This window comes from Anoxynatronum buryatiense, from assembly GCF_900182905.1.
Lineage (GTDB): Bacteria > Bacillota > Clostridia > Peptostreptococcales > Tindalliaceae > Anoxynatronum > Anoxynatronum buryatiense.
The window spans coordinates 1-115,343 of the sequence record NZ_FXUF01000005.1 but is presented as its reverse complement, the minus strand read 5'-3'; the positions used below and the strand labels follow the sequence as shown (position 1 = coordinate 115,343).

101 protein-coding genes and 1 other annotated feature (1 of these 102 running past the window's edge) are annotated in these 115,343 nt (G+C 50.4%); of the genes, 82 read left to right on the top strand and 19 right to left on the bottom strand.

The genetic code is table 11. The features are described 5' to 3' along the window. On the bottom strand, nt 1-665 hold the 5' portion of the coding sequence (nirJ1, locus tag QOL74_RS08480; RefSeq protein WP_283409030.1) for a putative heme d1 biosynthesis radical SAM protein NirJ1. The gene continues 517 nt to the left of window position 1, outside the view; only the first 665 of its 1,182 coding nucleotides appear in the window; its start codon is at nt 663-665; the stop codon falls past the left edge of the window. Between the two features lie 359 nt (nt 666-1,024). Here nirJ1 and QOL74_RS08475 point away from each other — a divergent pair, with 359 nt between their 5' ends. The 6 genes from QOL74_RS08475 to QOL74_RS08450 all read left to right on the top strand — a co-directional run bounded on the left by QOL74_RS08475 (nt 1,025) and on the right by QOL74_RS08450 (nt 6,454). After that, complete coding sequence (locus QOL74_RS08475) at nt 1,025-1,723, top strand: precorrin-2 dehydrogenase/sirohydrochlorin ferrochelatase family protein (RefSeq protein ID WP_283409029.1); 699 nt, start codon at nt 1,025-1,027, stop codon at nt 1,721-1,723. Nucleotides 1,724-1,801: 78 nt separating this feature from the next. Continuing rightward, entirely contained in the window at nt 1,802-2,731 is a 930-nt protein-coding gene (gene hemC / locus QOL74_RS08470; RefSeq protein WP_283409028.1) for a hydroxymethylbilane synthase, read from the top strand. After that, nucleotides 2,724-4,331, top strand: a complete 1,608-nt coding sequence (gene cobA, locus QOL74_RS08465) for a uroporphyrinogen-III C-methyltransferase (RefSeq protein WP_283409027.1) — start codon at nt 2,724-2,726, stop codon at nt 4,329-4,331. Before hemC ends, cobA begins: the two co-directional genes overlap by 8 nt. A gap of 2 nt (nt 4,332-4,333) precedes the next feature. Next, nucleotides 4,334-5,308 carry a porphobilinogen synthase gene (gene hemB / locus QOL74_RS08460; protein ID WP_283409169.1) on the top strand — a complete coding sequence of 325 codons (975 nt, stop codon included), beginning with the start codon at nt 4,334-4,336 and terminating at the stop codon, nt 5,306-5,308. A gap of 5 nt (nt 5,309-5,313) precedes the next feature. Continuing rightward, nucleotides 5,314-6,144 carry an AzlC family ABC transporter permease gene (locus QOL74_RS08455; RefSeq protein ID WP_283409026.1) on the top strand — a complete coding sequence of 277 codons (831 nt, stop codon included), beginning with the start codon at nt 5,314-5,316 and terminating at the stop codon, nt 6,142-6,144. Next, nucleotides 6,131-6,454 carry an AzlD domain-containing protein gene (locus tag QOL74_RS08450; RefSeq protein ID WP_283409025.1) on the top strand — a complete coding sequence of 108 codons (324 nt, stop codon included), beginning with the start codon at nt 6,131-6,133 and terminating at the stop codon, nt 6,452-6,454. The genes QOL74_RS08455 and QOL74_RS08450 overlap by 14 nt, the downstream gene beginning before the upstream one ends. A 204-nt stretch (nt 6,455-6,658) precedes the next feature. Here the strand turns inward: QOL74_RS08450 and QOL74_RS08445 are convergent, their stop codons facing one another. Together QOL74_RS08445 and QOL74_RS08440 are read right to left on the bottom strand one after the other, a co-directional pair. Further along, the gene (locus QOL74_RS08445; protein ID WP_283409024.1) at nt 6,659-8,065 is read right to left on the bottom strand and encodes a Na+/H+ antiporter NhaC family protein; all 1,407 of its coding nucleotides are present in this window, start codon (nt 8,063-8,065) and stop codon (nt 6,659-6,661) included. A 20-nt stretch (nt 8,066-8,085) separates the two neighbouring features. Then, nucleotides 8,086-9,249 (bottom strand): alanine dehydrogenase, encoded by a 1,164-nt coding sequence (locus QOL74_RS08440; RefSeq protein WP_283409023.1) that lies wholly within the window; start codon nt 9,247-9,249, stop codon nt 8,086-8,088. Nucleotides 9,250-9,652: 403 nt separating this feature from the next. On the opposite strand from QOL74_RS08440, the gene QOL74_RS08435 reads away from it, so the two are divergent. After that, on the top strand, nt 9,653-11,098 hold the full coding sequence (locus QOL74_RS08435) for a sigma-54 interaction domain-containing protein (RefSeq protein WP_283409022.1): 1,446 nt from the start codon (nt 9,653-9,655) through the stop codon (nt 11,096-11,098). A gap of 92 nt (nt 11,099-11,190) precedes the next feature. Here the strand turns inward: QOL74_RS08435 and codA are convergent, their stop codons facing one another. Together codA and namA are read right to left on the bottom strand one after the other, a co-directional pair. Beyond that, entirely contained in the window at nt 11,191-12,426 is a 1,236-nt protein-coding gene (codA, locus tag QOL74_RS08430; RefSeq protein ID WP_283409168.1) for a cytosine deaminase, read from the bottom strand. 298 nt (nt 12,427-12,724) lie between these two features. Then, a complete protein-coding gene (gene namA / locus QOL74_RS08425; RefSeq protein ID WP_283409021.1) occupies nt 12,725-13,765 on the bottom strand; it encodes an NADPH dehydrogenase NamA in 1,041 nt (346 codons plus the stop codon). A 312-nt stretch (nt 13,766-14,077) separates the two neighbouring features. Between namA and QOL74_RS08420 the strand changes: the two genes are divergently transcribed. The 9 genes from QOL74_RS08420 (at nt 14,078) to QOL74_RS08380 (ending at nt 26,566) form a co-directional block, all read left to right on the top strand. Next, complete coding sequence (locus QOL74_RS08420) at nt 14,078-17,035, top strand: ABC transporter substrate binding protein (protein WP_283409020.1); 2,958 nt, start codon at nt 14,078-14,080, stop codon at nt 17,033-17,035. 256 nt (nt 17,036-17,291) lie between these two features. Continuing rightward, nucleotides 17,292-17,954 (top strand): DUF4342 domain-containing protein, encoded by a 663-nt coding sequence (locus QOL74_RS08415; RefSeq protein ID WP_283409019.1) that lies wholly within the window; start codon nt 17,292-17,294, stop codon nt 17,952-17,954. Beyond that, nucleotides 17,914-18,606, top strand: a complete 693-nt coding sequence (locus QOL74_RS08410; protein ID WP_283409018.1) for a response regulator transcription factor — start codon at nt 17,914-17,916, stop codon at nt 18,604-18,606. Before QOL74_RS08415 ends, QOL74_RS08410 begins: the two co-directional genes overlap by 41 nt. Beyond that, nucleotides 18,599-20,146, top strand: coding sequence for a sensor histidine kinase (locus QOL74_RS08405; RefSeq protein ID WP_283409017.1), 1,548 nt, complete (start codon nt 18,599-18,601; stop codon nt 20,144-20,146). Before QOL74_RS08410 ends, QOL74_RS08405 begins: the two co-directional genes overlap by 8 nt. A 206-nt stretch (nt 20,147-20,352) precedes the next feature. Then, the gene (locus QOL74_RS08400; protein WP_283409016.1) at nt 20,353-20,796 is read left to right on the top strand and encodes a DUF4870 domain-containing protein; all 444 of its coding nucleotides are present in this window, start codon (nt 20,353-20,355) and stop codon (nt 20,794-20,796) included. Nucleotides 20,797-20,994: 198 nt separating this feature from the next. Next, nucleotides 20,995-22,191: an MFS transporter gene (locus QOL74_RS08395; protein ID WP_283409015.1), complete on the top strand. Its 1,197-nt coding sequence runs from the start codon at nt 20,995-20,997 to the stop codon at nt 22,189-22,191. A gap of 13 nt (nt 22,192-22,204) precedes the next feature. Then, nucleotides 22,205-23,014, top strand: a complete 810-nt coding sequence (locus tag QOL74_RS08390) for a MerR family transcriptional regulator (RefSeq protein WP_283409014.1) — start codon at nt 22,205-22,207, stop codon at nt 23,012-23,014. A 147-nt stretch (nt 23,015-23,161) separates the two neighbouring features. Then, nucleotides 23,162-25,141 (top strand): FAD-dependent oxidoreductase, encoded by a 1,980-nt coding sequence (locus QOL74_RS08385; RefSeq protein WP_283409013.1) that lies wholly within the window; start codon nt 23,162-23,164, stop codon nt 25,139-25,141. 330 nt (nt 25,142-25,471) lie between these two features. Further along, the gene (locus tag QOL74_RS08380) at nt 25,472-26,566 is read left to right on the top strand and encodes a Fe-Mn family superoxide dismutase (RefSeq protein ID WP_283409012.1); all 1,095 of its coding nucleotides are present in this window, start codon (nt 25,472-25,474) and stop codon (nt 26,564-26,566) included. A gap of 949 nt (nt 26,567-27,515) precedes the next feature. Here the strand turns inward: QOL74_RS08380 and QOL74_RS08375 are convergent. Further along, the gene (locus tag QOL74_RS08375; protein ID WP_283409011.1) at nt 27,516-28,034 is read right to left on the bottom strand and encodes an XRE family transcriptional regulator; all 519 of its coding nucleotides are present in this window, start codon (nt 28,032-28,034) and stop codon (nt 27,516-27,518) included. A gap of 632 nt (nt 28,035-28,666) precedes the next feature. Between QOL74_RS08375 and QOL74_RS08370 the strand changes: the two genes are divergently transcribed. The 6 genes from QOL74_RS08370 to QOL74_RS08345 all read left to right on the top strand — a co-directional run bounded on the left by QOL74_RS08370 (nt 28,667) and on the right by QOL74_RS08345 (nt 37,752). Beyond that, on the top strand, nt 28,667-29,839 hold the full coding sequence (locus QOL74_RS08370; RefSeq protein WP_283409010.1) for an RDD family protein: 1,173 nt from the start codon (nt 28,667-28,669) through the stop codon (nt 29,837-29,839). 346 nt (nt 29,840-30,185) lie between these two features. Then, nucleotides 30,186-31,289 (top strand): DUF362 domain-containing protein, encoded by a 1,104-nt coding sequence (locus tag QOL74_RS08365; RefSeq protein WP_283409009.1) that lies wholly within the window; start codon nt 30,186-30,188, stop codon nt 31,287-31,289. Between the two features lie 105 nt (nt 31,290-31,394). Then, a complete protein-coding gene (locus QOL74_RS08360; RefSeq protein ID WP_283409008.1) occupies nt 31,395-32,069 on the top strand; it encodes a hypothetical protein in 675 nt (224 codons plus the stop codon). Between the two features lie 180 nt (nt 32,070-32,249). Beyond that, nucleotides 32,250-33,407, top strand: coding sequence for an exonuclease SbcCD subunit D (locus tag QOL74_RS08355; protein WP_283409007.1), 1,158 nt, complete (start codon nt 32,250-32,252; stop codon nt 33,405-33,407). After that, nucleotides 33,404-36,619 (top strand): SbcC/MukB-like Walker B domain-containing protein, encoded by a 3,216-nt coding sequence (locus QOL74_RS08350; protein ID WP_283409006.1) that lies wholly within the window; start codon nt 33,404-33,406, stop codon nt 36,617-36,619. The genes QOL74_RS08355 and QOL74_RS08350 overlap by 4 nt, the downstream gene beginning before the upstream one ends. Nucleotides 36,620-36,975: 356 nt before the next feature. Further along, a complete protein-coding gene (locus QOL74_RS08345; RefSeq protein WP_283409005.1) occupies nt 36,976-37,752 on the top strand; it encodes a restriction endonuclease subunit S domain-containing protein in 777 nt (258 codons plus the stop codon). Between the two features lie 251 nt (nt 37,753-38,003). On the opposite strand, the gene QOL74_RS08340 is transcribed toward QOL74_RS08345, so the two are convergent. The 3 genes from QOL74_RS08340 to QOL74_RS08330 form a co-directional block, all read right to left on the bottom strand. Beyond that, complete coding sequence (locus QOL74_RS08340) at nt 38,004-39,155, bottom strand: class-III pyridoxal-phosphate-dependent aminotransferase (RefSeq protein ID WP_283409004.1); 1,152 nt, start codon at nt 39,153-39,155, stop codon at nt 38,004-38,006. Nucleotides 39,156-39,301: 146 nt separating this feature from the next. Then, nucleotides 39,302-39,724: a DUF2000 domain-containing protein gene (locus tag QOL74_RS08335; protein ID WP_283409003.1), complete on the bottom strand. Its 423-nt coding sequence runs from the start codon at nt 39,722-39,724 to the stop codon at nt 39,302-39,304. Nucleotides 39,725-39,823: 99 nt separating this feature from the next. Continuing rightward, nucleotides 39,824-40,678: an AraC family transcriptional regulator gene (locus QOL74_RS08330; RefSeq protein WP_283409002.1), complete on the bottom strand. Its 855-nt coding sequence runs from the start codon at nt 40,676-40,678 to the stop codon at nt 39,824-39,826. Between the two features lie 727 nt (nt 40,679-41,405). On the opposite strand from QOL74_RS08330, the gene QOL74_RS08325 reads away from it, so the two are divergent. From QOL74_RS08325 to QOL74_RS08210, 24 genes are all read left to right on the top strand, one after another. Next, nucleotides 41,406-43,931 (top strand): stalk domain-containing protein, encoded by a 2,526-nt coding sequence (locus QOL74_RS08325; RefSeq protein WP_283409001.1) that lies wholly within the window; start codon nt 41,406-41,408, stop codon nt 43,929-43,931. Between the two features lie 302 nt (nt 43,932-44,233). Further along, nucleotides 44,234-44,461 (top strand) — a binding site (T-box leader). A 227-nt stretch (nt 44,462-44,688) separates the two neighbouring features. Next, nucleotides 44,689-46,272 carry a phosphoglycerate dehydrogenase gene (serA, locus tag QOL74_RS08320; protein WP_283409000.1) on the top strand — a complete coding sequence of 528 codons (1,584 nt, stop codon included), beginning with the start codon at nt 44,689-44,691 and terminating at the stop codon, nt 46,270-46,272. 18 nt (nt 46,273-46,290) lie between these two features. After that, nucleotides 46,291-47,379: a tartrate dehydrogenase gene (locus QOL74_RS08315; RefSeq protein WP_283408999.1), complete on the top strand. Its 1,089-nt coding sequence runs from the start codon at nt 46,291-46,293 to the stop codon at nt 47,377-47,379. 478 nt (nt 47,380-47,857) lie between these two features. Continuing rightward, entirely contained in the window at nt 47,858-48,715 is an 858-nt protein-coding gene (locus QOL74_RS08310; protein WP_283408998.1) for a HesA/MoeB/ThiF family protein, read from the top strand. Nucleotides 48,716-48,737: 22 nt separating this feature from the next. Continuing rightward, complete coding sequence (locus QOL74_RS08305) at nt 48,738-50,000, top strand: hypothetical protein (RefSeq protein ID WP_283408997.1); 1,263 nt, start codon at nt 48,738-48,740, stop codon at nt 49,998-50,000. Between the two features lie 145 nt (nt 50,001-50,145). Next, on the top strand, nt 50,146-50,877 hold the full coding sequence (locus QOL74_RS08300) for a 4Fe-4S dicluster-binding protein (RefSeq protein WP_283408996.1): 732 nt from the start codon (nt 50,146-50,148) through the stop codon (nt 50,875-50,877). Further along, nucleotides 50,874-51,500 (top strand): hypothetical protein, encoded by a 627-nt coding sequence (locus tag QOL74_RS08295; RefSeq protein ID WP_283408995.1) that lies wholly within the window; start codon nt 50,874-50,876, stop codon nt 51,498-51,500. Before QOL74_RS08300 ends, QOL74_RS08295 begins: the two co-directional genes overlap by 4 nt. A gap of 30 nt (nt 51,501-51,530) precedes the next feature. Beyond that, nucleotides 51,531-53,381 carry an aldehyde ferredoxin oxidoreductase family protein gene (locus QOL74_RS08290; RefSeq protein WP_283408994.1) on the top strand — a complete coding sequence of 617 codons (1,851 nt, stop codon included), beginning with the start codon at nt 51,531-51,533 and terminating at the stop codon, nt 53,379-53,381. After that, nucleotides 53,378-53,698: a hypothetical protein gene (locus QOL74_RS08285; protein ID WP_283408993.1), complete on the top strand. Its 321-nt coding sequence runs from the start codon at nt 53,378-53,380 to the stop codon at nt 53,696-53,698. The genes QOL74_RS08290 and QOL74_RS08285 overlap by 4 nt, the downstream gene beginning before the upstream one ends. Before the next feature lie 13 nt (nt 53,699-53,711). Next, the gene (locus QOL74_RS08280; RefSeq protein WP_283408992.1) at nt 53,712-54,221 is read left to right on the top strand and encodes a PPC domain-containing DNA-binding protein; all 510 of its coding nucleotides are present in this window, start codon (nt 53,712-53,714) and stop codon (nt 54,219-54,221) included. A 57-nt stretch (nt 54,222-54,278) separates the two neighbouring features. Continuing rightward, nucleotides 54,279-55,601: an ABC transporter substrate-binding protein gene (locus QOL74_RS08275; protein ID WP_283408991.1), complete on the top strand. Its 1,323-nt coding sequence runs from the start codon at nt 54,279-54,281 to the stop codon at nt 55,599-55,601. A 74-nt stretch (nt 55,602-55,675) separates the two neighbouring features. After that, nucleotides 55,676-56,440: an ABC transporter ATP-binding protein gene (locus QOL74_RS08270; RefSeq protein WP_283408990.1), complete on the top strand. Its 765-nt coding sequence runs from the start codon at nt 55,676-55,678 to the stop codon at nt 56,438-56,440. Next, nucleotides 56,434-57,123 carry an ABC transporter ATP-binding protein gene (locus QOL74_RS08265; protein ID WP_283408989.1) on the top strand — a complete coding sequence of 230 codons (690 nt, stop codon included), beginning with the start codon at nt 56,434-56,436 and terminating at the stop codon, nt 57,121-57,123. The genes QOL74_RS08270 and QOL74_RS08265 overlap by 7 nt, the downstream gene beginning before the upstream one ends. Before the next feature lie 34 nt (nt 57,124-57,157). Next, nucleotides 57,158-58,180 carry a branched-chain amino acid ABC transporter permease gene (locus QOL74_RS08260; protein ID WP_283408988.1) on the top strand — a complete coding sequence of 341 codons (1,023 nt, stop codon included), beginning with the start codon at nt 57,158-57,160 and terminating at the stop codon, nt 58,178-58,180. Continuing rightward, complete coding sequence (locus QOL74_RS08255; protein ID WP_283408987.1) at nt 58,177-59,016, top strand: branched-chain amino acid ABC transporter permease; 840 nt, start codon at nt 58,177-58,179, stop codon at nt 59,014-59,016. The genes QOL74_RS08260 and QOL74_RS08255 overlap by 4 nt, the downstream gene beginning before the upstream one ends. 72 nt (nt 59,017-59,088) lie before the next feature. After that, on the top strand, nt 59,089-59,484 hold the full coding sequence (locus tag QOL74_RS08250) for a VOC family protein (protein WP_283408986.1): 396 nt from the start codon (nt 59,089-59,091) through the stop codon (nt 59,482-59,484). Nucleotides 59,485-59,540: 56 nt separating this feature from the next. Further along, nucleotides 59,541-61,418: an aldehyde ferredoxin oxidoreductase family protein gene (locus tag QOL74_RS08245; protein WP_283408985.1), complete on the top strand. Its 1,878-nt coding sequence runs from the start codon at nt 59,541-59,543 to the stop codon at nt 61,416-61,418. 30 nt (nt 61,419-61,448) lie between these two features. Next, on the top strand, nt 61,449-61,709 hold the full coding sequence (locus QOL74_RS08240) for a MoaD/ThiS family protein (protein ID WP_283408984.1): 261 nt from the start codon (nt 61,449-61,451) through the stop codon (nt 61,707-61,709). Nucleotides 61,710-61,733: 24 nt separating this feature from the next. Continuing rightward, the gene (gene panB, locus QOL74_RS08235) at nt 61,734-62,582 is read left to right on the top strand and encodes a 3-methyl-2-oxobutanoate hydroxymethyltransferase (RefSeq protein ID WP_283408983.1); all 849 of its coding nucleotides are present in this window, start codon (nt 61,734-61,736) and stop codon (nt 62,580-62,582) included. A gap of 131 nt (nt 62,583-62,713) precedes the next feature. Then, nucleotides 62,714-64,642, top strand: a complete 1,929-nt coding sequence (locus tag QOL74_RS08230; protein WP_283408982.1) for a sigma 54-interacting transcriptional regulator — start codon at nt 62,714-62,716, stop codon at nt 64,640-64,642. A 331-nt stretch (nt 64,643-64,973) separates the two neighbouring features. After that, nucleotides 64,974-67,103: a beta-propeller domain-containing protein gene (locus tag QOL74_RS08225; protein WP_283408981.1), complete on the top strand. Its 2,130-nt coding sequence runs from the start codon at nt 64,974-64,976 to the stop codon at nt 67,101-67,103. Between the two features lie 400 nt (nt 67,104-67,503). Next, a complete protein-coding gene (gene rsxC / locus QOL74_RS08220) occupies nt 67,504-68,829 on the top strand; it encodes an electron transport complex subunit RsxC (protein ID WP_283408980.1) in 1,326 nt (441 codons plus the stop codon). After that, nucleotides 68,826-69,809, top strand: coding sequence for an RnfABCDGE type electron transport complex subunit D (locus QOL74_RS08215; protein ID WP_346771736.1), 984 nt, complete (start codon nt 68,826-68,828; stop codon nt 69,807-69,809). The genes rsxC and QOL74_RS08215 overlap by 4 nt, the downstream gene beginning before the upstream one ends. A gap of 97 nt (nt 69,810-69,906) precedes the next feature. Continuing rightward, nucleotides 69,907-70,320, top strand: coding sequence for a GNAT family N-acetyltransferase (locus QOL74_RS08210; protein WP_283408979.1), 414 nt, complete (start codon nt 69,907-69,909; stop codon nt 70,318-70,320). Nucleotides 70,321-70,356: 36 nt separating this feature from the next. Here the strand turns inward: QOL74_RS08210 and QOL74_RS08205 are convergent, their stop codons facing one another. The 3 genes from QOL74_RS08205 to QOL74_RS08195 all read right to left on the bottom strand — a co-directional run bounded on the left by QOL74_RS08205 (nt 70,357) and on the right by QOL74_RS08195 (nt 71,845). Next, nucleotides 70,357-70,689: a cupin domain-containing protein gene (locus QOL74_RS08205; protein ID WP_283408978.1), complete on the bottom strand. Its 333-nt coding sequence runs from the start codon at nt 70,687-70,689 to the stop codon at nt 70,357-70,359. A gap of 2 nt (nt 70,690-70,691) precedes the next feature. Then, entirely contained in the window at nt 70,692-71,030 is a 339-nt protein-coding gene (locus QOL74_RS08200; RefSeq protein ID WP_283408977.1) for a cupin domain-containing protein, read from the bottom strand. Nucleotides 71,031-71,188: 158 nt separating this feature from the next. Continuing rightward, nucleotides 71,189-71,845 (bottom strand): TetR/AcrR family transcriptional regulator, encoded by a 657-nt coding sequence (locus tag QOL74_RS08195; protein WP_283408976.1) that lies wholly within the window; start codon nt 71,843-71,845, stop codon nt 71,189-71,191. 264 nt (nt 71,846-72,109) lie between these two features. Between QOL74_RS08195 and QOL74_RS08190 the strand changes: the two genes are divergently transcribed. The 9 genes from QOL74_RS08190 to QOL74_RS08150 all read left to right on the top strand — a co-directional run bounded on the left by QOL74_RS08190 (nt 72,110) and on the right by QOL74_RS08150 (nt 84,805). After that, complete coding sequence (locus QOL74_RS08190) at nt 72,110-74,296, top strand: FAD-dependent oxidoreductase (RefSeq protein ID WP_283408975.1); 2,187 nt, start codon at nt 72,110-72,112, stop codon at nt 74,294-74,296. A gap of 200 nt (nt 74,297-74,496) precedes the next feature. Continuing rightward, nucleotides 74,497-74,883 (top strand): FMN-binding protein, encoded by a 387-nt coding sequence (locus tag QOL74_RS08185; protein WP_283408974.1) that lies wholly within the window; start codon nt 74,497-74,499, stop codon nt 74,881-74,883. A gap of 23 nt (nt 74,884-74,906) precedes the next feature. Then, entirely contained in the window at nt 74,907-76,331 is a 1,425-nt protein-coding gene (locus QOL74_RS08180; RefSeq protein WP_283408973.1) for an NAD(P)H-dependent oxidoreductase, read from the top strand. 307 nt (nt 76,332-76,638) lie between these two features. Further along, nucleotides 76,639-78,429: an SLC13 family permease gene (locus tag QOL74_RS08175; RefSeq protein WP_283408972.1), complete on the top strand. Its 1,791-nt coding sequence runs from the start codon at nt 76,639-76,641 to the stop codon at nt 78,427-78,429. 58 nt (nt 78,430-78,487) lie between these two features. Beyond that, the gene (locus tag QOL74_RS08170) at nt 78,488-79,924 is read left to right on the top strand and encodes an MBL fold metallo-hydrolase (protein ID WP_283408971.1); all 1,437 of its coding nucleotides are present in this window, start codon (nt 78,488-78,490) and stop codon (nt 79,922-79,924) included. 36 nt (nt 79,925-79,960) lie between these two features. Then, nucleotides 79,961-80,479 carry a YeeE/YedE thiosulfate transporter family protein gene (locus QOL74_RS08165; protein ID WP_283408970.1) on the top strand — a complete coding sequence of 173 codons (519 nt, stop codon included), beginning with the start codon at nt 79,961-79,963 and terminating at the stop codon, nt 80,477-80,479. Nucleotides 80,480-80,534: 55 nt separating this feature from the next. Beyond that, entirely contained in the window at nt 80,535-81,095 is a 561-nt protein-coding gene (locus QOL74_RS08160; protein ID WP_283408969.1) for a YeeE/YedE thiosulfate transporter family protein, read from the top strand. A 186-nt stretch (nt 81,096-81,281) separates the two neighbouring features. Then, a complete protein-coding gene (locus QOL74_RS08155) occupies nt 81,282-83,846 on the top strand; it encodes a PAS domain S-box protein (RefSeq protein WP_283408968.1) in 2,565 nt (854 codons plus the stop codon). Between the two features lie 2 nt (nt 83,847-83,848). Beyond that, on the top strand, nt 83,849-84,805 hold the full coding sequence (locus QOL74_RS08150; protein WP_283408967.1) for a diguanylate cyclase domain-containing protein: 957 nt from the start codon (nt 83,849-83,851) through the stop codon (nt 84,803-84,805). On the opposite strand, the gene QOL74_RS08145 is transcribed toward QOL74_RS08150, so the two are convergent. Beyond that, entirely contained in the window at nt 84,793-86,028 is a 1,236-nt protein-coding gene (locus QOL74_RS08145; protein ID WP_283408966.1) for a PQQ-dependent sugar dehydrogenase, read from the bottom strand. The genes QOL74_RS08150 and QOL74_RS08145 overlap by 13 nt on opposite strands. A 341-nt stretch (nt 86,029-86,369) precedes the next feature. Here QOL74_RS08145 and ppk2 point away from each other — a divergent pair, with 341 nt between their 5' ends. The 24 genes from ppk2 (at nt 86,370) to QOL74_RS08035 (ending at nt 104,178) form a co-directional block, all read left to right on the top strand. Continuing rightward, the gene (ppk2, locus tag QOL74_RS08140) at nt 86,370-87,332 is read left to right on the top strand and encodes a polyphosphate kinase 2 (protein ID WP_283408965.1); all 963 of its coding nucleotides are present in this window, start codon (nt 86,370-86,372) and stop codon (nt 87,330-87,332) included. A 93-nt stretch (nt 87,333-87,425) separates the two neighbouring features. Continuing rightward, nucleotides 87,426-87,563 (top strand): hypothetical protein, encoded by a 138-nt coding sequence (locus QOL74_RS08135; RefSeq protein WP_283408964.1) that lies wholly within the window; start codon nt 87,426-87,428, stop codon nt 87,561-87,563. Continuing rightward, nucleotides 87,556-89,016, top strand: a complete 1,461-nt coding sequence (locus QOL74_RS08130; RefSeq protein ID WP_283408963.1) for a sodium:solute symporter family protein — start codon at nt 87,556-87,558, stop codon at nt 89,014-89,016. Before QOL74_RS08135 ends, QOL74_RS08130 begins: the two co-directional genes overlap by 8 nt. A 24-nt stretch (nt 89,017-89,040) precedes the next feature. Continuing rightward, nucleotides 89,041-90,951 carry a sensor histidine kinase gene (locus QOL74_RS08125; RefSeq protein WP_283408962.1) on the top strand — a complete coding sequence of 637 codons (1,911 nt, stop codon included), beginning with the start codon at nt 89,041-89,043 and terminating at the stop codon, nt 90,949-90,951. After that, complete coding sequence (locus QOL74_RS08120) at nt 90,948-92,333, top strand: sigma-54-dependent transcriptional regulator (protein ID WP_283408961.1); 1,386 nt, start codon at nt 90,948-90,950, stop codon at nt 92,331-92,333. The genes QOL74_RS08125 and QOL74_RS08120 overlap by 4 nt, the downstream gene beginning before the upstream one ends. A gap of 235 nt (nt 92,334-92,568) precedes the next feature. Beyond that, the gene (locus QOL74_RS08115) at nt 92,569-93,348 is read left to right on the top strand and encodes a LamB/YcsF family protein (protein WP_283408960.1); all 780 of its coding nucleotides are present in this window, start codon (nt 92,569-92,571) and stop codon (nt 93,346-93,348) included. 85 nt (nt 93,349-93,433) lie between these two features. Beyond that, complete coding sequence (locus tag QOL74_RS08110; protein ID WP_283408959.1) at nt 93,434-94,633, top strand: NRAMP family divalent metal transporter; 1,200 nt, start codon at nt 93,434-93,436, stop codon at nt 94,631-94,633. A gap of 127 nt (nt 94,634-94,760) precedes the next feature. Continuing rightward, nucleotides 94,761-95,543: a putative hydro-lyase gene (locus tag QOL74_RS08105; RefSeq protein ID WP_283408958.1), complete on the top strand. Its 783-nt coding sequence runs from the start codon at nt 94,761-94,763 to the stop codon at nt 95,541-95,543. Between the two features lie 110 nt (nt 95,544-95,653). Beyond that, entirely contained in the window at nt 95,654-96,403 is a 750-nt protein-coding gene (gene pxpB, locus QOL74_RS08100) for a 5-oxoprolinase subunit PxpB (RefSeq protein WP_283408957.1), read from the top strand. Further along, a complete protein-coding gene (locus QOL74_RS08095; RefSeq protein ID WP_283408956.1) occupies nt 96,396-97,490 on the top strand; it encodes a 5-oxoprolinase subunit C family protein in 1,095 nt (364 codons plus the stop codon). Before pxpB ends, QOL74_RS08095 begins: the two co-directional genes overlap by 8 nt. 320 nt (nt 97,491-97,810) lie before the next feature. Then, the gene (locus QOL74_RS08090) at nt 97,811-98,233 is read left to right on the top strand and encodes a VOC family protein (protein ID WP_283408955.1); all 423 of its coding nucleotides are present in this window, start codon (nt 97,811-97,813) and stop codon (nt 98,231-98,233) included. Between the two features lie 184 nt (nt 98,234-98,417). After that, on the top strand, nt 98,418-98,684 hold the full coding sequence (locus tag QOL74_RS08085) for a hypothetical protein (protein WP_283408954.1): 267 nt from the start codon (nt 98,418-98,420) through the stop codon (nt 98,682-98,684). A gap of 101 nt (nt 98,685-98,785) precedes the next feature. Continuing rightward, complete coding sequence (locus QOL74_RS08080) at nt 98,786-99,211, top strand: heme-degrading domain-containing protein (protein ID WP_283408953.1); 426 nt, start codon at nt 98,786-98,788, stop codon at nt 99,209-99,211. Continuing rightward, nucleotides 99,212-99,340 carry a DUF3788 family protein gene (locus QOL74_RS08075; protein WP_430383866.1) on the top strand — a complete coding sequence of 43 codons (129 nt, stop codon included), beginning with the start codon at nt 99,212-99,214 and terminating at the stop codon, nt 99,338-99,340. It abuts the gene before it with no gap. Nucleotides 99,341-99,429: 89 nt separating this feature from the next. Beyond that, nucleotides 99,430-99,819 carry an ACT domain-containing protein gene (locus QOL74_RS08070; protein ID WP_283408952.1) on the top strand — a complete coding sequence of 130 codons (390 nt, stop codon included), beginning with the start codon at nt 99,430-99,432 and terminating at the stop codon, nt 99,817-99,819. 49 nt (nt 99,820-99,868) lie between these two features. Then, nucleotides 99,869-100,156: a hypothetical protein gene (locus QOL74_RS08065; protein ID WP_283408951.1), complete on the top strand. Its 288-nt coding sequence runs from the start codon at nt 99,869-99,871 to the stop codon at nt 100,154-100,156. Between the two features lie 46 nt (nt 100,157-100,202). Then, on the top strand, nt 100,203-100,694 hold the full coding sequence (locus QOL74_RS08060; protein WP_283408950.1) for an MGMT family protein: 492 nt from the start codon (nt 100,203-100,205) through the stop codon (nt 100,692-100,694). 27 nt (nt 100,695-100,721) lie between these two features. Then, complete coding sequence (locus QOL74_RS08055; RefSeq protein ID WP_283408949.1) at nt 100,722-101,159, top strand: VOC family protein; 438 nt, start codon at nt 100,722-100,724, stop codon at nt 101,157-101,159. A gap of 149 nt (nt 101,160-101,308) precedes the next feature. After that, entirely contained in the window at nt 101,309-101,545 is a 237-nt protein-coding gene (locus QOL74_RS18465; RefSeq protein WP_430383865.1) for a RidA family protein, read from the top strand. Between the two features lie 380 nt (nt 101,546-101,925). Continuing rightward, nucleotides 101,926-102,546 (top strand): MerR family transcriptional regulator, encoded by a 621-nt coding sequence (locus tag QOL74_RS08050; protein WP_283408948.1) that lies wholly within the window; start codon nt 101,926-101,928, stop codon nt 102,544-102,546. Between the two features lie 124 nt (nt 102,547-102,670). Beyond that, a complete protein-coding gene (locus tag QOL74_RS18430; protein WP_346771737.1) occupies nt 102,671-102,925 on the top strand; it encodes a hypothetical protein in 255 nt (84 codons plus the stop codon). An 18-nt stretch (nt 102,926-102,943) separates the two neighbouring features. Next, nucleotides 102,944-103,162, top strand: coding sequence for an ACT domain-containing protein (locus QOL74_RS18425; RefSeq protein WP_346771735.1), 219 nt, complete (start codon nt 102,944-102,946; stop codon nt 103,160-103,162). Between the two features lie 159 nt (nt 103,163-103,321). Continuing rightward, nucleotides 103,322-103,654, top strand: a complete 333-nt coding sequence (locus tag QOL74_RS08040) for a cupin domain-containing protein (RefSeq protein ID WP_283408947.1) — start codon at nt 103,322-103,324, stop codon at nt 103,652-103,654. A 113-nt stretch (nt 103,655-103,767) separates the two neighbouring features. After that, on the top strand, nt 103,768-104,178 hold the full coding sequence (locus QOL74_RS08035; protein ID WP_346771734.1) for an MGMT family protein: 411 nt from the start codon (nt 103,768-103,770) through the stop codon (nt 104,176-104,178). Between the two features lie 104 nt (nt 104,179-104,282). Here QOL74_RS08035 and QOL74_RS08030 read toward each other — a convergent pair whose 3' ends face one another. The 3 genes from QOL74_RS08030 to QOL74_RS08020 all read right to left on the bottom strand — a co-directional run bounded on the left by QOL74_RS08030 (nt 104,283) and on the right by QOL74_RS08020 (nt 106,548). Then, nucleotides 104,283-104,942 carry a hypothetical protein gene (locus tag QOL74_RS08030; protein ID WP_283408946.1) on the bottom strand — a complete coding sequence of 220 codons (660 nt, stop codon included), beginning with the start codon at nt 104,940-104,942 and terminating at the stop codon, nt 104,283-104,285. Nucleotides 104,943-105,052: 110 nt separating this feature from the next. Beyond that, a complete protein-coding gene (gene rsgA / locus QOL74_RS08025; protein WP_283408945.1) occupies nt 105,053-106,129 on the bottom strand; it encodes a ribosome small subunit-dependent GTPase A in 1,077 nt (358 codons plus the stop codon). Next, nucleotides 106,126-106,548 carry an RNHCP domain-containing protein gene (locus QOL74_RS08020; protein WP_283408944.1) on the bottom strand — a complete coding sequence of 141 codons (423 nt, stop codon included), beginning with the start codon at nt 106,546-106,548 and terminating at the stop codon, nt 106,126-106,128. The genes rsgA and QOL74_RS08020 overlap by 4 nt, the downstream gene beginning before the upstream one ends. Nucleotides 106,549-107,142: 594 nt before the next feature. On the opposite strand from QOL74_RS08020, the gene QOL74_RS08015 reads away from it, so the two are divergent. The 3 genes from QOL74_RS08015 to QOL74_RS08005 all read left to right on the top strand — a co-directional run bounded on the left by QOL74_RS08015 (nt 107,143) and on the right by QOL74_RS08005 (nt 112,046). Continuing rightward, on the top strand, nt 107,143-108,798 hold the full coding sequence (locus QOL74_RS08015) for an ASKHA domain-containing protein (RefSeq protein WP_283408943.1): 1,656 nt from the start codon (nt 107,143-107,145) through the stop codon (nt 108,796-108,798). 94 nt (nt 108,799-108,892) lie between these two features. Next, entirely contained in the window at nt 108,893-110,728 is a 1,836-nt protein-coding gene (locus tag QOL74_RS08010) for a PAS domain-containing sensor histidine kinase (protein ID WP_283408942.1), read from the top strand. A gap of 70 nt (nt 110,729-110,798) precedes the next feature. Further along, entirely contained in the window at nt 110,799-112,046 is a 1,248-nt protein-coding gene (locus QOL74_RS08005; protein WP_283408941.1) for an aminotransferase class I/II-fold pyridoxal phosphate-dependent enzyme, read from the top strand. Nucleotides 112,047-112,158: 112 nt separating this feature from the next. Here QOL74_RS08005 and QOL74_RS08000 read toward each other — a convergent pair whose 3' ends face one another. The 3 genes from QOL74_RS08000 to QOL74_RS07990 all read right to left on the bottom strand — a co-directional run bounded on the left by QOL74_RS08000 (nt 112,159) and on the right by QOL74_RS07990 (nt 115,154). Further along, a complete protein-coding gene (locus QOL74_RS08000) occupies nt 112,159-113,439 on the bottom strand; it encodes a TRAP transporter large permease (protein ID WP_283408940.1) in 1,281 nt (426 codons plus the stop codon). After that, nucleotides 113,439-113,975 carry a TRAP transporter small permease gene (locus QOL74_RS07995; RefSeq protein ID WP_283408939.1) on the bottom strand — a complete coding sequence of 179 codons (537 nt, stop codon included), beginning with the start codon at nt 113,973-113,975 and terminating at the stop codon, nt 113,439-113,441. The genes QOL74_RS08000 and QOL74_RS07995 overlap by 1 nt, the downstream gene beginning before the upstream one ends. Nucleotides 113,976-114,104: 129 nt before the next feature. After that, entirely contained in the window at nt 114,105-115,154 is a 1,050-nt protein-coding gene (locus tag QOL74_RS07990; RefSeq protein WP_283408938.1) for a TRAP transporter substrate-binding protein, read from the bottom strand. Nucleotides 115,155-115,343: the final 189 nt, after the last annotated feature.

Here is a 115,343-nt window from a genome sequence, read left to right as displayed (position 1 = left end):
TTCATCATTTCACTTCCCCGGCCGGAATAAACCAGGTGATAAAAACAGATGCGGTCAATGCGGGCTTCTTCCATCAGATCCAGAATTCGGGGGATATCCGCGTAATTGTGGCGGTTGATGGTGAAGCGGAGGCCCACCCGCTGGCCCACGGCCACACAGTGTTCGATGCCCTCCATGGCACGGCGGAAAGCCCCCTGCTGACAGCGAAAGGCATCGTGAACCGGCTCCAGGCCGTCCAGGCTGATGCCCACATAACCCACCCCCATATCTTTCAGGCGATGGGCCGTGGCCCGGTCAATGAGAGTGCCGTTGGTGGAGAGGGTGGGGCGAATCTCCAACCGGGCGGCGGCTTCAGCCAAAGTGAAAAAATCCGGGCGTATCAGAGGTTCACCGCCGGAAAAAAGCAGCACCGGCACCTGAAAATCCGCCAGGGACTGGATAAAGGTCAGGGCCTCTTCAGTATTCAGTTCACCTTCATAAGCTTTTGGATCAGAGTTCATGTAACAGTGCCGGCAGGTGAGGTTGCAGGTGCGGGTCATGTTCCAGGCCACCACAGGCCCCAGGCCTTCCCGAACTCCGTGGGAAGAGCGGGCGGCACCGGCGGTATAACGCAGCCGGTCACCGTAATGGCTGGTACCGGTGAGAAGTTTGCTGAGACTGATCAATGGAAGTCCACCTTTCTGATTTGCAGAATGCCGTTTCAGGCTTTGGCTCACTCATTTTGAAGCATGGCTGATGCCCGGTGGCATCTGACGAAGGGTATCTGGTTGAAATGAACATTGTTGAAAGACGCATTGCTGTCAAGAGATGGAATTTAAATTTTCATGAGGTTATGTTATCATAAGACAGACACGATTCTCCGGGTGCATGACTTCACCCACTATTCATTATCGGGTGCATGACTTCATCCACTATATTCATTATTTCACCCACTATTCATTATAAAGTAGTTATGGTTTTTCGTCCAGAGAAGGAAAAGACAGATTGGAAAGGCATGACTTTGAGAGTTGAAAGGATTGTTTCCATGAAAACACCCCCCCAGCGTGATTACTTTCCCATATTGCTCCAACTCACCGGGCATCCTTGTCTGGTGATTGGCGGTGGTCGGGTGGCCTATCGCAAAATCCAGTCACTGCTGCAGGCAGGGGCCCGGGTGACGGTGATCAGCCCCCAAATGGTACCGGAACTGGAAGCGTTGGCAACGGCACACGCCGCTGACGCACAACCCGAAGGCACTGCTTCCCTCCGATTGATTCACCGCCCCTATGCCCCGGGAGACCTGCAGGGATATCGCCTGATCTTTGCTGCCACCGGCAACCGGGAAGTGAATGAAGCCTGCCGTCAGGAAGCGGAACACAGCGGTGCACTGCTGAATGTGGTGGATGTTCCTGATTTGTGTGATTTCATCATGCCGGCAGTGCATCAGCAGGGGGATCTCCTGTTTATGGTGTGCAGCCAGGGGAAAAGCCCCATGCTCACCAAGCGGCTGCGGCAGGAGCTGCAGCAACGGTATGGCCCGGCCTACGGGAGGGTGGCTGAGGTGATGGGAGAACTGCGGCAGCAGGCGTTTCAGGATCTGCCGGATATTCGCCACCGCCGGGAAGTCTTTCGACATCTCATTGAAGACGGGCCGGTGGATGAAGCCCTCACCCTGCCGCCGGAGGAAGCCCGGCAGCATCTGTGGGCAGCCTATCGGCAGATGACGAAGCAAGACGAAACTTGATAAAAATTGATGAATCGCCTTGATCAAAATGATCCATCAAAGTAGATAAATCCACCAATTTAGACAGGATGTGACGTGATGAAACCCATCATCATCGGCTCCCGGGGGAGCCGGCTGGCCTTGATTCAGGCAGAATCAGTGAAAACAGCACTGGAAGCCGCCCATTCGGGGCTGCAGGTGACCATCAAAGTCATCAAAACAAAAGGCGACTTGATTCTGGACCGAACCCTGGACAAAATCGGGGGAAAGGGTCTTTTTGTAAAGGAAATTCAGCAGGCCCTCCTGGATAAATCCATCGACCTGGCGGTTCACAGCATGAAAGACGTTCCCGGAGTGGCACCGGAAGGGCTGACCATGGCTGCTGTTACACGGCGGGAAGATCCCCGGGACGTACTGGTGACAGCCGAGGGCTTCACACCGGAAACCCTGCCCGAAGGCGCGGTGATTGGCACCAGCAGCCTGCGGCGTCAGGCCCAGATAAGGTCATTACGGCCCGACTGCCGGGTGGTTCCCCTGCGGGGAAATGTGCAGACCCGGCTTCAGAAGATGAAAGAACAGCAACTGACGGGCATTCTCCTGGCGGCAGCAGGACTGAAGCGGTTACAGCTACTGGACGAACTTCCCCACTCCCTCCTGGACCCCCAGGCCTTTGTTCCCGCCGTTGGGCAGGGAGCGTTGGGATGCGAAATCAGAGAAGCAGACGTTACCATGAAAGCGCTGCTGGCCTCCCTGGAAGATGCGGACACCCGGGTGGCCATTCTGGGAGAACGGGCGTTTCTCAACCGTTTGGAAGGGGATTGCCACGTGCCCGTGGGAGCCTTTGGCCGCCTGGAGCAGAACCAGCTGATGCTCACCGGACTGGTGGCCGCCGCCGATGGCAGCCGACGTTTACAGCAGACAGTGACGGGAGATAAAAACCAGGCGGAAGCCCTGGGACGTGCGCTGGCAGAAGATCTCATCGCCCAGGGTGCCTGGGAACTGATGAAAGCGGGTGGCAGTGATGAATAACCCCAGGATCATACCAGCGTCAGCCATAACAGAAAATACACCGACGATTTCTCTCACTGGCCCCATGGTGTACCTGGTGGGGGCGGGCCCAGGTGCTGAAGACCTGATTACCGTGAAAGGACTGCGCTGTTTGCAGCAGGCCCAGGTGGTGCTGTATGACCGCCTTTCTGGGGAAAACCTGCTGAAAGAAGCCCCGCCGGAAGCGGAACTTATTGATGTGGGCAAACAACCCGATCACCACCCCATTCCCCAGGAATCCATCAACCAGCTGCTGGTGGAGAAGGCCGGAGAAGGGAAACTGGTGGTTCGTTTAAAGGGCGGTGATCCCTTTGTGTTTGGAAGGGGTGGCGAAGAAGCCCTGGCCCTGGAAGCAGCGGGCATTCCCTTTGAGGTTGTTCCCGGCATTTCTTCCGCCATTGCAGTACCCTCCTACGGGGGAATTCCGGTGACCCATCGCCATATGAGCACTTCCTTTCACGTGATTACCGGTCACGAAGACCCGGATAAACCGGAAGAAACAGTGAACTATCAGTTGTTGGCACAGCTCTCCGGCACATTGGTGTTTCTCATGGGCGTGGGCAGGCTGCCCCAGATTACCCGGCAGCTCATGACCCATGGCAAAGATCCCCGCACCCCCGTGGCCCTGATTCACCGGGGGACCACCCCCAGTCAGAAGACTGTCTGCGGCAATCTGGCAAACATTGTGGAGCGGGTTGAAATTGCCAGGCTGAAACCGCCCTGCGTCATTGTGGTGGGAGAAGTGGTATCCCTGCAGCCCGCCCTTTCCTGGGTGGAACGGAAACCTCTTTTCGGACGCCGGGTGCTGGTGACCCGTTCCCGGCAGCAGGCCAGCGGCCTGACAGCCAAACTTACGTGGCTGGGGGCTCAGGTGGAAGAGCTGCCCACCATCGCCATTCGTCCGCCGAAAGACCCGGCAAAACTGACCAACGCCCTGGAAGACCTGGCAGTTTATGACCATCTGATCTTCACCAGTGTCAACGGGGTGGAAGCCTTTTTCCAGCTGTTGCAGGAAACCGGGCGGGATGTGCGGTGCCTGTCGCCGGAAACAGAAATCACCGCCATCGGCCAGGCCACTGGGACAGCCATTGAATCCCGGGGGCTGCGAGTGACACGAATGCCGGAAGTCTTCACCGGTGAAGGAGTATTGGAAGCATTGACACCCATTATCCGGAAGGGGCAGCAGGTGCTTCTTCCCCGGGCTGAAATCGGCCGTCCACAGCTGGTGAAAGGGCTGGAAGCTCTGGAGGCCATTGTGACCGATTTACCCGTCTATGAGACGGTGATTCCTGAAGCTGATCCGGCGAAACTGCAACAACTGGTGAAGCACCCGCCTCACTGGATCACCTTCACCAGTGCCTCCACCATCAACCACTTCATGGCCATGCTGAATCAGGCGGGGCTTCCTTTTCCCAGGGGAACCCATATTGCTGCCATCGGACCGGTGACGGCATCTGCCGTCCGGCACCATGGCCTGGAAGTGGCAGCGGAGGCAGAGCCCCATACCATTGATGCCCTGGTGGCCGCCATTCAGGCTGCTGATGTTTCCCTCAATGAACGAAGAAAGGAGTCTTTCCAGTGAATCTGACAAAACGTCCCCGCCGACTGCGGGATCATGAGGCCCTTCGGGCCATGGTGCAGGAAACCCGGGTGGATGCCGCCGATTTGATCCAACCCCTTTTCGCAGTGCACGGCACCAATATCAAAAGAGAAATCCCCAAACTCCCCGGCCAATATCACTTTTCTGTGGATCGACTGGCTGAAGAAGTGAAAGAACTCCAGTCCCTGGGCATTCGGGCTGTTCTGATTTTTGGTTTGCCGGAGATCAAAGACGCTGCCGCTTCACAGGCTTTTTCTGACGAAGGCATTGTGCAGCAGGCGGTACGGGCCATTCGAAGCCAGGTGCCGGAGATGCTGGTGATGACCGATGTCTGTTTGTGCCAGTACACCGACCACGGCCACTGCGGCATGGTGGCGGGAGATCAGATTCTCAACGACGAGAGCCTGTCGGTGCTGGCAAAAACAGCCTTGTCCCATGCCAAAGCCGGGGCCCACGTGGTGGCCCCCTCCGACATGATGGACGGCCGGGTGGCCGCCATTCGGGAAACCCTTGATGCCCACGGTTTTCAACAGGTGAGCATCATGAGCTACAGCGTGAAATATGCCTCCGCCTTCTATGGCCCCTTCCGCCAGGCGGTGGCCTCAGCCCCCCAGTTTGGCGACCGGAAAACCTACCAGATGGACCCGGCCAACCGGCTGGAAGCCCTGCGGGAGTCAGCTTTGGACATTGAAGAAGGCGCAGATATGCTGATGGTGAAACCGGCTCTCGCCTATCTGGATATCATTCGGGAAGTGAAAAACAAGTTCTCTCTGCCCCTGGGAGCTTACCATGTGAGTGGTGAGTACGCCATGGTGAAAGCTGCCGTCGCAGCAGAGTTGCTGGATCACGACAAAATCATGGTGGAGATTCTCACCAGTATCAAACGGGCTGGAGCCGATGTGATTCTCACTTATTTTGCAAAAGACATGGCCCGGCTGCTTCAACAGAAAGGCCAGTGATCTCTATGAACCCTGAGAAACAAAGCACTTATAAGATAGCATCGCCTGAGGGAGAGTCACCTGGGGGCACTGAGCCCGCCTCTGAATCTGCCTCTGAACCCGCCTCAGAGAGTTCTCTAAAGGCAAAAGACGGTCTCGCGGCCGGCGTTCCCATTATCATGGGATATGTACCCGTTGCCATTGCCTTTGGCGTGTTGTCCCGGAACGTGGGGATTTCTCTGCTCCACACCCAGCTGTTTTCCCTTGTGGTGTTTGCCGGGGCCAGCCAGTTTATGGCCATTAACCTCATTGCACTGGGAACGGGGATGGGGCAGATTATCCTTACCACGCTGCTGATGAACTTTCGGCATTTTCTCATGAGCGCCTCCCTGTCCCAGCGGCTGGGGCCCCAGCCCAAAACCCGGATTCCGCTGTTGGCCTTCGGTGTCACAGACGAGGTTTTTTCCGTGGCCATGACCCGGCGGGAATCCCTCAGCCCTTCGTTTGTGCTGGTACTGGAGGTCATGGCCTACCTTTCCTGGAACAGCGGCACGTTCCTGGGCTACTGGCTGGGTGACATTTTGCCCGCCATGGTACAGGCCAGCCTGGGCATCGCCCTCTATGCGCTGTTCGTCGCCATTCTCCTGCCGGAAATGCGCCGTTCCCGTCAGGTGCTGGTACTGGCCCTGGGTGCCGGGTTGCTGCATACCCTGCTGGAAAAAGCAGACCTGCTGCCGGGAGGCTGGAATCTGGTGGCAGTGATTGTGCTGGTTTCCTGGCTGGGCACTTACTGGCCTGAAAACCGGACCAAATCAGACTCTCAGAAAAAGGCAGGTGAATCCCGTGTGGCTGAATGAACCGAACCGGCTGTTGCTTTTACTGGCAGGCATGCTGCTGGCCACCTACCTGCCCCGGCTGGCCCCCTTCTTTATGATGCGGGATCTCCGGCTGGCTCCCCGACTGAAACGATTTTTGGAGCTGATTCCCTTCACAGCGCTGGGAGCACTTATTCTGCCTGGTGTGCTTACTTCGGTACCCGGCCACCCTCTGGCCATGGCCGCCGGCATCGGTGTTGCCGCAGTATGGGCCTGGTACAAGGGCGGCATCGTGGTGCCGGTGGTGGGAGCCATCGCCGTCACCTATGGGGTGCTGCTCATCGCCGGGTAGTGCGGCCAATCACAGCATTTCACCCTGCCGCATATCACACATGACGATCAACTACATGATGATCAACCAAAAGAAATGGCGGTGCCTGTGTGACAGGCGCCGCCATTTCTTTCGTACTGCTTAGATTCCTGAACCCATTCAGAGACTCTTTTTTCGATTGGCTGCGTTGGTACCGAATGGGTGCTCTTTACACAAATGATCTCATTAAAAACTGGTAAAACCGATTACCAGGTAAGCAACCAGGGCAATGCCTCCTGTGATGAGTGCGTAAGGCAATTGCGTTTTCACGTGATCAATATGGTCGGCGGCTGCACCTGTTGAAGCTAAAATGGTGGTATCTGATAAGGGGGAACAGTGATCTCCGAAAACCCCGCCACCTGCAACAGCGGCAAAGGAAGCCATTACCAATGGTGTCACAACCCCGCCTGAGAAATTGAAGGCCAGTGGCAGGGCAATGGGCATCGTAATGGCAAAGGTTCCCCAGGAAGTTCCTGTGGAGAAAGCCACTATTGCAGCGATCAAAAAGATGATAGCCGGCAATATTTGGGGCGTCAGGAATCCTTCGGTGGTTGAAATGATGAACTCAGCGGTTCCCATATCAACGCTTAACGATTTGATTGTGTAGGCAAGCGCCAATATCATAATGGCTGGAACAGCTCCTTTAATACCATTTGTTGCTGCATCCATGATGACTGTCATGGGAATTCCCTGAATCAGCATACTCACAAACATAAATATGATGACCAGCAAAAAGGCTTCCATTGTTTTGGCTGATCTGGTCAAGACATAGGTTCCTAAAGCAATGGCAATAATCAGCATCACCGGGAACAGGAAGTTCAAGAAAATTCTTGGTTTGATATCGGGGTAAGCTTCCATCTCTGTCAACTCTTTACCCACCAATGGAATGGCACCGTCACGAAGCACTTTCCCTTCGTTCATCGCTCTGTCTTCAGCTTTTTTCATCGGGCCAAAGTCTTTGATCACGCCACCAGCCACTAATCCAACAAATACGATGGTGATTAAGGCATAAAGATTAAAAGGAATCGCTTGAATGAATAATTTCATCGCGTCATCCTGCGTGACAATGTTACCAACACCAATGGCCAACCCACTTAAGAACGCCGCCCAACCGGTGATGGGAACAATAACACTGACGGGAGCTGCTCCTGAGTCGGCAATATAAGCCAGCTTTTCTCTGGAGATTTTTGCCTTGTCAGAAATATTTCGCATGGTTGAACCCACAAATAACGGGCTGAAAGAGTCACTGAAATAAACAACAAACCCTAATAACCAGGCAACCAGCGTAATGGCTTTTCTGCTCAGATTTCGATCCTGCATGTACTGGGAAAAACCTTGAATGGCTCCTGTCTTTTGGAAAAAGGCAACCAACACCCCAATAAACGTATTCAATAGCATCACCCAGGCAAAGCCAGATGTTCCGATACTGCTTCTCAATAATGCCGGAAACCCCAAAATACCTTGTCCTGCCAGAATAGTTCCTGTAATAATGGCAATCATCAAAGAGATCACCGTATTACGCGTATAAAACGACAAAGCAATGGCAATGATGGCGGGGATGATTGAAATAATCCCCATGTGGACTGGTTCCATGTTTGTTCCCTCCATTTAATTTATTTTTTAATGAAATTTGAGGACCTTGTCACTGTGGCAGGTGGTGCCGGATCCAATGCCTGATCAGTAATGCCCAGAATATCCTCTGGTTTAATCCAGGGCCTGTTTTGAAGCCCGCTGGTTTCTTCATGAGTTAAATATCCCTTGTAAGCCGTCAGACTTCTTCGAAGATAGCCATCTTTGATACAGGCTGCCTTGATTCCTAAATTCATGATGTTTCTGAAATGGGGAAGAACAGAAGCTGCGTAAGCAATGGAGGTGGAATGAGAAATAGCTCCCGGTATATTGCTGACACAGTAGTGCACAACGCCTTCTTCAACATACCGGGGATTGTCATGTGTTGTTTCTCTAAAAGTCTCGATCACGCCATAGTCGTTACTAATATCAACGATAACCGAACCCTTGGGCATCATACCAACCATTGCCCGATCCATTAAGAAATCCTTGCTGTCTTTTGGCCATTTGACACAGTTAATCACTAAATCCATCTCATGCAATAATTGCTTGATATTGTATTTGGAAGAAATGCCAGTATTCACTTTTTCATCATAAGTGGCGCCTATTTCTCTGAGGGTTGTAATATTGATATCTAAAACCGTTACCCAGGCCCCCAGAGATTGAAGAACTTGCAGGGCTGCCTTACCAACAATACCACCACCAAGAATTAACACTTTAATCCCGGGTGCGCCTGCCAGTCCATTGACAAATTTTCCGCTGCCACCATGAATTGACAGCAGTGATTCCAAACCCATCAAAGCACCTTGCTTTCCTGCGGCCTCACAATTTGGAGATCCATGTCGGTGGGAATCTTCGGCAGTAAAAGCAATCACCTTTTTATCCAACAATGCCTGTACTTCTTCAGGATGGGCAGCTGGGTGAATACAAGTGAAAATAATCTGATTTTCTCTCAACAAGTCGTACTCCACGGGCTCAATTTCTTTGACTTTAGCCACAAGGTCACAGCTGGCGTAAATCTCTTCCATCGTCTCAATCATTTCTGCTCCTGCATCTGAGTAAGACGAATCACTGAATCCGGCCAGCTTACCGGCACCCTTTTGCACAAGCACCTGATGGCCGTCATCAATCATCGTTGATACTTCAGAGGGAGTGGCAATCACGCGAAACTCCCCCACTTTGATGTCTTTTAACACGCCAAACTTCACTGGATGACCTCCTTAGAACTGAATCGATTAATTATGATACAATTTCAATTATTATGCAACTTCAATGCCAACTTTACAGAACGGTTTTTTTGATCACAAATGGCTTTGTGAAGAGGTTACAGACGACAGCTGAATAGGGTGTCTCTCAACACGAAGAATCATTGCTCATATATGGGCGCATGAGAGCTCATATATGAGCAATGATTACTTCGCCGTAACGCGATGCTCAATGGAAAACAGAAGGCAACCATTGCCTCTTCATTCAGCCATGGTTAAATACGGGGAATCATCCCGGGCTTTTGAAGCAGCAGCAGTCGTTTTTTGATAGAATGTCACAGATTCAGGTGATATAATCACAGATGAGTGCATTAACGGTTAATTTATCATACGAGGAGTCAATAAGATGAAATTAATGGAAAAGCTGTTTAATGGACGGGGATACATTGATGGTATTACGATTATCAACTTAAAGGGTGAAATTTTATTTACGGCAAAGTTCAATAATAAATTGATGAATGCTCCGGAAATCCAGTATGAGGTAGTGGGAAAAAAATTTTTAGAGGTATATGAAAATCTGAATGAAGAAACCAGCAGTACCTATCGGGCCATGACACTGGGGGTTCCAATTTATGTGGAAAACCAGGTTTTAAAATCAAAGGACAGACATGAAATCAGGATCACCTCCTTGTCCATTCCCATTAAATCGGGGAACTCAATTGTTGGAGCTGTTGATTTGTCTGTCGACGAGACAAATGCAGAAGCATTTAAAAAAGATTTAATGGCAATCAAAGAGATCCAATTATCGGATGTCGGGTCTCTAAATATGAATGCAGCTGCTTTTGAAAACCATCGGGTTGGCACTTTGAAAGGCCATGAAAGAATTGCCAAGTATTCTTTGGACAGTGTTATCACCAATAATCGGGAAATGAAGGCGCTGAAAGAGTATGTGACGGTGGCAGCCGGATGTGATTTGCCCACATTGATCTATGGCGAAACGGGCACGGGTAAAGAGCTGTTTGCCCATGCCATTCACCAGGTAAGCGAAAGAAGAAATCGCCCGTTTATTTCACAGAACTGCGCGGCGATTCCGGAGAACCTATTGGAAAGCATTTTGTTTGGCACCGCCAAAGGTGCATTTACAGGAGCGGTGGATAATGTGGGCCTATTGGAAATGGCTGATGGAGGAACTCTCTTATTGGATGAAATTAATTCCATGCCGATGCATTTACAATCTAAATTGTTGCGGGTTTTAGAAGAAGGAACTGTCAGAAGCGTGGGTTCCAAGAAAGAAATTGCGGTGGATGTCAAGATCATTGCAGCCATTAATGAAGAACCATTGAAATGTATTGAAAAAGGTATTTTAAGAAGAGATATTTATTATCGGCTGAGTGCTTTGAATATGAACATTCCACCTTTAAGGCAACGTAAAGACGATATTCCGTTACTGGTGAATTTCATGGTTCTGAAGCATAATAAGACTTTCGGTAAAAAAGTGAAATATATTTGTCAGAATTTGTTGGAAGAATTATCCAAGTATCATTGGCCGGGTAATATAAGAGAATTGGAAAATATCATCATTCACGGTATCAGTATGGCAAAACCGGAGCAGGAACGATTGAGCTATGAAGATATTGCAATGAAAATGGAAGAATTGAGACTGTATGACGGTCAAAACAAACAAACAGATATGCTGATTACACCGTTGAATGAAATGGTGCAGGATTACGAAAAAACAGCCATTCACCAGGTGTTGCGAAAAACAGATTACAATGTGTCAAAAGCAGCAAAATTATTGTCGGTGCCACGTCAGACACTGCAGAGAAAGTCGAAGCAGTATGATTTGATTTAGAGGTGAAGGCATCTTGTTTAACACCGAAACCCCACATACAATAATGTGGGGTTTCGTGGGTTTTCCTGAAGTCAGATCAGTTCTTAAAACAGCTAAAAAAGGGTCTTTTTCATAGCCGGCTGTGACGATGCAATCAGCTTTCCCTTTGTGAAATTGTACAGTACTTCCTTTTTCTCGTTCAGCACATGGTAAAAATTGTCATCGTTCATCATAATAAAGCTTGCCGGATTCCCCTCTTTGATCTGATACGCTTCCCCAAGATGTAAGGTTCTGGCCGCATTATGGGTCACAAGCATATAAGAGTTGAGGATTTCTTCATAACCCATCATCTGACAGACGTGAAGTCCCATATGAATCACATCCAACATATTTCCGTCCCCCAGAGGATACCAGGGATCAAAAATATCATCATGACCGAAAGAGACGTTGATTTGCGCTTCTAACAATTCTTTGACCCTTGTGACACCCCTTCTTTTGGGATAAGTATCAAAACGTCCCTGCAAGTGGGTGTTAACAAGGGGATTGGCAATAAAGTTTATTTCACTCATTCGAAGAATTCTGAATAGCTTTGAGGTGTAGGCATTGTTAAAGGAATGCATGGAGGTGGTATGACTGGCGGTCACTCTTTCCTTAAGACCGGATTCATACGCTCTGGTTGCAAGGGTTTCAATGAAGCGTGACTGTTCGTCATCAATCTCATCACAATGAACATCCACCAGTTTATCGTATTTTTCCGCAAGTGCCATGAGAAAATTGACACTTTCCACCCCGTACTCTCTTGTAAATTCGAAGTGGGGGATGCCGCCCACAACGTCAGCCCCCATTTTAAGGGCATCTTCCATCAGTTCTTTGCCGTTTGGAAAGCTTAAAATCCCTTCTTGGGGAAAAGCCACAATCTGTACGTTCACTTTGTCCTTCAGTTCTTCTTTTAGTTCCAGCAATCCTTCCAATGCCACTAAAGATGGATCCGTCACATCAACATGAGTTCGAACATGACCGATTCCATTTTTTGCCTGTTTACGAATGGTATTTCTTGCCCGGTCCATCACATCTTTCTTAGAAAGCTTCTCTTTTCTTTCTGACCAGCAAGCAATCCCTTCAAAGAGGGTGCCTGACAAATTCCATCGGGGATCTCCTGCAGTCAAGGCTGAATCAAGATGAACATGGGATTCAATAAATTGTGGAAGCATTAACTTTCCTTCCCCGTCAATGATTTCCACGTTGTTATCTGCTTCAATGTGATCTGCAATTTTAAAAAACTGACCATCTTTTATCAATACATCTTTTTTTTCGGATGCGTTTTCGATGCTAATGTTTTTAATCAGTATGATCTCCAACCCCTTTACCTGGAATCCTTGTGATTTTTGACAATTAGTTCATAGATGATATAGACCGCTGCAGAAACCACTTCATGAAGTAATGAAGGATGATCACCACACCAACATAATGACAATAACTGCCCAAAATCCCTGCTTGCTTTCTTGTTTCACTACAGATAACGAATGTTCCGTGTCGACCGTTCTGTTTGTAGCTGTGGCTTTCATGTTCATCCTCCGTGTGCGGTAAGTCCTTTTGTCTTCACATTTAACCCAACCCAGGCGGCTTTGTTCATAGAATGACGTTGAACTACCACTTCGGTTGGCTGCGCTGGTATTGAATGGGCCATTCCAGTTCTTCACGAAGCTCTCGGGCAGCCTGCAGGGGCCAGTAAGGGTTGCGCAGCAACTCCCGGCCCAAAAAGATCAAATCAGCCCGTTCATTCTGGAGAACTTCTTCTGCCATCAAGGGGCTGGTGATGAGCCCGCCGGCCATCACCGGTAACCCGGTGAGTTGCCGGATGGTTTCGGCAAAGCGCACCTGATAACCGGGGTAGGTATTGATGCGGGCATTCACCACCGCGCCAGAGCTGACATTCACCAGATCGATGCCAGTGTCTTTGGCCAGATTCAGCAGGACTGCCAGATCTTCAGGGTGATTGCCCTCCGGTACATAGTCCTCAGCAGAAACTCTCACGATCAACGGCAGTTCTTCGGGAATGACTTCTTTCACAGCTGCCAGCACCTCTCTCAAAAATCGCGCCCGGTTTTCAGGAGAGCCCCCGTAGTCATCGGTGCGGTGGTTGGCAAGGGGAGAGAGAAACTGATTGATCAGATAGCCGTGAGCGGCGTGAATCTCCAGCACCTGAAAGCCGGCTGCCACCGCCCGGCGGGCGGCCTGCTGAAAAGATGCCGTCACCTGGGCAATGTCCGTTACACTCATGGCTTGTGGAACCTGAAACCGGGGGTCGGCAGCATCGAAAGAAAGGGCGCTGGGCGCAATCACCGCCTCTCCGGCGGCCTCGCATTTTCGCCCGGCGTGACCCAGCTGGATGCCCATCACCGCGCCATGGCGGCGTCCGGCATTCACAATGCGCCGCAACGCATCCATCTGGCTGTCTTCCCAGATACCCAGATCCTGAGAAGAAATGCGGCCCCGGGGCTCCACTGCTGTGGCTTCCAGCAAAATCAAGCCGGCACCCCCCACCGCCCGCGTGGTGTAATGAACCAAATGCCAGTCGTTGGCATAGCCGTCATCGCCTGCAGAGTACTGGCACATGGGGGCCATGACAATCCGGTTTTTAAGCGTGATTCTTTTCAGTTTGAAAGGACTGAAGAGTTTTGTCTGCATGGGTGATCGCCTCCTGAGTTCCTTTTTACCCGTTGGCTGATGAAAAAATCATTCTGTGAAAGGGGATTCGCAGTTCATCCAGTTGAATGGAGAACAGGGCACCTGAAGTAACGATATCAGAAGGGGCGACTGTTTAAAAGGCAACGAATGTGGTATCCTTAGCTTAAGCAGAAAAATGGCTGTTCATGCGGCGTTTCGAAGCTTTCATGATCATGCATTGCCTGCTGTCGCAGAAATCGTTGTACTGCATGTTGAGGAACCCTGCTGTACCGGTTGCTGCGATTTTTTCTTTTCAGACAGGAGGAAAAGACGATGCCAATCCAGCTTATTCGTGGCACACATCGCCGCCAACATCTGCCGATATTCCTAATTGCCTTGTTATTGCTGTTGGTGTCCACCTGTTCTTGGGTGCGTGCTCTGGAGCAGCCCAAATCGGTGCTTTTTATCAGTGCCTATTCTGAAAGCTTTGTCATTGTACCGGAGCAGATAGACGGAATTCGCGCCGCCTTTGCACCCCATCCCATTCAACTTGAAATTGAGTACATGGATACCCGGCGCATTGAAGCACAGGAAAATATTGAAATATTTCATCGGATACTCTCCTATAAGCTGAACCAGCTTCCTCCCTACGATGCTGTGCTGGTGGGGGATGATAACGCGTTGCAGTTCGCCCTGGATCATCAGAAAGAACTATTTGCCGGTATTCCCATTGTATTTTTGGGAATCAATGATCTGCAGCGGGCTGCCCTGGCAGCATCCGACCCCATGATCACCGGTGTGGTGGAGGCGTTCTCACTGGTGGAAACCATTGAAATAGCCCACCAGTTTCAGCCTGAGGCCACCCGGGTGATGGCGATTGTGGACGATACCCTTACCGGGCAGGGAGACAAAAACCAGTTTTATCAGGCGGCAACGGCACTGCCGGAGTTATCATTTGAGTCCCTGAATGCTTCTGAACATACCTACGAAGCCTTGGGAGAAACGCTGGAAGCCGTGGGTGCGGAAACCATTCTTCTTTACATGAGCATGTTTCAGGACAGAAATGGAGCCACCATGACCATCGACGAGGCCGTGGCTTTTCTGAGAGAACATGCACAGGTGCCTGTTTACCGCGCTTCGGTGGGGGGCGTGGGTGACGGCCTCATGGGTGGAAAAATGGTCTCCTACTTTGAACAGGGACGGGTGGCTGCCGATATGGTGGTGCAAATCCTTCAGGGAACACCGGTTTCGGCCATTCCCATGGTCTCGGAAAGCCCCAACCAGTATTTTTTTGACGATGAACTCCTTCGGGAATATGGCATTGACAGAAACCTGGTTCCCAGAGGTTCCATATTGTTGAACGAACCCACTTCTTTTTACACCGAAAATCGCGGGCTGGTGAACAATGCACTGGCAGTGCTGGCCTTTCTGGTGGCGTTATTGCTGGTGGTGGCCTATGACAATGTGAGACGCCGCCGCATTGAGCGGGAGCTTCATGAAAAAAATGAAGAACTGGCAGCCTACAATGAAGAAATGCTGGCAACAGAAGAAGAACTCACAGCTCAATACCAGACGATTCAGGAACATATGGAAGAGCTGACGGTGTTGAATCAAAAGTATGAAATTGCCACCAGCGGTACCAATAGCTGCGTGTGGGAGATCGACCTGGAAACCGATCGGATGTTTCTGTCAGATGACCTGAAGCATATTCTCTCCGTCGAAATCAATCCTTCGGGAAATGTGGAAAGTACTTTGAACCAACTCTTTCCCCGCCGGGAGATCAATCGGATTCGCCATGCCTTCACCCGCTACCAAAGCGGAACGGCAGATGAAATTTCCCTGCAGATTCCTATGGAAGAAACAGGGAAATCAACGCGCTGGGTGTTGTTTCAGGGCCGCGGCGTCTACCTGCAAAATGGCGAACTGGTGAAACTGGCGGGTATATTGCTGGATATCACCCACATAAAAGAACAGGAAGCACATATTGATTTTTTAGCGCACCATGATCCCCTCACCCGGCTGCCCAACCGTATCAGTTTCATGAATCGAATACAGGAAGAAATTGCTGCGGGACATGCCGGAACCGTTATGCTCCTTGATCTGGATAATTTCAAAGCCATCAACGATACCCTGGGACATGCTGTGGGGGATGATGTGCTCAGAGAAATTGCCCTGCGGTTTCAACAACTGGCCGATGAGAATTTTTTTGTCTCCAGATTTGGAGGCGATGAATTTTTGATTCTTCTAAGCCGGGAAGCTGATCAGGAAGTCATTGAAGGACACGTACGTCAAATTTTCAATGTTTTTGGATCGCCCTTCCAGGTACATAACAGCCGCCGGCAGATCCATTTCAGCATGGGTATCACCCGGTTTCCTGATGACAGCAGTGACATGGAACAGTTGATCATGAACGCCGACACCGCCATGTTCCAGGTGAAACATTCCGGCAAGAATCATTATATGTACTTTCAGCAGGAGATGATTGAAGTACTGAAGGAAAAAGTAGAAATAGAACGGCGCTTGACAGAAGCCCTTGCAGAAGACGGTTTCAGATTGGTGTATCAGCCACAGGTGGAGTCTGCTTCTGGCAATATTGTGGGATTTGAGGCGTTGCTGCGGTTAAAGGGTATTGCCATTCTGCCAGACCGATTCATTCCCGTGGCAGAAGAAACGGGTCAAATTATTCCCATTGGCCGATGGGTGGCGGGGGAAACAATTCGTCAGATGGCATCCTGGCGTGATCAGGGACTGCCTCTTAAACCGGTGGCCATTAATCTATCCAGCAAACAGCTCAGCGACGAAGGCCTTCATGGATATCTTCAACAAAAGCTCTTGGAGAAGAAAATCCCTGCCGAATATCTGGAAGTTGAGATCACCGAAAGCGTGCTTCTGGAAGAAAGCGCGGATACGACGACATTTTTGAACCGGCTTCGGGAAATTGGGATTCGCATTGCCCTCGATGATTTTGGAACCGGCTATTCTTCACTGATTTACCTGACCTACCTGCCCATTCAAAAAATCAAACTGGATAAAACTCTCAGCGATCGTTTCCTGAAAGATGAATCGGTGGAAGTCATGAACAGCATCATTACCCTGGGGCATAGCCTTCATATGGAGATCACCGCCGAAGGGGTGGAAGAACTGGAACAGTACCGAAAGCTTAAAAAAAGCGGCTGCGACTTTATGCAGGGCTACCTGTTCAGCCGGCCGCTTCCAGCGGAAGAGGTGACACCAATTTATAACAGCCGGTTGATTTCAGATAATGCGTCACCAGCAGGTGCATCGCAGTAAGTGTTCAGGGCAGCGGGTTAGTGGCAAAAACCCTTAGAAGGCAACTTGCAGCATCTATTGCGCATTTATTGAATATCTATTGAGCAACGATTGAATATCTACTGAATGGTTAACTGAGTGGTTAACTGAGCGGGTGCTTGAAGTTATTTGATGAGAAATCTTTTTTGTTTTCTAATGCAATTTTAATCTTGTCTGAATGGGGTTCTCATGTTGAAGCGTTACAATGACCATAATCAAATGAACAGGAGGGAATATTATGGTCACACTTGAACAGGTTGAGAAACTCAAGGAACGAACGGGTGTCAGTTACGAAGAAGCTAAAAAGGTACTGGAGGAAGCCAATGGGGATTTGCTGGAAGCAGTGATACTGCTGGAAAAAAGACAGCAAATCGGCACCCCTGCCGGAGGTGGATATTATCATACCGGTCAGGCGGGAAACCATCACCACCAACAACACCAGCAAACGGGTGCGCATGGCGAAAAAGAATCATTCGGACAGGAACAAGCTAAGAATGGCGGCACCACCTTTGGAGAAATGGTGGGTAATTTCTTCCGCTGGTGCGGAAAAGTGATTCATAAAGGAAACAGCAATGGGTTCAGAGTCTTAAAGGATAATGAAAAAATCATGGTGATCCCCCTGACAGCCATGGTGCTGCTGCTGGTCTTTGCCTTCTGGATCATTATACCGCTGCTGATCATCGGACTCTTTTTCGATTACAGCTACCGGTTTGAAGGCCCTGACCTGGGGAAACCTTCCGTGAACAAAGCCATGGATTCTGTGGCTAATGCTGCCGAAAACTTCAAGAATGATGTTGCCGGCAACAAACAGCAGTCAAATCAGGCGGAGTCACATCAAACAGATAAAGGTGAGAACCAGCATGGAACATCAGGAGAAACCGACAGAAATTCTCATTATTGAAGATGAGGAGAAAATAGCCCGCTTTGTCCAGCTGGAGCTGGAATATGAAGGCTACCGGGTGGAGAAGGCGTTAAATGGAAGGGACGGGCTGGAATTGATCAAAGCCCGCCCCTTTGATCTCGTGCTGCTGGATGTCATGCTGCCCGGCCTTAATGGTATCGAGGTGTTGCGGCGCATTCGCCAGTTTTCCCAACTGCCGGTGATCCTGCTCACCGCCCGGGACGGCGTGGTGGATAAAGTCACAGGTCTGGATGGCGGTGCCGATGACTACATCACCAAGCCCTTTGCCATTGAAGAACTGCTGGCCCGCATTCGGGTGGCTCTGCGAAAGAAGACCGCACCCATTGCCGATGCCTCCCTGCAGGCAGGCCCACTGAAGCTGGACCCGGAACGTCGGGAAGCTTGGATGGCGGCAAACCCTCTGGACTTGACTAAACGGGAATTTGATCTGCTGCAGTGTCTGCTGGAAAATAAGAACATTGTCATGAAGCGGGAAGTCCTGCTTGATAAAATATGGGGATATGATTTTTCAGGCGGCACCAATGCCGTCGACGTATACGTGCGGTACCTGCGGGCAAAAATAGAAGAACCCTATCATCAGAAAATCATTCAGACGGTACGGGGAGTGGGATACGTGATTCGTGATGAATAAACAGAAAGGCCACAAAAGTGGTGGAAGAGGAGCCTCTCTGACCGACAAAATAAAATCTTCCCTGGCGTTGAAGCTGAATGTTCACCTGGCGGTCATGCTGTTTTCTGCCTTTTTCACCGTGAACCTGGTGCTGGTCATCGGGGTCATCGGCACTACTCTCTTTCGCATCGAACGAGAAACACAGATGGTCATCGACAGTCTGGAAAATGCCACCTACATGGTTTACCAGCCCCTTTTCGAAGAAAAGGGGTTTCAGGTGCGTTCAGAAACTGTGAAAAATGGTGTGGTGGAGCCATCCGGACGTCTTCTCCCGCGGGCTTTGCAAGAAATGCTTCCGGTGGAATCACTGGAAGCCCGGCGTGATCTGAAACTGCCACCCCGCCAGCAGGATATTTCCCTGGCCCAGCGAATTGACCAAGCCACTTATCACATGAACCTGACGATCCATCACCAACCCCATGAAATCATCTATCAGATCGGGCCTGACCTGAACCGCCTGTTGCTGGCAGGGATCCTGCTTCTGGCGCTGGAGCTTTTTGTCTTCCTGGGCAGTCTGGTGGAAGGCGTCGGGGCCATTCGCAAGACCCTGAAGCCCATTGCAGACATGGCGGCCACCACCAGAAGCCTGAACGATCAGGTGGCAGCACTGGGGGCCGACGGAACCGGCCTGAAAAATTTGGCAGGAGAAATCAGCAGTATTGATGCCAGCCAGCTTGACAGGCGCCTGGCGGTGGATGAATCCCAGAAAGAACTGAAAGAGCTGGCCCAGGCCATCAACCAGATGTTGAACCGCATCAATGCTGCCTACCAGTCCCAGGTCAGATTTGTTTCAGACGCTTCCCACGAACTGCGCACCCCCATATCGGTGATTCAGGGTTATGTGAACCTGTTGGACCGATGGGGCAAAAAGGATGAAAAAACTCTTCAGGAATCCATTGATGCCATTAAGGGAGAAACTGAAAGTATGAAAGCCCTGGTGGAACAGCTGCTTTTTCTGGCCCGGGGAGACAACGAATCCATGCAGCTGCATCTGGAATCGGTGGAAGCGGGAGAACTGGTGGAAGAAATCGTGAAAGAAGCCCGGCTCATTGATCCCCATCACATTTTTGAAACCCGGCTGCAAACAGCGGCCCTGCTGACGGCAGACCGGCAGCTGATGAAGCAGGCCATCCGCATTTTGCTGGAAAACAGCATGAAATATACCCCTGCAGGCGAAGTGATCTCACTGCGGGTGAATCAGATGGACAGCCAGGTGCACATCACCGTACAGGATAACGGCATTGGCATTGAACCGGAAGACCTGCCCCATATTTTTGACAGGTTTTACCGGTCTGACGAATCCCGGGCGCGAAAAACCGGCGGCTCAGGGTTGGGGCTGGCCATTGCCAAATGGATTATCCAGCGTCATCACGGTCATGTGGAAGTGATCAGCCGGGTGGATATCGGCACCCGCACCACCATTATGCTGCCTAAAAAAGCTGCTGTTGCAGCTTCTGAAAAAGCGGTGACTGAGCAGCCCGACGGGTTTGAATCCCAGTGAAGAAACCGATGGGATTGAACCCTAATGAAGAAAATGAAGAAAATGTAACGAAAGAAAAGAATATAGAAAGTGGTGGGAAGGGAATCAGGGGAACGCTCAGGTGAAGTGATGCAAATAACAAAAAATGAGACAAATGAGTGACAAAACGTGTAGAATATAGGAGAGCAAGATGACAAAACAAGTGGTAACAGAAAGGAAGACAACCAATGGTTAACTATGAAGAACGATATCAACAACAGGAGAATCAGGAAAACCAACACCATCAGCATCCACAGCAAAACCAGCCCGTTTATCGGCAGGATTATCAGCAGCATCAAGAATACAGGGGTGAGCAACCGGGAAGAGGCCTGGCCATGATCGCCCATTTACTGGGACTGGTCACCGGATTTTTGGTACCGCTGATCATTTACTTACTGGTGGATCAAAGCAAGCCCTTTGCCAAGCGCCATGCCGCCGAAGCATTGAATTTTCAGATCACCCTCATGATTGCCTTTTTTGTTTCCGGTATTTTATCCCTCATCCTTATTGGCATTTTAGGATTCATTATTTTTGGGCTGCTGGACCTCATCTGCTCCATTATTGCCACCATGAAAGCCTCCAACAATGAAGATTACCGCTATCCCCTGACCATTCGGTTTATCAGAGAGTAATGCATCAGTGAACAATGCATCAGGTAATGGCATAGCCGCCAGAAGCACCATCATCCGCAAACCATCACAAACCATCATCTGTTGGCCAAACTGGCGTATGGTACCTGCCACACATCCCACACGAAACATACGGAGCATACTGAACATAAAGCGCATGCAGAACCTGCAGAACATACAAGACAGGAGCAGCATAAACCAATGAGCAAACCTTCTTTCTACACCCACCTCACCAGCGACGAACAGTATATTCTTAAGTGCTGTTTTTTTGTTTTTGCCGTCAACGGCATCTATGCAGTGATGCTGGGGTCACTGCTGCCCCTTATCAGCAGTGAATACAGCCTGAGCAACACCATCAGCGGCAGCCTGCTGTCGGCTCACCAGGTGGGCAATCTGGCTGCCGGGTTCATTGCAGGCATTCTGCCGGTATATCTGGGCCGAAAAAAAGCCATTCTGTTTTTATGCAGTTTTGTGGCAGTGGGCTTCATCATCATGATGACAACAGGCAACCCGGTATGGCTGTTGCTGGGGTTCCTATTTATTGGAATCAGCCGGGGAAGCATTGCCAATTTCAATAACACAGTGGTGAATGAAGTATCAGACAGCAATCCGGCAGCACTCAACCTGCTTCACAGCATTTTTGCCATCGGCGCCCTGACAGCACCCTTCATCGTCATTCTTTCCATGCATCTTGGCGGCGCCGGCGGCTGGCGTATCGCCACAGGCTTTGTGGTCTTTCTTGTGATCCTGGCCATGGGATTCTTCTCCCGAATGAATCTGGATGATACCGCCAGAAAGAAGAGAAAAGTCACTTCATATGAGTTCATGAAAAACAGGAATTTTCAGGTGGGAGTGGGCATTCTTTTTTTCTACCTCTGTGCCGAGGCGGCCATCACCGGCTGGCTGGTGAAATATTTCATTGATGCGGGAATCATGACAACCGCCTATGCCCAGGTGCTCAATGCACTTTTGTGGACAGTGATTCTGGCGGGCAGACTCACCTGCACCTACATTGGATCACGCATCCCCAAGGAGAAGCTGCTCACTGCCATGGGTCTGGGTTTTGCCCTTTTCTACCTGCTCCTGTTGTCAACCCGGCAAGTGACGGTGATTACCATCGCCATCATGGGCCTGGGTTTCTCCATGGCAGGCATTTATCCCACCACGGTGGCCAGCGTGGGAGGCACCTTAAAGGAGTACCCCATGGCCATGGGGATTTTACTCATCATCAGCGGCATCGGTTCAGTGATGATGCCCATTATCACAGGAGCGCTGTCAGACCAGTTCGGCATTTTTATCGGCATGGCAGCGGTTGTCATGGCCATCGCTCTGATGATGGTCAGCGTGGCGGTCAACAACCATTTGTGGGTGAAGGAAAAGAAAGGAGCCATCACATGAAGGTGATTACCCCGTGAAATATACCATTGGTGAATTTGCCGCTCTTTTGGGAGTCACGGTGGACACCCTGCGGCTTTACGAAAAGCACGGCATCATCAGCCCCATGAAAAATGACAAGAACCAATATCGCTACTTCGATGACCTGGATGCCCGCAATCTGCTAAGCAGCCGATGGCTCCGCAGCCTGTCCCTTTCACTGCCTGAAGCTGCCCGCCTCACAGGAGATGTGCCCTTGCAGCAGATTACCGGCAGTCTGCAGCAGGCAGCACAAACACTGGAAGCAGAAATTCGGGAAAAAGAAAGGCAGTTACAGCGGCTGAAAGAAACAAACGAAGAGATTGCTGCTCTGAACACGCGCCTGAACCAATGCTATTTTCGCCAGATGCCAGGTTTTTACAGGCTGCGGCAAACAGACATGAACACCCTGCTGAAAAACGAAGCCCTGTTGCAACGGGTCAGTGAATGGATGAACAGCCTGCCCTTTGCCTTTTTTTCCTTTCGCATTGAACAGGAAGCCATCACGTCAGAGGCGGCCATATTTCCCTACAGCTGGGGATTGGCCATGGAAGTGGATGAGGCGGCACGACGGCAGATCACCATTGATGAACACATCGAAATCATTCCACCGGCCTCCTGCCTGACGGCGGTGATTCGAGGGACCGGCGATGAAGATATCACCCGTAAATCCATTGTCTTTATGCTGGAAAACATCAGGGGGCAAGGCCTGCATCCTGATGGGGATGTTTTTGGGAAGATTGTGCTGACCCACCGGCACCAGGGGAAACGATGGGCCTATTTGGAGGTCAATATTCCAGTTTCTTAAACCAGATAACTTCGATTATTTTTTAACAAAATCATTGACTCCGGTGCTGCACCAGGGTTTACAGTGGAGATAGAGTAACGAGAGATAAAGTGTCTTGTTGCACCCATCCAATTCACTGAAAAACCTTGGAGAACAGGAGGAAATGAAATGAAACCGTTAACCAATGCTGAGAAGTCATCAAGGCTGAAAAGAACATGGCTGCTGGCACTGTGCCTGATGCTGGTGGTGTCACTGGTGGCAGGCTGTACCCAGCCGGCTCCGGCACCCGCTGCCGATGAAGAACCAGCCCCTGCCCAACAGACAACAGCACAGGGATATACACCGGGAACCTATACGGCAGAAGCAACGGGTCACAGCGGCCCGGTGGTGGTGGAAGTCACTTTTAGTGAGACGGCCATCACCGAAATTGCCATCGTCAGCCAGGCGGAAACTGCCGGCTTGGGCGATGCCGCCCTTGAGCGGGTGAAAGACCAGATTTTGGAAGGCCAGACCCTGGCAGCAGATGTGGTCAGTGGTGCCACCATCTCCAGCCAGGCCATGCTGGCAGCAGTTGAAGCAGCGGTTTTACAGGCCGATGGCGATGTGTCAGCTCTGAAAGCTGCCGCAGTGGTGCGCCCGGGAGACGGCGTGGTGGAAGAGCTGGCAGCCGACGTGGTGGTGATCGGCGGTGGAGCCTCCGGCGTTTCAGCAGCCATTGTAGCAGCTGAAGAAGGGGCATCGGTGATCCTTCTGGAGAAAACCGGTGTCATCGGAGGGGCCAGCAACCTTTCCTGGGCCGGCAAGTTCTTCAACTCCACCATCGCCCTGGAAAACGAGCTGGAAGTTGATCTGGAAGCTGCTATCACTCACTGGATTGAAGACAGCCACTGGCGAGTGGACGCAGCAGTGATTCGCAGGTACGTCACCCAGTCCGGGGAAACCTATGACTGGCTGAAGGAACGGGGCTATGAAACCATGTTCCTGAACTTCTTCAATGAACAGATGCACATGCTGCCGCCCTATGACACCCGTGAGGAAACACTGCGCAGCATGCTGGCAGCTTCGGTGGAACAACAGGGCGGTCAGGTGATCACCGAAACCACGGCAAAGTCCCTCATCACCAGCGAAAACGGCGATGTTACCGGCGTTGTGGCAGAACAGGCAGACGGTACCACGCTGGAAATCACAGCTAAAAGTGTGGTATTGGCCACCGGCGGCTATGCAGCCAACCGGGAAATGGTGAAAGAACACTTCGGTTTCGAAGGTGTCAACGGCGGATTGGGGCAGAACGTGGGAGAAGGCCTGCAAATGGCCTGGGAAGCGGGAGCACGGGTGCCCGACAACTTCGGAGGCCAGATGCTCCACCAAACCCTGGCCCGGGGAACAGCCGATCTGAAAACAGTGTATGAACCCTTTGAAGCCAGTTATCCCCTGATGCTCACCTACCTGCCCACACTGATGAATGTGGGAACTTCCGGTGCCCGTTTCCGGGATGAAGCCGCCACCCTGAAAGCCGTGGCAGCTGCCAACACCAGCGCCTTCCACGGCCCCTTCCACTATGTGATTGTGTCGGCGACTCAGCTGGATGCCCTGGAAAGTACGGGGATGAGCGGGATTCAGGCCCCCCGCCTGCCGGGAATGCCGCCGGAATTCTACGCCTCCTTTGCAGAGCAGTTCACCCTGGAAAATCCCTGGGAGAACGTCTATGAGGTCTTTGACACCATGGTGGAACAGGGCAATGGCTTCAAGGGTGAGACCATTGAAGCATTGGCAGAAAACGCCGGGATGGATGTGACCGTCTTCACCGAAACCTTCCGCCATTACGAAGAAGCAGCTGAATCAGGAACTGACAGTGCCTTTGGTAAAGCGTCCGAATACCTGCTGCCTATGGGCAGTGAAGGCCCTTACTACGCCATCATTGCCGAAATCAACAACCTGGGATCCATTGGCGGTCTGACCATTAATCGCAACTTTCAAGTGTTGAATGAAGCCCGGGTACCCATTGGCGGTCTCTATGCCGTGGGTATGGAAGCTGCCGGTGTGCTTTACAACGACACCTATGTGGGCAACGGTGTGGGCATCGGGTATGCCTTCACCTCAGGAAGACTGGGTGGTGAAGAGGCCGGCAAGTGGGCGATGGGACGATAACCGGCAAACCATATTTCATTCAATTTGAAACCGGGAGCACATCCCGGTTTTTTTGTGCACGTGTGCCCAGCAAGCCGCTAATTGTTTCTATTTTGATGGAAGATCAAAATAGTTGTCATGAAATAGTACCCCTGGTGACCTTGCCAGGGTACTGCGGGCAGCAAGCACACTGAGGAATTCCCAAATAAAAATTCTTACTGGATTAGAAACAATGACTATTTATTAGAGAAGATGACTGTTTGCCAGAGACAATGGCGGGGCATTCAGAAAATAATGACTATTAGCAATTGAAAGCTGCTATTTACAGGGAAAATTTTAAGGAGGAGTACCGTGAAAAGATTTAGGAATCATATCACACTGGTAGCCACGATCGCATTACTGTTAGCGATGGTTCAGGTCACTTTTGCAACAACTGTCGATGCAGGAGGAAACCGGATCATGGTTAATGATGAACTGATTAATGCCCCTACGGCTTCTGTCAATGTTGATGGTGTCGTACTGGTACCGATGCGGGCAGTTTTTGAAGCCTTGGGTGCTACAGTGACATGGCAGAAAGAGACGAAGACCGTCATGATTGAAAAGGATAATCTGACGGTGATGGCACCCATCGGGGAGCGCATCATCAACGTTGGCGGCACTCCACTTGAGATGGAAACCCCAGCGATTATCGTGGGTAATCAGGCGATGATTCCCATCAATACAGTGGTGGAGCTCTTTGGGGCGAAAATAACCTTCCCTGTTGTACAGGGGATCTCAGTTCGGGAAGATATAACGCCTGCTGAAGAACAAACCTACCCATTCAATTTAAACCCTTTGCCTTACACTTATGATTCCCTGGAGCCCTATATTGATGAAATGACAATGAATATCCATCATACCCGACACCACAATGCATATGTAAATTCTGCCAATAGTGGCTTGGCAGAGTTCCCACAGCTGCATGATTTAACCTCGGTGGAACTTTTGGCTGGGTTTAATGATTTACCTACAGACCTGCCAGCTTCTGTTATAAATACCATTAGAAATCATGTCGGTGGCCATACCAATCATGAACTGTTTTGGGAGGTTATGTCTCCTGCTCTGGCGGATAATGAAATGAGAATGCCTGCCGGGGAACTGGCAGCCAGGATTGATGAAACGTTTGGAAACTTCGAAGAGTTTAGAAATGAATTTGAAGAAGCCGCGAAAAGTCGCTTTGGTAGCGGTTGGGCGTGGTTGGTGGTAGATAATGGCGACTTGAAAGTAATAAGTACCGCAAACCAGGACAGCCCTTATATGGAGGGGCAAATACCGCTTCTCGGACTTGATGTTTGGGAACATGCATACTACCTCACTTACCAGAATATGCGTGGGGATTATGTAAGCAACTTCTGGTTTATTGTGAACTGGGATGAAGTGGCAAGGCGCTATTCAGAAGCCAAATAGCGACGATCAGCAGAGGTAATGTAATCAGATCAAAGAGTCAATCTCTCAGGAGGTTGACTCTTTTTGGGTGCACGCCCTGCATGAGCGCAGTCCAACGGGTGAAAGTCCAGTCTGAGTTAGTATCAAGATGTTCAGTAGCTGCTAACAGGCAACTGGTGGAGAAATCCTAAGATTAAAGCCCTGTGACAAAGCACCGGTGAATCGGGCGAGCAACCCAAAGAATAGCAAAATCGTCAATATCAAAGACGGCAAAGATGGATATGATTTTCTGGGGCTTCACAATAGGAAATTTTCAAAAACAGCGTACCAACAAGAATAAGCGCAGTAGCTGGAAACAGTCAAAAAATGGCTTGAAGGGAAACTGCTCAAACTTGCTTAGGAATAACTGTAACTGCATTTGATGAAGAGAACAGAAAAACTGTATGTGGAAAACCTCACGTTAAGTTTGATGGGGGGCTGGATAGTAAATGGGCGACCCGCTAGGTCACCCATTGAAATCAGCGGTCTACTTATATAGAAGGAGTTAAGGCTGGTCAACCCGGAGTAATTCAAAATTTATACAAATTAATACGATTGATGAAGTGCCATCATACAAAATTTTCGCAAACGAAAATGACACTGCCGGCATTAACAGGAGGCAAGGGTTGCTTTCCAACGACTATAATGTTTTTATAGCGTGGGAGCAAACCCGAAGCATCAGGATTAAAAATGAAGCAACCAAATTAGGTCCCTCGCTCAATGATAGCAAAGCAGCGTATGGTTGAAATGGTTATTTTAAACAATGATCTGGAAGAAAATTTATTGATGGACAACAGAACTCATGCGTTAAGAAACTGAACCTGACCCTTGATGCGTCGAAAATTAATCCATTGCCTTTATTTATCAATAACAGGAGAATGCCTGGACCTTAAGAGTGGTCTAAAAAAATAAAAGCACCACTAAACCTGTCTTATCGGATACAACCCACAGGTTCCAGATCAAACTCCATCAAAGCCTGGTTTAACAGGTCCATGTTATAAATTTTCTCTTTGATAAAAAACCTAAGAATCAGGTCCATTTCCAGGCTGTAAGAAAAACTAAACCCGGCAGATTCAAGTAGTGTGGCAGCTTCATATTCATCCAACTGAAGGCCGATGATCAAAGAAAACACTGTTCGTTTGCTGGGTTGGTAATCCGCAGCACTGCGGATTCGTGAGAACAGCCGTCGATCCATTCTTGCACCTTTGTAAACGGATACTTCATCAAGCTCTTTCTGATCAACAAACCAAAATAGGAGCTCGCCAAAAGCAGGTTTCTTTTCATGTTGGATGTAGGCTGTCAGATCTGAATACTTCACATCACGCCAAGGTGCTGGAAGGATTGTAGCATGGTAACAAATATTTGAATCTGGTTGCGATTCTTGCTTATTAGAATCTAATTGAGCTTGAACATGTTTCTTAAGTTGGTTCAAAAATGTGACCTGATCCATGAGAAACACACCTTCCCTAAAAAATGTCGCTTCAGAAACGACCATATGCCTGCAAGGTCTTGGTAACATTATACCAAAAGGAGTGATTTCGGTGGCAACAGGAATCATCATTCTTTGAATCAAAGCGGTTTCATGACAAAGCTGAAGAACAAATGATCCACATTGAAAAAAGGATCACCATGGAAGAAACCTATGGAACCTTTGAGGATGATATGATGATCTGATTCACTACCTACCAGCATGCATCCAGCTCCGGGATTGGCGACCAAATGTAGACGGTATGTTGATAGTGTTATCAAAAACTAGCTAGGAGTGTGGAGCATATGGACATAATGAATGTCTAATTCGCTATCATTGAAGAAAAAATGTGCAGTTTCAATAATAAAAAACAAATAATACAGACAAGCTAGCCACGAAGAACAACCTTCAACCATGGTAAGGATAAAAACAAAAAATACAGCAATTTAGCAAGATAAAGCTAATCGATGTTGAGGGTGCGAAGCTTTTATGGTCAAGTTTTCAAGAGCTTGGTCAGTAGTGATAGAATTCAGAATGAGTGGCAACTTAGATGAAGAAAGAATTAGTGTCAGAATTTTTATTATTTAATGAAAGAATGAAAGGGGTGTGGTTTGATGAACAATGCTCAAGAAAGTCTGGAAATTCAAAAAAACACCATTAAAGAACTGAAGAATGCTGTGGACAAAGTCAAAAGTGGACTACTTGTCTGGTTAGTAACACAAGCAGAAAGTAAGCATGATTTAGATTACGCTGAAAATTTGTCAAAAGCGATTATTAACATGCTATTTTCCGAAATGCCAAGTAGTGAAAGTGAAGCAGATTTTTTGATAAACAGCTATAACCAATATGCAACATCAAAAATCATATTTGAGAACATCAAGCCAAATGGAGAAATAAAGCAACTTATTAGAGATACTGTACACATTAGTGCCTTGGTTAATTATTCAAATGCTTTTGAAGATGGGAGAAGAATTGAGCCTGAGTTTTTTAATTCTATACTTAGAGAACCGCAGAGAGTGCTTGCAGAGTATCAATTAACTACAGATGACACTCTATTTCCTGATATAGCAGAATATATTAGGAGAAGCCAATCTTTTTTTGAGGCAAGCTATGAAAAGAGAGAAAGCAGTACAAACAATAGCACTGATCAGCTTTGTTGTAAGAAGGACTTTGATGTAGGTGCAAAAATGGTTAACGCAGAAACTGTGGATGCAGAAATAGTCGATATAGGAGATGCGGATGGAATAGACGAAAACCCAATGATTGTCAAGTCTGATGGCAATAAAATATGTAATCAAGTAAGACCATTTATTCGTCTGTTTGCAAAAACATTCGATATTCAGCTTTTCTCGATATGTGTATGGGTGCTACTATACGTGAGTTTACCATTGTCAATATATGATGAGATTCAATCTGTGTATATAATGAACTGGATTGTTGTAGCAATTGCTATTCAACTTGAAGCATTTGTGTTGTCAATTTTAGGAACAACACCTGGGAAATGGCTTCTCAACACACGAGTAGTCGATATAAAAGGAAACAGACCATCTCTGACAACTGCACTTCAAAGGAGTAATGAAGCTTACATTAAAGGTCTAGGTCTTGAAGTGCCTTTGGTGAATCTCATTACTAGGATGTATGCTTATAACTTTCTAACGAATTATAGCTCTACACCATGGGATCAGCGGCTGGGATTAACTGTCGTTCACAAAAAGATCGGGTTCATTAGATCAATCGGGTATATAACAGCTTTTAGTATTATGGTCTTTTATTTCTATATTGGATAAAAAGTTTTTAACCACCAAGGTGACAATAGACGACTTTATCTTTACCGCAGTGTCAGGCGAAAAGAAGCTGGTGAATATCACCTGGAAAAAAATTGGGATGAAGTAAGCTACGAACTCACCTTTGACGAAGTGTCGACGCTAATAGTTCTTCCAATATGACTGTTGCGCCTAATAAAGCAGGCCTGGTGGATTATGTAGGTAACTTCTATGCCAGCACCCTTGAGAAATAGGTAACAACAATCTAGCATCTATTGCAAACAAAGCACCAACAGTGGTTCGGTACATGCTACAATAGAAAAAGAAGTCCGTGAACAGTCACCATCGTCATGAACAGGAGGCGTTGCAAATGCAGGCACATCAACTGCTGATCCAGCACGGCGACAATCCGGCGGCAATGACTCGCCGGCTGCTGGAACGATCCGGTGTCCGGCAGGAAATCAAGCCGGGAATGAAAGTGGGGCTGAAGCCCAATCTGGTGATGGCCAAGCCCGCCTCAGAAGGTGCCACCACCCATGTGTCCATTGTCAGGGCACTGGTGGAAACCCTTCAGGAGTGGGGGATCACAGATATTACCATTATGGAAAGTGCCTGGGTGGGTGACAGCACCCGAAAAGCCTTTAAAGTCTGCGGCTACGAAGCCCTGGCCCAGGAAACCAATGTGAAACTGCTGGATCTGAAAACCGCTCCCACCGTCACCCTGCAGGCAGGCTCCCTGAAATTGAAGGTCTGCAAAGCACCGCTTGAGGTGGACTACCTCATCAACCTGCCGGTGATGAAAGGCCACTGCCAGACCCGAATGACCTGCGCCCTGAAAAACATGAAGGGCTGTATCCCTGACACTGAAAAAAGCCGGTACCACACCATCGGCCTCCACGAACCCATTGCAGCAGTCAATACCCTGCTGAAACAAAACCTGATTCTGGTGGACGCCCTAAACGGCGACCTCACCTACGAAGGCGGTGGTTCCCCAGTGCCGCTGAACCGTCTGATTCTGGGAAAAGATCCGGTACTGGTGGATGCCTGGGCAGCCCGGTTTATGGGGTATCAGATGGAAGAAATTGAACACGTGGCTTTAGCCGCCGCCAAAGGGGTTGGCTCTGGGGACCTGACACAGGCAGAAATCCTCCAGGAAGGCAAAGCCACCGGCAAAATTGATCAGAAAGCCATTCGGGGCGATGCTGCCGCATTTAAACGCTACATTGATGAACGTTCCGCCTGCTCCGCCTGCTATGCCACCGTGATTCACGCCCTGCGGCAGCTGGAGCATCAGGGAAAACTGACGCAGCTGAAAGAAACCCTGGCAGTGGGTCAAGGTTTTCAGGGCATTCTGGGACCTGGGCTGGGCATCGGCACCTGTGCCGCCGGATTGGAACAGCACGTGGACGGTTGCCCGCCAGATCCGGAGGCAATCGTGGCATTTTTGGAAGCCTATTTGCGGGATTCTCACTGACTTTAACAAGTCAACCAACGACACCGCCACCGGCGGCGCCAATGATTTTCGGTGGACGACTGACGACTGAATGTGAACAAAACAGCGGAGAAGGGAGCAACCAGCATGTTGGAAGTGACACAGGAATTGAAAAAAGCGTATTCAGGCGGACATATCGGTGTGTTGGCCTTGTCAGGCATGTCAAACAGAGAAGCGACACCTCAGCTGGAGCAGGAGAAAAAAGCCGTGGAGGAGACGCTGCGGTCCCGGTTGCAGCACTATGATCGTGCTTACCTGAAGTCCATGGACCCTATCAGTACCTATCGTGACTACTATCAGTCTTTCCGGAAAACCTATCATGTGCTGCTTCAGTTGGAATCCATTGTCTTTAAAGGCAAATCCATTCCAACGGTATCACCGGCTGTGACAATGATGTTCATGGCAGAACTGAAAAATCAGATGCTCACAGCCGGACATGACTTGGATGTGGTGGCGGGAACCCTGAAAGCAGACGTGACCCGCCAAGGGATGACCTATGAATCCATGAGCGGAAAGACCATTGAAACAGCTGAAGGAGATATGATGATCACCGATGACCAGGGCATTCTTTCCAGCATCATTTACGGCCCCGATCAGCGCACCCGCATCACACCTGAAACAGAGCAGGTGGTGTATACCGTTTACGCACCGCCTGGAATTTCGCAGGCATTGGTGGAAGAACATCTTAAAGACCTGAAACAGTATGCCACACTGGCCTCTCCCGGGGTGAAGGTGATCGGTGAAGATGTGATAAAGCTCTAATGGCGTCGGTTGTGACACACCCTTCTAGCCATACATCCATACAACACATCCTTACGTCCATAGATCTATATATCCATCCATTCATAAACCCAGACACTTATACACGTATTCATCTGTACACGTACACACCAGTACCATTAGACGACCATGTGTCGATGTACTGAAACAGGAGGCATGCACATGAAGTTCATTCACACATCCGACTGGCATTTGGGCAAAATCCTTCAGGGCCAATCCCTGCTGGAAGACCAGCAGCACATGCTTCGCCAGCTGGTGGCGGCAGTTGAGTCAGAAAAACCGGCGGCCGTCATCATCGCCGGCGATCTTTATGACCGCTCCATTCCCCCGGCAGAGGCGGTGAAACTGCTGGATGACACCCTCTATGAGCTGGTGGTGACCCTTGAGACACCTGTGCTGGCAGTGGCAGGCAATCACGACAGTCCCAGCCGCCTGCGTTTCGGCAACCGGCTGATGCAGGCAGCCGGGTACCACATCGCCGGGGAGCTGACCGATGCCTTTCAGCCCGTCACTCTTACCGATGCCCACGGTCCCGTGGCATTTTTCCTCCTCCCCTATGCCGATCTGGGCACCATCCGTCAACACTATCCAGAGGCAGAAATCACCGGGTATGGGGATGCGTATCAACTGCTGCTGGCAGATATTGACAGGCACCGACACCCGGAAACCCGATGTGTGCTGGTGACCCACGCTTTTGTCACTCCCGGGGGTGAACCGGAGGCCAACACCAGTGATGCCGAAAAACAACTTTCTGTGGGCGGCGTGGAGTTTGTGCCCGCAGAATTCTTTCAGACCTTCCATTACACCGCTCTGGGCCACCTGCACCAGGGGCGTCAGGTAATGGAAAAGAAGATTCGCTACGCCGGTTCCCCTCTGAAATATTCCATTCGGGAAGCTCACCACGCCAAAGCCTTCGATGTGGTGGAACTGGACGCAGCAGGTCAGGTAACCATCACTCCCTGGCCGGTGAAAGCCCGTCGAGATGTACGCACCGTCACCGGGCGGCTGCAAGAGGTGGAAAACCACCCCCTGTGTCAGGATTACGTGTGGGTCAGCCTTACCGATGAACACCCGGCACCAGAGGCCATGGAACGGATCCGCTCCGTTTATCCCAATGCCCTGGGCCTTCGCTGGGAAGCCCTCCACCGGAAACTGGCCATGGAAACAGCCCCCCTCACCCTGGAGCGCCACCGGCCGTCAGAAATCGTGGAAAGCTTTTTTGAAACCTTTACGGGACAGGCCTTGTCAACAGATGACAGGAAGCTGGTGACAGACCTGCTGGAAGAAGCCATGCGGGAAGAAGGGGGGACAGAGGCATGAAATTGTTAAGGCTCACCATGACAGCCTTTGGCCCCTACCGGTCACAGGAAGTGATTGACTTTGAAAAACTCAATGCCGCCCGGCTTTTCGTCATTTCCGGCAACACCGGTGCCGGTAAAACCGCCATTTTTGATGCCGTTTGCTTTGCCCTCTACGGCCAGGCCAGCGGTACCAGCCGAAAAGACTCCCAGGGGCTGCGCTGCCTGCTGGCCGATCCGGTCACCCACACCGAAGTGGGCCTCACCTTTGCCATGGGCCAACACCGTTACCGGGCCCAGCGGCGCATGGGGCTTGTGAAACCGGGGAACAAAACAGCCACCGGAGAAGAACACCTGCTGGAACGGTGGGTGCCTGAATCTGAAGCAACTCCTGGCAGCGAAGCAGGCCGGTGGGAACTGATGCTGGAACGCAACCGGGTGCGGGAAATGAACGACACCATTCAACAGCTTCTGGGCCTTGATCAACGACAGTTCACCCAGATTGTCATGTTGCCCCAGGGAGAATTTGAAAAACTGCTGCTGTCAGACTCCACAGAAAAAGGCGTGATTCTCCGGCAGATTTTTGACACCGGTCTTTATGAACGCTTCACCAAAAAACTGGAACACCAGGCCCGGGAAGCCTCCCGGCAGTACGAGAAACAGGCGGAAAAACTGAAGCTGCTGGAAGAACAGGCCCGGAGCCTGTTTCAACGCAAAGCTGATGCTGCAGTGAGCCCTCAGGAAACCCTTGCTTCCCTCGCCAATGAATCGCAACAGGCCGTATCAGTACCTTTCGAAATGACGGTGGGAGCCCTTGACAGCGTCTTCTCCCAGGAGCAGTGGAACACCCGCCAGGTGATGGCCGCTCTGGATGAAGAACTGGAACAGCTGCAACAGGCAGTGAGCCAGGGGAAAGAAGATCTGAAAGCACTGGCAAAGGCATCGCAGCAAGCCGCCGAAGATTTGCTGAAAGCCCAAACCATCAACCAGCAGCTGGAGGCCTTGGCAGTACGCGAACAACGGTTTCAGGCACTGGAAGAAGAAAAGGAAACCAGGGAAAAACAGGAAGAATTACTGGACCAGGCCCGGAAAGCCCAGCGAATTGAAGGCGAACACCGGCTGTTGGAAGAGCGCATGAAGGAGGCAGCTGCACAGAAGAAGCTGCTGAAAGAAGCCGAAGAACACCTGAAACTGGCAGATCAGGAGCAGAATGCCGCCAATAAGGCCTATGAGGAAGAAAAAGACCGGGAACCTCTGCGGGCCAGCCTGACAGAAAAAGCCACCCTGCTTCGGGGGTACCTGCCGGCGGTGAAGACGCTGGCAGAAGAAACCGCCAGGGCTCAAAAACTAACCCTTCAATATAAAGTGGAAAAAGAAGCACTGGAAACCCTGGTGAATCGGATCAAGAAGGGGAAAGAACTGCGGAAACAGCAAAAGCAGGAACAGGAGACCCTGGAAAACGTCCTGGAAGACAGTGAAACACTGCCGGAGGAGCAGGCACGGTTAACAGAGCTGAAAAACCAGTTAACCAACGGGGTAGAGCTGACACAACTGCTGAAAGAACAGAAGTTAAATGCCCACAAGGCTCTCAAAAAATGGGAAGCAAACAAAAAAGACTTTGAAGCCTTGGAACAGCAGTGGGTGGAGGGCCAGGCCCTGCAGTTGGCAGCCCATTTAAAAGACGGAGAACCCTGCCCCGTCTGCGGCAGCCAGCATCACCCCCAGCCGGCCTCGGCAGCCACCCCGCCCATCTCCCGGGAAGCTGTTCAGCAGGCCGGTAAACAGGTGGAAGCCGCCTCTGGCGTTTACCAGCAGGCAGCCGCCCAGGCCAAGGCCACCAAAGAACAGCTGAGTAAGGTGGAAGAATGGCTGAAGAAAAAAGAAATTCCATTGGAAGACCTGACAGGATCCCTTGAAAACACAACCCGACAGTTGACAACCCTCACCAATCAGGTGAAAGCTGTTCAGGAAAAACGAAACGATTTGAAAAAACTAAAAGTAGAACAAGTGAAGAGCGAAAAGCTGCTGGAAGAACTGGAACAGAAGCATGGCGCCAAGGATGAAACGCTCCAGCAGTTGAAGGAGCAGCTAAATCAGCTCCAGGGAAGTCTGGAGGCCCGTCAGAAGCAGATTCCCCAAGAGCTGCATCAAATCACTGCCCTGGAGAAAGCCATCAATGAAGCGGACAAAAAGCGGGAAGAAGCCCAACAGGTCTGGGAGAAAGTGCAACAGGCCATGACCCGCAGCCAGAATACCTTCGCCCGGGCAGAAACCAAGGTTCAAAATGCCCGGCAAAACCTGAAAACCACTGAAGAGCAAGGGGCACACCAGCAGCAGGTATGGCTCCAGGCTTTGAAACAGGAAGACTTTGCTGATGAAGCCGCCTTCAAACAGGCGCAGATGAGCCGGGAAGCCATGGCAACAGATGAGGCAGATCTGAAAGCCTACCGGGAAGAAAAAAACCTCCTCACCCAGCAACTCCGGGAGCAGCGGGAGGCACTGAAGGGAGCCAAAAAGGCAGACCTCATGGCCTTGAAAGAAGCTGCCGACACCCTGTCGAAAAATCTGGAAACCCGCCGACAGCAGGAAGCCAATCGGGAAGAACAGCTTCGTCAGGGCCGGCAGTGCCGCCTTCAAATGGAAAAAGAAGGGATACTGCTGGAAACTCAGGAAGCCCTTCGCAACCGCCTCACCACCCTCCACCGCACCGCCAACGGCAGTGACAACCAGGAGCGCATCAGCCTGGAAACCTACGTGCAGCAAACCTATTTCCACCAGATCCTCCAGGCCGCCAACCGGCGGCTGCGGCTCCTCACCGATGGCCGCATTGAACTGGTACACCGGGAAGAGCGGGAAAAGCACGGAAAGCGCAGCGGTCTGGGCATTGAAGTTTTCGACATGCACAGCGGCAGTACCCGCAGCGTGCACACCCTTTCAGGAGGGGAAAAATTCAATGCCTCCCTCTGCCTGGCTCTGGGGCTTTACGACATCATTCAGCAGGAGAGCGGCGGTACCATCATGGAAACCATGTTCATCGACGAAGGCTTCGGTTCCCTGGATACCCACGAATCCCTCCCCCGGGCAGTGGACCTGCTCATGGAAATCCAGCAGGCTGGCCGGGTCATTGGCATCATCTCCCATGTGGAAGAGCTGAAAGAGCGGTTGCCGGCTGTGCTGTCAGTTCAGAAGCAATCAGATGGCAGCAGCCGCACCAGTATCCAGGTGAAAGGATAAGGCATTAAGGAATCAACCAGCAGAAAAATACAAAAAAATCATAAATGTACTGCAAAGCCCTTAAATAATATGATAATATTATTTAAGGGCTTTGCTTTAATGATCATTACCAAAAATACAATGAAATCACGCCAAAGTGTAAAATGGTCAGAGTCAGAGTCAAGTCCAGGCAATGTGTCATTTTCTCGGTAATGCTTCGGATCATGGTTAAACAACATCACCTTTTATCTCAGGGGAAAGTTAAAATGATTGAATGGCATGAGTGAGTGTTCATAAAAATAGACAGAGGATCTCATGCAAGTGATCCGACAGAATTATCTAAGTCCCATTAATAACACCATGAGGAGGTAAAGCAGATGAAAAAGCTGGGAGAACTGGCAACCATTTACCGGGGGCGTCTGATTCGAAAGGAAGAACTGAGCCCCGGGGGAAACATTGCAGTGCTGAGTGTGGCCCATGTCACCCCAGGCTGGGTGCGGCTTCGTGGGGAGGATGAACAGGACCGCATTCGGGAAAATGATGAAGACATGACCAGGTATCAGGTACTGCCGGGAGATGTGGTGATCACCAGCCGGGGCACACAGCTGCGGGCCGGGGTCTATCGTGAAATGCCGTGGCATGACACCACCAGAAAGAACGGCCCTGCTCAACACCAGAAACAACCGTCGGCGGTGATTCTTTCTGCCAACCTGACAGGGCTGCGGTTTCAGGATGAGGTGCTGGCAGAATATGTAAATATTTTTTTCAACAGCCCCCAGGGAATGCACCAGCTGACCACACTTTCTGAAGGTGCCTCAGGGATCAATCTTGGAAAAAAACAACTGGAAAGCCTGCTGATTCCATGGCATTCCAGAGAAGTGATGGCGGCCATGGCAGCACGGTATCAAAACGCCCTTCGGGCTCATGAAGAAGCGATCACCCAGGCGGCAAGAGAGTGGAAAACGGCCTGTAGAGAAATCAATGCGTTATTTGATGAAACCAAGGGCAAAGCTTTCGGGGATGTCACCGAAGAAGCTACCCAGCTCTTGCATGTGTGGCAGCGTGTTCAGACAATGGCCCCCATGGAAAAGATAGCTCCAAAACCAAAGGTATCCACTCAAACGAAAGACAGACTGCTTATTGAACTGGACTAAGCTAAATGAAGCCAGACTAAGTTGACCTAATCGGAGATGAGACTGGCTGCCTGATGAAAAATATTCGGTTAACAAATTGACCTGAACCCGTGGCATGTACTAAGAAAACAACTGATACAGCCTCATAAGCTCAACAACTCCAAATTTTTCCACTAATACCGGGTCAATTATCCATTAAACGGCCGATGTAACTTTGCTTCCTGATCCTGCTGGCTGGGTCAGCCGGAGAAGAGCAGTCACTACTCTAATTATCAACGACACACGACACCGGAAATAATCGCTTCTATGCTTTTTATGAAATATTCAATATCTTCATGGCTTATAGTTAATGCTGGATCAAGCCGAAAAACCTCAACACCAGGGCGTTTCACAAGGATTATATTCTTTTTATGTAACTCCGCATTTATTATATCGGCATAAGAAAAGTTTTCGTTTTTCTCAAATTCAATTGCAAACATCATGCCTCTTCTTCGAATTTCTTTGATAATCCCATATCTGTCATTTATTTGACTTAATCCTTTATAAAGTTCTTCTCCGATTTCTCTGGATCTTTGTAGAAGGTTTTCGTTCTCGATAATTTCAATAACAGTATTTGCAACTGCTGCTCCTAAAGGATCATTTTGATGAGATTGCGCATAATGAAAATCGTTTAAGTTTAATTTATTCAGCACATTTTCGGAAATGACAACACAACTGACAGGATATCCATTCCCTAAACCTTTACCTATTGCAATAATATCTGGGGTAAAATCATAATGATTATATCCAAACCACTCACCAGTTCTTCCAATGCCAGTAGTAACTTCATTTGCTATTACAATTCCCCCATTTTCTTTGACTTTTTGATTTATTTTTATAATCAATTCTTTAGGTGGAAAATGCACAAGTCCCAAGGAACTCCCAGGCTCAAAAACAAATGCAGATACTTTTTTAAAATCAATTGTATTGATGTCTTGATTGTTCAACCAGTCAAATTCAATCCAATTTGATTCAGACCGTTCACCTGAAATACCATAGGCCGATAAATAGCTGTTTTTCAGAGTTAAAAAATACGGCTTGTTAGAAAAACTTTTTGTCATTTTTATTGAATACTCTACCGCCTCGCTTCCAGAACAAAGAAAAACGCATTTTCCAGAATTGATTCCAGTAATTCTTAATATACTTGCAGCCGCTGCATTAATGACTGGATTGAGATAGCAATAGCCGGTATGAATCATTTTCTCGGATTGTTCAGTGATAGTTTGAGTAATCTTCGGATGACAATGGCCTATTGAAGTACACCAAACACCAGATTCAAGATCCAGATATTTGTTTCCATCAGAATCAAAAAGGGCACAATTTTCTGCACTAATAAAATTTTCATATTTCAGTTCAAAACCAGTACTTATTAAAATATGCTCCATTTTCTTTTAACCTCCCTTATTTCTATTTCTTTTACATTTTGGATAGGCTACACTTGATTGCACAGAAACGTTAAGGTCATGCATCACTCATTATTCTTCATCCGCCTGCAGATACAATCTCTTGTTGATTAATTCCAACAGGAGTCTTAACGAAGCAGGGGTATACTCCCTGTCAGCTTATTTATCTTCTTTTCAATGCCACAAATTGCAATCCCCAAGTACTGCAGTTCGTTTTCCTGGACACCCGTCATTTTTTCGATAAACTCCTCATAAGTCTTGCAACCCTGAGCCAAATCAGAAAAATCAACAACGGTCAAATTCCCATAATCTGGTTGATACAATTTTTCTCGGATACTTTTTATCAGCTCCCTGTTCCCTTTAAGAATAGGTACCGGAAATTCAATAATCCCCGGATGTAATTGACCGCTCCCGTCTATAACGTCATCACCAACCACTTCCGGTACTCTCATTCCCATAGTAATGCCAAGAATAGCTGCAGTATTGACAATAATGCCTAGCGGCAAATTTTCATCAATTACCATAACACACTTTTCATTTCGTGAATCCATTTCTGTTTTCCTCCTTTTCGTAGCATAACCCTCTCTGAAACCCGGGAACATTGATCATTTAGCACTTAATTGCAAGGTGAAATATGGCCGGCGTTGATGTTATTTTTCATCATGACTGACTCCGACGACTGCATTAATATCTTTTTTCAGGAAAATATCCCGGTAGATGCCAGGTGAAAGTCCAATAAACCGGTTAAAGAAATTTGTGAAGTGGCTCTGGTCAGAAAAACCCGTCTGTAAAGCCGCCTCGACAGGCGGCATCCCCTGTTTCAACAGTTTTTTTGCCTCATTAATCCTGATGGCTTCCAAGTAAAGGTAAGGCGTAACGCCCTTTGAATTTACAAATGCCCGCAGCAAAGTAGATTTGCTCAAATGTGCATGGTTGCACAGTTCATCCAGGCAAATTTTCTCAGCGTAGTTTTCCTGCAGGAATGAGCATACATTTTCAATTTCTTCCCTGCACTCTGGAATACAACATTCAAAAGGCTGACCATACTTCTGGAATAACAAAGAAAGCATCAACAGCAGATGTTCTTCTTTCTCAAACTCATTGGAGCCGCGCATAATTAATTGGTGAAGTGGCTGCAGGTAGCAGGTCAATTCTTCATCAAAGATTACGTGCTGTGAAAATCCCGGCAGTTCACACTTTCCCGTCAATTCTCTTGCCAAATCCAGCATAACATTTTGAGATATATTAAACCCACGATAATCAAAGGTCCCCTCATCATTTTGTACACAAGCGTGATTATCTCCCGGATTAAACAAGACGATATTTCCCCTCTGAATGACATACTCACTGTTTCTGCAGGACAAAATTCTTTGCCCGCCCTCAATAAATCCTATCACATAATATTCATGGAAATGGTTAGGGAAAGGTTTCATAATTCCTTCAAAATGATACGCTTCTATATGAAGTTCTTCGTCATAGCATATCGTACGTACTTCCTTTTTCACGGCGGCATCCCTCCTGAATAATAGTTTTTTCCAATTTACCATGCATAAGAGAGAAAAGCTTGCACAATATCTTCATTTTTAAGAGCTAATAAGCATTATCTAAATTCTAACGGACCGGATTCCCACCGGTTAAACATCTGAAACCGAACTGGCGCACACTTCTCAGATATTGGGATATCTCTATTATACCGGAGTTCACCGGTTGGGTGAAATGGTGAACACCAAAGAAAACTTGTCGTTTTAATGGATTGACTGTGGTGTTGGTGATATTGTTTCACCGATTAAGGAAATGAAGCAAATCAATAAATCCTAAAGAAAATGAATGCCAGGGAAAATTGTAACTGCTCCATGAATCACAGGAAAATTTGTCAACTCAATGGCAACAAGACCAAAAGGCGGAAATCAACATCACTGTCAAAATACTGGTGGGATGGGCTGGATATTTCCGACAGGAGGCGGTATAATAAAACAGAAAGTGAAATTTCGGAATAGTCTCACAAATGAGAATGCCGCGCGTGTCTATCCGGAAAAAAGTCAACAAATCGTGTAAATGTTCTTTCAGAAGATGCTACAGCTCTTTCCAGAAGATGCTACAGTTTTTCAGAAGATGCCGGCAGAAAACACCGGCCCATGCGCATCCGGAGAGAACCGAAAGGAGGGTGCCGCCCCCAGGCAGAATCGTCACACCGTCCACCCATGAAAAGTTTTGAAAAGGAGGCTGCTATCTATGCAGTTACGTCAACATCGCCTGTCGATCATTCTCCTGGTGGTGGTTATGTGCCTCATGACCACCTCACCGGCACTGGCCTACCGCCAGATGGAGATCCACCTGCCCCTGAACGAATCAGAAGTCATGGTGAATGGGGCTTCCGTCACATTAGAGGTGCCGGCACAAATCGTCAATGGCCGCACCCTGGTCCCTCTGTCATTTCTGACAGAACAAATGAAAGTGCCCGCCAAATGGAACGCCGCTAACCAACAAGTGACCCTTGGTGCCGACGGGGCCGTTGTGTTGACCATTAACGAAACAACGGCAGAAGTGAATGGGGAGACAGTGGCCCTCGATACGCCTGCTGTGATCATGGCAGGCCGCACCCTGGTGCCCCTCAGCTTTATTACCCGAGCCCTGGGAGCCGAAGCTGTCTGGGATGCCGAAACCAAAAGTGTTCATGTAACAGCTGCGCCTCAAATGGCGCTGGCTGAAGAACTGTATACCCAACCGGTGGCAGGGGAGGCTGAAGTGCTGGCAGCCCTTGATCCTCAGTACGGCTGGGATTTTGCCCTGGCACTGGGAGAAATCGGCAGCTATGTCAACGACTGGGGTTTCCGCATGGGCGCCACCGATGCCGGACGTGAAGCCTCCATGCTGGCTTATGACGCTTTTCTGGAAATGGGTGTTGAAGCAGCCCTTCATCCCTTTGAAATGTATGGCTGGAATCCCCTGGATGCCGGCATGACCATTCTGGAAATGCCTGATGTGGACATTCCTGTGGTACCCGCCCCCGGCCCTGCCGGCACTGATGCCGAAGGCATCACCGCAGAGCTGGTTTATGTGGGCAATGCCACCCGGGAAGACCTTGAAGGCATTGATCTCACCGGCAAAATTGCTCTGGTGGCCTGGAATGAAGACTATGTTTCATGGATCGCCCAAGTGGGGCATCAGGTGCGCCGCCAGGGAGCCATTGGGGCACTCTACTTCTGCGAAGACGGCTACGGGCAGGATGAATCCGGCGAAGCCTTCTACGTGGCTGACTGGAGCGGTGCCGATATTGACATTCCCGTCTGGAACACCCCTAAAAAATACGGCGAGATGCTGGCGGAAATGCTGGCGGACGAACCCCTCACGGTCAACCTGTTCTCATTGGTGGAAATCGATGAGAATGCCACCGGCTATAACGTGGTGGGCATGATCCCGGGAACCGTTTATCCCAATGAATTCGTCATCATCAACGGTCATACCGACGCCTATTTCCAGGGTTTCATGGATGACTCTCTGCCGGTGGGTCTGATGATGACCATCGCCAAGGCAATGGTGGATGCCGGTTACGAGCCCCATCGCACCATGGTTTTTGTAGCCCATGAAGCAGAAGAATTTGGTGTCATGGACACCGTCTACGACTGGCTCATTGGTTCCTGGGCCTTACTGGGAGAAATGAAGGGCGAATGGGCCGGCAGCACCGTGGCCACCATCACCCTGGAACTTCTGGGCTATGAAGGGACTCCTCAGCTGCCCATGCGTTCCTCCGATACCCTTTATTTCCACCTGATGAATATGACACAGGGCCTTGATACCACCGGATTCGAAGAGCCGGGAGTTGAAATTCGCAACACCGTGGGCACCTGGTCTGACGAGTGGTCTTACTCTTACCACGGCATCCCCACCATGCGCACCCACACCGACTACAACATCACCTACAATTTCTACCATTCCCAGCTGGATCAGGCCGACCGGGTGGACTTTGACAAATATGTTGCCAACCTGCGCGCCTTCACCACCCTGATGATGCGCTACGACCAAACCCCGGTGATGCCCTATGACCTGGCCCATACCCCCCACCGCTATCTGGAAAGTCTGAACCAGGAAGCCCTCACCGCCCAGGGGCTGGGGACAGAACTGGCTGAAGCAGCCGCTGCCTATCAGGACCAGGCCAACGATCTGCTGGATATGACGTTGGCGCTCACTGCCCGCCTCATGGAAATGGAAGAACTGCCGGAAGCAGCGGCAGCCGCCCTGCCCGCCCTGAACCAGGCGCTGCGCAATGTGGCCCGCTACGTGATCACCGAATCCCAATACCTGTCTCAGGAAAGCCTGGTCCACCGGGTGCATTTCTATCAGAACCTGCCAAACACCTTCCAGCAGGCCATTGAGTATCTGGAAGCAGGCGATGGCGCGTCGGTGCTGGAAGAGCTCAGCTTCCCCGGCAAGTACTACGCCGAGTTCTATGACTACGAAACCTGGTACAATTCCTACCGGGCTGCCATCGATTCAGAAACTCTGGGCAATGACCTGTTCTGGTCAGAAGGCCGGTTGCTGAAATTCTACAACCACTACCGCACCCTGGAAAGCATCCGGGAAAAAACCGCCGCAGGCGACACGGATTTCACAGCTGAAATAGCCGCCTTCGAAGGGTTTAAAGCAGACGCAGAAGCCCGGCTGGCACAAGCTTACCGGGATGATCTGGCCATGTGGCAGCGAGCGGGCAATCTGCTGCCCATCACACAGGCAGAAGCGCTGATGAACCTGATTCAGTAAACCGTCATCAGCCGTCATCCGTCCCAATCGGCCACTTGCCAATGAAACAATGTTCGTGATTTGATGAGTGGATAAGGTTGCGGCAAGCAAAAAAGACATTCAATGGCACAAATAACAGAATAATAAAGAGAAATGTTACAATTAACGTTCTGTTAATGAGCAATGTGAGAAAAAAATACAGAAAAGCGGTTGACAAAAAATAAGGTCCGCTGTATGATGATGAAAATCCACTTGGCACACCACCACACTAAAGTGATTGGCCGGGTGAACAAGGAACTATGATAGTCATGTATATGACAGTCATGCAGTCGATGAAGGAGAACAGTAAACAGGTCAAGGTTTCAGAGAGCCGGCGGTTGGTGGGAGCCGGTACCCCACACTGTTGAATCCGCTCCAGAGATGATGGGTGTTGCAACCCGTCCGGTGGAAGACCGTTATCAGTCAGTAATGAGGCCTGGCAGGTGAATGAACCCCATTCCCCAGGCAAATCAAGGTGGCACCGTGGAAGAGATCTAGCTTCCGCCCTTGGCAGACGTCTGCCGGGCGGAGGCTTCGTTTTTTTTGAAGACGCATACCGGCAGCAACAGGCAGCACCCCTCTTCAGTTTCGGCCATCATTTACTGCCGAAACAGTAACACACATCCATGTGAAGCACTTGTCGGTGCAGTAAAAGCAGGGAAAGGCAGGGAACAGGCAGTAAGGCTTATAAGCCGCTGTCGGGTCATCTGCCGGGTCTTCAAAAAAAGGAGGAAAAAACATGAAAATCATTGTGGCAGAAAAAATATCGGATAAAGGCATGGAGGTGTTGCAGGCATCCGGCGCTCAGGTGGACCTAAAGTTAAAAATTCCCCGGGAAGAACTGCTGGCAATCATCCCTGACTATGATGCCATTGTGGTGCGCAGTGCCACGAAAATTGACGAAGAATTCTTCGCCCATGCCGCCAATGTGAAAGTGGTGGGCCGGGCCGGCAACGGGGTGGACAACATCGACATGACCGCCGCCACCAAGCACGGGGTCATCGTGGTGAATACCCCTGATGCCAACAGTGTATCCGCTGCAGAGCACACCATCGGGCTGATGCTGGCTTCCAGCCGCAAAAGCCCCCAGGCCAACACGGCCATGAAGAACCGCATCTGGGACCGTTCTCCCTTCACCGGCACCGAGCTCTACCGAAAAACCGTGGGCATTGTGGGCCTGGGACGTATTGGTGCTTTGGTGGCCACTCGGCTGCAAGCCTTTGATATGAAGGTGATTGCCTACGACCCTTACATTGCCGACAGCCGATTTGAAAAATTTGGTGTAGAGAAAAAAGAAACCCTGGCAGAACTGATGCAGGAAGCCGACTTCCTCACCGTCCACACGCCTAAAACCAAGGAAACCCTGGGAATGATCGGTAAAGAGCAGTTTTCCCTGGCGAAAAAGGGCCTACACATTGTCAACTGCGCCCGGGGAGGCATCATCGACGAAGAAGCCATTGCTTGGGCAGTGACAGAGGGTATTGTGGTTGCCGGCGGCGTGGATGTGCTGCAGGATGAACCCGCCACCACCTCGCCCCTTTTTGATCTGGAACACATCATTCAGACCCCTCACATTGGGGCTGATACCGTGGAAGCGCAGGACAATGTGGGTGTCAGCATTGCCCACGAGGTACTCAGTGCCCTGCGGGGCGAAGTGGTACCCAACGCCGTGAACATGCCCACCATGCAGCGCCAGGAGCTGGAGCAGGTGAAGCAGAGCCTGAAACTGGGTGAAATCATGGGCAAATGCTACTACCAGCTGAACAAAGAGCCGGTGGAACAGCTTGAAATCATCTACAGCGGTGAAACCGCCAAAATGGAAACGGAAATGATCACCCTGGCAGTCTTGAAAGGACTCATGGAGCCGGTGATTCAGGAAAAGGTGAACTATGTGAACGCAGGTCTGCTGGCGAAAAACCGGGGCATCGAAGTAGTGGAAAGCAAAATTGCCGACAACGAACACTACCTGAACTTCATTCAGCTGAAGGTCCACTCGAAAGAAAAAACCTTCACCATCGGCGGCACTGTTTTCGGTAAAAACGAACTGCGCATTGCCGAAGTTAATGGGTTTGTCTTTGATGTCATTCCCACCGATTACATGCTCATTGCTGAAAACATCGACCAACCGGGAATGATCGGCAAAATTGGTACCATGCTGGGGCAGAACAATATCAACATTGCCACCATGCAGGTAAGTCGCAACGTACAGGGAGAGAAAGCCATGATGTTCATGGCCATCGACACAGAGCCCACAGAAGCAGACCTGAACAAGATCACCACGGTGGACGGTATTCTGAAGGTGCAGTTCGTCAAGATGGCATAGGCGGAAAGGAGCAGACTAATGACAGAACCAACGACACAACCATTTAAAATAGCCGTTATCGGAGGCGACGGGGTGGGTCCTGAAGTGGTAGCTGAAGGTGTGAAGGTGCTGGAAAAAATCCAGGCACTGGACAGCAGCGTGGCCTTTACCTTCGAAGCATTCCCCTGGGGCTGCGAATATTACCTGCGGGAAGGAAAAATGATGGCCGACGACGGGCTGGAACAGCTGAAAGCCTTTGACGCCATCTTCCTGGGAGCCGTGGGTTACCCGGGTGTTCCAGATCATATCTCCCTGTGGGACCTGCTCTTAAAGATTCGAAAAGGCTTTGACCAATACGTCAACCTGCGGCCGGTGAAGCTGTTAAAGGGCGCCCCCTGCCCTCTAAAGGGTGTGGAGCGGGAAGCCGTGAATATGACGGTAATTCGGGAAAACTCCGAAGGAGAGTATGCTGGTGCCGGCGACTGGCTTTTTAAGGGTCAGCCGGAAGAAGTGGTGCTGCAAACCGGCGTCTTTTCCCGGAAGGGAACGGAGCGCATCATCCGTCACGCCTTCGAAGTGGCCCGAAAAGAAGGACGAAGCCTGACCAGTATCAGTAAAGCCAATGCCCTGAACTATTCCATGGTGTTCTGGGACCAGGTGTTTCAGGAAGTGGCCCGGGAGTACCCCGAGGTGGTCACCTATTCCTACCTGGTAGACGCTGCCGCCATGTTCATGGTGCGTGATCCGGGACGCTTTGAAGTGGTGGTCACCTCCAACCTCTTTGGTGATATCCTCACCGACCTGGGAGCCGCCATCGCTGGCGGTATGGGCCTGGCCGCAGGTGCCAATCTGAACCCGGAGAGAAAGTACCCCTCCATGTTCGAGCCCATCCACGGGTCAGCTCCCGACATCGCCGGGCAGCAGAAATCCAACCCCCTGGCGGCCATCTGGTCCGCCAGTCAGATGATGGACTTCTTCGGCCGGGAAGATTGGGGAGCCGCCATTCTCGAAGCCATGGAAGCGGTGCTTCAGGAAGAGCAGGCCCTCACGCCTGATCTGGGTGGCACCGCCACCACCAGTGACGTGGGAGACGCGGTGATTGCCAAACTGGAAGCGCTGGCCCCCTGATTTTGAGTGCTGAAAACAGCATGGAAAAAAAGAAACAGCTGCTGTACTGAAATATTCCCGGTAAAATTGACAGATGATAAGATAACCAGACTGCTGAGCTCCATCAATGATGGGGTTCAGTTTTTTTATGCCGCAATTAAAGACTACTAACAGTAAGTAACAGCAAGTAACAGTAAGTAACAGCAAGTAACGGGCAGAAGTTGCGTCATTAAGAGGCGGCAGCAAGCGTAATGGTTGAAACAAATGAAACATATGAAACAAATGAAACGAATTATGAAACAAATAATGAAACAAGTTTTAATCAGATGTTCCAAGACGGGCACTAAATGCTGAAAATACACACTTTTCAGAGATGGCACACTCTTTGCATTATTAATGTGGAAACCATTAAAAAATCACAATGTTGATCATAATCATAAAGGAAACATCATGCTGGAGAATCAAGGCGTTTCTGACCTGCAAAGTGAGGTGCTAGGGAGTGGACGGTCAATGGAAAGAAATAGACGAATCGATCAGGAGAGGCAGTCGGGTCATAGAAACATCTCAGAATCAGCGGTACAAGTCAATTGTATGGACAACGCTGCTGGAAATTCAGAAGCAGTTTGATGTGAGTGTTCATATTCTCGAAATTCGCTGCCTGGCGCAAGGGATTATTCCTGAGAAATACGTGCGAAATATACGTGCCATTGGCACTGCCGGGCAAACAGCTCTTATCCGCAGCCGTATTGGCATTGCGGGCGCAGGCGGATTGGGAGGACATGTGGCAGAACTGGCGGCACGAATGGGGTTTGGATCCATCGTTTGTGTGGATGGCGATGACTTTGAAGAAAGTAATCTTAACCGGCAAACGCTTTCCCGGTATGATTTGCTGGGTACCTCCAAGGCAGACGCTGCCGTTGGAAGGATCCGGGAAATCAATCCAGCCGTCGAAGCCGTTGCGGTGGCAATGAAATGCACAGCAGAAGATTTTATCAACTGCTTTAAAGACTGCCAACTGCTGATGGATTGCCTTGATTCGTCAGATTCGCGAAATCACTTGATGCAGGCGGCCGTGGAACTGAACATTCCCTGGATTCATGGTGCCGTTGCCGGTTTTCGGGGGCAAGTGATGACAGTTTTCCCCGAAGACCAGCGGGTTGCCGGGTTGATGCGTGTTTCACAGGATGGGAAGGGCGCTGAAAAAGTGATGGGAACACCCTCCGCCAGCCCCGCCATGGTCGCTGCCTGGCAGGTACAGGAGGCCATTAAAGTGATCACGGGAAAAGGGACGTTGATCCGCAACCGGATGCTGATTATGGACGCATATCAGGGGACGGTGCAGACCATAGAAGTATAACAAAAAAGGAGCGTGAAGATGCGTGTTGAAAGATCGATTGGAAATTGACCTGAAACGAGTGGAAGAGATTAATGCATTTTTAAAGGATCCGGGAAACCCGCTGATCCAGGAAATTACACGGGTGGTTGGCAAATACGGAACACCCGAGCAGATCAATGCCAAAGCCCGCCAGGCCCGGCAGCTGCCGGTGATGATGGATCGGTTGAAGCGGATGAATTCACCCTATGTGAAGGATCTGGAATGGTTGATGGAACAGCGGGATCAGGGCGCGTTTATCACCGTAGGCGAATACCGTCAGAATATCATGGGGGATTTGGCAGCCCGCACCTATTTTGAGGAAGGCAAGGCAGTTACCCTTGAAATCAGTGCGCTGCAGTACTTTCCTTGGCTGATCACCGAAGCCAAACAAGCCATTGAAAAAAAAGAAATGATGCCCGGCCGTTATATTCGGGTGCGTAAAATGAAAGAAGCAGAAGGAGACAACGGAGACACCATCGCCATCGCTGCCGCCATGGAAATCATCGGGGCCAGCTATGTGGAGACACTGGATACCAAAGGAACAGACGGCTCCAACGTTCATTTGGGAGGACCGGAGACCATCACCGGCTATTTCGGCGGTATTGGACAACCCAACAAACATCCATTGAAATGGATTGACGAATACCTCTATTACTATACCCAGTATGGTGTCAGTCAGGTACTAAACATCAATCCCGGCACTGTGTTCATCGCCTATATGCTTCACAAGATGGGAATTGACATTGAATTCAAGATATCTGTGTTCATGGGTAACGACAATCCCTTCTCGGTACTCTGGACACTGATGATGGCCAAAATGTTTTCGCGGGATGACGGCACCACCCCCCTGGTGGGCTTTAACCTGAGCAACTCCGTGGATAATGAAACCATTGAAATCAGTTCGCTCATTCGCAATCGATTGGATCTAGAAAACAATGTGCGCATTGAACACCACATTACTGAAACCTACCAGAGTATTGTGCGGCAGCCCTACAACCGAAGGGATGAACTGCTGGAAATAGCCGCCAGCGTACCTAACATTGCTGCCAAGCATGAAGGCGGAGACCCGGATGTGGAAGCCGAACGGGAAAGCCCTTCCAGCATTCTCCACTACTTCCGGGACAAATCGGAAATTCTGGAAGCCGGCGATATGGCCAGCCTGGAGCAGAATTATCTGGACAAGCATCAGGCCGTCAATCGAACCGCAGCAGCTTTGACGGAAAAAGGACTCTCCTTCATTCCGGCCCGAAAGCTACATCGCATCTAGCGGTTTTCTGTCAGACTTCATCTCTAAAGCACTCCAGGATTGCCAGGTGGTTGTTTTGTGCACAAGATTCATGGAGCGGTTATCTGGCAGTCCCAGGATGCTTTTTCTACAATAATGGATGGTAAACGAAGGATGGTGAATAAGCATGTATATTGATCAAGAAAAGTGCATCGGCTGCCAGAAATGCCTGAACTATTGCCCGGTAGCGGCCATTGAATACAGCGGGCGCAGCAAAGACCAGAAAGCCTATGCGTTTATTAACAGGGATGAGTGTGTGGAATGCGCTGTCTGCTACCGGGCGCGGGTATGTCCGACGGATGCTTTTGTTCAGGAAGCCCTGGACTGGCCCCGTATCTTGCGAAGTGCCTTCAGCGACCCCTTTAACCCCCACAAAGGAACTAATGTTCCAGGAAGGGGAACGGAAGAAATGAAAACCACCGATATCACCAACCGGTTTCCTGAAGGAACGATTGGTATTGGCCTGGAGTTTGGCCGGCCGGGCATTGGACTTCGGTTGAAAGAAACTGAGCCGGTGATCCGACGTTTGCTGGAATCCGGCATCAAACTGGAACCCTGCAATCCTTTGACCGAACTGATCACCGATGAAAACACCGGCCAGTTAAAGACAGATGCTGCCAACGAAAAAGTACTTTCCGCCATTGTGGAATTCATCGCTCCCCTGGAACAGGCAGAAGAAGTTTTTGATATTATCCGTGAAGCAGCCCAGGCAACAGAAACTGTCTTCAGTCTGGACATTGTGGGCAAAGTGTCGGCAGATGGCTCCATCCCCGTGATGCAGGAAGTTGAAAAAGCCGGCCTGCGGGTAGCACCCAACGGAAAAGTGAATGTTGGTTTGGGAAGGATGGTGGCGAAATGACCCACTCATTGCACCGAAAAGGAGAACCATCAGATCTGAACCGTGATTTTGTGGTACTGTCCATGGCAGCGCAGGGATTCAACAACGTTCAGTCAGCCGATAAGCTCCGGGAAATCTTCAACATTATCGTCAAATATGAACCGGTGAACTATGGAGAAGTGTTTTCCGGACCCATTTTCCGCAGTTCCAACGAAGAAATGCTGAAAAATATGAAAGATAACTCCTACATTCACTTTGTTTTTGACGAACAGGAAAAGGTGGCAGGTTTTCTTCGCGAACTGAAAGAAGCTGACTATGCCATGTCGGTGGTGGTCAGCGGTGTGGTGGAGGAAGTGAAAAAAGCCTGTGAAAAAGCCGGCCTGAACATGCACACAGTGAACTTCTCCGGAGGCATTCTGGGCAATACCGGCCGGCTGCCGGAAGCGTCGGTTTTGGAAATTACTACCATGTGCGGTCATGGCCTTATTTCCGCCAATTTGGTAAAACAGATGGTTCTTGACCTGAAAAAAGGCCGGGGAGATTATCGGGAATATGCCATTGACCTGGCGAAGCAATGCCAGTGCGGCATTTTTAATCCGGACCGGGCGGAAAAAATTCTCAGGCGAATGGTGGACGACCAGTAATGAAGGAAATGGAGCAAAGGAGGAGATGCAATGAGTTTGTATGGTTATGCAGAACAGATTCTGCGCTGTGATTTGACCACCGGCATCTTGTCGAAAGAGTTGGTGACGGAAGAAATGGCGAAAACATGGCTTGGCGGTGTGGGATTCGGTGCCAAGTACCTGTATGATGAGGTGAAGCCATCGGTGGGCTGGAGCGACCCGGAAAACCGGCTGATTATGACAACGGGCCCCTTGGCAGGCAGCGGGGCAGTAGGCGCAGGAACCTTTAACATCACAACCAAGGGAGCAGTGACCGAGCTGGCGGGTGCTTCTCAGGCCAACGGGTTTATGGGTGCATACATGAAACTGGCCGGGATTGATGGAATCATTGTTCAGGGGGCTTCAGAAAAATGGGTGTACCTGGTGGTTCAGAACGGTGAAGCCCGGTTGGAAGATGCCGCCGATCTGGTGGGCATGGACACCGTGGAGCTGGAAGATGCCATACGGGAAAAGCTGAGCGCCGGTGAAAAGGAAGTCAGCGTCTACGGCATTGGGCCCGCCGGCGAAAACCTGGTGCGTTTTGCAGCCATTGTGGGAGACCGTGGGCATGTGGTGGCACACAATGGCATGGGGGCGGTAATGGGTTCGAAAAAGCTGAAAGCAGTCGTCGTTTACAAAGGCAGCCAGAAAGTACCGGTAAAAGATCCCGAAGCTTTGAAGCAAGTGAACAAGGAAATGTTTGAATTTGGGAAAACCTTTGCAGGCGTTTATGAATGGGGCACCGGAGGAAACTTCTCCAATATGCACACCATCGGGGCACTCCCTGTTCGCAACTACACCACCAGCATTTATCCGGAGCATGAAGAGATGGGCGGCAAGTACCTGCGGACACACTACAAGCTGAAATCCACGCCCTGTTACATGTGTCCGGTTGCCCATGTAAAGGAGTGTACCGTCACTGAAGGCCCCTACCAGGGGTTCGTCGGCGAAGAACCCGAATACGAGCAGATGGCTGCCTGGGGTCCACAGATTGGCAACACCGAACTGGGGTCGGTGGTGATGCTGGGGTCGGAAGTGGACAAGGTGGGAATGGACTGTAATGAAGCCTCATGGGTGATAGGATGGGCCATGGAGTGCTATGAGAAAGGCGTTTTTACCATAGAAGATACCAATGGGTTGGACCTGACTTGGGGAAATGTGGAAGCCGTCAAAACCCTGTTGAACCGGATTGCACGGCGGGAAGGCAGTTTTGCCAACCTTTTGGCAGAAGGCACCATGCGGGCTTCCCGAAAAGTGGGCGGCGAGGCAGCCCAGTGGGCCATCTACGGCGGCAAGGGAGCAGCTCCCCGCGGCCATGACCACAGGGGCGTTACCCGCTGGTTTGAACTCTTCGATACGTGCATCAGCAACACAGGCACCATCGAGTCCACCTTTGGCGGGGTGCAGCCCCAGTTTGTGGAGATGGAAGGTGTGGAAGATCCTTTTGATCATGAGGGCGTGGCAGCATTCACGGCCAAATACAATGGTATTCGTCAGATTGATGACTGTCTGGGAACCTGCCGCATCATTTCTCCCCAGCCTAAAGAACTGTTGAAATCCCTGAATGCGGTCACCGGATGGAACTGGGAACTGGAAGATGCCTTCCGAACAGGCAAGCGGATTGTTCACCTGCTGCGCCAGTTTAATGTGGAACATGGCCTGAAAGCGGAAGATGAAAAACCCTCTGTTCGATACGGGTCCACGCCGGTGGACGGACCGGCAGAAGGCAAAAACATCATGGAAAAATGGGATGTGATGCAAAAAACCTACTACGAAACCATGGGCTGGGATCCCGATACCGGAAGGCCGCTGCCAGAAACGCTAAAAGCCTTCGGTTTGAATAAGGTAGTGGAAGCAAAATGAGAGAGGTGGCGGTGAAAGTTGAAATGATGATTCCGGAAGGGCCTGTTGAACAGGGATATCACCATCCCACGGCAGAAAAGAAATTTTTATGGCGGGGCCTGGTACCGGAAGCAATCACGCCTGTCGGATTGCTGGAAAAGCTGGCGGTGGAACACGAAATCATTCGGGAAAAAGTGTATGATCCCTCTGAAAACCGATTTTTGGCCGAATACATGGTGATCCTGAACGGACGGTTTTTGCCCGTGGAGGAAATGAGTGAGCGTTCTATACAGTGCGATGATGAGTTGATGATTTTACCGGTACCCTTTGGAGGATAAGGAGGCGTTTTGAATGGAAGCAAAAGCATTGGAACAGGATCCGCGATTTGTGGAACAGGTGGATTTATCAGAAGTGTATTTTATGCGGTTTCAGCCTGGGGATGATTTGTTTACGGCTGTCTCAGAAGTCTGTAAGGAGTGGGGGATTGAGCGTGCGGTGATTGTCTCCGGCATAGGCAGCCTGGTGGATGTGTCTTTTGTTTCACCCAAGGAAGCCATTGAAATTCCCGTCCTGAAAGACAAACTGAATTTTGTGGACCAGCAAGGTCCTTTTGAGCTCTTGACCCTGGAGGGCAATGTGGTGCCGCTGGTGGGTGAGTTCGGCAATATGAAAGAAGGCGATCCTGTCCTTCACCTGCATGTGACCTTAGCCACCAAAGAAGGCGAGATCAGCGGGGGCCACCTGGTGAAAGCCACGGTTTTCACCACAACAGAACTGTTTCTGGCCAACGTGAAAAACAGCAGAGTTAAGAAGAAGCAAAGCTGTATCACTGGTCTTTGTGAAATGCGGGACGATATTTAGACGGGTGCTGAGTCTGTTTCACCGGCCAATAAGCATGATGAGAATGGAGGAAGAGGAATGAAAAAAATGACGGTTAAGTGGTGGGTTCTCGTACTGGCGGTAATGATGGTGATCTCCCTGACAGCCTGTTCACAGCCAGCTCCGGCACCGGCACCTGAGCCGGCACCTGCAGAAGCAAATCCTGTGGAAGAAGGATCGACAGAACTTGAAGATGTGACGGCAAAAGTGGGTATCATCTACAGTATGTCAGGCGGAGGGTCTGCGCTGGGAAATGCTCAGGCCACCGGTGCCCAGTTGGCCATTGATGAAATCAACCGCAACGGCGGCATTGTGACTGCAGATAAGCGGATCATGCTGGAAGCAGTCGTCAGGGATGATGAAACAGCCGTCGACGTATCCGTGAGGCGTTTTCGCGAACTGACTCAGGATGAACAGGTTGACCTGTTGGTGGGTGGCACCTTTGCTCACATCTCCAGTGCCCTCAGCGAACAAGTGAGACAGAATCCGATTTTTTTCATGGCCACCAACGGTGTTCCGGAAGAATTTTTCCATAAGGACACCAAGGCGTCCACCTCCCTGTGTATTGTGGGAAGCACCGTTTCTTCCGGCAGGTCCGCAGCCGCCTATGTGGCGAATGAAATCAAGCCGGCCAAAGTGGTGCTGCTTCTTCCGGACTACGCATATGGACACGATCAGGAAAAAGGAGCCATGGCCGTATTTGCCAATTATCCTGAAATTGAAGTCGTCACCATGTATTCAACCGTGGGCGCTGCAGACATGACCCCCTACCTTATCAATGCCCGAAACGAACAACCGGATCTGCTGATGATGGGCCAGTGGGGTAACGATGCCATCAACATTCTTAAACAGACAGAAGAACTGGGACTCAATCAGGACATGGACATCTGGTTCAACTGGCTGGTCAACGTCTTTGCCACCGGCCTGCCACCGGAAGCCCTGGATGGCGTGACCACCCAAATGCTCTGGTACCATAACATGGAAGGCTTTAGAGATGCAGAAGTTGTCACTGCTTCCAACGTATTTACCGAAGCGTGGCTGCAGGTGGACAATGATCCGCCGGATCCCTATGCCATGGCTGCTTACATGGGTGTGATGGAAATGGCACGGGGGATTGAACTAGCCAATTCAATCGAATCAAATGCTGTTTATGCGGCGCTGATGGCTAACCCGGATTTCAACAGCATGAACGGACCGGCCAAATGGCGGGTGGACGGTCGTCCGGAATATCGTTACTGGCCATATGTAGTGGTTGGCAAGGGTGCAGACGAGCGGGACGACATGATGTGGGACTTCGCCACAGTGGTGGATGCTTACGAAGGTGATGAATTTCTGCCGCCATTGTCTGAACTCGGTTACTAAACGAAAAGAACGGATTCGGCAGGTGATCCCTGTCGAATCCACCTTTACAAAGTGATAGAAGAGAGGGTTGCGCAATGGCAGCATTATTCAAGACGCAGGGAATGACAAAAAAATTCGGTCAGTTTACTGCGGTGAACAAGGTTGACATAGTTATGGAAGCTGACCGGGTAAATGGTGTGATCGGACCCAACGGATCCGGTAAAACAACGCTGTTTAATCTGCTGACAGGATTCTTTCCGCCCACCTACGGCAGCATTGACTTCATGGGACAGAATATCACCAATACCTCTCCGCAGCACCGGGTGTCTCTGGGAATCAGCCGCACTTTTCAGTTGGTGTCAGTATTCTCAACCCTGTCGGTCTGGGAGAACATGGTGCTCTCCACTGCAAAGGTGCATCATCAGGATCAGAAAGTGCCCTGGTTCTATTTTAAGTATGCCGGTGACAGTCAAATTCGGCAGCAATGTATGGAATCACTGGAAAAAGTGGGTTTATCTGATAAAGTGAACGAGAAGACAGCCGAGCTTTCCTACGGGGATAAACGGCTGCTGGAAATTGGCATCGCCCTGTCGATGAATCCAAAAGCCTTACTGCTGGACGAACCATTTGCGGGTCTCAGTGACATCGAAATTGAATTTGTCCTCCAGTTGCTTCATGAGCTGAAGCAGCATTTGCCCATTGTGATTATTGAACACAAAATCTCCAAAATCATTGAACTGGTGGAACACTTATATGTGATGAAGGAGGGATCAATGATCATGGAGGGAGATCCCCGTAAAGTGATTGACGATCCCGTTGTGCTGGAATGCTACTGGGGAAAGGGGGATGTCCGATGCTAGCCATTGACAAAGTGGACGTTTCTTATGGGCATGCCCAGGTGCTTCACCAGGTATCGATGGAAGTGCGAAAAGGTGAGATGGTCTTTGTGGTTGGTCGGAACGGAGCGGGAAAAACCACATTGCTCAAAACGATTTGCGGCCTGCTGTCACCTGGTCAGGGCACGATTCATTACCAGGAACAGCCCATCCAGGGATTGGGTGCTGAAGCCATTGCTCAAAAGGGAATTCAGTATGTGGCTCAGGACAAGCGGGTGTTTCAGTCCCTGACCGTCCGGGAAAACCTGGAAATGGCGGCCTATGCCTCAGGAAAAGCCATTGACACAGTATTGGAGCAGGCAGTCAATTTGTACCCCATGTTTGAAAAAATGATGCAGCGAAAAGCCGGAGGCCTCAGCGGCGGACAGCGGGAAATCCTGCTTATTGCCCGGGCCTTGGCCGGCAGTCCTGAAGTGGTACTCATTGATGAACCGACAGAGGGACTCGCCTCCATCGTCATCGATGACATTCTGGAAATGCTTCGGGAACTGAAAGGAACCGTATCCGGACTGATTGTGGAACAGAACCTGGCCGTGGTAAGCCGTCTGGCTGACCGTGTCTATGTCATGAAGGAAGGATACATTGTTAATGAAATCACTGACCCGGCCGAAATATCCAATTTTGCAGCCATGGGTCAATACCTATAGCCCTGCAAAACGGGACGGAGGGAGAGGTTAACCGATGGTCAACGAAAATGAAGTCCTGATCACCTCAAAAGAGAATGCGACATTTGCTCGTTTGTCACTGGACAAAGGATACGCGCGAACCTTGGTTGAGCTGGCGGTTATCAGCATCATCATGATCATTGCCGCCCGGTTCTTTCGCATGTACCGGATCACTGATTTTATGGTCTTTATCATTTTTGTCCTGTCCTTCGATTTGCTGTACGGATACATGGGGCACCTATCTTTTGGACACATGCTCTATTTTGGTTCCGGTACCTACGCATCTGCCATCTTCATGAACCGGGTTTCCGGCAACCCCATCCTTGGAATTCTTGCCGGTATTCTGTTTGCCGCACTGCTGGCCATTTTCCTGGGAGCATTGGTGATGAAAACCCATGGAGCGGCCTTTGCCCTCATCAACATGGGCTTTAACCAGATCGGATTTTTCATGGTGGTGTCTGGACTGTCCGCCATCACCCGTGGCGATGACGGCATGGCGGTGTTTCCTGATCCGCTGGGATCCATTCACCTTGGCAATGAACGCATCCTGTTCTACGTGGTACTGGGATCGTTGCTGGCGGTGTTTTATTTTTTGAAGCGCCTGACCCAGTCATCCTTTGGGATTATGATCAGGTCCATTCATGAAAATGAAAACCGGGTGAAATTTCTGGGATACAACACTTACCGCTACAAAATAATCACCTTCGTCATTTCGGGAGCCATCGCCGGCTTTGCCGGTACCCTGACCACCATCAACTATGGCTTCATCAGTCCCGGGTTTATCAACCCCTTTTACAATGTCAATCCCATTTTTGCCATTTTGATAGGTGGTGCAGGGAATCTGTATGGGGCCATTATCGGTGGACTGGTTTTTAAATTCCTCAGTGAATATATCGCCATCTATGTCTCCACCTGGGAGCTGGTCCTGGGAATCGCCCTGTTAATCATGACATTCCGCTTTCGAACAGGCATTGTCGGATCTGTTAAAACACTGTTCGGGAAACTGTTGAAAGAGCGCATGGGAGGTGGCACAAAATGATGGATACCATTTTATTCGGACTCACCATCGGGGCCATTCTCTATTTGATCTCCATCGGCTTGTCCCTTACCTTCGGCACCATGAAGGTCATCAATTTCGCCCATGGGTTGGTGTATGCCCTGGGAGTTTACTTTTATATCAGTCTCTTGCCGCGCCTGGGCAGCTTTCTGCCGGCCGTGATCCTGTCAGTGGCCCTGGTGATTCCCGTCAGTTACCTCATCGAACGGCTGGTAGTCAGACGTCTCTACGGCCAGTCCATTGACTACGCCATCATTGCCACTTACGCCGTCCTGCTCATCGGAACCGATGCCATTAAAATCGTGTATGGAGCCGTTCCTTATCCCCTCAGCGCGCCCATTCGCGGATCCTTCAGCTTTTTGGGCGCTTCCCTGCCCATTTACCGGACATTGATTGTAGCGGCGGCAGTACTGGTTTTTCTGGGACTGACCCTGTTCTTTAAGAAGAGTATGGTGGGGAAAGTGGTCACGGCTGCACTGGACGACCAGGAAGGTGTGCGCTGTCTGGGACTGAGGGTGGAAAAGTATTTTTCCATCATCTTTATGATTGGCAGTGGGCTGGCGGCTTTGGGAGGCATTCTCTATGCTCCCATCAGTGCGGCCCATCCCTATATGGGTTTTTATATCCTGCTGATGGCCTTTGCCGTGGTCATCGTTGGCGGCATGGGCAATATGAAAGGCACCTTCATTGCCGCCTTTGCCCTGGGGCTCCTGATCTCCATTACCGGAAGAATCTATTCCCAGGCGGCAGAAGTGATGGTTTTTGTGGCCATGGCCCTGGTCCTGCTGTTTCGACCCATTGAAGATTCCAGCCATTGACAAAGCTGCTCAGATTCAATGAAATAACTTCAACAGGCATAAAGATGAATCCAACAGAAAGGAAGCGGTTGTATGCTGACCGGATTAAGCCACATTGGCGTGGCGGTTGACAACATTGATGACTTTGTGACACAACTGGCAGAAAGCTTTGGAGTTCCCGTTCCCGAAATCGCAAACCACCCGGAGCGCCGCATCAAAGTAGCCGTCATGACCATTGGCGGTGTAACCTTCGAAATATTGGAAGAAAGCAATTCGGAAGGAATGCTGGCTCGTTATGTCGCTCAGTACGGTCCGGGATTGCACCACATTGGATTTACTTCTTCACAATTGGATACTGACATGGAGGTGATGAAAGAGAGGAAGATCACATTCTTATCCCAGACTCCCGCCACCGGACTGCGAGGCAAACGAATTGCCTTTGCAGCGGAAAACAACCGGAGTGGAATCCAGTTTGAATTGTCAGAATAAACAATCACTGCCAGGTATCATCCGGCTACAGACCAATGAAAAAGGAGTGCTGAAAGATGAAAGGTGTATGGAATAAAATTGCACGTGTTGATCTGACATCGGGAAACTGCACCATTGAAACGCTGGAGGAAAAAGTGCTGGAGCAGTTCATCGGCGGAGCAGGCCTGGGAGCTTACATCCTGTACAAGGAAGTGCCGAAGGGTGTTATGTCGGCAGATCCAGAAAACCGGATTATTTTTGCCACCGGCCCCTTCAACGGCATTCGGCAGACCGGGGCCGCCAAGTGGAGCATTGTGTCAAAATCCCCTTCTCTGGAAGCCAATGCCACCTCCTGCATTACCAACTCATGGGGTTATGAGCTGAAAAACGCCGGTGTGGATGCCCTGGTGGTTCAGGGAAAAGCCGTGCAGCCTGTTATGATCGTCATTGACGATGATGCCATCCGGATGGAACCGGCAACAGAGATCTGGGGCAAGGATTCCTATGAAACCGACGACTTGCTGAAGGAACAGTTTGGAAAAGATTTTGAGATTGCCTGTATCGGCCCTGCCGGTGAAAAGCAGCTGAAATATGCAGCGGTCGTCACGGGCAAATGTTCCTTTGCCGGCCGGGGCGGCATGGGAGGCGTCATGGGTTCCAAAAATCTGAAGGCGGTAGTGGTAAGAGGTTCCCAAAAATGTCCTGTGGCCAATCCGGAAAAGCTGGATGAGCTGAACAAGGAAATCAACATGAAGATTTACAACACCGACAAAGCCAAACCTGCTAATTTCAATATCCGGGCTCACGGTACCTCCATTGCCACCGGCCTCTTTAAAGGCTACGGCAATATGCCGCTGAAAAACTGGCAGCTGGGAGAATTTGATTCCGGAATCGAAAACTTGGGCGCTCCCAATTACGGCATCCAACTGAACGCCAAGCCGAAACCCTGTAAATTTTGCACACTGGGCTGTAAAAACCACGCAGAGGTGATCGATGATAAATACGGGTTCGTGGGTGAAGGTCCCGAATATGAGTCTTTTGCCATGATGGGTCTGAACCTGATGGTGGATGATATGAAGGCAGTTGCCTACGGCGGCCATATTGCCAATACCTATGGCATCGACACCATTTCCCTGGGGGCCTGCCTGGCCTGGGCCTTTGAAAGTTATGAAAAGGGTGTGCTCACCAGGGAAAACACCGGCGGTCTGGTGCTGGAATGGGGCAATGCCGAAGCCATGGTGGAACTGACAAAGAAAGTGGCCAACCGGGAAGTAGGGCTGGGATACCTTCTGGGAGAAGGTGTGCGAACGGCAGCAAAATACTATGGCAAAGGTTCGGAAGCCTGGGCGGTGGAAATCAAAAACATGGAAGTGCCGGCCCATGATCCCAGGGCTTCTTTCGTGGCCGGCCTCAACTACCTCACAGGAGCCTCCTGTGGACCCAACCATGAAAAAGGCAACCCTCAGCATATGTTTGTGGCCCACATTCTGCTGCCGGAATTCGGCATCAGCGATGATATTGACTTTGAAAAAGAACGGCACTCCTGGGAGCATGCTTCCCGTTACACAGCCGCTTTCCAGAACTATTCCAATCTGGTGGACTCTCTGGTACATTGCAAATTTATGGTTTTCTCCGGCTACACCCTTACAGATATGTTGAACACTTTCAATGCAGTGACCGGTCTTGACTGGAATTTTGAAACCTTCGAAAAAGCAGGGGAACGAATCTTCACAGTTCAGAAACTCCTCAACCTGCGTTACGGTATCACCGTCGCCGATGAAACCAAATTTCCCGAACGGTTGATGCAAGCGAAGGCAGAAGGGCCCTATGCCGGTGTGGCTCCGGTGGGCATTGAAGATGCGGTTTTGGATTACTATCGTCACCGGGGCTGGGATGAAACAGGGATGCCACTGCAGGAAAAAATCAACGAAATGGATCTGCAAGAGTTGGTTTGATCACTGATCTGATCACGAGGAGGTCGTTTAATGAAAGTAACTATTAAAGTCAGGGGATTTCCAGATGTGGAAGCAGCATTGGGAGGCAACCGTTTTATGCTGGAAGTGGAGGGCAGTACTTTTGGCGATGTGCTGGCAGAAATGGACCGCCAGTTCGGTGAAGACAATCGGAAAGCGCTGATGGTGCAAGTGCTGCTCAACAGCAAATACTGGGTAAAAGTGGACGCCCTGTCTACCCCGGTGCAGGATGGCAATACCCTGTCATTCTCCAACATGGTGGCAGGTGGATAATACAAACAAGAGGAGCGTGTAAACGTGGCAAAGAAAAAAAGCATACTGGATTTTTATCGCATGAAACAGGAAAAACAGCAGGTGGCCTGGATCACTGCTTACGATTTCCCAACAGCCTCCTTCGCGGAAGCTGCCGGCATGGACATGCTGCTGGTGGGTGACTCCCTGGGCATGTGCGTACTGGGATATCAGAGCACCATTCCGGTGACTATGGAAGATTGCATCTCCCACTGCCAGGCAGTTCGCCGGGGAGCCCCCAAGACCTGGATCATTGGAGATATGCCCTTCATGTCCTACCAAAGCTCCGACCAGCAGGCGGTGGAAAACGCCGGCCGGTTCCTGAAAGAAGCAGACACCGATTGCATCAAGCTGGAAGGCGGCATCAGAATTGCCAGCCGGATCAAGGCCATTACCGAAGCCGGTATTGCGGTTATGGGGCACATCGGCCTGACGCCACAGAGCTCCGGTCAGCTGGGCGGTCACAAGGCCCAGGGCCGGGATGTGAACAATGCCCGAGCCGTCATCAAGGATGCCTTGGCCGTGCAGGAAGCCGGTGCCTACGCCATTTTGGTGGAAGCAGTTCCGCCGGAAGTTACCGGTTTTATCGCCGACCTACTCACCATTCCCGTTTACTCCATCGGTGCAGGTCCCTGCGACGGCCAGCTGTTGATTTCCGCCGATTTGTTGGGTCAGTTCCAGGCGTTTACACCAAAATTTGTCAAAAAGTATGCCAATGTGGCTGAAATTGCCACCAAAGCCTTTGGCGAGTACATTGAAGAAGTGAGATCCGGAGCCTTTCCGACAGATGATCATGTGTATCACATCATTGAGCCGGAAGAAGACTTCCAGAAAATGTTCAAGGAATTCAATTAAGCCAGCGATGACAGCCAGCAGGTGCTCTTCGGCACCTGCTGTGCATTTTTGCCTGTTCTGGGCGGTGTTGATTGTTCCGTCTATCGTAATGCGGTACAATAAAGTATCAAAGCACGTTTGGAGGAATAGACATGATCCGAATTGCTTGCATTGCCGCTACCACCCAGATGGCCGCCACCATGGAAGAAGTTTCCAAGCCTTATAAAACTGTCACCATCATTAAGGTGGATGATTTACACCGGGTTGCAGAAATGGTGGAGAATCTTCGGGATCAGGGTGTCGAAATCGTGGTTACCCGAGGTTTGCTGGCGGAAACCATCAAGCAGGTGGATCGATCTTTGGAAATTGCAGAAATTCCTCTCACCGTACTGGATGTCTCCCGGGTGCTGGAAGCCTCCCGCATTTATTCCGGCGTTATTGGCCTGTGTGAAAAGAAAACCAACGAATGGATCATCCGAGAAGCAGAAGCTCATACTGGTATTTCGGTAGTTTTCAAAAATCTCATTCAGTACCAGGAAGCTGAGCGGAGTCTCCAGCAACTGCATGAAGCGGGCGTCACTGTGATGATTGGTAAAACCGTCGAATGCCAAATTGCCTCCCGGATAGGCATGACGCCTGTTCCATTGGAACCAGGCAAGGAGGCCATTTCTCTGGCGCTGAAAATGGCCGTGAGGATTATGCGGGTCAAGTATGCCGAAGCCGCCAAAGCAGAGCAGTTTAAAACCATTCTGGACTATGCTCATGAAGGAATTGTGGCAGTGGACGCCAACGGAAATATTACTTTTTTTAACCCTGTGGCCGGGCGAATACTGGGTTTGCAGAAAGAGCAAGTTATTGGGCAGCCGGCAGCTCGGGTGATTCAAAACACCGGATTTCCTCGGGTGCTTCAGAGTGGGGAACCCTGGATGGAAGGATTTCAGGAAGTGAATAACACCACCATCATTACCAACCGGATCCCCATTTTTGTCAACGGGAAGCTGGAAGGGGCGGTGGCCACTTTTCAGGAAGTGTCCCAACTCCAATACTTGGAGCAGAAGGCCCGTCAACAGCTGTCCACCCGTGGTCATTTTGCTCGTTACTCTTTTTCCAATGTACTGGGTAATAGCGAAGCCATCCAAACATGTCTGGCCCAGGCAAAAAAATATGCCGTTGTTAACTCCACTATCCTGATGATTGGCGAAACCGGTACGGGAAAAGAAATCTTTGCCCATGCCATTCACAACGCCAGTAAGCGCCACGACAAACCTTTCGTAGCCGTTAACTGCGCGGTACTTCCAGAATCTTTGCTGGAAAGCGAACTGTTTGGTTATGAAGAAGGTGCTTTTACAGGGGCCTCAAAGGGCGGCAAACAGGGTCTTTTCGAGATCGCCCATCAGGGGACTATCTTTCTGGATGAAATACCGGAAATGACTCCCCGGGTGCAATCGGAACTCCTGCGAGTTCTTGAGCAACATGAAGTTACCCGAATTGGCGGCAACCGAGTGATCCCAGTGAATGTACGGGTCATTGCGGCTACCAATCAAAACCTGCGCAAACTGGTTGAAAAAGGGCTCTTTCGAGAAGATCTTTTTCACCGGTTGAACGTGCTCCGGCTCGACATTCCACCGTTACGCAGTCGAAAAGAAGACATTCCTCAGCTGGCCTCCAGTTTTCTGGCAGAAATCAGTCGCAAGCATCACGGGTTCAGCGCATCCTTCCATCCCGAAGCTTTCAAAGTGTTTCAGAGGCACGATTGGTCCGGCAACATCCGCGAACTAAAAAACACAGTAGAACGGGCCTGCGTGCTTTATGCTGACCGGCTTATTGCAGCAGAGCAAGTGAAGCAGGCCATGGTGGAGATTGGCGACAATGAGATTGAAGAAAAAGAATTGCAATGGGCAGAGATCATAAAGCCTTTGAGGGAGAAGCCGCCGCATCAAGTGGATTTGAAACAGGCTGAAGAACAGGCAATTCTTCAGGCTCTTGAACAGGCGGGAGGAAGCAAAACGAAAGCAGCGGAAGCGTTGGGCATCGGCCGAACCACTCTATGGCGCAAGTTGCAGAAGATGAGTCGGACATGATGTGCAGAAGTTGCCACTAAAACGTGGGGCAATTTACTTTCAAGTTGGAACAGCTGCTGATGAGCTGTTCCTTGCCAGATGCCTTGATTTTTTGACCATACCTTATTGACATCTACAATCGGAGCAGTCTCTGCCTAAAGGGGCTGTTTTTTCTGTTTTTGGAAAAAATGCAACCCTTCTGGCAATACGGCGTCTATAGAAGCATCAGCTGAAATAGACCAGGAAATTAAAGAGGACAAAGGGAACCATAAAAAACGGGGAAAATGATTCAGATCGTTCTCAAGAGGAAAAAATGGAGAAGAGCAACAAAAGAAGAAGAGGAGGGTGACGCATGAAACATTTACGCACACACATGGGATTGGCACTGGCTCTGGCACTGGTGCTTCTGCTGCTGGTACCCCTGAACATGAGCCGGGCCATGGAAAACCAACAAGGCAACCCCGACACCCCGAACAATCCGGGCAATACACCCACAGGGGGCGAAGAAACCCCCGGCATTGAAACCCTGGGTGATTTTGTCACTCTGAAGAAACTGTTGGATGAGTTTAACAAATCCATGCAGGTCTATGGGAAACGGGAAATGATGGTCAACATGGAAGAATCAATGGATACAGGAGCGGCACCTGCCGAAGCGCCGGCAGCCTCTCAGGATGCTTCCCGCAGCGGTGGCGCAGCCGATTTTTCCACCACCAATATCCAGGTGGCTGGGGTGGATGAAGGAGACCTGGTGAAAACTGACGGTGAGTACCTGTACCGCATCAACCAGGATCACATCGCCATTCTTCGGGTTGATCCCGACCACCCCATGGAAACAGCAGGCCGAATTCCGCTGGATGAACACTTTCAGCCCCAGGAACTGTATCTGGACAACAACAAGCTGGTGGTCATCGGCAGCAGCTGGGTGATTCGTCCCCAGAATCCCATTCTCTATGATTCTGTGACTCCCCAGGAATCCGGCAGTAGTAGCAGTTCAAGCCGAACCAGCGTTGAAGTGGACACAGCGCCCGCAGAAGAGTTGCTGCCAGACACCGGACGTTCCATGATCTATCCGCCAGACTGGTGGATGCCCCAAACTACCACCTTGAAGGTGTACGATGTAAGTCAACCCGCCAAAGTTTCCCTGCTGCGGGAAATCGTGGTGGAAGGAAGTCTCCTTTCTTCCCGAAAAGTGGACGAAGCCCTGTACCTGGTAACCAACCGTCATTTTGATTATTACTGGATCATGCAGGAACGGCCCGGACAGGCAGAAGATTTGCTGAAACCGGTGTACCGGGACAGTGCCCTGGAAAAAGGTGCCCTGCAGACTGTCAGCTTTGATGAAATCGGTTACTTCCCCGGAGCCGTAGAACCCAACTACATCACCCTGATGGGACTTTCTTTGGACCGCCTCACCGAACCGGCAGAAGTGGAAGTCTTTCTGGGCCGGGGCCAAAATATCTACGCCTCCCGGGAAAACCTCTATGTGGCCATGGAAAAATGGGAAGCACCGGCGGAAAACATCTGGCCCATGCCCCGTATGGGTTGGGAAGACAACACCCGTACTGATGTGTACCGTTTTGCCCTGAACCAGGGGCGCATTTCCCACGCGGCCACAGGGCATGTGCCCGGCCGCATTCTCAATCAGTTTTCCATGGATGAACACCAGGGCCACTTCCGCATTGCCACCACCACCGGCAACACCTGGCGCACCGACGAAGGCACCTCTAAAAACCACCTGTATGTGCTGGATGTGAACCTGAACCGAAAAGGGGCCATTGAAGACATTGCCCCCACCGAACGGATCTATTCCGTCCGGTTCATGGGAGAACGGGCCTACATGGTCACCTTCCGGGAGATAGACCCCTTCTATGTCATTGATCTGAAAGATCCGGCAAAACCGGAAATACTGGGATATTTAAAAATTCCCGGTTACAGTGACTACCTGCATCCCTACGATGCCAACCATATCATTGGCTTCGGCAAAGAAGTCTATGATGTGAAAGGCAATGCCATTCCCGGCGGTTTCAAGATGGCCGTCTTCGATGTGAGTGACGTCACCCGCCCTGTGGAAAAATTCAAGCTGGAAATCGGCGACACTGGTTCCGATTCCCCCCTGCTTTACGATCACAAGGCGCTGCTCTTTTCGAAAGAGCGTAACCTCATTGCCTTCCCCATAACCGTGATGGAGAAGCCTGCTGGGACTGACCCAAACAACCCTTGGCAGTGGGGGCAGTTCACCTTCCAGGGAGCCCACGTGTACGGCCTTGATCTTAACAAGGGCTTTACCCTGAAAGCCGCCATCACCCATCTGAGTCGGGAAGATTACCAAAAAGCCGGCCAGTTCTGGTATGATGATGAGAAGAATGTGGACCGCATCCTTTACGTGGGCGACACCCTGCTCACCACCTCCAATCACCAGGTGCAGCGCCACCGCCAGAATGATTTCAGCCTGGTGGATCAGGTGATGATGCGGGAACAGTAAAAAGAAGCGTGCCATCTTCATGTTTATCCCTCATTTCAAAGCTATTTGAGGCGTACATCAATCTAAAAATCAGAAGCCAGCAAGTGAAGAACCCGCCAGTTTATGTTACTGGCGGGTTCTTTTGGGGTGCGCCTGGCATGGGCGCAGTCTAACGGGTGAAAGTCCCGAGTGGGGGTCGACAGTGCCAAGCACATAGCTTAAGGTTAGGGTGCCACCGCGAGGTGGCGTTGTCGCGATGTTTAGGGTGATCGAATAGGAGGTATGTATAAATGATTCAGACTTCAACAGAACTGATGTTAAAAAACGACGACATCATTAGTGGGGAGAAGTACTGTGGTTGAAAAGGTTAGTTGATTGTCTGGCAAACTGTGAACTTTTATGAATGAATTGAGGGGATCCAATGAAGAAGCTGTTTCAGGCAAGACAGGGAATTGATGTGCCAGATCATAAGGGATTGACAAACAATAAAAAAACTGTTAAAGGGCCCGGTTCAGAAGAGCTGGTGTTTCCCATGACAATGCACATCGGAGCACCTGCTGAAATCATTGTGGATGAGGGGAATCATGTCAAAATCGGAACATTGATAGGAAATGCGACAAAAACGATATCTGCTAATATTCACAGCTCAGTGTCCGGGCAGGTGATAGCAGTGGAAGAAAGGGAGAGCTTTAAGGGGAAAGCGACCTGTATTATTATTAAAAATGATTTCATGTATGAAGAAGAACGATTGAGCCTGCTGGATGAGTCAATCAGCATTGATGAATTTCTTGAAAGAATTTCAGAAGCAGGCATTACGGGCAAGGGAGGGGCAGGCTTTCCCACCCATGTGAAACTTGATCCACCAGAAAATGGACACAGATATATTCTGATAAATGGGGCTGAGTGTGAGCCATATTCAACGACAGATCACAGGGTCATGCTTGAAAACTCACAGGAAATATTACGTACTGTCAGCTTCATGCATCACTTATTTGATGTTAAAAAAACCATTATTGCCATTGAAGACAATAAATCGGATGTGATCAGATTATATAAAGACAGCATATCCAGTCACAATATGAAACATATTGAAATTCATGAGGTGCCAAGTCGATATCCCCAGGGGGAACAGGGGTTGTTGCTTAAAACCATATTGGACTTAGAAGTGCCGGAAGAAGACAATGCCAGTAATGTGGGGTTAATCTCATCCAATGTCAGTACGATTAAAGCAATCCATGATGCTGTTTTCATGGGCATCCCCTTAACTGAGAGAGTGGTAACAGTCACAGGCCCCACCCTTAAAAACCCTCAAAATATCTTGACGAGAATTGGCACACCGGTGCAGGATCTGATTGAATTCTGCGGCGGTTTTGCCCATGAAACAGATAAAATGATCAGTGGAGGGCCGATGATGGGTCAGCCTTTTTCTGACACGACAATTCCCATTGAAAAAGATACAACAACACTTCTTTTTCTGCCTTACGACGCTGAAGTGAGAAAAAACGAGAGACCTTGCATCAGATGCGCAAAATGCATCGATGCCTGCCCCGTGTACCTGCAGCCTATTCTTATCAGTAATGCTTACAGGGAAAGCCGATGGGACCTGTGTGAAGTGCTTAAAACCGAAACCTGTGTCAGATGTGGATGTTGTACGTATATCTGTCCATCAAAAATCCCATTACTTGAAGACATTTCTAAAGCTGTTAAACAGCTGAAAGAAATAAAGGAAAGGGATGAAAACAAATGAGCCGCGAAATATTTATGGGTCCTGCTCCGCATATCAGGCATTCTCATACAGATCGGGAAATAATGAAAAAGGTTGTCATTGCATGTCTGCTTCCAACGATTGCCGCTGTCTATCTCTTTGGTTTTAGAGCTCTCTTGATGGCACTTGCAGGGATGATCTCAGCAGTTCTTTTCGAAGCACTCTACCAAAAAGTGCGGGGAAAAGAAATCACTGTTTCTGACTACAGTGCTGTCGTGACAGGCTTGCTTCTGGCGCTTGCGCTGCCTGTGACGGCTCCCCTGTGGAGCCTGATTCTTGGTACTTTTTTTGCGATTATCATTGTTAAACAGCTGCCTGGGGGGCTGGGAAAAAATCCAATTAATCCAGCTGTAGCAGCCAGAATCGCATTAAAACTCTTCTTTGAACCTCATATTACTCAGTGGGTAATGCCGGGTCCTGATGCTGTTGCAACAGCAACACCTATAGAATATATCGGGCATTTTACCCGAACAATTCCGGTGGAACTGCCGCCGCTTTCCGATTTATTTCTGGGATCCATGGGCGGGGGCATTGGTGAAGTGTCCAAACTCTTTATCCTCTTTGGCTGTGTCTTTCTTGTCTTTAACAAAATCATTGATATGCGCGTCCCGCTTGCGACAATCGCAGGGGCCGGAGTGACAGCTTTTTTATACAGTGGTATGAATCTTGAATACACTGCGTATCACCTGTTAAGCGGAGCATTGTTTTTAGGAGCTGTTTATATGGTGACAGATTATAGCTCAGGCCCATTGACACTTAAAGCAAAAATATTTTATGCTTTTATGGTAGGGGTTTTAACGATAGCCATTCGAATCCTCTTTAATCTCCCAGGAGGATTTGGAATCGCACTGTTGATCATGAATGTAGTTAGCAGATTGATTGATAAATTGTTTACACCAAGGGTGATGGGCCATTCTGAACGTGAGATCAGCAGTGATATTTACAATGTCCATCTATCGTAATGATCGCTCGAAGCCTGACTGATTGACGATCAAAACACATGGGGGTTTTAAGATGAAGGTTTCTTACAGAGACATATCGTTTGAGGAAGTTCATGTGATGAAAGATGTATGGGAAAGAAACCGTCAATTTCATGAGGAGATGTCACGTTTTTTCGGCCATTATTACACGTCTCTTGTTTTCGAAGAACGAATGAAGCCGTTTTCCGGTTTTGGTGAGAATCGAATCAAAATCACCATTGCGGAAGAGGAAGAGGAGAAGAGCGTCATTGGGTACTGTCTATCCACCATTGACAACCATGAAGGCCAGATGCAGACCCTTCATGTGCTGGAGGATTTCCGGGGAAATGACATTGGAAAAGAACTGATGCGACGCCACTTGGAGTGGTTTGAAACGAAAGGTTGTACAGAAATCAGCCTGGTGGTCTCTAATGAAAATGAAAAAGCGATTCGGTTTTATGAGAACCATGGATTCCGAAAAAACACCATTGAGATGCGCTTATTTAAATCATGATAACATGATAAAAGGGAAGGCGATGCGCCTTCCCTTTTATTTCACCAATATGTTCAGACTCTTGGAGTCTTCCAGCACTTCAATGCCATAAGGCACATTGCTGGGCAGCACCATCATCTCACCCTTGCTGACAACCTGTTCATCAGACTGGTGGAAGCGAATCTTCAGCTTGCCTTCATAGACATAAATCAGGCTGTCTTCTTCCTGATATTCTTTGCTGATGCTTTCACCCTTTGCGTAAGAGAAAAAACGAACATCAGTGGTTTCAGTGGCACAAATGGCCTTGCTGGCAATGGTGTGGGCGCTGTTTTCAACCATTTCACCAATGGAAATGGCGACCAGAGGTTCAATGTTCTTCATCACCTTCATGGTTATTTCTCCTTCCTGACCACCATCAACAGCATTTTCATATCTTCTTTTGCAGTGACCTGGTGAGAAATCCCGGCAGGCATGAGCACCAGCTGGCCTTTAACGGCTTCCTGCGTTTCTTCGCCAATGGTAACACGGGCCACGCCTTCATGAATATAAAGAAGAGCATCGCCGTTGGCTGTATGGGGGCCAACGCCCTCCCCTTTACCGAAAGCCAGCAGGGTAATGCCTACTCCTTTTTCCTGAGCCAGCGTCTTGCTTTCAATTTGGCCGGGTTTGCAGCTGACCATTTCATCAAAGTTAATGGCTTTCGCTTTTTCAATGTTTTTGATTAAATCCATGTTCATCCTCCATTCATTTTGACAGTCGTCAAATGCCTGATTTGACCTTAGTCTACCATGGCGCTTCACCGGGTGCTGTGATTTGCATCACATTTTAGTTCGCATTCATTTCAAGCGCTTTATTCACGGCTTTTTTTAGCAGGCTATTTCCAATGCCCTTAAGAACTCCTCGGCGAGTGGTTCTTAAGGGTGTTTTTATGCGGCGCTTTAGGATGCTTTATCAGAAATGCAGTTAAAAAAAGTGACAGTGACTGGGAGGTTTCTTCAACGATGTCATAACTGCCATTATACGCACACCAGTCATAAATCATTCCCCGGGAAAATCGAAGGAGATGGCGGGTGATTTGAGTTGCTGTCAAAGTGTCTGACAAAACCCCCGCCTGCTGGGCATCAGTAATCATTTGGGTCAAAATTAAAGGGAACTTACGGGTGGTGGAAATAAAAAAAGCACGGCCTGCCTGCAGCTGGCTGCGATAAAACTGCTGCATGGTTTCAACACCCATGTCTTCTGCATACTTGACCTGATACTTGATGGCTTCAATAATCTTATCCAAAGGAGGCAGCGATTCCAACTGCGCACTTGCATGAGCTTCAAAGTGTTCATCATATCGGCGGTAAGATTCAACGATGATGTCTTCCTTACCGGTGAAATGATGGTAAAAAGCACCGGTGGAAACGCCAACGGCCTGGCAGAGGTCCTGAATGCTCACCTGATCATATCCCTGTTCAGCAATCAGATCCAGGGCTGTGTTTAAAAGAGTTTCTTTGGTTTGCATGGCTTGTTGCTTTCGTTGAGTCATTTTCTTTTTGTTCACGATGAGGCTCCTTCTCCGGAATCAAACATTTAGAGGCTGAAGTGAGATAAATCCACATCCATTATACACTATGTAGTTACCGCGAGTGAAGAATAATGACCCGTAAACGTCGGGAAAAACCGCTGAGAGAGATCGATGTTTCTGAATGACTCGTTAGAAAGAGGGCGTGGATAAAAATGAATTTGACAAAAATAAAACAATGATCTATGATTAACATATTCAGTTCGCCGAACTGATTATGCAAAATGACAAAGGAGGATTTCAATGAAACGAAAACTGATGATGGGATTGTTGATAGTCTGTTTGATGGCAGGGCTTCTGGGTTGCAGCAGTGAGAATGCTGGTTCGGCTGAGCCGGAAACCTATGTGGGCACCGCCAAAGGCTACGGTGGCGATGTGACAGTCACAGTAACCATGGAAGAAAACGTTATCAAAGAAGTGACGGCCGAAGGGCCTGATGAAACTGAGGGAATTGGCACAAAGGCCCTTGAAGAACTGCCGGCAGCAATTGTCGCTGCCAATTCAACTGAAGTTGACGTGATCGCTGGTGCCACTGTCACCAGCAATGCCATTTTGACAGCTGTTAGAAGTGCGTTAAATGGTGGCGATGGAGTCGAGTCAGCAGACATGACCTTCACACCGGGTACCTATGCCGGGGAGGCGTATGGGTATATGTCCACTATTGTGCTGGATGTCACCGTATCAGAAGATGCCATCACTGGTATCGAGGTGGTGGAAAGCGGCGACTCTCCCATTCTTTTCGACGCCGCCCGGGATGGCATGATCAGTGAAATACTCACCTATCAGACGCTGGCAGTGGACGTGGTGTCAGGTGCCACCTCCAGTTCCCACGGGATTCTGAATGCGACAAAAGACGCCTTGCTGAAAGCAGGTGCCTCAGAAGAAATGGTTAACCGGCAGGCTGAAAGACCGGACTTCACCCCTGAATCCATTGAAAATACAGCCGATGTCATTGTTGTTGGCGGCGGCGGTGCAGGCCTGGTAGCAGCAGCCACGGCGGCTGAAGAAGGTGCCACGGTGATCTTGGTGGAGAAAGCCCCTTACCTGGGTGGTAACCTGGTGGTCTTCGGCGGCATTTACAACACCCCAGACCCGTCGAAGCAGTCGTTGGTGGAAATGAGCGAGGCAGTGAAGACAATGGTGGAAAAAGCCATTTCGGCGGAACCGGCCAATGAATCTCATGCAGCTGCCATCGCGGCGGTGAAGGCAGATTACGACAAATGGAAGGCCGAAGGAGCCACCGGACTTTTCGACAGCGCTTCCTGGTTTGCCCTCCAAACCTGGAACGCCGGTGACCAGGTCGCCAGTAAAGAACTGGTAGATGTGATGTGCGACAATGCCTATGAAGGCTTTGAGTGGCTGGAAGCCATCGGAGTGGAATTCACCGATGGCATCACCCAGGGAGCCGGTTCTCTTTACCAGCGAACCCATGGCGCTGTTAAGCCCAATGGTTCCGGATTCATTGATGCCTATGTGGAAACCTTGAACCAGTATTCAGACCAGGTGGAAATCCTCATGGAAACCGCAGCAGACTCTCTGATCATGGACGGCAGCAAAGTGGTGGGTATCACCGCCACCGATGTGAAGGGAAATACCTACACCCTCAACGCCAACAAAGGCGTGGTGCTGGCCACCGGTGGATTTGCCGGCAATGTGGCCCTGCGTCAGGAATACGCGGAAGGCGGCACCTGGAAAGACTTGGGTGAGAACGTACTCACCACCAACCTGAAAGCAGTTTCAGGAGATGGCATTCTCATGGCAAGAGATATCGGAGTGAACCTGGTGGATATGGAGCACATCCAACTGCTGCATTTGGGAAATCCCTTCTCAGGAGCCACCACCGGTGTTATTCCTTACAAAGGTCGAAACGCCGACGAAGTGATTTTTGTCAATGCGGAAGGAAACCGGTTTGTGGCAGAAGATGCCCGACGTGATGTGATCTGCAATGCCATTCTGGAGCAGCCAGGCGGTTTTTACTGGATGATTCACGATTCCAAGAACATTGACCCCAACAGTGACCTGGTGGCCAACTACCTGAAAGGCGGCTATTTCCATAAAGCCGATACCCTGGAAGAACTGGCAGAGATCATTGAAGTGCCGGCAGAAACCCTGGTGGCCTCAGTGGATCAGTACAACCACTCGGTGGAAACCAAGGTGGACGAAGTCGCCGGCAGAGGACTCTTTGTGGAAACCATTGATGAAGGCCCCTACTTTGCAGCCAAGCGTGTGGCATCGGCCCATCATACCATGGGCGGTGTGGAGATTGATGCAGACGCCCGGGTTTACTACGAAGACGGCACCATCGTGGAAGGTCTTTTTGCAGCCGGCGAAGTCACCGGTGCCATTCACGGGGGTAACCGGGTGGGTGGTAATGCAGTGGTGGATACCGTCGTCTTTGGACGCATCGCCGGCTTCAACGCTGCCAAGTAACAGAGGGTAGATACGCATCCTTTAAAAGATCCTTATCCATCAATAAATCAGTAACAAGAAATCAGTAACAAGGGGCTCCCGCGTTTATCCGGGAGCCTCTTCCGTTACCTCAGACAAAATGAACCAAACAACGTCAACATCTATAAAATGATCCAAAACTCGAAACGAAAATGAAACGAAAATGAAATGGAGTGATTAAGATGAAAAGAGCATTGAAAATGCTGGGGGCTGTCGTACTGGTGCTCATCCTCATCGCCGGAGGCATGTTCATCTACCTGACACGGGGGCTTTCCGAAGGGGCCAGCCTGCCGCTTGAGGGCATTGATCTGTCTGAAACAGCCGACGGCACCTATGGAGGGCGGTATGAGGGCGGCCGCTGGAGCAACCAGGTGGAAGTCACGGTGGAAAACCATCGCATCACTCGTCTGGAAGTGGTGGAAGATATTGGGTTTGTGCAGGAAGGCTTCTCGCAGGATCTTTTCAGCGCCGTCATCGCAGCCCAGGATACCCGCATCGATACCGTCTCCGGAGCCACCGTCACCACCAAAGCCTATTTGAAAGCCATTGAAAATGCACTGAAACCATAATGCAGGGAGGCAGAAAGAGTATCATGAAGAGAACTGAGACACCGAAAGAGAACCTCGGGCAGCATGGCCGGACAACCGTGATTTTAAGCGCCCTCCCTGAAACTTATCAAGCTTTAGAAACAGCAGTTGTTCAGACAGTTGCTCATGCAGTTGCTCAGACGGGAAATCAGGTGTCGTCGGGGGGGCAGTCAGGAGCGCCATCAGCAACAGCATCGCGGCCAGAAGATAGCGCCGTCATCTGCCTGCCCCTGCGAACACTGCACCTGGAGCCCTGTGCCTGTTGTGAGGCCTGCGCTTACAAAACCCCCGGTGTCTGTGCCCTGAAAGACGACACGGCCACCCTCATGCGACACATTGCACCGGCAGCCACCCTGGTGCTGCTGACACCGGTACGCTTCGGCGGCTACAGCGCCCAGATGAAAGAAGCCGTGGATAAATTCATGCTGCTGGCCCAACCCGGCTATGCACTCTACCGGGGAAGCCTTGTGCACCCCGCCCGGTACGGCACCAAGAAAATCATTGGCATCGGCGTGGCTGAATCGCTCTCCGACAGTGCGGCTGCCAATTTCTCCCGGCTGGTGGCCCACAACGCCCAGAATCTTCAATCCTCCTGGAATGCCGGTGTGGTGAATCCCCGGCAGTCACCGGAAGAGCTCCGCCGATTGGTGAGCAGCCTTGTCAATGAAGCTGCCGCCACGGCACCTTCAGAAGAAAAGGTCCCACCGGTGCCCCCAACACCCGGGAAACCCGGGAAACTCGGCAAAACGGCACAACAGCAAGGGCAGCACTGGCTTTTTATTAATGGCAGTCCCCGAAGGGAAGGCACTTCCCAATCTTTTATAGATACCATGAAACAGTTGGTGGAGGAAGGGGGTCATGACACCGCCCTGTTGCAGGCACAGCCCTTTGCCAGGGGCAAAACCCCCTTCAGCGTCATGGAAGAAGCGTTGACCGCCTGTGATGTGCTGGTGCTTTCCGCACCCCTTTACGCTGACACACTCCCCTGCACCAACCAGTGGCTGCTGGAAAAACTGGCTGATGAAAAGCGGCACCTGCTGGAAGGAAAATACTTTTTTGCCGTGGCCCAGTGCGGTTTCCCTGATGGGTCCCGCCTTGCTCCCATGCTGAATACCTGCCGGATTTTTGCCGAAGAAACGGGGATGACCTGGCTGGGGGGATTGGCCTTTGGTGGAGGCCCCCTCATCAACGGTGCCGGGCTGGAAACTCTTGGGAAAAAAGGCGGGCAGTATATTCAGGGATTTCGCCTGGCAGTTGACGCCCTGTTGAACAGACAACCTGTTCCTGCCGAAAGCCAGAAGCTGCTGACGGTGAACATTCCGAAAATCATGCATCGTCCCATGATCTGGTACCTAAACCACCGGGTGAAAAAAGAAGCCCGGCAGCAGGGTACGGTGGATGTGAATGCCCGGCCATACCTGACAGACTGATGCGGCTCACCGTCGTCGGCAGTCGCCGGAAAGACACTCTCACACCACTGCTTTTGGGTTCATGACGTTTAGACGTTTTATCAGTACCGGATAGGCAGAGCCCTCGTCGATCATTTCAGGCGAGGGTCCTGCCTGTCTGTTTTTTGGTGGAAAAACTGCAATGAGAAGGTTTTTACCCACGAAGAAGGTTTTTTTCTTAGACGAAAAACGATACATGACCATTCAAAACCTTCGGTTACTGAATGAACAGTCGGGTATGAATGGAAGTAGGTAGTGAGTTTGGCAGAAAAGAAGTGGAGGGCTGTGGATGGATGGTTCCATGATCACTGTACTGCTGATGCTGACAGTCACCATTGGGCTGCTGGTGGCAGATGTATTCCGCATCGATCTGGTGGCACTTCTGGTGATGCTGCTCTTGGGATGGACGGGCATTCTAACGGCTGAAGAGGCTTTTTCAGGATTCTCCAGCAATGCGGTCATCGCCATGATGGGGGTGATGATGATCAGTCAGGGCCTTGCCAAAACCGGGATTATTGACCGGCTTTCCCAAATGGCTGTCCGCAAAATCGGTGGTGGAAAAACGATCATTGTCCTGAGCATTTCTCTTATGGCAGGGTTGCTTTCCGGTGTATTGATCACTGTCGGTGTGGCCGCGCTGTTTTTGCCGGTGATGCTGCAGATCTCCCGCCGGCAGAAAATTCCAGCTTCAGACCTGCTGATGCCCATGGGGTTTTCAGCCATTCTGGGTGCCAACCTGACCATGGTGGGATCAGCCCCGCTCATCGTGCTCAACGATTTACTGCGCAGCGGCGGGCAGAAGCCCTACGGGCTCCTCAGTGTATTCCCGGTGGGCGTGCTCCTGCTGGGGGCCGGCCTCCTGTATTTCTGGTTATTGGGAAGCCGGATCCTGCCGGACACCTCCCAGCGACCCACGGCCCAGTCCCACCAGGAAAAACTGATGGAAACCCTCCATCTTTCTCACTATATCAGCTGTTACCGCATTCCTCCAGACTGCCCCTTGATAGGAAAGACGCTGGATGAAGCAGCCATCTGGCAGCGTTTTCAGCTGCATCTTCTGGGAATGACGGGTGAATCAGGGGTGGAATATGTCCCCTGGCGCGAAACCCGGTTTCGTTCCGGTCAGGTGCTGTCTCTCCTTGGAACAGAAGAAGCCTCCCGGCATTTTTCAGAAACATGCGGTCTCCAACCGGCAAAGGCCGGCGAATCCCTCCAATCCCTGGCAGAATCCCATAGTGCCGGATTTGCAGAAGTCATCATTCCGCCCCGCTCGGCCATGGCAGACAGCAGCCTGAGGGAGTTCTCACTGCGGAAAAAATATGCCGTGGAGCCACTGGTACTTTTCAGTGGCGGGGAAGAGGTGCGGGAAGATTTTTCCGACCACCACATGCGCCAGGGAGATACCCTGGTGGTGTACGGCTTGTGGCAACATATCCGCGAACTTAGTCGCAGCCCCGATTTCATCGTCATCACCCCTGTTGCGGCACCGGACCATACTCCTGAAAAGACCAAAGCCGCCGTTGTCTGCCTGCTGGGAGCCGTGGCCATGACCCTGGTTGGTTTCCCGGTATCCCTGGCCTTCTTTTCAGGTGCTGTGGCCATGATTCTGGCTAAGGTGTTGACCCTGCAGGAAGGATACCAGGCCATTGAATGGAAAGTGATTTTTCTCCTGGCAGGCCTGATTCCCCTGGGGACAGCCATGCAGAAAACCGGCACCGCAGCGTTTCTGTCAGAAAATCTCATGAAGCTTCTGGCAGGCCGGCATCCGTTGTTCTTTCTTCTGGCAGTGGCAGCACTGGCCAGTTTTTTTGCCCTGTTCATGTCCAATGTGGGGGCAGTGGTGATTCTAACGCCGCTGGTGATGAGTATGGCCACCATGGCCGAAGTAGACCCCCGGGGAGCGGCTTTGCTGGCGGCGGTGTGTGCTTCCAACGCACTGATTCTACCCACACATCAGGTGAATGCCCTGTTGCTGTCACCGGGGGGGTACCGCAATACTGATTTTATGAGAGCGGGAGGAGGGATGAGTCTCATCTATGTGATGATCTCGGTGACTTTCTTTTATTTTTTCATGATCTAACCCATGGTATTTTTTGCAACTTAATTCACCTGGAACGTATTAAGAGGAGGCGCATGACATGTTGCTCAAACACTTTTTCACCGAAAAAATTGCCCACAGTTCCTACATGCTCATCGGTCAGGATACCTGTGCTGTCATTGATCCCCAGCGAGATGTGGATCATTACATTGAGGAAGCCCGGTCTCAGGGGGTAAAAATCACCCACATATGCCAGACACACCTCCATGCCGATTTCATTTCCGGTCACATGGATCTGGCAGAGAAAACGGGTGCCCAGATTTATGTGGCCAAATCAGCGGCGTGTACCTTCGACCATGTGCCCCTGTCAGAGGGAGATGTCATTGAACTGGAGGATATGCGGCTGCAGGTACTGGAAACTCCCGGGCATACACCGGAGCACCTCAGCTATGTGGTGGCGGATACCTCCAGGACGGAGAGTCCGGTGGGGGTTTTTGTGGGAGACACCCTTTTTGTGGGTGATGTGGGACGACCAGATCTCTTTCCCAACCGGGCCCGGGAACTGGCAGAAAAACTGTACCACAGCCTCCATGACAAGCTGTTGAAACTGCCGGACTACTGTGAAGTTTACCCGGCCCACGGTGCCGGATCTCTTTGCGGCAGAGCAATGGGAGCCAAGTGGCGCAGTACCATCGGCTATGAGCGGAATTTTAACGATGCCCTGCTGATCACTGACAAAGAAGCGTTTATCACCTCACTGACAGAAAACATGCCTGAGGCACCGGATCATTTCAGCCGATGCAGTGACATCAATCGCCGTGGACCCGTGCAGGTGAAAGATCTGCCTCCACTGGCAGAACTGCGGCCCGATGAATTTCAGAAGATTGCTGCAGAACCAGACACCATTGTGCTGGACACCCGCAGCTACATGGCCTTTGGGGGCCAGCATGTGAAAAGCTCCTGGCATCTTGATCTGAATGGAAACTTTCCCACCTTCGCCGGCTGGGTACTCCCCACAGACAAAAAAATTCTCCTGGTGGCAGACGACTATGACAAGGCCAAAGAAGCCGTTATCTGGGCGCGGCGCACCGGAGTGGACAACATCGTGGGATACCTGGAGGGCAGCTTGTCCAGCTGGTCGGTGACAGGCCTGCCATCTGGTTCGGTGTATCAGATGGCGGCAGAAGATCTTCACGAATGGGTTACCGGGGAAGATGATTTTGTGCTGCTGGATGTTCGCGCTGTCCAGGAGTATGAAGACAGTCATATCAAGGGATCTGTGAACATTCCTGTGGCAGCGCTGCGTACCCGTTACGATGAACTGGATCCTTTCAAAACCACAGTGGTGGTCTGCAGCTCTGGCAATCGTTCCAGCCTTGGCACCAGCATTCTGAAACAGCACGGGTTTAAAGACCTGATCAACCTGGTCGGGGGCATGTCTGGGTACAGTGCTGCCGGTTACGCCAAGGAATGCCGGGCTTGTGCTTCGCCCCATGGGTCCCGGTTTTTCACCGGATATCGAAAAAACCCCTTATAGGCGACGTGCGAGTAGCCAACGAAGGAGGAAAGCACCATGTCATTTCTCACAATCGCCCGCTGGTCACCTTATGTGGTGGGGGTGGGCATCGGCATTCTCAGCTGGATCAGTTTCTTCGTGTCTGATAAACCCATCGCCTGCTCCACGACTTTCGCCAAAGCCAGTGGTATGATTGAACGCCGCTTCAGGGGAGACGAAGCGGCGAAAAAACCTTATTACGAAAAAATCGGTCTGAGCGTCGACTGGCAATGGATGCTGGTCACCGGTCTGGTCATGGGATCCTTTCTGTCGGCCCAGCTTTCTGGCAGCTTTCATCTACAACCAGTCCCGCCCCTGTGGGAAGCCGCCTTCGGTAGCAGTTTTTTGTTTCGCAACCTGGCAGCTCTGGTGGGAGGCATGTTCATCGGTTTCGGAGCCCGGTGGGCTGACGGCTGCACCAGCGGCCACGGCATCAGTGGCACGTTACAGCTCGCTCTTTCCAGCTGGGTGTCTGCTGTCTTCTTTTTCGTCGGTGGCATTGTGACAGCCGCTCTGCTCTTTGGTCTGGGTGGGTGATCAGGCTTCAGGTTGTTGTGGCGAAAAGGCTGTGAAAGAAGGGGAGGCAGATCAGATGAAGGACGCAAAAGAAACGTCAAAAACCAGCGGCTCTCAGTTGCTGTGGGGGCTGGGCATTGGCTTGGTGTTCGGCTTTCTGCTTCAAAAGGGAGGTGCCACCCAGTATGATGTAATTGTCGGGCAACTGCTGCTGAAAGATTTTACAGTACTGAAAATCATGCTGTCAGCGGTGGTGACAGGCATGCTGGGTATTTATGCTATGAAGGGTCGGGGATGGGTGACGTTGCATCCCAAGAAAGGTTCCGTGGGAAAAAACGTCATCGGGGGCCTGATTTTCGGCGTGGGATTTGCCCTTTTGGGTTACTGTCCGGGCACCATTGCCGGTGCCATCGGCAACGGGTTTTTGGACGCTGCTCTGGGCGGCCTGGCAGGTATTTTCATTGGCACTGGTCTGTTTGCCGCACTCTATCCCCGCTTAGAAAAGGGGATTTTGAAGGTGGGTGATTACGGAGATATCACCCTGCCAGAACTGTTGAAAGTGAACGATTGGGCGGTTGTGATCCCCGTGACTGCCGGTATTGTGTTGTTCCTGGCTTGGCTGGAATCCTTGGGGTGAAGCATCTTTCTTTTGCAGGCGGCTTTATACGGTTCAGAAGATGCCATGTTTTCTGCTGACAAATGTTAGCAACCTGTCCAACAGTGGTATGAAGGCAGTAAAGGAAGAATGTTGAAAAAACCACCTTCAGCAGTCTGTGATATTGGCAGCAGAAAAACAATGCCCATGAAAAAGGATGTGTAGCCGTTGTCCAAAAAATTCTATGACCTGCTGATGGAGCAAAGCCCGGTGGGGTATGCGCTCCATCGTATGGTATACGATGAAACGGGCAATCCCTGTGATTATACCTTTGAAGAAGTCAATCCCATGTTTGAAGAGTTGACCGGTCTTGCCCGGCAGGCTATTATCGGCAGAAAAGTGACAGAGGTGATCCCTGACATTACCGGCGGCGAATTCAACTGGATTCAATACTATGCCCAAATTGCCCAAAGTGGTGGACAGGAAGAGTTTGAACAGTATTCCCAGCCGCTGAAGAAATGGTTTCAGGTGAAGGTAATTTCTCGGGAGCCGGGCACTTTTGTCACCTTTTTTCTGGACATCACCGCACAAAAAAATCAACTGGAAGAACTGGAGCAGTTTTTCCATGTGAATCTGGATCTCCTCTGCATTGCCAATACATCCGGTTATTTCGTCAAGGTGAACCATGTCTGGGAACAGTTGCTGGGATTTCCGGAAACTGTGATTCAGCAGCACCAGTTTTTGGATTTTGTTCATCCTGATGATCTGGAGGCTACGCAGGAAGCCATTGAAAAACTTAACAATGAAAAGGAAATCAAGGGTTTTGTCAACCGTTACCGCAACAGTCAGGGCGAATACCGGTATCTGGAATGGCGGGCAGCAGCCGGACAGAATCAGCTGATTTATGCGGCTGCCCGGGATATCACTGAACAGCTGAAGTCTGAAAAAGCCAATGAATTGCAGCGGGAGCAGTTGAGCACCATCATGGATCTGGTCCCCAACTACATTTTTGCCAAAGATGAAGCGGGGGTCTATTTGCTGGCTAATAAGTCGGTGGCATCCATTTTTAACGAATCACCTGAATCAGTGGTGGGGAAAACTGATCTTGACTGGGGTGTGACAGAATCTGAATTTCAGCGATACCGCCAAGATGACCTGGAGGTCATCCATTCAGGTAAAGTGAAATACATCGCCAAAGAACCGGCTCCCCGACCCGACGGCACCATGGGGTGGTTTCAGACAGTTAAAATACCTTATCAGCACCCGGGACATGACTTGCAGGCGGTGTTGGGCGTGGCCACCGATATTACAGAACGGGTGGTGGCAGAGGAACAGATGCAGGAGTTCAACGAAAAGTTGAAAATGGCCAATCTGGAGCTGGATCGGGCACTGAATCAGGAACTGGTGGCTTCAAAGGCAAAAAGTGAATTTTTGGCAAACATGAGCCACGAGATTCGCACACCCATGAATGCGGTGATTGGACTGAGTCATCTGGCACTGAATGAGACCACCGACGAAAAAATGCTGAGTTATCTGCGTAGAATTCAGCATTCAGGGAAAAACCTTCTGGATATCATCAACGACATCCTGGATTTTTCCAATATCGAAGCAGGAAAAATGACGATTGAAAGACAATTGATGTCAGTGAAAAAAGTGATGAAAGAAGTAGCCAACACCTTCGAATTTCGCGCCATTCAAAAAGAACTGTCTCTTGAAACTACCATTGACCCAGCGGTACCTGATTATGTGATAGGCGATTTCCTGCGATTGAGGCAGATTCTGGTGAATTTGGTGAGTAATGCCATTAAGTTCACCGAATCGGGAGGTGTTCATATAAAAGTAAGGCGCGAGGCCGTGGTAGGTGATCAGACACTGTTGCGATTTGATGTTTCAGACACAGGCGTGGGCATTCATTCGGAAAAAGTGGAAAAACTGTTCCAACCTTTTGCCCAGGCGGATGGATCCATCACCAGGCGTTACGAAGGTACCGGTCTGGGGCTCTCTATTTCCCGGCGCCTGCTTGAATTAATGAACGGGCATATCTGGGTGGAAAGCCAGCCTGGTGAAGGGGCCACTTTTTCATTTGAACTGCCTTTTGAGAGCATCATTGACCATTCGGCAGTGAACCTTCATCCCGGCTTCAAAGACTTGGGCCTCCTGGTGGTGACCAGCGACAGTCAAGTTAGAAAGCAGGTGGGTGAACACTTGGAGAGCTTTCGCGTGCAGTTCGACTGTATTCAGAACGGATTTGTTGCACAACAACGGTGTTCAGGCGGCTGTGACATGGTGATCATCCATTACAAACCGGAAACCTGGGAGCAGGACTTTGAGGGATTGGCACAGCTGGCACGGCACCATCTTACTGGATTACCGGTGGTCTTGCTCATGGATACGCAAGCCAGCCCACCCGCATTGCCAGACGAAGTAACCATGAACCTTATTCGAGTGAAAGAGCTGACACAATCCACCATGCTTGATGCCCTCATCACCCTGATGGGAGACAAAGCATCTCAAAAGAAGGGGTTTCTCCAGCGGGAAGCAACCAACCAGACAGATGTTGCTGAACCACTGAGCATTGAAACCCTTACACCCATTCTGATGGCGCTTGAAGAGCAATTGAACGCTTACAGTCTTGTGGATGAAGACATCATGTATCAGTTGACTCGCCGTCTCAAGGCAACGCCGGCCTTGCAGCGGGTTGCTGATGAACTTCAACAGTATGTGGAATCCTTTGATTACGAAAAGGCAAAGGAAAGCCTGAAAAAAATTCGGCAACTGATGGGAGCTGAGTGACCATGAATGAAATGAATGAAACCGAAGAAAGTGAAGGGCGTCAAACCATCCTCATCGTGGATGACAGCCCGGTGAATCTGCAGATGCTGGGAAAACTGCTGAATGATGAATGGCGTGTGAAAGTTGCCAATAACGGTAAAACAGCACTGAACATCGCTTCCTCCGACGACCCGCCAGATTTGATTCTTCTGGATGTGATGATGCCTGAAATTGATGGCTACACCATCTGTCGCATTTTAAAGGCTTCTCCTGAAACCAGAGATATCCCCATTATTTTCGTCACTGCTTTGAATCAGGCAGATGATGAAGCCCGCGGCCTGGCTATGGGAGCCATTGATTACATCACTAAACCCTATAATAATGCCGTTGTGAAAGCTCGGGTGCGCAATCATCTGGAACTGAAACTCTATCGTGACCTGTTGAAAAATACCAGTCTCATGGATGGCCTCACCGGCATTGCCAACCGGAGGCGCTTCGATGAAACCATTCAGGCAGAATGGAAACGGGCCTTTCGGGATGGCCATCCGCTGGCGCTCCTCATGGTGGATATCGACTTTTTTAAAAACTTCAACGATGCTTATGGCCATCAAATGGGAGATGATTGCCTGCGTCAGGTGGCTCTCGCCCTTGCTCAAAATCTGAAACGTCCTGGTGATCTGGCGGCTCGCTATGGGGGTGAAGAGTTTGCCTGTATTCTGCCTGATGTGAGTACCCAGGGAGTTAAAAAAATTGCCCAGCGGGTGCGTATGGCAATAAAATCTCTGCGAATCCCCCATGAAGCTTCTTCGGCAGCCACCGTAGTAACCGTCAGTGTGGGTGCGACTTCCATCATGCCTGGGCAGGAGACAGGTTGGGAGGTTTTGGTGGAACGCGCCGACCAGGCCTTATATAAAGCCAAGAGGCAGGGAAGAAACCAAGTGGCTTTTTTTGGAGACAGCGAGGAAGATCAAGGCAATTGAAGCCGCAGGCGAATCAACCGGTCATCCTGCTGGTGGGGCGAGCCCCGGCCGTCCCGGTTGTTGGTGAAGAAATACAGGTCTCCCTGCATCACGCGAATACCCCTCAGGCGGCCCCACTGGGTGAAGAGATCTTCCTGAGAAATCACCAGGCCTTCGGCATCAAGATCAATGCGCTGCACCCGGTTGCCCCGCAAACCTGCCACCAGCAGCGGTGTGCCGGCCACGCCCTCGCCGGTGTAAAAGCTCATCCCCGAAGGTGCCAGGGTAAAGGTATCGTAGCAGGCCACCGGATCTTCAAAGTTGGTGGGAGCATCACCGCAGGTGACCAGTGGCCAGCCGTAATTGCGGCCTGGCAAAATCAGGTTAATTTCATCCATGCGGGAAGGGCCATGTTCAGAGGCATACAATTCCCCTGTTTCCGGGTGCCATGCCAACCCCTGGGGGTTCCGGTGGCCAAGGGAATACACATAACTTCCGGGAAAAGGGTTATCCTGCGGAACAGTACCTTCGGGAGTGAGCCGCAGAATTTTCCCCGCCAGCGATTCAAGATCCTGAGACAGGGATGGATTCTGGGCATCGCCGGTGGTTACATACAACATACCGTCGGGGCCAAAGGCGATTCGGCCGCCGTTGTGAGTGCGGGCGCCGGGAATATTGTCAATGACCAGCGTGGGATCATTCAGCGCCAGATGTTCATACCGGTAGCGCATCACCCGGTTAATGAGACGGTTTTCTGAAGTGGCAGTGAAATAGAGGTAGAGATAGCCATTGTCGTCAAAGTCTGGGTGGAGGGCCATGCCCAATAACCCGCCCTCACCGGAATGGCTCACCTCATCCACCACACCCACGGTTCCGTGGCGCATAGAAATCACCTGGCCGCCCCGCTGGGTCAACAGCCAGTCATCTTCTTCGGGCAGGTACACGATCTCCCAGGGAATCTCCAGGTTTTCCATCAGTACTTCCGGTGTAAAATGAGCTTCGTCGAAGCTGACAGCAAGCGTTGCCGGCATCTTCACAGGTTCAGGAGAACCGTCGCCGGCTGATGGGGATGAGCTGGGTGCCGGTTCAGGAGAAACAACTGTTGCTTCGCCGCCTGAGTTCTCCGGGTTTCCGGCGGGCTCACCAAAAAGCAGTGCCGGATTGATGAAACCCAGCCAGATCGTCAGCGTGACCACTGCCAGCAGGATCAGCAGCCAGCCAAACATTGACTTTTGCCGTATCATGATAAAACCTCCTTCTTTGTGCCGGGTGTGGCACCTTACAGCTCTCCGGCATTTCAGATGATTCAGTTTGAGACGCTTAGACACGGGCGTCACACAGAAAAACCGGCAGCCAAAATTTGAGTACAGTTATTTTAATTGGTACCCGCCTGAGCCAAAAAAGTGCAAATCCCACAGCAGCACCCCTCACTTTCAGGCGTATTTCGGCGAAAAGAGGCTGTTGAGGCAGTATATGAGCCGGTAGATATCCTCAGCCGGGTTACCGGGCTCATACAGGGATACACCAATGCTATTTTGCCATGGAACATCGGACCATCAGACCATCAGGGAAGGAGCTGTGATTAATGGGCAAGAAAAAGCAAAAGAATGGCAGTCAAAAAAACAGCAATGGGAAGAAACTTCAGGAGCAAGCAGCTGCCGGCAAGCAATCTGTCACAACCGGCGAAATGACAGAGAAGCTGCCAAAAGACAAAAACTATACGGTCACCACCCTCAACGGACGCCAGGTGAAGAAAATCAACAATAATTTCTATGAAACAGAACTGGGACGTCTGCAGATTGAACTGGTGAAGCTCCAGGAGTGGGTGAAGCAGGAGGGGCTGAAAGTGGTGGTGGTCTTTGAAGGCCGTGACGCTGCCGGCAAGGGAGGCGTCATCAAACGCATCACCGAAAGCCTGAACCCTCGTATCTGCCGGGTGGAAGCCCTGGGCACCCCCACAGAAAGAGAAAAAACCCAGTGGTACTTCCAGCGCTATGTGAACCGGCTGCCCGCCGCCGGTGAAATTGTCCTTTTTGACAGAAGCTGGTACAACCGGGCAGGTGTTGAAAGGGTCATGGGGTTCTGCACCGATGAGGAATACCGGGAGTTTCTCCGCTCCTGCCCCGAATTTGAACGCATGCTTATCCGCTCCGGCATCACACTCATCAAATACTGGTTCTCCGTTTCCGATGAAGAGCAGGAGCGCCGTTTCCAGGCGCGCATCAAAGATCCCACCAAGCGCTGGAAGCTGAGCCCCATGGACCTGGAATCCCGAAAACGCTGGGTGGAGTACTCCCGGGCCAAAGATGATATGTTTGCCCACACCGATACCAAACAGGCTCCCTGGTATGTGGTGGATGCCGACATTAAAAAGCACGCCCGCCTCAACTGCATCACCCACCTGCTGGAGCAGATTCCCTACGAAGATCTGACGCCAGAGCCCATCGAACTGCCCCCCCGGCAGGACGAACAGGCTTACGAACGCCCTCCCATCACCGATCAGACCTTTGTGCCCCATTATTATGGCGGGCCGGTGGAAGACGAGTAACCCCTTTTCCGGGGCGGCGCTAAGTGTTACAATGGTGGAAAACAGCCGCCATACCACCGGCGCCGGCTGACAGGGAAACGGGGAGTGAAGAAAATGATCATCATTGGAACGTTGCTGGGCCTGCCATATAAGACCATGGGGATTATTGGCGGGCTCTTTTTATTGTCTGCCGCGGCGCCCACACTGATGGCGCTGATCCTCGCCCGCCAGGAGGAGCACAAAGATGAATAAATCCCTGACCTATCTCCTGTATTTTACCCTTTACACCATCGTCCTCCTCTTTTTTGGAAAAGGCGGGTTCAAGAAAACCAAAAATGCCCGGGATTTTTTCGTTGCGGTGAACAGCCTGGGGCTGGCGGTGAGCATTGCCACCTTCACGGCCACCTGGTTCAGTGCGGCTTCCATGCAGGGGCTGTCGGGTTCATTGTACGCCTATGGTTACAACACCGTTTTATACGCGGTGGTGCCCTGGTTTCTGGGAGCCACCCTCCTGGTACTGCTGGCCAGCCGCCTGAAATCCCATGATATCATCACCCTGCCGGAATACTTCCATCTCCGGTATCAAAGCCGTAGCCTGCAGGCAGCCGGCGGGCTGGTCATTGTCATGACCTACATCCTCTACATCATCATCCAAATCCGGGGATTTGGCATTGTGGTCTCCGAATTTCTGGATATCAACTATACTTTTGCCATCATTCTGGTGTACATGTTTGTGATGTACACCACCTTTGGCGGCCTCTTTTCCGTTGCACGCACCGACAGCCTGAACATTTTTCTTATCATTGCCGGCACCCTGCTGGCAGCAGGACTGGTACTGCGGGATGTGGGCGGCGTTACGGCCATGCACCAGCAGGCGGCGCTCATCAGTACCCGGCCCTTTCCGGCCGCCCCCATGGCAACAGCGCCGGGAGCTCTGCTGGATCCTTTTGCCAAGGGAGCCTACCCGCCCCTGCTGACCTTCACTTCCTTTTTTGGATGGGGCCTGGGGCTGGCAGCCAACCCCCAGTATGCCATGCGCATCACTTCCGCCAAAGACACCCGCACCGCCATCCGCATGATCTGCCTGTCGGTGGTGCTGCTGGCGGCCATGTACCTGTGCATGTTCATCATTGGCATTGGCAGCCGGGTACTGCAGCCCGCCATCGAAACCATTCATTCTGCCGACGAAGTGCTTCCCTATGTCATCAATAATGTGATTTATTCACGCTTCAGCGGTGTGATTCTGGTAAGCATCATGGCGGCCGCCATTTCCACGGCAAACTCCCAGCTGCTGGTGGCTGCCAGCGGTTTCAGCTATGACATCTACCGCAACCTGGTGAACCCCCGGGTATCCGATGAAAAAATGCTCCTGCTGAACCGGGCCTTTATTTTTGTGGCGGGTACCATCTCCCTGATTCTTTCCATGAACCCGCCTGACAGCCTGTTGATTTATGGCGGGTACATTTGGGGATTCTTTTCCGTGACCTTTCTGTTGCCCCTCTACGGCGGGCTCTTCTGGAAAAAAGCCTGCAGGGAGGGGGCAATGGCTTCCTTTGCCGGTGGACTGCTGATGATGGTGGCGTGTATGCTTCTGGGAACAGAAGCCCGCTTTCAACTTCATCCGGCTTTTCCCGGATTCCTGGTTTCCTGTGCCATTTTCTTCCCCGTCTGCCTCAAATACCAGCGGCCCCGTTCAGCCGAATAATCCATCGCACCGGAGGAAAACACTGTGCTTAAACTGCGATTCGATATCGAAAACAAAATACTGGTGCCCTTTGTGCTGCTGCTGATCCTGTCCATTGTCACCCTGGGGGCGGTTTCTTACTGGAACGGCTACCAGATGCTGCTGGAAAATGAGAAGCAGAACCTGATCAGGCATCTGGAAAACATGGAGGTGTATCTGGAAGGGCTCAGCCAGCAGGTGGCCACAGGCAGTATGGACATGGAAACAGCCCGGCAGACCGCCATTAAATACTTTCAGGAGATAGACCGAAATAACGGGTTCATCATGACAGGAGGCGACACGCTGCTGGTGAATCACTACCGGCCTGAAGAATCCTGGGGAGAAGCCCTGGCGGCCTACGGTACAGACCCCACCGTCAACAGCCTGCAGCTGGGAAGGGATATTTTCGTGTTTCAGCGGTATGAACCCTGGGGGTGGGTGCTGGGGTACGGGATGAACCGCCAGATGTTCACCCAGGAAGTGCTGGAAACTCAGAAATATATGATCTTGCTGGCCATTGTCTCTCTGGTGGTCTCCATGCAGGCCGCCATCATCATTGCCTATCACATTTCCAGGCCCATCAAACAACTGGCAGAGGTGTTCGGCCGCATCGGGCAGGGCAACCTGAACGAAACCGTTGCCCTGAACCGGCACGATGAAATCGGTCAGCTGGCAGACGCCTTTAATGAAATGATGGAAAAGCTGAAGATGAACACGGCCAAATTATTGGAGATGACCCGGCTGAATGAGGATATTCTGCGTAATATCACCACGGGCATTCTCACCACCGATCATCAGGGGAACCTGGTGTCGGTGAATCCGGCGGCCCGGGAAATGCTGGATCACCGGCAAGAGCCCATGGGAGACGGCGTGCTGGAAGGAATCCTGAAGGCGCAGATCCATCAAACGCTGATCACCGGTGAAGGGCAGAATGAGGTGTGTGTCATCGGTGAAGAGGAAGGGGAAGCCTTGCGCTATCTTGACTTGATGACATCCCTTTTGCGTAATGAGACAGCGGAAACGGTGGGTGTCATATGCAGTTTTCGGGATATTACCGAGCGAAAACGCATTGAAAACAATATGGAAACCCTGGACCGCCTTACCTCCATGGGGCAGATGGCAGCGGGAATGGCCCACGAAATTCGCAACCCCCTGGCAGGGATGAAAACCAGCCTTCAAGTATTGCAAAGAAGAGTGATACAAGGACCGGCAGATCCCAATGACCGTCTCTTTCAAAACACCCTCTACGAAATTGACCGCATCAACCAGCTGATTACAGAACTCCTACATTTTGCCCGGCCCCGGCGACCCGTTTACGAACCGGTGGCACTGGAGAAGGTGCTGCACCGGTCTTTGGAGCTGACCGGAAAAGCGCTGGAAGAGAAACTGATTCGGGTGACCCTTCAACAGCAAACGGACAGCACCCGGGTTTTTGTGGACCAGGGGCAGCTGGAACAGGTGTTTCTCAACCTGATTCACAACGCCCTCAAAGCCATGTCACGGGAAGGCTCCCTCCAACTGACCATAGGAGAGGAAAGAAACCGGCTGCCTGCTGATGACGTTACCGCCATTTGGGTGGAAATTCAGGACGACGGAGTCGGTATTGACTCGGAGTATCTGGAAAAGGTCTTTGATCCGTTTTTCACCACCGACCCCCAGGGGGTTGGTCTGGGCTTGTCGGTGGTTCATGAGCTGGTGAAAGAAAACCGGGGAAAAATCACTGTGACCAGCCGTCAACATGCCGGCACCACCTTTCGGGTGAGTTTTCCGGTGCATCCGCCGGAGTCACCGGAACGGCCTGCCAGGGAGGAGGGGCCCTATAAGCCTGAAATTGCTGAGGTCGCTGAGGCCTCTGAAGTTTCTGACGGTTATGGCAAAGCAACTACCATCTTGGTGGAAGGAGTGAGAAAGCCGTGAGTTTGCGCGTTCTTGTGATCGATGATGAAGAAACCATCCGCCTTTCCCTGCAGGAAGGCCTAAAAGATATGGGCTATGAAACAGCCTCGGCCGATAACGGCCACACCGGCCTTGAAGCCCTGGGCACCTTCAAGCCCCATATCGTGCTGCTGGACATGCGGCTGCCGGACACCAACGGCCTTGATCTCATCAGACCCGTAAAAGAAATGGACAGCGACATCGAAGTGGTGATGATGACCGCCTACGGCGACATTAAAACAGCGGTATCGGCCATCAAAAACGGCGCCTTCGACTACCTGCACAAACCTTTCGAGCTGGATGAAGTGCAAGTCATTTTAGGCCGCATTCAGGAAAGTCTGAAGCTGCGAAAGCGTCTCTACCTGCTGGAACAGCAGCAAAAGAACGCCGACAGTCAGAAAATGCTGGGCAACCATGAAAGCATGCAGGGAGTTTTTGAAAAGATCCGCATCCTGGCAGAAAATGATTCGGTGACCGTACTGATTCGGGGAGAAACGGGAACGGGAAAAGAACTGGTGGCAGCGGCCATCCATGAAGGCAGCCGGCGGCGGGAAGCACCCCTGGTGAGTATCAACTGCGGGGCCATTTCTCCCATGCTCATTGAAAGCGAGCTTTTTGGCCATGAAAAAAATGCCTTCACCGGTGCTTCTGCCAGAAAAAAAGGCCTGCTGGAAGTTGCCGACGGCGGTACCGTCTTCCTTGACGAAGTGGGCGAACTGCACCTGGATACCCAGGCAAAACTGTTGCGGGTACTGGAAGAAAGAAAGTTCAAGCGGGTGGGCGGTCTATCGGATATTCAGGTGGACATTCGCATCATGGCAGCCACCAACAAAAACCTGGAAGAAGCCATCCAAAAGCGGGAATTTCGGGAAGACCTCTTTTACCGGCTGAATGTGGTGCCGGTGGAACTGCCGGCTTTGCGCCATCGGGGAGAAGACGTGTTGCACATTGCCGCATTCTTCCTGAGTCTGTTCAACCGGAAATTTGGGCGGCGTATCGACGGGTTTACGCCGGCTGCCCGCCAGCTGATGCTGGACTACACCTGGCCGGGAAATATCAGAGAACTGAAAAACGTGATGGAGCGCATGGTGATTCTCCACCAGGGAAGGGAGATCGATGTGGTCGATCTGCCCCGGGAAATCAACAGCAGCGGCCAGGGAATGACTGCGTCTCCGTCTCAAGGGGGAGAAAGTCTGGTGATTCCTCCGGCCTTTTCCCTGGAAGAACACCTGGGCGGGCAGGAACGGCATTTTCTGGCAAAAGCACTGGAAATAAGCGGACAAAATCATTCAAAGGCAGCAGATATTCTGGGAATCAGCCGGTTTTCCCTGAAAAGAAAAATGGATAAGCACGGTATTTCATGACAAAAGAGGGCAGCCCCTCAGCAAGAAAACAACGAGCGGTGAGCGAAACCGCTCTTTTTTGTGTGCGAAATCGCTCGGAAAGCGGTCGGTCAGTAGCCGTCAACCGCTGAAAAGATTGAAAAATGAATAAAGAAAATATTGGCATTCATTTTGCAATAATCAGAAAGCACGGCGCAGGAGAGGTGCAGACAAAAAGGGCTGATGAAGACGAATGAATGAAAATGGAGGTGTTTTGATGAAGCAGGTTGATTTAAACAGTGACATTGGTGAAAGCTTTGGTGCCTACAAGCTGGGAATGGATGAGGAAGTGCTGAAACATGTGTCTTCAGCCAATATTGCCTGTGGCTGGCATGCGGGCGATCCCATGGTCATGGCAGAAACGGTGAAGGCGGCAGTAACCCTGGGAGTGGGCATGGGCGCTCATCCCGGATTTCCCGATCTCATGGGATTTGGCCGGCGAAACCTCCAGGTGTCACCGGCAGAAGCCAAAGCCTATGTCACCTATCAGATCGGCGCCCTGGCGGCCTTTGCAGCTGCCCAGGGAACCAGACTGCAGCATGTGAAAGCCCATGGTGCCCTTTACAACATGGCAGCAAAAGACCCGCAGCTGGCTGATGCCATTGCAGCCGCCGTGGAAGCCGTCGATCAGGAGCTGATTCTGGTGGGGCTGGCCCACAGTGAACTGACGAAAGCCGGCGAAAAACGGGGCCTGAAGGTGGCTCACGAAGTCTTTGCCGACCGGGCCTACAACACCGACGGCACCCTGGTGGCCCGCACCCACCCCGATGCCATGATCCACGATGCATCACTGGCGGCAGAAAGAGTGGTACAGATGGTAACAACGGGAACCGTTAAAGCCGTTGACGGTTCGACCATTGACCTGACAGCCCACACCATTTGTGTTCACGGCGACAGCCCTCAGGCCCTCCAGTTTGTGGCCACCATTCGGGAGGCTTTGCAGCAGGCATCCATTACCATCACACCCCTGGCAAAACTGCTGGTATCATCCACATAATTTTTAAGAACCACCGCATCACCAACTTAATGGAAAAGAGGATGCTGTTAAAAAGCATTTCCTTTTCAACGAAAGGGGAAAAAGAATGAACACAGATCTGAAAAAACAAAATGCAACCGTGCTGCTGGGGGCTGCCTTTATCATGGCAACCTCTGCCATCGGACCCGGATTCTTAACCCAGTCTGCCAGATTTACGGAAGACTACGGCGCCAGCTTTGCCTTTGTTATCCTGGTATCCATTTTACTGAACCTGGTAGTGCAGGTGAACATCTGGCGCATCATCGGTGTTTCCGGCCTGAGGGGCCAGGACATTGCCAATAAAATTTTACCCGGCCTGGGATACTTTGTGGCCGCACTGGTGGCGCTGGGAGGCCTGGCCTTCAATATCGGAAACATCGGAGGAGCAGCCCTTGGCTTAAATGTGCTGACAGGCCTTGATGTAAAGTTTGGCGGTCTCATCGCCGGTATTGCCGGCATTTTGATTTTTATCAATAAAGATGCAGGGCCCATCATCGACCGGTTCACCAAAATTCTGGGAGGGCTCATGATTGCCCTGGTGGCCTACGTGGCCTTCACCAGCGGACCGCCGGTGGGAGAAGCCCTGGTGCGTAGCGTGGCACCTGAAAACCCGAGCATGCTGGTTTTCCCCATCATCACCCTGCTGGGTGGCACCGTGGGTGGGTACATCACCTTTGCCGGGGCCCATCGACTCATTGATGCCGGGATCTCCGGCGAAGAAAACCTGGGGCAAATCACCCGCAGTGCCATGATGGGGATTGGCGTGGCCTCCGTCATGCGCGTGCTTTTCTTTCTGGCCATCCTGGGTGTGGTGGTAAAAGGACTGACCCTTGATCCTTCCAACCCGGCAGCTTCCGCTTTTCTCCATGGAGCGGGTACCGTGGGCTACAAGTTTTTCGGCGTGGTGCTTTGTGCCGCCGGCCTCACCTCCGTCATTGGAGCTGCCTACACCTCTGTTTCCTTCCTGAAAACCCTGAACAGCACCATTGCCAAATACGAAAAATGGGTGATCATCGGATTCATTGTTTTTTCCACCTTTGTCATGAGCTTTGTGGGCAGCCCTGCCAAGCTGCTGGTGCTGGCCGGTTCCCTCAACGGGCTGATTCTGCCGGTGACACTGGGAACCATGCTGCTGGCCTCCAGAAGAAAAGACATCATCGGCGACTACCATCATCCCACCTGGCTCATTGGTCTGGGCATTGTGACGGTTTTCCTCACCGCTTACACCGGCGTCATGTCACTGCAGAACATCGCCAAACTGTTCTAATGAACATCAGGTTTCTCAAAAACCGTTTGATCCGGCGGATTTTCTTTGTTCCCCTTTGCCCGGTAGGCTATAATGGAAGCAAGAACAATCGGGTGAACCATACCCCATCCCAAAGGAGGCATGAACCATGAATTTCAAGAGTGTTCCGGAAATATGGGCGGCCATTCAGCAGGGCCAGTGGCGCAAACCCACCTCGGGCCTGGCTCCCGGTTATACCCAGGCCAACGTGGTGATTTTGCCGAAAAAGGAAGCCTTTGATTTTCTGCTGTACTGTTACCGTAACGAAAAACCCTGCCCCATCATCGATGTCACCGACCCGGGTCAGCCGTCGCCCCCCGTGGCCGGACCCCATGCCGACATTCGTTATCATGTGCCCCGCTACCGGGTGTACCGCCACGGTGAGCTGGAAAAAGAGGTGGATGACATCGCTGAGCTCTACACCGACGACATGGTCACCTTCCTCATCGGCTGCAGTTTCACCTTTGAAGAGGCCCTTATTCAGGCGGGCATTCCCGTGCGTCACATTGAAGAAAACCGGAATGTGCCCATGTATATCACCAACATTCAAACAACGCCTGCCGGCATTTTTTCCGGCCCCATGGTGGTGAGCATGCGCCCCATGCCGGAAGCCATGGCACAGCAGGCGGCGGAAATTACCGCCCCCTTCCGAAAGGCCCACGGCGGGCCGGTGCATATCGGCGATCCCGCTGCCATTGGCATTAAAGACATTCATCGGGTAGACTTTGGTGAGCCGCCGGTGATTAGGGAAGGGGAAGTGCCTGTTTTCTGGGCCTGCGGCGTCACCCCCCAAATGGCCCTGAAAAACGCCAAGCCGCCCCTGGTCATCACCCACTCCCCCGGTTACATGTTCATTACCACCATTACCGAAGAAGAACTGCGCCGCCAGTAAGGCAGCCGGAATGACACAATGCTGCCGCATCAGCGGAAAACCTGCCGGTCTGGCACGTAACCGGTGAAGATGAAGCTGTCGGCATACCCAGAATGAGGGAGGCATCCGCCATGTATGAAACCACCCGCTATCTGGCCGCAGGTGACCATGCCCTGGTGATGGAATTTGGAAATGAAATTGCTGATGCCATCAACCAGAAGATCAGGGCCATGAGCCTGGCCATTGAGCAGGAAAACATTCAGGGCATCTCCGAACTGGTGCCCACCTACCGCTCCATGATGATTCACTACGATCCCCTGATGATCTCCGGGGAAAACCTCACCCGTCAGCTGCGCCGGCTGGAACAGCAGCTGGCAGATATTCAGCTGCCGCCGCCCCGGGTCACCGTTATTCCCACCCTTTACGGGGGTGAGTACGGCCCCGATCTGGCCACCGTGGCCGGGCACAACCAGCTGACAGAAACAGCAGTCATTGAAAAGCACACTTCCAGGGAATACCTGATTTACATGTTGGGCTTCACCCCCGGATTTCCCTATCTGGGAGGCATGGACCCCGCCATTGCCACCCCACGGCTGGCCACCCCCCGCACCAAAATCAAAGGCGGTTCAGTGGGCATTGCGGGGAGTCAGACCGGCATTTATTCCATCGACAGCCCTGGGGGCTGGCAGCTCATCGGCTGGACACCGGTTCCCCTGTACGACCCTGAGGCAGCCACTCCCATCCTGTTGAAAGCAGGGAATTACGTGAAATTCGAAGCCATCACCCAGGCCGACTATGAAGCCATGAAACCCCAGCTGCAAAACCGCACCTATACCTGTCGCGAGTATCCCTTCACACCGGGAGGTGATGGCCATGCGTGAACTGAAAATCATCAAACCCGGTTTACTCACCACCGTTCAGGACGCCGGCCGTAAGGGCTTCCAGCAGTATGGCGTTCCCGTCTCAGGGGTGATGGACCACTATGCCTTTGAAATGGCCAACCTGCTGGTGGGCAATGATGCGGCAGAGGCAGTGCTGGAAGCCACCCTGCTGGGGCCGGAAATTGTCTTCGAAGCCGACGGCCTGCTGGCGGTGACCGGGGGCGATCTGGGTGCCGTGTTCAACGGCGAACCCCTTCCCCTGTGGCAGGCAGTGCCGGTGACTTCGGGAGATAAACTGGCCTTCAAAGGTATTCGCAGCGGTTGCCGCTGTTATATTGCCATCTCCGGCGGCCTTCAGGTGCCAGTGATCATGGGCAGCCGCTCCACCTACACCCGGGGCAATCTTGGCGGGCACCAGGGCCGGGCACTGAAAGCCGGCGACAATCTTTCTGTGGGTGACTCACCCCTGCCGGCAGCAGCCTTGACCCAGCCGGCAGAGAAACGGCAGATCACCCCTGCCTATCAGTATGCCAAAGAAATCACCCTGCGGGTGGTTCCCGGCCCCCAGGAAGACGCCTTTTCGACCCAGGGGCTGGAAACCTTCTACCAGCAGCCCTATACCGTCACCAACGAATGTGACCGCATGGGCTACCGGTTGGAAGGCACCCCCATTGCCCACGAAGCAGGCGCCGACATCATCTCCGACGGCATTGCCATGGGGGCTGTTCAGGTGCCGGGCCACGGCATGCCCATTGTCATGATGGCCGACCGCCAGACCACCGGCGGCTATACGAAAATTGCCAACGTCATCAGCGCCGACCTGCCCCTCATGGCCCAGGCAAAACCGGGAGACATCCTCCGGTTCACAAAAGTAACCGTTGAAGAAGCCCAGCACATCTGGGCAGCTCGGCAACAGGAAATGGCAGCGGTGAAAAAGGCACTGGCTCTCAACCCCCGGGAAGAAACCCCGCCTGCACATGAAAACACGCCATCTGCGCATGAAAACACACCGTACCGGAAAGAACTCTTCCGGTTTCGCCGGGGCGGCCGGCCATATGCCCTGGTGGTAGAAGAATTAGAGGAGTAGAAGGAGTCTTAAAACAGCAAACCAGTCACCAAAAAAAGAATCGCAAAAAAGAATCAAAAAAAGGACCGCGCCGGTTCTTTTTTTGGTGGTGCTATCGACGATAGAGAATCATCACAAAAAAGAAGGAGATTTTGGTAAAAGAGCGAAATGAATACTTGAAACCGAGGCACCTTTAGGTGAGATGCCGAATCCGCTGGATCGGCATTAGGAAGTATGAGCGAATGATTCGTGAACACTGCATCTTTGCAGGTATTACTCGAGTTTCGGGAATATAAAGATAGGTGAAATAATTTAGCTGAGCATGAGAAATGGAGGTTATTATGAGGCAGTCAATTGTACATATTGCGATAGTTGTTGATGATTATGATGAAGCTATTGAATTTTATACGAATAAGCTCAATTTCGAACTGCTTGAGGATACATATCAGCCTGAGCAAGATAAGAGGTGGGTTGTTGTAGCACCTCCTGGTTCAACTGGAACAACGTTATTGTTGGCAAGAGCTTCGAAGCCAGTACAGAGGGAGTTCATAGGCAATCAATCCGGTGGAAGAGTTTTTCTATTTTTAAATACAGATGATTTTTGGAGAGACTACAATCGCATGATCGAGATTGGAATTGAATTTGTAAGAGAACCAAAGAAAGCAGATTATGGATGGGTAGCGGTCTTCAAAGATTTATACGGTAATCTCTGGGACTTACTAGAGTTTAATGAAGATCATCCTATGATGAAGAGGTTTGCCTAATCCAACGTTGACGGTTGCTGACGCTAGATTACTTCACCCAGCAGCGAGCTGGAAACATGGCCTTTTAGTAAAGGCCGTATATGTCCACGGTGACGGTAATATATCCATCATCAAGATAAGAGTTATCTTCAGAGACCTTAGCCGAAAGGCAAAATTATTCGTATTACTTATCGGGAGGAGAAAAATGGAGAACATCATTAAACTACCTGAACCACAAAAGGAACTAGAGTTTCCTTTGATGAAAGCACTAGAAGAAAGACGAACCGTAAGAAAATGGAGCGATTTACCTATTTCGGAACAAGAACTATCAAATCTTTTATGGACGGAATTTGAAGGAAGACGAAAAAATTGTATTAACGCAAGTAGTTGGACATTTAGCAGAGTAATATTTAAGATGTTGAGCCCTTCGCCTAACAGCGAATTCCCAAAATCTGAGAGGATCTGGGTGTAGTAATCAAACTTCGAGAATTCACGGAACGCTATGTGAATTTTTTTTAGATAAGGTTAGTGATTTGTTAGCGTAGTTTAATTGACAGAAAGGATTGAAATATGATGAAGAGGATTGAATTAGAAGAATTTACGAATAAATTGGCACTAGATATGGGGTTAGAAATAATTGAATTGGCAAAATTGAGAAATCAACACATTGCAATTGAAATCAATCGTTTGAATCATACCGTGTTTCTTTTTGTAGATGACACACTTTCAGCTGACAAACATAATTGGTTAAGAAGGAAAGCAAACGTAGCAATGCTATTTGAAGAAAGTTCATTGAATGTAAAAACTGATTTAGAAGATGGAAACATGAGTTTGGAAGATACATTTGCCCTAGAAGGTAAGCAATACGTGGCAAAGGGCGGTTCAATACCAATTTTTGTCCATAATGCTGGGATGGTTGGAACAATTACAGTGTCAGGATTGAAGGATGTTGAAGATCACCAAATAATTATAGATGCATTAACAGGCAAGTATATTTAAATTGCAAAGCACGAAAATAACTTCACTTACCACGATGGAAAATGGATGATGTTTGAATTGACTGATACATCACTATTTCCAGAAATAGAGAAGTTGCTGCAAATTAAGCGAAAACCTAACAAAAAATAGGGTTCAACTTGTTATTCAGTCTATGAGATTGAACCTTGGTGCGGATGCGTGTGGCGTTATTATTAAAAATATGAGGGAATGGAAGTGAAGTGTTGGGAAAAAAATTAGTAATGAAAGCAATCAATGAGCTATATGGGGTTTGCAGACTCGATCATCATCAACCAGTACCTGAGTGGGCTAAAGACAGTAATTTTTATTCCATAACAAGAACTTTTGAGGAACTGTCAATCGTATGCTCCCAAGAATACATTCCGGATCATGTGAAATGTGAAAAAGATTGGAAGATGCTAAAAGTAGAAGGGCCACTGGATTTTTCACTGATTGGCATTCTTTCTTCAATCAGTACAGTATTAGCGCAAAGAAAAATAAGTATATTTGCCATATCCACCTTCGATACTGACTACATTCTTCTAAAGAGCAAAGACTTTGACAATGCGATAGAAGCGTTGAGCAATGAAGGATATGAAATCATAGCATGAAGACACAGTGTAGACATGTGTGCTGTTATAACAAGTCAGGAGAGTGCTTATGGGTGTTATATTGGAAATAGCAGTAGAAGTTCTTTTCGATTATGTTTCAGGGGGATTTCAGTTTACTCTTTCTAAGATTATAAAGAAGCGTGGCATTACGAAGTTTAGAGTTTTTGATTATGTCTTAATGTTTATCATTTTAGGATGCTATTGCTTATATACATTTCGGGAGATGGAACTAGTATTATGGATAATAGCTTCAGCTGGTTTAGCTCTTTTGTCCGCCCTTATACTAGGTACTATTACAAATCTGGCATTCGTAAGCCAGTCTAGTCCAGAAAAATAGATTTGAATTTATCGGTAGGACCAAAGATTGAGAAGGGAGAATATGTATGCCAAAAAAATCTTTCAACGAGAAACTCAACCATTCAGGAGATTTGCCCAAAATTGAATTTGTCGGTCATGATAACAAGATGGCAAAGCGGTTTGGCTGCGGCAATATGCTGATAGCAGCTCCCGTTGAATATGATGAGGTGATGAAAAGAATACCTGAGGGAGAATTGATTACTTCCCACGAAATTAGAGATTATCTTGCCCAAAAACACGGAGCCGACTTCACTTGCCAGCTGACAGCCGGCATATTTATCAACATTGTTGCCAATGCATCACAGGAACGGGAAGATCTGGGAAGTAAAGAGATAACGCCTTACTGGCGCACATTAAAAAAGGACGGAGAATTAAATGAAAAGTATCCAGGCGGTATAGACCAGCAAAAGATGTTGCTGGAAATGGAAGGGCATGAAGTGATTAAAAAAGGTAAGCGCTATTTTGTCAAAGACTATGAAAAGGCATTGAGCCAATCGCACAAAGAAGAAGAGCGATAACTTTGAAAATAAAAAGGACGGGCTGGCATGATACAATCTATTGTGCATATTGCGTTAGTGGTAAGAGACTATGATGAAGCCATTGAATTTTATACAAAAAAACTTCGATTTGATCTGGTTGAAGATACGTACCAACCAGCACAAGATAAACGCTGGGTTGTGGTATCTCCGCCCGGCTCATCAGGAACCACCATATTACTTGCAAGGGCCTCTAAACCTGAACAACTTACATTTATAGGAAATCAGGCAGGGAGTCGCATTTTTTTATTTCTGGGAACAGATGATTTTTGGAGAGATTATAACGCAATGATGGCAAATGGGATAGAATTTGTGAGAGAGCCGAAGGAACAAAATTATGGCACGGTTGCAGTGTTTAAAGACTTGTATGGAAACCTGTGGGACCTGGTGCAGTTCGAAGAAAATCATCCAATGGCGAAACGGGTAAAAGAAGGAGTGATCTTATGAAAGCGTTTCGAAATCCTGGCAACATCCACAGCCCTTTGGCCGCTTATACACACCAAATTGAAGTTTCAGGAAATACCCGATGGCTCGTCTTATCCGGTCAACTGGGAAAAGATGAGAATGGGTTTGTTCCAACGGATCCAATGAAGTAAATTGAAATTGCCATCGATAATATCGCTAAAAACTTGCATGCAGCAAATATGAACATGGAAGACTTGGTGAAGGTAGTTTTTTATCTGGTGGGAGACATTGACAGCGCAAGAAGAGAAGTTATAGCTAAAGCTTTCAATGGACACGAGCCCTGTATGACGATGCTGTATGTAACCGCTTTAGCTGATTCTGCGTATAAAGTGGAAATTGATGCGTGGGCATGCGCAGACATCGAGTGATGACCCACTGAAGAAGGACCCTATTATTACCAGAAAACGGCTTTATACCCTGAAATCCCAGCATATAATAAAGCATTTAGTGCTGCCGGGGGGCAGAGTGCAATGCTCATCGACGGGTAGGGCGCTGTGATAGACGCTTGAAGCAGACAAACAGACAAAAGTAATGGTTAGGAGAAAAGGTGAAAAGATAATAACTGGCTCCGTATGAGTGGTTTAGGAAACCATCTTGTGAACAAGCCAGTTTCTATGTGACTCAGTGGAAAATAAACATCGGCAGAAGAAAAGAAGTCATCATATGAAGCCAACTTGTTGAAGCTGAAACTGTCAACGGGACAGCAGGGCAGTATTGAAGCTTGCATAAGGGAGATAAAGGAAGCGTTATGAAAAAATATAGAGTCAGTGAGTTTTCCAAATGGATGGGTGTTAGCATCAAAACACTGAAGCATTATGAAAAATTCAAAATTCTGGCACCTGAAAAAGATGAAGAAACCAATTACAGATATTACAATTTCACCCACGGGGAAAGAATTCTTCGAAGTAAAGAACTAACCAGTCTGGGCATTTCTCTCAACGAAGTGTACCAATACATGAACAACAAGGGAATGGACGAGATTGTTAGTGTGTTAACCAGGTGCGAGGAAGAGCTTTCCAGAGAAATGGATGCGATACGTTTAAAGCAAAAGCGCATCCATGAGTTAAAGGAGCAGTGCACATTGTTTGTGGAAAAACCAAATACCTGGATGATTGCCACGCGAAAGCCCTGCTACTTCATCAAGCATGTTCAAGATAAAGCCTTTGTAGAAAGTGAAAAAGCGAAAAAAATTGTGACAGACTTGATGAAATGCGTTCCACATACCATGAAGTTAGCCTATTTGCCGCAAAAGGAGATTGAAAGAAACGCATTAGACCCCATTTTGGGGTTGGGAGTAAATGGCGATACAGCAGAACATCTGAAACCTGATGTGAGTGAACCCATCCTTAGCAGTAGACGCCGGATATAAACCCCCTTTTATCTGCAAAACCCTCCTTGACCGGAATATCCGGCCTGTGATGCCCTGCAAGCGGGCCCATGACCAAGAAAGGCTTCTTCCGAAAACGCGAATACGTCGATGAAAATTCTGAGTGATGACAACCATCAATCCTGGAAAAAAGAAGGAATTTTTGGATGAAGAGCGAAATGAGTACCAGCGGTTATTTTCTGTTAAAGATGAGGGAGTGAACGTGGGGATGCTGGGAAAAAAGTTAACAATGAAAGCCATTAATGAGACATATGGGGTTTGCAGGCTGGATCATCATCAACCCGTCCCTGATTGGGCTAAAGACAGTGGATTTTATTCCATAACAGGAACTTTTGAGGAACTGTCAATCGTATGCTCTTAAGAATACATTCCAGATCATGTGAAATGTGAAAAGGATTGGAAGATGCTAAAAGTAGAAGGTCCTCTGGATTTTTCGCTGATTGGCATTCTTTCTTCAATCAGTACCGTCTTAGCGCAAAGAAAAATAAGTATATTTGCCATATCCACCTTCGATACTGACTACATTCTTCTAAAGAGCCAAGACTTTGATAACGCAATACAAGCGTTGACCAGTGAAGGATATGAAGTCATAACATAGAGACATGGTTAAAGATGCGTGCAGAGCTGACAGCAAACCTGAAAAAAGGACCAGGCCGTGCCCTGCTTCAGCCGTGAATCCTGATCCAATTTTTTGCAGCAGAATGAAGGATCCATTGATCTATAAAAACTGGAATAAGAGGGAGAAGGGAGTAAAATCATGACAACACTATTTCCTAAACCAATCATTGAGTTGCCGGAGGCAGATATTCCAATTAAGGGTATTACAGCATATCTGTCACAAGGAGAAAATCATCAGATTATATTTATGAAGTTTGAAGAGGATGTTGATTTAGCAGAGCATTCACACGAAGAACAATGGGGGATCGTTCTTGAAGGTAAGATTAAATTAACGATTGATGGCGTAAATAATACATATTCCAAAGGAGACAGATATTTTATTCCAAGCGGAGTCAAGCACTCAGGTAAAATATTTGCTGGATATGCAGATATGACATTCTTCAATCAAAAAAATAGGTATAAGGAAAAATGATAAGAGTGAAAGCCTGAAAAGGAGGCGTCCTTCATGCCTAAAAAACTTTCAACGAGAAACTCAACAATTCAGGAGATCTGCCCAAAATTGAATTTGTCGGTCATGATAACAAGATGGCAAAGCGGTTTGGCTGCGGCAATATGCTGATAGCAGCTCCCATTGAATATGATGAGGTGATGAAAAGAATACCTGAGGGAGAATTGATTACTTCCCACGAAATTAGAGATTACCTTGCCCAAAAACACGGAGCCGACTTCACTTGCCAGCTGACAGCCGGCATATTTATCAACATTGTTGCCAATGCATCACAGGAACGGGAAGATCTGGGAAGTAAAGATATAACGCCTTACTGGCGCACACTAAAAAAGGACGGAGAATTAAATGAAAAGTATCCAGGCGGTATAGACCAGCAAAAGATGTTGCTGGAGGTGGAAGGACATGAAGTGATTAAAAAAGGCAAACGCTATTTTGTCAAAAACTATGAAAAGGCATTGAGCCAATCGCACAAAGAAGAAGAGCGATAACTTTGAAAATAAAAAGGACGGGCTGGAATGATACAATCTATTTATAGGAAATCAGGCAGGTGGTCTAATTTTTCTTTTTCTGGGAACGGATCTCCAAACTGCCATTAAGGAGAAGCCGCTTCATGCGGGCGCAGGTCTTTGACGTAATAGACCCGCCCCTCGATGGAACGTGCCCTGAAACCCATTTTGTTCAGGTAACGGGTGTGCTTCAGCTGGCGGGATACCGTCCAGAGAGTGGTGTAACCCCGTTTAAGAAAAAAGTCGGCCTGTTGCTCGTACATATACCGGGCAATCTTATAATCCCGGTACCGGGGAATCACAAAGTCCACATGCACGTATAGCACGTGAGGCTCCATTTCCGATGCCACAAAAATGCCTGCCGGCACCAGGTTTCGCAAAACGAAAAAAGCGATGACAGATTCGTCCCGGGGCAGGGAATAGTCCGGGTAAATTTCTTTCAGCTCTTTCTGGTGAAAATCCAGAAACAGCTTCAGATAAGTGCTGTCGGTGGCAACGTCAAAGTGCTGGAAAAATTCCTGGGGCTGGGTGGTGTGCACCCGCATGACATACCAGGCACTCACCAGAGCCAGGAGAATGCAGACGGCCAGTAAAGGGTAGAGGCGCAGCTGCCAGGTATAGACCACAAACAGCAGGGTGCCCAACATGGCCAGCCAGCGGCGGCTGAAGAGAGATTGAGTCAGCAGTGAAAAAATAATGAGAATGGCGGCTGTCCAGCCCATCAGGTTCAGTTGAGGCATTGTCATCCTTCTCACCCTTTCTTTTGGAGATTCATTGACCGGAAGACAACCAGACAGATTTTTTCAATAAAAGCCATTGTACGCAGCGGTTGCTGCATACAATGGCTTATCTAAAATCAGGGCTTTTTCTTTTTTTCCTGCCTGTTCAGTTTGGCAATCTGCTTGAATTTTTTTGTTTTCTCGGCGAGATAGGTATCCTTGTCATCCTGATAAGACGTCTCAGCCATTAACTGCCGGTAAGACGCCCATCGTTTATGGGAAAGTGCTCCCTGTTCCAGAGCTTCATGAATCGCGCACCCCGGCTCAGAAGTATGGGTGCAGTCACTGAATCGGCAATTGCCGAAGAATGTTTCCACATCAGAGAAAGTCTTGTTAACCCCTTCTGTGGATTCCCACATGCCAATTTCACGCATTCCCGGGGTATCAATAACGAAGCCGCCATTGGGGAGTCGGAACAGCTCGCGCCGGGTCGTCGTGTGTCTTCCCCGCCCGTCTTTTTCCCTGATGGCTTTTGTTGCCAACCGCTCGTCATACAGCAGACGATTGACAAGCGTCGATTTACCCACACCTGATGAACCGATCAACGCAATGGTGTCGCCAGGCTTAATACGCGCTGCAATGCTGGCAAAACCATCTTCATGCATGGCAGAAGTGACAATCACATCGACGCCCAGTGCCACATGATTAACAGCAAGCACCTTCCTCGCAACATCTTCGCAAAGGTCAGCCTTCGTCAGAACGACAACGGGATTCGCGCCGCTTTCCCAGGCAAGGGCCAGGTAGCGTTCAAGACGCCTCAGATTGAAATCTTCATTCAGTGACATGCAGATCAACACCATGTCGATGTTGGCTGCCACCACTTGCGCATCGTTTTGTCCACCCGCAGATTTCCGACTGAAAAGACTCCTTCTGGAAAGGATGTGGTGGATGATGGCGTGTCCGCTGCTGTCGCAGGGTCGATCCAGCATAACAAAATCACCAACAGCCGGATAATCGGTTGATTGCCGGGCTTGAAACCGTATTTTTCCGGATATTTCTGCGACGATCTCTTCATTCCCGCATACAACGTGGTAAAAACCTTTATCCTGAGAGATGACCCTGGCCAAATAATGGTCTGGGTAACCCGCCGCTTCATTCCTGCGAAGTTCATCCATACCGGCATTGTTCCATAAGCTTTCGGGTTTGGTCATCATGGTATCACCCTCCCGCCTTCTTTACCGGGGGAAACTTCCAAAGACCTGGTCAGTCCTTCAATGGGAAACGGTGGGGATGCCAAAGGTTTCAGGGCGATAGACATCAGTTTAATCGGGTTGTCATCGGCCGCAAGTCTGTTGGAACCCATGTGACCGCAACGGGTGCATCTGTGGATGATGGCCCATTCGCCATTTTTTCTCACCCAGACGCCGATGGGATCCATGATTCCGTCGCAATCTGCCGCACGGTCTCCCGGCGTATGATCCACATGCAGGCTTGATAAACATTCGGGACAATGATTCCGGTGTTTTGTGCCGGCACCTTCCGGCGCAACGGCTTTTCCGCATGCCTTGCAGATAAAACTGTCATGGCAGGGATGATGCTTAAATGTGGTCTTTCTTTTTTCTGTGTATCTCAATTTTATGCTCCTCCTAAAAGTCAACAAATCCTATAAACGAAATGTTCCTTTTTGGGAGGTTATGGGGAGACTATTCCGCACAAACCTCCCGGTTTGTTACAATCTCCACTAAACTAGTTCTACTCAAAAAACATACCCCTTTCCTGCTGGAATGCCAATGCGTTGATCATCCAGCTCAAAATAATGATATCACATGTCTGCCGCGCCGCTTCATAAACCCATGACAGGTGGGAAGGTTGCGGGGAATTATGTGATTCATTCTATATTACAACACAAATAAACAACAACTTCAATCAAAAAAATCCACTCTTTTCGATGACATGTGTCATCTCAGTCAGAGTCCCCAAAGAGGGTTCGCGAGGGGTTATTGAATAGATACCACACCAGGTGTACAATAATCAGTCCGTTTCATGATGGGGCAGGTTCAAACTGCAAGACCCCCGATCTTGCAAAAAAAATAACATATGTTACTATTTACGGGAAGACATTTTATGTTAAGTAGGTTACAATGATATAAAGTTAGAGCATTACTCCATTAAAGCAAACCCGCCATCTTAACGAATCCACGTATATAAAGAGAGTTGACAGGAATTCATGACAACCATTCTTCTTCGCCAACCCGGCGGAAAACAGCACGACATTCAACTGATGCCAGATCAAACACTTCTGCAGGCTCTTCAGCAGGCAGGCCAGACTCTGTCCGCCCCTTGTGGAGGAACAGGGCGTTGCGGCAAGTGTGCCATTCTGGCAACGGCCGGTGCCTGGCCGCCCACCACTGCCGATGAACAGCACTTTACCCGGCAGCAGCTTCAGGAAGGCTGGCGGCTGGCCTGTCAGATGACAGGCAAAACCATCAGCACAGGCGGTGCTGCCGATTCACATGAAGTGACCTTACAGGTGCCCCGGCTGCCGGAGCCTTGGGAATCTGCCAACTCAATGGCATCTCCGGAATTTCCAGAACCAGGCGAGAGGAAAACATCAAATGATACACCTGAATGGATGAAGCAGCCATCCATGGCATCCTCCCCATCGCAGTCTGCCTCACCACGCCGGGATACAGGCATCGCCATCGATCTGGGTACCACTACCCTGGGCTTTCGCCTGGTGGACCGGCAAAACGGCGCCATTCTGCGGGAAGACTCCCGAATAAACCGGCAGCAGCAGTATGGGGCCGATGTGGTCACCCGCATTCAGCAAGCTTCCCAGGGTCATCTGAAAGCCATGGCCGCCCTGATTCAGGAAGACCTGGTAGAGGGAATGGCCAACCTCACCTGGGGCCTGTCGGAGATTTCCATCACCGCCATTGCCATCGCCGGCAACACCACTATGCTCCACCTGCTGCAGGAACTGTCACCGGCAGGGATGGGCCAACACCCCTTTACGCCGGTCACCCTTGACATGGCCACCATTCCTTTTCAGCAGCTTTTTTGCAGCGAAAAAATCCGATGTCCGGTGACGCTCCTGCCGGGGCTGGACGCTTTTGTGGGGGCAGACATTACCGCCGGCATTTATCATACCAGGCTCCATGAATCAGAGGCAGTCAGCCTGTTGGTGGATATCGGCACCAACGGTGAAATGGTGGTGGGAAACCGTCACGGATTCACCGCCACCGCCACTGCCGCCGGCCCCGCCTTCGAGGGGGGCAGCCTTTCCTGCGGCATGGCCGGGGTTTCCGGTGCCATTCATGCCCTGACCTGGGAAGCAGACACCTTTCACCTGAAAACCATCGATGACCAGCCCCCAACGGGTATTTGCGGCTCAGGGGTGGTGGATCTGGTGGCGGAAGGCCTGCGTCACGGATGGATCGACGCCACCGGCCGTCTGGCGTCACGCTTTCAGGGGAACGCTGTGACACTGGCAGCTTTACCGGATGTGCCGCCCATACAGGTAACCCAAAAGGACATTCGGGAAGTGCAGCTGGCCACCGCCGCCATACGGGCAGGGATTCACTGCCTGCTGGAGACTGCCGCCATTCCCATGGAAGCTGTGCAACGGGTGTACCTGGCCGGTGGGTTCGGCAGCCGGTTGAACCTTTCCAGCGCTCTGGCCATGGGACTGCTGCCTTCGCCGCTGGCGGGAAAGGTGATCATTGCCGGCAACACCTCACTGGCAGGTGCGGCCGATCTGCTGACAGACCCGAAGGCACCGGAAAAGCTGCAGCACATCCGGCAACTGGCCACCACGTTGAATTTATCCACCAGCCCCTGCTTTCAGCAGGCCTTTATGAAAGCCATGACTTTCCCCCGATGATACACCACCCATTGACGGTCCATCGATCTCAGATGATGCACCTTATTTCGGTAATACGCCGCCCTCTCAAAACCCGGAGAAAGGACGATGCCCATTGGAAGCCAATACAGCCGTCTCACCCTTTCAGCGCAGCATCCAACTGATGAGCATCTATCAGCAGCAGTCCATGATCGCCGCCACAGCTGAAGAACGGTACCGGCTGTTTCTGGAGATGGTCTGCAAAGCCCTGGAGGCTCCTTTTGCCATGCTGCAACAGTATCTGCCCGATGCACCCCTTTCCCGAACGCTGGCAGTCAACGGAGAGCCCGGGTTGCTGCAGCACCTGGAAGAAATGGGGATCAAGCTTGATCTATTGGAAGATCAGCACCTGTTGTGGCCCCGAAATGAAGCATTGGTCAAGCGTCTTGAAAAAGAAAGCATGCTGGTGTTGACAGTGGAAGAAATCCTTGAAATATTTCCATTTTCGCCTGAAATCAGTCACCGCCTGCTGAATGAATTAATCCCCCATTCGGTATGCCAGCTGGTTCTTCAGGGTCCGGAAGGGCCTTTGGGGGAACTGTTGCTCGTCCTTGATCCGGATCATACACCTCCCGACCATCAAACAAGGCAATTTTTCCAATCCTACGCGGGAATGATGCTGCTTCAGGAGCAGGCTACGGAAGATTTGAAAAAGCAGGAGCGCCGGTGGCGGGATGCCCTTGAAAGCAGTGAAGTCGGCGTGTGGGATCTTAACAATATCACCAATGAACTCTATGTCACCCGCCCCTGGGCGGCCATGCTGGGGTATGAACTGGAAGAAATTGCAGTGCTCCGCCGGTTTTTCAATGAACTCCTCCACCCGGAGGATCGAAAACGGGTGCTGGAAAAAGTCGATCGGTTCATCAACGGCCACCACGGGCAAATCAACCAGACCTTCCGCATGAGACACAAAAATGGACAGTACCGGTGGATTCTCAGCCGGGGGAAGGTGGTAGAAAAAGACGCTGCCGGTTCGTCGCTGCGACTTGTTGGCACCCACATCGACATCACCCGGCAGAAGCAGATGGAAGAGGACTTGCGAAAAAACAACGAACTTATCCGCAATAATGCCCGGCGGTTGGAACGCAGTGTTCATCTAAAAGAAACCCGGTTGCTGGCCATGGAAGAAATGGAAGAAGAACGGCGAAAAGCGGAGCAGGCCAACCAACAGAAAGACCTGCTCTTTGCCAGCCTGAGCCATGATCTGAAAAATCCCATGAGCGCCCTCACCGGCCTAATTGACCTGATGCTGCTGGATGAGACCAATGAGGAAAAGCGCAGTTCGCTGGATTTAATGAAGCATTCCACCCAGACCATGCTGATGCTGCTCAACGGCCTGCTGGATTTTTCCCGCATGGAAAGCGGCAAACTGCTTCTAAACCCATACCCCTTCGATCTGGCATCTATGGTGGAGCGGGTGTGGAGCCTTCATCACCACCAGGCCGGGCACAAAAACCTGGCCTATAAGCTGCATATCCATCCCCAGGTGCCTCGAACACTGGTGGGAGATTCCCTGCGACTGGAGCAGATCATCACCAACCTGTTGAGCAATGCCATCAAATTTACCCGGCAGGGAAGCGTCACCATGCAGATTAATCTGGCAACACCGCCCCAGCCGGCCTTCGGTGAAGCATTCAATGATGCCGTTTCTGAAACACCCGTGTGCTGGGTGCGGTTCGACGTCACAGATACCGGCATTGGCATTCCTGAAGAGGCCCAAAAGAAAGTTTTTGACTGTTACCAGCAGGCATCTGCCGACATCGGCCGCCACTACGGCGGCTCTGGGCTGGGCCTGTGTATCAGCAAACAGCTGGCAGATAAAATGGGTGGCAGCCTCACGGTGACAAGCACCCTGGGCAAAGGCAGCCGGTTTAGTCTGCTGATGCCCTTTCAGCTGCCATCTTCCAGGTGACAAGGTGCCTTTCCCATGTTATGATGAGAGTTAATAGCAACCATTACAGTCATTGCAAGGAGGAAAAGATATGAGTGTTTCTGTTGTTGCCCCCCATTCAAAAAGACCGGCAGAAGAAGACAAGGTATTTGCAGCCAATCGTAAGGCCCAGGAAGCCGCCAAAAAAGTGGGGGCTGATCAGGTGATCAACTCCACCATCGGCGCTCTGCTGGAAGATGATGGCAGTCTCTCCATCATGCAGACTGCCATGGAAGCCTTCAAGAACCTTCCCGATGCTGAAATTGCTGCCTATGCCCCCATTGCCGGCCTGCCGGAATTTCTGGAAGCAGCCAAAACAGCAGTATTCCGCGACTACCGACCCAAAGGGCACATTCGAGGGGTTGCCACCCCCGGTGGTACCGGCGGTATTCGTCATGCCGTGTGGAATTACATGGAACCCGGTGAAACCCTGCTGACTAGTGACTGGTTCTGGGCTCCCTACCGCACCATTGCCGAAGAGCATGGGCGCAAAATGACCACATTCACCTTGTTTGATGAGAAAAAAGCCTTCAATCTGGCCTCTTTTAAAGAAAAGGTGCAAGAGCTGGCCGACCATCAGGAGCGGGTGCTGGTGGTACTGAACACCCCTGCCCATAACCCCACCGGCTACAGCCTCACCGACGAAGAATGGCAGCAGGTACTGACATTCCTCAGCAATGTGGTGGAGCACCAGAGCAAAAAAGTGATCCTCTATGTAGACATCGCCTACATCGATTTTGCCGGCGACATGAAAACCTCCCGGGGCTTCATGAAGCAGTTTGAAAACCTGCCGCAAAACCTGCTGATTCTCATCGGCTACAGCATGTCCAAAGCCTTCACCTTCTATGGCCTGCGCAGTGGTGCCCTTCTCTGCGTCAGCAGCAGTGAAGAAGTGGCCGATGAATTTGAATCCACTGCCGCCTTCTCTAACCGGGCTGTCTGGTCCAACGGCACCCGGGGTGCCCAGCGGGTACTGGCCAAAGTTTACGGTGACCCGGCCCTGCTGGAAAAAGTGGAAGCCGAACGGGCTGGTTTTTCGAAGCTGATGTTCGACCGGGCCAGAGCTTTCGTGGATGAAGCTGCAGAAGTGGGTCTGAATATCTTCCCTTACCGGGCGGGCTTCTTCATCACCATTCCCTGCGAAAACCCGGCCAAGGTGTCAGAAGAACTTACCAAAGACTATCTTTTCCTGCTGCCCATGGCCAAAGGTCTCCGCTTTGCAGCCTGCGCCGTTTCTGTTGAGAAATGCCGCCAGTCTGCCCGCCTCATTAAAAAAGCCATTGACAAGGTGAACGGATAACCCTGTCTGGCAAACATCAAACCGCCATCAAACAGCCACATAAAAAAGCCCTTTCAGGAAAAAATGCCTGAAGGGGCTTTTTCTATGGCGCAGGTGTTTTCAGCCGGAGAGTCTATTTGAACAGAGCGACAAAACCATTTGTGAACCAGGGCCAGTACGTCACCAGAGCCAGAGGCACACAGAGCACCAAGGTAAAGATGATGGCATACCGGGACAACCTGTCAACGGAGATTTTCGAGATGGCCGAAGCCACAAAAAGAGTTGTTCCATAAGGCGGCGTCACATAACCGATGGCCAGGTTCAACACCATAATCACCCCAAACTGCAGGGGTGTGACACCCACACTTTGCACCACCGGCAGAAAGATGGGTGAAAGGATGATGATGGCGGGGATATTATCGATGAGCATTCCCACGACCATTAAAAAGACATTAATAATCAGCAGAATTAAAATCGGATTATCTGTCAGTGATAGAATCCCCTGGCTAACCCGCTGTGGTACATTTTCAAGGGCCAGATATTTTGCCATGGCACCGGAAAAACCGATGATAAAGACGATGACCCCATTGAGAACAGCTGCTGTATAAAAGGACTCTTTCAGCTTGACAAGGGTCAGTTCCTTATAAACAAAAGTGCCAATAATAAGGGAATACACCACTGCAACCACAGCCGATTCAGTAGGTGTGAAGATGCCGGAATAAATCCCCCCAAGAATGATGACGGGAGCAAATAACGCCCAGATGCCATCCTTCAGCGTGTGGGCAATATTTTTAATGGATGGCTTGGTGTCGCTGCCTCTGTAACCCTTCTTTTTGGAGATCAGGTAGCAGGCAACCATCAACGCGACGCACATGCTGATTCCCGCAGGAATACCGGCTAGAAAAAGATCGCCGATACTCACACCCACGGTAACGCCGTAAACCACAAAGGGAATACTGGGGGGGATGATAACGCCGATGGATCCTGCAGAAGCGATCAGCGTTGCACTGAACTCATCACCATACTTTTTGCGCTTCATTTCGGGAAGCATCAGGGAACCCACAGCCGAAGTCGTTGCCGCCCCGGAACCGGAAATGGCTCCGAAGAAGGTTGCGGTGAGAATGGAGGCCATTCCCAGCCCGCCGGTGATCCAGCCGATAAAGGCATCGGCAATGTCAACAAGCCTTCTGGCGACACCGCCTGCACTCATGAGAATCCCCGCCAGAATAAAGAAGGGAATCGCCATCAGCACAAAAGAGTCAATTCCTGTAAAGGCATTCTGGGATACGATGCGTAAAGAAGTGGAAGAAAAAACGACAAAGGTGAAAATGGTTGATGAGGCAATGGCATAGCCGATGGGTAATCCGATGGCAATCAGCAGCAGCATGACACCAAACATCGCCAGTATTTCCATTAGCTTTCCACCTCACTTTCTCCGCCCGGTAACCCCGTATTGTCATAGCCCAGCAGTTTTTTCACACTGTCGACAATAGTTGCCACAAGCCGAATACCCACCACAATACTGCAGGCGGGAACTGACAGATATCCGATCCATACCGGCATTCTCATGGCAGGCGTGACCACACTCAGCTTCATTTGCATCTGAACAACCTGAATGCCGTAGTAGGCAACAATCAACGTGGTTACCAGCCAAACCAGCGAGACAATGATGCTGAGAACTTCTTTGGCGTTGAGAAACCCTCGTTTGCCCAGCGCCTCTGCCAGCAGTTCCACCTTGAGATGCTCTTTGCCTTTGACCCCTGCGCTCACGCCCATCCATGAAAACCAAACGAACAGATACCTGGCGAACTCTTCCGACCAGGATAATGAATTATTGAAGACATAACGCATCACCACCTGAGAAAAGATGACGATGACCATGACTGACAAAGCAGTAATCAGTGCGTAGTATTCCATTTGGTTAAATAGTTTTCCAAATTTACCGATCAACGTGGATACCTCCCCAGCAAGTTTCGGCCTTGTCATCATAATGATGGAATCCCATGCCGCTGACGATGCGTGCGGCATTGGGATTCCATCATCTGAAACAGAAGACAGAAGCGAGTACTTGCCGTTTATTTATAGTCCGGCAGCTTCAAACACGCTTGCATCGATTTTATCCCGGTAGCCATCCACCACCGGTTTTGCTGCTTCGATCATCTCGGCAGAGAATGCGGCAGAAGCCTGATCCACCTGCATGCCGGCTTCTTCCATTACCTCAATGGCCATCAGATCGGCTTCAACTGCAGCCACGCGCTGCTCGACAGTTGCCTTGGCAGCGGCGGTATCCACGGCTTCCTGCAGATCGGCAGGCAGGCTGTTATAAAAATCCTGGTTAATAAAAGTGACCATCTGTAAGGCAGAATGGTTGGTCTCGGTGCAATACTCTGCCACTTCCTGAAAATTACCGTCGATGACATAGATAATGGAAGTATCAACACCGTCGATGGTTCCCTGCTGTAAGGCGGTGTAAATCTCACCAAAGGACATGGGAATGGGGTTGCTGCCCAAAGCCTGCTGGGTATTGATCAGCAGAGTGGATTCGCCCACACGCACTTTAAGCCCGCTTAAATCGGCCATGCTGGCAACGGGTCGTTTGGTGTTGGAAATGGAACGGAAGCCGCCGTCAAAGTAGCTGAGCACTTTCATGTTAATAGAGGCGGTTTCGGCGGCCAGCATCTGACCCAGCTCACCGTCAACCTTGGCGGCCCAGTCATCTCTGTCTTTGAAAACAAAGGGAAGGTCGAAAATTTCCCAGTTGGGCAGGTAGGTGCTGAAGAGTGAAGACATGGCCATGCCGGCCTCGATGTTGGCCATGGTCACGCTTTCAACGATCTCTCTTTCGCCGCCCAGGGCACCGGCGCCCAGGATATCCACTACGATTCTGCCGTTGCTGAGTTCTTCAACATGTTTCTTAAACAGCTGACAACCCTGTGCTGCAGCAGTGAATTCATTCTCAATGTGAGCAAAACGAATGGTGTAGGTTTCGGCGTCAGCACCGGCGCTTGAACCGGCGTCTGTGCCACCGCCTCCGGCTGCCGCCTGCTGTTGACCGCCACCGCCACAACCAGCCAACATGCTTAAAACAAGAACACAACACATCAAAATTGCAAGATTCTTTTTCATCATTCTTACTCCTCCTGTCTTGAATTTGATAGGTTTGTCAGTCATCACTGCTTTGGTTAGTCGTCACTGCTGTTGGTTAGTCACATACCTTTTTGATAGCCGCCTCCAGAATATCCAGCCCCGCCTGCAGCTGCTCATCGGTGATCACCAGCGGTACCAGGAAACGAATCACATTGCCCCTGGCTCCGGCAC

Bases quoted from the DNA above. Each gene is read 5' to 3' on its own strand.
- QOL74_RS08090 (WP_283408955.1), top strand. From the start codon at position 97,811: ATGAGGCAGTCAATTGTACATATTGCGATAGTTGTTGATGATTATGAT.
- QOL74_RS08255 (WP_283408987.1), top strand. From the start codon at position 58,177: ATGATGGATACCATTTTATTCGGACTCACCATCGGGGCCATTCTCTAT.
- QOL74_RS08245 (WP_283408985.1), top strand. From the start codon at position 59,541: ATGAAAGGTGTATGGAATAAAATTGCACGTGTTGATCTGACATCGGGA.
- QOL74_RS08185 (WP_283408974.1), top strand. From the start codon at position 74,497: ATGAAAAGAGCATTGAAAATGCTGGGGGCTGTCGTACTGGTGCTCATC.
- QOL74_RS07990 (WP_283408938.1), bottom strand. From the start codon at position 115,154: ATGATGAAAAAGAATCTTGCAATTTTGATGTGTTGTGTTCTTGTTTTA.
- cobA (WP_283409027.1), top strand. From the start codon at position 2,724: ATGAATAACCCCAGGATCATACCAGCGTCAGCCATAACAGAAAATACA.
- QOL74_RS08135 (WP_283408964.1), top strand. From the start codon at position 87,426: ATGATCATCATTGGAACGTTGCTGGGCCTGCCATATAAGACCATGGGG.
- QOL74_RS08395 (WP_283409015.1), top strand. From the start codon at position 20,995: ATGAGCAAACCTTCTTTCTACACCCACCTCACCAGCGACGAACAGTAT.
- QOL74_RS08030 (WP_283408946.1), bottom strand. From the start codon at position 104,942: ATGACAATGCCTCAACTGAACCTGATGGGCTGGACAGCCGCCATTCTC.
- QOL74_RS08295 (WP_283408995.1), top strand. From the start codon at position 50,874: ATGACCCACTCATTGCACCGAAAAGGAGAACCATCAGATCTGAACCGT.
- QOL74_RS08290 (WP_283408994.1), top strand. From the start codon at position 51,531: ATGAGTTTGTATGGTTATGCAGAACAGATTCTGCGCTGTGATTTGACC.
- QOL74_RS08210 (WP_283408979.1), top strand. From the start codon at position 69,907: ATGAAAGATGTATGGGAAAGAAACCGTCAATTTCATGAGGAGATGTCA.
- QOL74_RS08015 (WP_283408943.1), top strand. From the start codon at position 107,143: ATGACAACCATTCTTCTTCGCCAACCCGGCGGAAAACAGCACGACATT.
- QOL74_RS08445 (WP_283409024.1), bottom strand. From the start codon at position 8,065: ATGGAACCAGTCCACATGGGGATTATTTCAATCATCCCCGCCATCATT.
- QOL74_RS08200 (WP_283408977.1), bottom strand. From the start codon at position 71,030: ATGGATTTAATCAAAAACATTGAAAAAGCGAAAGCCATTAACTTTGAT.
- QOL74_RS08435 (WP_283409022.1), top strand. From the start codon at position 9,653: ATGAAATTAATGGAAAAGCTGTTTAATGGACGGGGATACATTGATGGT.
- QOL74_RS08225 (WP_283408981.1), top strand. From the start codon at position 64,974: ATGAAACATTTACGCACACACATGGGATTGGCACTGGCTCTGGCACTG.
- QOL74_RS08275 (WP_283408991.1), top strand. From the start codon at position 54,279: ATGAAAAAAATGACGGTTAAGTGGTGGGTTCTCGTACTGGCGGTAATG.
- QOL74_RS08205 (WP_283408978.1), bottom strand. From the start codon at position 70,689: ATGAAGGTGATGAAGAACATTGAACCTCTGGTCGCCATTTCCATTGGT.
- QOL74_RS08270 (WP_283408990.1), top strand. From the start codon at position 55,676: ATGGCAGCATTATTCAAGACGCAGGGAATGACAAAAAAATTCGGTCAG.
- QOL74_RS08260 (WP_283408988.1), top strand. From the start codon at position 57,158: ATGGTCAACGAAAATGAAGTCCTGATCACCTCAAAAGAGAATGCGACA.
- QOL74_RS08060 (WP_283408950.1), top strand. From the start codon at position 100,203: ATGCCAAAAAAATCTTTCAACGAGAAACTCAACCATTCAGGAGATTTG.
- QOL74_RS08240 (WP_283408984.1), top strand. From the start codon at position 61,449: ATGAAAGTAACTATTAAAGTCAGGGGATTTCCAGATGTGGAAGCAGCA.
- QOL74_RS08335 (WP_283409003.1), bottom strand. From the start codon at position 39,724: ATGGATTCACGAAATGAAAAGTGTGTTATGGTAATTGATGAAAATTTG.
- QOL74_RS08150 (WP_283408967.1), top strand. From the start codon at position 83,849: ATGAATGAAATGAATGAAACCGAAGAAAGTGAAGGGCGTCAAACCATC.
- hemC (WP_283409028.1), top strand. From the start codon at position 1,802: ATGAAACCCATCATCATCGGCTCCCGGGGGAGCCGGCTGGCCTTGATT.
- QOL74_RS08385 (WP_283409013.1), top strand. From the start codon at position 23,162: ATGAAACCGTTAACCAATGCTGAGAAGTCATCAAGGCTGAAAAGAACA.
- QOL74_RS08170 (WP_283408971.1), top strand. From the start codon at position 78,488: ATGTTGCTCAAACACTTTTTCACCGAAAAAATTGCCCACAGTTCCTAC.
- QOL74_RS08415 (WP_283409019.1), top strand. From the start codon at position 17,292: ATGGTCACACTTGAACAGGTTGAGAAACTCAAGGAACGAACGGGTGTC.
- QOL74_RS08105 (WP_283408958.1), top strand. From the start codon at position 94,761: ATGAATTTCAAGAGTGTTCCGGAAATATGGGCGGCCATTCAGCAGGGC.
- QOL74_RS08365 (WP_283409009.1), top strand. From the start codon at position 30,186: ATGCAGGCACATCAACTGCTGATCCAGCACGGCGACAATCCGGCGGCA.
- rsxC (WP_283408980.1), top strand. From the start codon at position 67,504: ATGAAGAAGCTGTTTCAGGCAAGACAGGGAATTGATGTGCCAGATCAT.
- QOL74_RS08325 (WP_283409001.1), top strand. From the start codon at position 41,406: ATGCAGTTACGTCAACATCGCCTGTCGATCATTCTCCTGGTGGTGGTT.
- QOL74_RS08130 (WP_283408963.1), top strand. From the start codon at position 87,556: ATGAATAAATCCCTGACCTATCTCCTGTATTTTACCCTTTACACCATC.
- QOL74_RS08145 (WP_283408966.1), bottom strand. From the start codon at position 86,028: ATGATACGGCAAAAGTCAATGTTTGGCTGGCTGCTGATCCTGCTGGCA.
- QOL74_RS08360 (WP_283409008.1), top strand. From the start codon at position 31,395: ATGTTGGAAGTGACACAGGAATTGAAAAAAGCGTATTCAGGCGGACAT.
- QOL74_RS08055 (WP_283408949.1), top strand. From the start codon at position 100,722: ATGATACAATCTATTGTGCATATTGCGTTAGTGGTAAGAGACTATGAT.
- QOL74_RS08040 (WP_283408947.1), top strand. From the start codon at position 103,322: ATGACAACACTATTTCCTAAACCAATCATTGAGTTGCCGGAGGCAGAT.
- QOL74_RS08370 (WP_283409010.1), top strand. From the start codon at position 28,667: ATGAACAATGCTCAAGAAAGTCTGGAAATTCAAAAAAACACCATTAAA.
- QOL74_RS08285 (WP_283408993.1), top strand. From the start codon at position 53,378: ATGAGAGAGGTGGCGGTGAAAGTTGAAATGATGATTCCGGAAGGGCCT.
- QOL74_RS08050 (WP_283408948.1), top strand. From the start codon at position 101,926: ATGAAAAAATATAGAGTCAGTGAGTTTTCCAAATGGATGGGTGTTAGC.
- QOL74_RS08005 (WP_283408941.1), top strand. From the start codon at position 110,799: ATGAGTGTTTCTGTTGTTGCCCCCCATTCAAAAAGACCGGCAGAAGAA.
- QOL74_RS08080 (WP_283408953.1), top strand. From the start codon at position 98,786: ATGAAGAGGATTGAATTAGAAGAATTTACGAATAAATTGGCACTAGAT.
- QOL74_RS08250 (WP_283408986.1), top strand. From the start codon at position 59,089: ATGCTGACCGGATTAAGCCACATTGGCGTGGCGGTTGACAACATTGAT.
- QOL74_RS08420 (WP_283409020.1), top strand. From the start codon at position 14,078: ATGCCAATCCAGCTTATTCGTGGCACACATCGCCGCCAACATCTGCCG.
- QOL74_RS08375 (WP_283409011.1), bottom strand. From the start codon at position 28,034: ATGGATCAGGTCACATTTTTGAACCAACTTAAGAAACATGTTCAAGCT.
- QOL74_RS08345 (WP_283409005.1), top strand. From the start codon at position 36,976: ATGAAAAAGCTGGGAGAACTGGCAACCATTTACCGGGGGCGTCTGATT.
- QOL74_RS08350 (WP_283409006.1), top strand. From the start codon at position 33,404: ATGAAATTGTTAAGGCTCACCATGACAGCCTTTGGCCCCTACCGGTCA.
- QOL74_RS08455 (WP_283409026.1), top strand. From the start codon at position 5,314: ATGAACCCTGAGAAACAAAGCACTTATAAGATAGCATCGCCTGAGGGA.
- namA (WP_283409021.1), bottom strand. From the start codon at position 13,765: ATGCAGACAAAACTCTTCAGTCCTTTCAAACTGAAAAGAATCACGCTT.
- QOL74_RS08000 (WP_283408940.1), bottom strand. From the start codon at position 113,439: ATGGAAATACTGGCGATGTTTGGTGTCATGCTGCTGCTGATTGCCATC.
- QOL74_RS08215 (WP_346771736.1), top strand. From the start codon at position 68,826: ATGAGCCGCGAAATATTTATGGGTCCTGCTCCGCATATCAGGCATTCT.
- rsgA (WP_283408945.1), bottom strand. From the start codon at position 106,129: ATGATGACCAAACCCGAAAGCTTATGGAACAATGCCGGTATGGATGAA.
- QOL74_RS08085 (WP_283408954.1), top strand. From the start codon at position 98,418: ATGGAGAACATCATTAAACTACCTGAACCACAAAAGGAACTAGAGTTT.
- QOL74_RS08355 (WP_283409007.1), top strand. From the start codon at position 32,250: ATGAAGTTCATTCACACATCCGACTGGCATTTGGGCAAAATCCTTCAG.
- QOL74_RS08160 (WP_283408969.1), top strand. From the start codon at position 80,535: ATGAAGGACGCAAAAGAAACGTCAAAAACCAGCGGCTCTCAGTTGCTG.
- QOL74_RS08095 (WP_283408956.1), top strand. From the start codon at position 96,396: ATGCGTGAACTGAAAATCATCAAACCCGGTTTACTCACCACCGTTCAG.
- QOL74_RS08175 (WP_283408972.1), top strand. From the start codon at position 76,639: ATGGATGGTTCCATGATCACTGTACTGCTGATGCTGACAGTCACCATT.
- QOL74_RS08165 (WP_283408970.1), top strand. From the start codon at position 79,961: ATGTCATTTCTCACAATCGCCCGCTGGTCACCTTATGTGGTGGGGGTG.
- ppk2 (WP_283408965.1), top strand. From the start codon at position 86,370: ATGGGCAAGAAAAAGCAAAAGAATGGCAGTCAAAAAAACAGCAATGGG.
- QOL74_RS08280 (WP_283408992.1), top strand. From the start codon at position 53,712: ATGGAAGCAAAAGCATTGGAACAGGATCCGCGATTTGTGGAACAGGTG.
- QOL74_RS08115 (WP_283408960.1), top strand. From the start codon at position 92,569: ATGAAGCAGGTTGATTTAAACAGTGACATTGGTGAAAGCTTTGGTGCC.
- QOL74_RS08110 (WP_283408959.1), top strand. From the start codon at position 93,434: ATGAACACAGATCTGAAAAAACAAAATGCAACCGTGCTGCTGGGGGCT.
- QOL74_RS18430 (WP_346771737.1), top strand. From the start codon at position 102,671: ATGACAACCATCAATCCTGGAAAAAAGAAGGAATTTTTGGATGAAGAG.
- QOL74_RS08190 (WP_283408975.1), top strand. From the start codon at position 72,110: ATGAAACGAAAACTGATGATGGGATTGTTGATAGTCTGTTTGATGGCA.
- QOL74_RS08230 (WP_283408982.1), top strand. From the start codon at position 62,714: ATGATCCGAATTGCTTGCATTGCCGCTACCACCCAGATGGCCGCCACC.
- QOL74_RS08035 (WP_346771734.1), top strand. From the start codon at position 103,768: ATGGCAAAGCGGTTTGGCTGCGGCAATATGCTGATAGCAGCTCCCATT.
- QOL74_RS08265 (WP_283408989.1), top strand. From the start codon at position 56,434: ATGCTAGCCATTGACAAAGTGGACGTTTCTTATGGGCATGCCCAGGTG.
- QOL74_RS08475 (WP_283409029.1), top strand. From the start codon at position 1,025: ATGAAAACACCCCCCCAGCGTGATTACTTTCCCATATTGCTCCAACTC.
- QOL74_RS08400 (WP_283409016.1), top strand. From the start codon at position 20,353: ATGGTTAACTATGAAGAACGATATCAACAACAGGAGAATCAGGAAAAC.
- QOL74_RS08065 (WP_283408951.1), top strand. From the start codon at position 99,869: ATGGGTGTTATATTGGAAATAGCAGTAGAAGTTCTTTTCGATTATGTT.
- QOL74_RS08315 (WP_283408999.1), top strand. From the start codon at position 46,291: ATGACAGAACCAACGACACAACCATTTAAAATAGCCGTTATCGGAGGC.
- QOL74_RS08410 (WP_283409018.1), top strand. From the start codon at position 17,914: ATGGAACATCAGGAGAAACCGACAGAAATTCTCATTATTGAAGATGAG.
- QOL74_RS08300 (WP_283408996.1), top strand. From the start codon at position 50,146: ATGTATATTGATCAAGAAAAGTGCATCGGCTGCCAGAAATGCCTGAAC.
- serA (WP_283409000.1), top strand. From the start codon at position 44,689: ATGAAAATCATTGTGGCAGAAAAAATATCGGATAAAGGCATGGAGGTG.
- pxpB (WP_283408957.1), top strand. From the start codon at position 95,654: ATGTATGAAACCACCCGCTATCTGGCCGCAGGTGACCATGCCCTGGTG.
- QOL74_RS08405 (WP_283409017.1), top strand. From the start codon at position 18,599: ATGAATAAACAGAAAGGCCACAAAAGTGGTGGAAGAGGAGCCTCTCTG.
- QOL74_RS08340 (WP_283409004.1), bottom strand. From the start codon at position 39,155: ATGGAGCATATTTTAATAAGTACTGGTTTTGAACTGAAATATGAAAAT.
- QOL74_RS08180 (WP_283408973.1), top strand. From the start codon at position 74,907: ATGAAGAGAACTGAGACACCGAAAGAGAACCTCGGGCAGCATGGCCGG.